The sequence below is a fragment of the Amycolatopsis sp. PSD-21 genome, from assembly GCF_055561455.1.
Genome location: NZ_CM145712.1, coordinates 7,470,376 through 7,580,858, shown reverse-complemented (window position 1 = coordinate 7,580,858; position 110,483 = coordinate 7,470,376). Strand labels below are relative to the sequence as shown.

Sequence of the window (110,483 nt, the reverse complement as noted above, 5' to 3'; positions counted from 1 at the left end):
CATGACGATGTTCAACGGCGACCTGTACGCCGCGCGGTGGCTGTGGGACCAGTCGAAGCTCCGTGACGAATGGGGCGAGACCAACCCCGGCGACAACAACGGCACGTCCGTCCGCGCGGCGGCCGAGGTCCTGCTCGAACTGGGCCACGTCCCGTGGTCGGAGACCTACGCGGACGACGACCACGTCGCGCGGGCCGCCTACACGCCCGACGCCAAGAACGGCCTCCAGGCCTATCGCTGGGCGAAGACGGTCGACGAGGTGCACGAGGTCCTCGGCAACCCGCGGGCCGACGAGCTCGGCGCCGTGCCGTTCCTCAACTCGTGGGGTTCGGGCTACCCGCACCGCACGTACATGCCGGACGACGTCCTCGCCCGGTTGATCGAGGAGGACGGCGAAGTGGGCCTGCCCACGGACCGGTAAACCCCCACCGGTCACGGGAGAGGGTCGTTCCGGCGACGGGGCGGCCCTTTTCCGCGATCATGGCGGAGTGCGAGGAGAACCGCTGTCGAGAACATGGCCGCTCGCGCCGTCAGGCGCCACCGACTGGTTGCGTGAGATGTGCGGTGACGGCCTGACGGGGTTCATGCCGCCGCCGATGCCGGACGCGGTCTGGGTGCTCAACGCGATGTACGAGCACGAGCAGGGGCCGTCCGGAACGTCGTACCACGAGCATCGCCGGGCTCTGGTGGCCGAAGGGAGCGTCGAGCCGCACATCATCGGCGGCCTCGATCTCGAAGCCGTGGGGGTGACCACCGGCGGGGGAATCGGCCGCGCCCGGCATCCCGGTCCCGGATGGCGGCGCCTGCGCTGGGCGGAGCTCGCCCGGCGCACCGGCGATCCGGTCGTCCCGCCGGGGATGATGCCGTGCTTCCGATGCTTCCCTTCGGTCAGGAAGGACGGCAGCTGGCCGCTCGGGATCATCCCGCCGCCCGAAGGGAGCCTGGACCGCGAGACCTGGACGCGGCTGATCGGCGTGCTCACCGAATTCGGTCCGGCGGGCCCGGATACTCCCTGCTTCGCCTACTACAACCCGCTGATCATGGGTGCCGAAGACTTCGAAAACCCGCACGTGCGGGCCGGGCGCCTCGGCGACGCCGAGCTCCTGTACGACCATTCCGAGGCGGATTTCAGCCCGTCCAATCTCTGGGCCGGAGATCGATCCTGGTGCCTGTGCACCGATTACGACCTGTGGGGCACCAAGGTCGCCGGTCCGCCCGCCCTGATCGAAGCCTTGCTGGACGACGCCGAAATCGAAGCGGTCTCGACCGCCCGGTGACCGGACAAGAATTGTCAGGAACTGTCCCGAAACAGACACATCGGGGCGGTCCGCGCCCACCCGCACTGCCGTTCCTGAATCCATGCAGTATGGTCCGCGATTGACGTGATCCAGGCGTTTCTCGTGGACATTTTCACTGTGGAGGTGAGTCGGTTGCACGTGCTGGCCGATGCGAACCTGCGGCTCGACGCAAGTCCGATCGACTACGTCCTGCTCGCCTTCTATTTCGCGCTGGTGCTCGGCATCGGGTACATGGCGCGAAGGTCGGTCTCGAGCAGCCTCGACTTCTTCCTCTCCGGCCGCTCGCTGCCCGCCTGGGTCACCGGTCTCGCCTTCATCTCGGCGAACCTCGGCGCGGTCGAGATCATGGGCATGTCGGCCAACGGCGTGCTCTACGGCCTGCCGACCGTCCATTACTTCTGGATCGGCGCGATCCCGGCGATGCTGTTCCTCGGCATCGTGATGATGCCGTTCTACTACGGCTCGAAGGTCCGCAGTGTCCCGGAGTTCATGCTCCGCCGGTTCGGCAAACCCGCGCACCTGGTCAACGGCATCAGCTTCGCGAGCGCGCAGATCCTCATCGCGGGCGCGAACCTGTTCCTGCTCGCCAGCGTGGTGAACCTCCTGCTCGGCTGGCCGCTGTGGGTGTCGATCATCGTCGCGGCCGCGGTCGTGCTCTCCTACACCGCGCTCGGCGGTCTCTCCGCCGCGATCTACAACGAGGTCCTGCAGTTCTTCGTGATCGTCGCGGCGCTGCTGCCGCTGACCATCGTCGGCCTGGTGAAGGTCGGCGGCTGGCAGGGCCTGGTCGACAAGGTCACCGCGAGCCCCGGCGGCGAAGCGCAGCTGCACTCGTGGCCGGGTGACAACCTCACCGGCTTCGGCAACAGCTTCCTGTCGGTGCTCGGTCTCGTCTTCGGTCTCGGTTTCGTGCTGTCCTTCGGTTACTGGACCACGAACTTCGTCGAGGTCCAGCGCGCGATGGCGTCGAAGAGCATGTCGGCCGCGCGGCGGACGCCGATCATCGGCGCCTTCCCGAAGATGCTGGTCCCGTTCATCGTGATCATCCCCGGCATGATCGCCGCGGTCACCGTCTCCGAGTACGTCCAGGACAAGCAGATCCTGCTCGATGGCGGCGAAGCGCCCAGCGGCGTGACCGCGAACAACGCGATCCTGCTGCTGATGCGCGACCTGCTGCCCAACGGCATGCTCGGCGTCGCGCTCGCCGGTCTGCTCGCCTCGTTCATGGCGGGCATGGCCGCGAACCTGAGCTCGTTCAACACCGTGTTCACCTACGACATCTGGCAGTCGTACGTGAAGAAGAACGAGTCGGACGGCTACTACCTGCGGCTCGGCCGCCTGGTCACCGCGATCGGCACCGTGCTCGCGATCGGCACCGCGTTCATCGCGTCGAACTCCGGCAACATCCTGACCTACCTGCAGGACCTGTTCTCCTTCTTCAACGCGCCGCTGTTCGCCACCTTCATCCTCGGCATGTTCTGGAAGCGGATGACGCCGACGGCGGGCTGGGTCGGCCTGGTGTCCGGTACCGCCTCCGCGATCACCGTGTGGCTGCTGTCGCAGGCCGGGGTCCTCGGGCTCACCGGCCAGGGCATCAGCTTCGTGGCCGCCGGTACCGCGTTCGTCGTCGACATCGCGGTCAGCGTCGGGGTCTCGCTCGCCACCGCGCCGAAGCCGGAGGCCCAGCTGGTCGGCCTCGTGTACTCCCTCACCCCGAAGGAGTCGCTGAAGCACGACGAGACCGGCGACGACGCGGGCTGGTACCGCAAGCCGGGACTGCTCGCGGGCATCGTGCTGATCCTGACCATCGTGCTCAACATCATCTTCTAGGAGGCCGGAGATGGCTGCGTCGCAAGCTCCCAAGAAGGCCGGCGTCTTCGACATCCGGCTGATCATCGCGCTGCTCATCGGCGGCTACGGGCTGGTGCTCACGATCATGGGCCTGTGGTTCACCACCGACGAGGAGCTGACCAAGGCCGCCGACGTCAACATCAACCTGTGGGCGGGTGTCGGCATGCTGGTGTTCGCGGCGCTGTTCGTGCTGTGGGCGAAGCTGCGTCCCATCGTGGTGCCGCCGAGCACCGAGGGCGAGGCGGGCGAATAGCCGGGTTGTCCGGACACCGGCGAGGAGGTCCGGCTACCGTGCACTTCGTGCTGTTCAACGCTCGACGTCGCCGGATCGCGTCCGTGCTGGCCCTGGTGGCCGCGCTCGGCGCGGTGTCGGCCTGCGGTCAGAACCTCGCCAAGTCCAACTTCGCCCGGACCACCGTCGCCGCCGAAGGTGGCTCCGGCGGGGCGCCCGACGGGGACATCAACGATCCCGCGGTCACCCCGGCGGTGCTGCGCACGATCGACCCGTGCGGGCTGGTGAGCAAGGAGGTCATGAGCGGCCTCGGCACTCCGGAGGAGCCGACGGCGAACCTCAGCTCGTTCGGCACCTGCCGGGCGAAGGCCGTGGACGCCGGAGGCAAGGAACTCACGGTCAGGGTCGAAATCGGCGCGTCGACCTACTCGTCGAGCAACGGCGTCACCGTTTCGGCGGTCGAGGGATTGCCGCAGATCGAGCGGAAGGACAAGGACGGGAAGAGCTGCGACGTCGGCATCATGACGTTGCGCAAGCCCGAGCGCGGGATCAGCTTCTCGGTCACCTACGACGGCGGCGACGCGTGCGCGACAGGCCGTGCGGTGGCCGCGAAGGCCGTGAAGAGCCTGCACGCGTCACCGGCGAAGTACCCGGCCGTCGCGGGCACGCTCACCGCGGTCGACCCGTGCACCGCCGCCGACACCGCCGTCCTCAACGAGGTGGTGCCGCATGGCGCGAGCTCGCTGACCACCTTCCACTCCTGCGATTGGACGCCGGGCTCCAACCCGAGGATCTCGATCAACTTCCGCCGCGGCCTTCCGCCGGCGGAACGCGACGGGAACAAGAAGGTCGACATCGACGGCGTCTCCGTGTACCAGAAGATCGGCAGCGGCAGCGACGCCGAGTGCAAGCTCGAGTGGCAGCACAGGCCGTGGGCCGACGACGAGGTCGAGATCGCCAGCGTGACCTACAAGAACTACGACGAGAAGAAGGACGAAGCGGCGTCGTGCGGCAAGGCGTCGAAGATCGCCAAATCGGTGATCTCCAAGCTCCCGAAGCCCTGACGCTGGCGGCATCCGGCCGCGCGAGGTAGGAAGGGGACACCCCACCCGCCGACGTGCCGGAGGCCACCCTTGAAGAAGATCATCAACGACCCGAAGACGGTGGTCGCGGAATCCCTGCGCGGGCTCGCCGCGGCGCACGCGGACGTCCTGCGCGTGGAGGACGACCCGGCGCTCGTGGTGCGCGTGGACGCGCCCGTGGCGGGCAAGGTCGCGGTGATCTCCGGCGGCGGCTCCGGGCACGAACCGCTGCACGGCGGCTTCGTCGGGCAGGGCATGCTCGCGGCCGCCGTCCCTGGCGCGGTGTTCACCTCGCCGACGCCGGACGCCGTGGAGGCCGCGGTCAAGGCCACCACCGGCGACGCGGGCGCGTTGCTGATCGTGAAGAACTACACCGGCGACGTCCTCAACTTCGAGACCGCCGCGGAACTCGCCGCCGCCGAAGGGCTGGACGTGCGCAGCGTGGTGATCGACGACGACGTCGCGGTCAAGGACTCCACCTACACCGCCGGCCGTCGCGGGGTCGGCGGCACGGTGCTCCTGGAGAAGATCACCGGTGCCGCGGCCGAACGAGGCGACACGCTCGACGCGGTGGAGGCCTTGGCGCGCAAGGTGATCGGCCAGGTCCGGTCGATCGGCGTCGCGCTCACCGCGCCGACCGTGCCGCACGCGGGCGAGCCGAGTTTCGACCTCGCCGACGACGAGATCGAGTTCGGCATCGGCATCCACGGCGAACCCGGTATCGAGCGGACCGCGGTGGTGACGGCCGACGAGCTCGTCGCGCGCATGGTGGACGCGGTGGTCACGGACCTGCCCTTCGCCGAGGGCGACAAGGTCCTGCTGTTCACGAACTCGATGGGCGGGACCCCGCTGGTCGAGCTGTACCTGGCACACGGGATCGCCGAGCGGCTGCTGGCCGAGCGTGGCATCGTGGTCGAACGGCGGCTGGTGGGGCCGTACATCACCAGCCTCGAGATGCAGGGGATGAGCCTGACGTTGCTGAAACTGGACGACGAGCTGACCGAGTTGTGGGACGCGCCGGTGAACACCCCGGCCCTGAGGTGGGGAGTCTGATGGCCTGCACCGCCGAGACGTTCGCCGCCGCCTTGCGGGCGGCGGCCGCCGTGATCGCCGAGCACCGAGCCGAGCTGGTCGACCTCGACCGCGCGATCGGCGACGCCGACCACGGCGAGAACATGGACCGGGGGTTCGGCGCCATCGTGTCCGCTTTGGACACCGCTACGCCCGAAACCCCCGCCGCGGTCGCGAAGCTCGCCGCCACGACGCTGATCTCGAAGGTCGGCGGCGCGGCGGGCCCGTTGTACGGCACGGCGTTCCTGCGCGCGTCGGTCAAGCTGGGCGACGCGGCCGAAGTGGACGGTCCGCTGCTCGTCGAGGCCCTGCGCGCGGCACTCGAAGGAGTGCAGGCCCGCGGAAAGGCCGTCGGGGGAGACGCGACCATGGTCGACGCCCTGATCCCCGCCGTCTCCGCCGCCGAGGAGGCCTCCGGCTCCGGCATCGCGGAGATCCTGACCGCGGTGGCGGACGCCGCGGACAAGGGCGCCGAGTCCACTGTGGAGCTCGTCCCACGCAAGGGCCGGGCCTCGTACCTCGGCGAGCGGGCCAAGGGACATATGGATCCCGGTGCCCGTTCGACGGCATTGCTGCTTCGCGCCTTCGCGGAGGCCGCCAAGTGAGCGTCGGAATCGTGCTCGTCTCCCACAGTGCCAAACTCGCCGAAGGGCTCGCGGAACTCGCCGCGCAGATGGCGCCGGACGTCACCATCGCGGCGGCGGGCGGCCTGCCCGACGGCGGGATCGGCACGGACTACGACGAGGTCGTCGCCGCGACCCAGCGCGCCGATTCGGGTGCGGGCGTCGTGCTGCTCTACGACCTCGGCAGCGCGCAGATGACCGCGGAACTGGCCGTCGAATCGCTCGCCGACCCGTCGGCCGCGGTCGTCGTGGACGCGCCGCTGGTCGAAGGCGCGATCGCCGCCGCCGTCGCGGCTCAGGGCGGGGCGGACCGGAAGGCCGTCGCCGAAGCGGCCGCGTCGGCGGGCGCGCCGCCGGACCTGACGTTCGACGACGGCGTGCAGGACGGCGAGAGCAGTGTCGAACTCACGCTGCGGAACGACGTCGGGCTGCACGCTCGGCCCGCCGCGGTACTGGTCCGGAGCATCGCGGGGCTGGACGCGCAGGTCACCGTGCGGCTCGGTGACGAGACCGCGGACGCGAACAGCGTGCTCGCGCTGATGGCGCTCGGTGCCCGTCAGGGCGACCGGATCGAGGTCCGCGCGAAGGGTGCGCAGGCCGAGGAAGCACTCACCAAGGTCAAGGACCTCGTCGACCAGAACTTCGGCGAGTGAGCTGAGGCTTTTAGCGCGTGAAGGCCCCCTTCCCTCGGCTCAGCCGAGGGAAGGGGGCCTTCACGCGCTTGATGGAAAAGCGTCCGCCGGTCCTCGTCCGCGAGTGACACTTACTCGATTCGGAGGGTGACAGCCGCTGCTTTCCGCGCCCCGGCATGGCACGATCGGAGAAACTACCAGCGAGTAACCTCCGGAGGCCGGTTGTGGCGCGGGAAATCTCGAGTGTGGGAGTCATCGGTCTCGGCACCATGGGTGCCGGGATCGCCGAGGTGCTCGCGCGGAGCGGCGTGTCCGTGGTCGCGGTGGAGATCGACGACGACGGCGTCCAGCGCGGCCGCGGTCATCTGGAGCATTCGACCGAACGGGCGGTGACCGGCGGCAAACTCGACGCCGGCGGCCGGAGCGCGCTGCTGCACCGGATCCGGTACACCACGTCGCTGGCCGAACTGTCCGATGTGGACCTGGTGATCGAGGCGATCCCGGAGAACCTCGAAGCGAAATCCGACGTGTTCGCGCAGCTGGACAAGATCACCGGCCCGGACACGATCTTCGTCTCGAACACCTCCTCGCTGTCGATCACCGAGATCGGCGTGCACACCGCGCGGCCGGGCAAGGTCGTCGGGATGCACTTCTTCAACCCGGCGCCGATCCTCAAGCTGGTCGAGATCGTCCGCACCGTCGTCACCGAACCCGAGGTGGTCACCGACGTCGTCGCGTTCGCCGAACGCCTCGGCAAGACCCCGGTGGTGATCGGCGACCGCGCCGGGTTCATCGCCAACGCCCTGCTCTTCGGGTACCTCAACCACGCCGTGCGGATGTACGAGCAGCGCTACGCCACGCGCGAGGATCTCGACGCGGCGATGCGGTTCGGCTGCGGATATCCCATGGGGCCCTTGGCTTTGCTCGACCTCATCGGGCTGGACACCGCGTACGAGATCCTCGACACGATGTACCACCAGTCGCGCAACCGGCTGCACGCGCCGGCGCCGCTGCTGAAGCAGATGATCACCGCCGGGCTGCTCGGCCGGAAGACGGGCCGGGGTTTCTACACCTACGACGAGCCCGATTCGCCGACGGTGACCGACGCGGTGACGAAGTCCACTGTGGACACTGCCCCGCCTCGCGAGGTGCGCAAGGTCGGCGTCGTGGGGACCGGGACCATGGCGACGGGCATCGTCGAGGTGTTCGCGAAACGCGGTTACGAGGTCATCCTCCGGGCGCGGAGCGCCGAGAAGGCCGCGGCGTCCGTCGCGCGGGTGAAGAAGTCGCTGGACAAGGCCGTCGTCAAGGGCAAGCTGTCCGAGGAGGACGCCGCCGCGGCGCTCGGCCGGATCTCGCCGGCGGTGGAGTTCGAGGAACTGGCCGACGTCGACCTCGTCGTCGAGGCGGTGGCCGAAGACCTGGCCGTCAAGCAGGCGGTCTTCGCCGCGCTCGACGACGTCGTGAAGCCGGGCGCGGTGCTGGCGACGACGACGTCGTCCCTGCCGGTCATCGAATGCGCTGCCGCCACCTCGCGGCCATCGGACGTGGTCGGCGTGCACTTCTTCAATCCGGCGCCGGTGATGAAACTCGTCGAGGTCGTCTCGACCATCGCCACCGCGCCCGACGTGATCGCGACCGTCGACGCCGTCTGCGCGGCGGTGGGCAAGCACCCGGTGCACTGCGGCGACCGGGCGGGCTTCATCGTCAACGCGCTGCTGTTCCCGTACCTGAACGACGCGGTGAAGATGCTCGAAGCGCACTACGCGGAGGCCGACGACATCGACACCGCGATGAAGGTGGGCTGCGGGCTGCCGATGGGCCCGTTCGAACTGCTCGACGTCGTCGGGCTGGACGTCTCGCTGGCGATCCAGCGGACCCTGTTCAACGAGTTCCGCGAAGAGGGCTTCGCGCCCGCGCCGCTGCTGGAACACCTCGTGACCGCCGGACGGCTCGGCCGGAAGACCGGAAAGGGCTTCAGGGACTACTCGGCCCGGTAACTTGGGGGTCATGCCGGTTTCCTCGGGGGTCAGGAAGCGGATCAAAGAGCTTCTCGATCCGGACGACGAGATCCACTACGTGTTCCCTGCCGACATCCTCGGCAGTACCAATCCCAGCGTGTTCTTCGCGGTGACCCGTAAGACGATCACGATCCTCACGACCGGGTACCTGAGCCGGAAGACCCCGAAACGGGTCGTCTCGACGACACTGCGGAACCACCGGATCGGACCGGTCGACACCTCGACCGTCCCGTGGTTCAAGTTCGAGGGCATCGACTACGAGATCGACGACGAGTACATCGCGGTCGTGCACGCCGCCGATGCCGAGATCATGCGGGCAAAACCTGAAGATCCGTTGCCGGACCTCTAAGCTCCCGGGAGTGCGTCAGCTCACCTACGACGGGGTGCCCATCCCCGGCCTGAACGACCTGGTCCGGACGGCCATCCGGCTGCATCCCGCGCCAGGGGTGCCCGGTCCGGACGAAAGCCACTTCGGCGGTCCGCTGCTCTGGCCGTCGGACGAGCCGTGGCCGGAGTGCCCGGTGACCTGGCCGCCCGATCCGGACGCGTCCGACGACGGGTGGCGGGCCGGGCATCGGCTCGACGGCCCGGTGCCGGCGATGGCGGGCGCGGCGCAGTTCTTCCGCGACGACTTCCCGGAGCTGCCCTTCCCCGAGGGCACCGACGTCCTGCAGATCCTCTTCTGCCCGATGGAGCACGACAGCCCGCATCACCAGGGGCCCGCGGTCCGGCTGGTCTGGCGTGATTCGGGCGAGGTGCGGGACATCACGGACACGCCTCCTATCCCTGAGAACGCCGTAGTCGGCTACCTGCCGGATCCCTGCGTTTTCGAACCGTGCTCGATCGACGAGCTGCCCCGGCTCTGCGACTTCCCGGCGGAGACCCGCGCCGCGCTCGGCATCCCCGAGGGCGCGGGTGACGACCCGGACGGCTGGCCGGAGCTGGACCAGTACTCGAAGATCGGCGGCTGGACCGCCTGGGACGCGACCGATCGGCGCGACCTGGGCTGCCAGGAGTGCGGTGCCGAGCTGCGTCAGACGATCGCGTTGGCCTCGGAGGAGCACGAAGTCGGCTGCGGATGCGAGGTCGCCGAGGGGGAGGCGGCGGGCTGGTCCTTCGGCCACCAGGGCGTGCTGAACGTCTTCACGTGCCCCACCGACGTCACCCATCCCTTCAAGGTCCGGATCGATTAGCCGGGCGGTAGCAAAGGTCCCCCGCTCCAGTGCTGGAAGACCAGGTTCGTATGCACCCGGGCGACCTCGTCGCGGGCGGTCAGCTCGTCGAGGACCAGCCGCTGCAGCTCCGTCGCCGACGCGGTGGCGACGTGCGCGAGGAAGTCGTCCGGGCCGGTCAGGTGGTAGACGGCGCGGACCTCGGGCAGGGCCAGCAGGTGCTCGACGAACGAGTCGACCAGCGCCCGCCGGTGCGGGCGGACCTGGACGAACAGGAGCGCTTCGAGCGGGCGGCCGAGTTTGGCGGCGTCCACCTCGGCGCGCTGGCCGGTGATCACCCCGAGCTCGCGCAGCCGGTTGACGCGGTCGAGACAGGTCGAGGGCGCGACGCCGACCTCGGCCGCGAGATCCTTGTTCGAGATCCGGGCGTCGTTCTGCAACAGCCGTAGAATACGAAGATCAACCGTGCTCAGTTCGACGGAATCCGACATCGGCGAATGATATCCGAGGATATTGCGTTCGATTCGGAGAAAATCGCACCATCTGGGGCATGACCGCAACGCTGCGCACCCGAGCCGTCCACGCCGGCCGTGACGATCTCACGGACCTCGGCGTCCACGCCGCTCCGCTCGACCTGTCCACGACCTACCCGTCGCGGGACAGCCTCGAAGAGGCGGGCCGCATCGACGAATTCGCCGCATCGGGCTCGCTGTCCGGGCTCCCGGTCTACGGGCGGCTGAGCAACCCGACCGTCGAACGCTTCGAGAAGGCACTGGCCGAACTCGAAGGATTCGAAGACGCCGTCGCGTTCGCCACCGGCATGGCCGCGGTGTCCGCCTCGCTGCTCGCCGCCGTCGCGCAGGGCAAACGGCATGTCGTCGCCGTCCGGCCGGTCTACGGCTGCACCGACCACATGCTCACGTCCGGTCTGCTCGGCACCGAGGTGACCTGGGCCGATCCGGACGGCGTCGCGTCGGCGCTCCGGCCCGACACCGGGCTGGTGCTGCTCGAAACGCCCGCGAACCCGACCCTGCGCGAGGTCGACATCGCCGAGATCGTGCGCGCCGCGGGTGACGTCCCGGTGCTGGTCGACAACACCTTCGCGACTCCTGTGCTCCAGCGTCCGGGGCGGCACGGCGCCCGGTTCGTCCTGCACAGCGCGACCAAGTTCCTCGGCGGCCACGGCGACGTCATGGGCGGTGTCGTCGCTTGCAACGCCGAAGACGCGGGGATGTTGCGGCAGATCCGCTTCGCCACCGGAGGCGTGCTGCACCCGCTCGCCGGATACATGCTGCTTCGCGGCCTTTCGACGCTTCCGCTGCGCGTCAACGCCGCGTCCGCGACGGCCGCCGAACTCGTCGAGCGGCTTCGTGGTCACGCGAACGTGAGCGCGGTGCATTACCCGGCCGTCGGCGGCCCGCTGATCGCGTTCGAGGTCGAGGGTGATCCGCACGCGCTCATCGGCGCGGTCCGGCTGATCACGCCGGCCGTCAGCCTCGGCAGTGTGGACTCGCTCATCCAGCACCCCGCCTCGATCAGCCACCGGATCGTCGCCGAGGACGACCGGCGCGGCGCGGGCGTCACCGACCGGCTCATCCGCATGTCGGTGGGGCTGGAGGACGTCGAGGACCTGTGGCACGACCTGGATCAGGCTCTCAAGGCTTGCTGACTTCTGCGATGGTCGTCACCGGGATGTCGACAAATCGTCCGGCCTGGCTAACCTGGTCGGGTGAAAGATCTGGTCTCGTCCTGGGTGGAATCTTCGGCTCGTAGCACGCTTTCCCGGCTGCACCAGCAGATCGGTGTGGCCGGGCTGGCCGCCGCCGCGGCCGTGCCCGGGCTGTCGGCCGTCTTCGATCAGCACTCCGCCGCGGTGCGGGACATCCTCGCGGCGGGGGTCGAAGGTTCGGCGGCGGTCGCCGGGGTCGTCCTTCTCGCCGGCTACACGCGCGGGCTGCTCGACGAGGCGAAGACCAAGGGGTGGACGTTCCGCATCCCGGCCGATCTGTCCGCCTGGACCACCAGCGACTGGATGACCGCGCGGCTGGTCGGCGTGTGTTCGCTGGCCGCCTCGATGGACGACCGGCGGACCCAGCCGACCGGGAACGGGTAGGGCGGCCGGACGCCCCACCCGCTCCCGTGGAAGGTCAGCGGTACTCCGGCGGAGGGGGCATGTTTCCACCGGGCGGCCGCTGGCCGGGATCCTGATGCTGGGGCACCTGACCCTGGCTGGGCGGGAACTGCTGGTGCTGCGCCGGCGCGTTCGGGTTCGCGGCGTGGTGCCCGGCGGACACCGGCTGGTGGACGGTCGTCCGTTCGGCGGGCACCCCGCCCGAGCGTCCGGCGTCCTCACGTCCGCGCTGGTAGGCCTCGGCCTGCGCCTTCGCGGCGGGGATCTCCGCCTCGGCCCGGCCGAGCCAGGTCTCCCAGCGCTGCTGCATCGGCTTGATGAGGCCACCGCCGACACCCACGACGGCGATACCGCCGATGGTGGCGAGCACGGTGATCAGCACCGGCAGCGTGACCGCGGTGGCGACACCGATCTGGTTCAGCGCGGCGATCGCGCCGAGGCCCCAGATGAACACCGAGGCGATGGTGGCGAGCACCTTGCCGTAGGAGACACCACCGAGGGCGTTGGCGACCAGGTCCTTGACCGCCTTGGCGATCGCGCCGGCGATCACCACGATGACGATCGCGACGATGGCGCGCGGCAGCCACGCGACTATGTCGTTGAGCAGAGCGCTCACCGGGTTCGGGCCGAACACGCCGAACGCGAACTGCAGGGCGATCAGCAGGATCGCGTAGTAGACGATCTTGCTGATGATGTTCGACGCGTCGAACTGGCTGCGCGCGAGCATCTGTTTGAAGCCCCCGCGTTCGAGGAGCCGGTTGAACCCGACCTTCTCGAGCACCATGCTCACGGCCTTCGAGAGCGCCTTGGCGATCAGCCAGCCGATGAACAGGATGACCAGGAACGCGAGCAGTTTCGGGACGAAGGTGGCGACCGAACTCCAGGCGCTCGACACGCCCTGACCGAAGTCGACGGCCGCCAGTGCTGATGTGGCCACTGGACTTTCTCCCTTCCCACCACTGGAGCTTCCAGACTGGTGGGAAGGGGATACCCGCCATTCGGGCGATCACACGTTGCGCCACCCGAACGGGTGGGTCAACCGCAGCAGCCGCCTCCGCAGCAGCCGCCTCCACCTGCGGGAACGGGGGCGGGGCCGGAAGCCGACCCGGTCAGCGCGACGGTCGTCAGCAGTTTGACGGTGTCCTGGTGGCCCTCCGGGCACGGGGCGGGCGCACCGGACTCGCTCATCGGCCGCAGCAGTTCGAAGGTTCCGGCGCATTCGCGGCAGCGGTAGGCGTAAGTCGGCATACCGGCATTATCCCATCTCCTTCCGGCCTCCGGGATGGCAAGCTGGCCGGGTGGAACTGCCTGTCGCGGCGCATGTGCCGCACCTCGGCCAAGTCGTCCCGTCCGTGCTCTCCGCCCTCGGCGCCGACGGGTTCGCGAACTCGTTGAGCCTGGCGGAGGCGTCCAGTGCCTGCGTCCTGCTCATCGACGGCCTCGGCTGGGAACTGCTGGCCGAGCACGCCGCCGACGCTCCCGTGCTCACCCAGCTGGCGAAGTCGCCGCTGCGGGTCGGTTTCCCGGCGACGACGGCGGCCGGACTCGGCGCGATCGGCACCGGGCTGGCGTCGGGGGAGCACGGCCTGGTCGGCTACAGCTTCGAGGTGCCGGGCACCGGCGTCCTGAACGCGCTGCGCTGGAGCAGCCATGTGGACGGCGGCGATCTTCGCGGCGCGCTGCCGCCGCGGGAGGTGCAGCCGCTGCCGACGACGTTCGAACGCGCGGCGGCCGCCGGGATCACGACGAGCGTGGTGTCCTCGGCGAAGTTCGCCGACACCGCGCTCACCCGCGCGACGCAGTCCGGTGCGCGTTACGTGGGGGTCCATGCGCTCGGCGATCTGGCCGCCTGTGTCCTGCACTGTCTCGACACTCGGCCCGCGTTCTGCTGGGGCTATCACAGCGAACTCGACATGCTGGGCCACATCTACGGGCCCGGTTCGGCGCCGTGGCGGATGCAGCTGCGTCAGGTCGACAGGCTGGTCGAGTCCATTGTGGACGGGCTGACGCCCGGCGCGCTCCTCGCGGTCGTGGCCGACCACGGCATGGTGACGGTCGAGGGCGCGCTCGACATCGACGAAACCCCCGCGCTGCTCGGCGGTGTCCGGGCGATCGGGGGCGAGGTGCGGGCGCGGCACGTCTACAGCGAACCGGGCGCGGAGGCCGACGTCCTGGCCGCGTGGCGCGAAGTCGTCGGTGAGCGGGCGTGGATCCTCCCGCGCGACGAGGCCATCGAGGCCGGCTGGTTCGGCCCGGTTTCCGACCGAGTGCGCCCACGCATCGGCGACGTCGTCGTGGCGTCGAAGGGACGGTTCGGGCTCGTGCGGGAGCTGGCGGAGGCCGTCGAGTCCTCCCTGGTCGGCCAGCACGGCTCGCTGACCCCGGCCGAACAACTGGTCCCGTTGGTCCTCGCGCGCGGCTAGTGCGTCAGGCGGGCTTCCTGGCCGAGAATTTCACGCTGCGTTTCGGGACGTGGTCGACCTTGATGTCGCCGAATCCGGTGTCGGTGAGCCGGGGCCAGAGGGAAACCGGGTCGAGCGCGTTCATCGTGTCTCCGATGTGGAGCAGCCGGAACGGCAGGCTCTCCAGGCTGTCGATCGCGCGGAGGACGCCGCCGGGGCGGAGCACGCGGAACGCCTCGGCGAAGATCGCGTCCTGCAACGCCGTCGTCGGTACATGGTGCAGCATCGTGAAACAGACGACCGCCGAGAACTCGCCGTCCTCGAAGGGCAACGCCGCTCCGTCGCCCTGGACGATCCGCACCCGGCCGTCGAACTCCCGTTTCAGGAGGTCCGCCGACGCTTCGTCGATCTCGACGGCGGTGAGCCGGGGCACGAGGCTTTCGAGGGCGCGCGTGGTCGCGCCGAAGCCAGGGCCGATCTCCAGCACGGAGTCGCCGAGGTCGAAGCCGGCGACGTTGCCCGGCATCTCGTGGGCGACGGCCTTCGCCCACAGCGCGGAACTGCAGAGTTTGCGGTGCACCAGGTTCATCGGCATGAATCCGAAGCTAACGGTGACCGGTAGGCGATAGGCTGCCAACTGATGTCGAATATCGGACTCCTGCCGCCGATGTCGACGGCGATGGTGCTCGGCGAGATGGATCTGCCCGCGGGCACCTGGCTCCCGTGGCACGAGCACGACGGCCACCAGCTCGCCTGGGCGGCCCGGGGGATCTTGAGCGTGAACGTCGGCGAGCGGTACTGGGTGCTGCCGCCGACGCGGGCGCTCTGGATCCCGGCCGGTGTCGTCCACCGGACCGGCGCCACCGCGCAGACCGTGTTGCGGGGGATCTACGCCGCCCGTGACCGGTGTCCCGTGAACTGGCCCGAACCGACGCTCGTCGCCGTCCGCCCCCTGCTGCGCGAACTGCTGGAGCACCTCGGCGCCGCCGACCTCGGCGACGACGCGCGCCGCCGGGCCGAGGCTGTCGCCTTCGACCTGCTCGAACCGGTGGACGTCGTGCCGATCACCGTGCCGATGCCGTCGGACGGACGCGCGCTCGCCGTCGCGCGAGCGGTGATCGCCGATCCGGCGGACCGCCGCGTTCTCGCGGACTTCGCCCGCGAGGCGGGCGCGAGCGAACGCACCCTCGCGCGCCTGTTCCTGACGGAATGCCGCACGACGTTCGGCGCGTGGCGGGTGCAGGCCCGGCTGCGCGCGTCCTTGCCGCTGCTGGCCGAGGGCATGCCGCTGACCGCGGTCTCCCGCCGGATCGGTTACTCATCACCGAGCGCGTTCGTCGCCGCCTTCCGCCGGGCGGTCGGTGTGACGCCCGGCGCCTACTTCGGCGGCTAGCCGCGAGTTACGCCTTCCATCACGCGAGTTACGCCTCCAATCACGTGAGTTGCGCCTGCGATCACGCGAGTTCCGTCTTCCGTCGCGCGAGTTCGGTGTTCCGTCACGCGTGATCCGGCGGCCGACACGTGATCGGATGGCCGACACGCGTGATTGGGTGGCTGACACATATCCGCGGCCCGGTTCCACCACGTGCCGCCCCTCCGGTCACGTGATGGCCACCCGATCACACGTGATGGCCGCCGGATCACGCGTGATCTCAGGCGGAACTCGCGTGATCGCAGGCGTAACTCGCGTGACGGGAGGCGTAACTCGCGTGATCGGAGGCGTAACTCGCGAGTTCGAAAGGCGGGACGAACACCGAGCGAGCGGGATCACACGGCATCCGGCCGTATACCGTTTCGGGCGTGCCACGACGTAACCGGCCCGAACGCGGTGGACGCCCCGACCTCGGCGCGTCGACCGGCTGGGCGCGTTCCGAATCCGCCGCCGACGGCGACTGGCTGGTGCGCACCGTGCCCGGCGCGCAGGCCACCAAGGACTACCGCTGCCCCGGTTGCGATCACGAGATCCGGCAGGGGACCCCGCATGTGGTCGCCTGGCCCGCCGACGACACCGGCGGGGTCGCCGACCGCCGCCATTGGCACAAGGCGTGCTGGGGCGCGCGGTCCAGGCGCCGTCCCGGACGCTGGTGACTCAGCGCCGCATGTGCAGTGAGGGCGCTCCCTCGAACTCCTCCTCCGTGTGGATCTTGAAACCGAGCCGCTCGGCGACCCGGATCGACGGTTCGTTGGCCACCATGATGTTGGCGATCACCGGGACGTCGGGGATCTCCCGTTCGGCCCATTCGACGACGGCGGCCGCCATCTCCGTCGCGTAGCCCTTGCCCCAGGCGAACGGCCAGAAGCGGTACGCGAGGTTCAGCACGCGCTCGCCGTTCCATTCGTGATACCGGACGCCGCCGAACCCGACGATCACCTCGGGATCGTCCAAAGCGGACACCGCGAGATAGCCGAATCCGTGCTCGGCCCAATGCTTCATCCAGGCGTCGTACAGCTCCCGCGCGCCCTCGACGGTATGCGGCACGCCGTTGAACTTGTTCGTCTCCGGATCGGCCTGCAGCGCGACGATGTTCTCGCGGTCCGCCTCGCGCAGCCTCCGCAGCAGCAGCCTCTCCGTCTTGATCTCTGTCAGCACGGATCTGACGATAGCCCCAGGGTGCGACAGAATCATCGGCATGAAGGATCTCCCGCTGGTACTGCTGCACGCCTTCCCCGTCGACGCCCGCATGTGGGACGCGGTCCGCGCGCCGCTCTCGGAACGCCTGCGGCTGATCACGCCCGACCAGCGCGGCCTCGGCCGCAGCCCGCTGCCGGAAACCGACTGGGAGCCGGATCTGGACGACGCCGCCCGCGACGTCGTGGCGCTGCTCGACCGGCTCGGCCTCGACAAGGTCGTCCTCGGTGGCTGCTCGATGGGCGGCTACCTGACGATGGCGGTGCTGCGCCTGGCACCGGAGCGGGTGGGCGGCCTCGTGTTCATCGACACGAAGGCGACGGCCGACACCCCCGAGGCCGCGCAGGCCCGGCACGACGTCGCGGCCAGGGTGGAAGCGGAAGGCACCGCCTGGATGCCCGAAGCCGTCACGCCCGGATTGCTCGCCGAAAAGGCCAGTCCGGAAGTGGCCGAACGGCTTCGTGAACTGATCACGACGCAGCCGCCGTCCGGCGTGGCGTGGGCGGCACGTGCGATGGCGGCGCGGCCCGATTCACTCGAAACGCTGCGTTCGGCGGACGTGCCGGCACTGGTCGTGGTCGGCGAAGAGGACGGCCTGACTCCGCTGGCGGAGGCGAACACCCTGGTGGAAACGCTGCCGGACGCGACCTTGGTCGTGTTGCCGGAGGCCGGGCACCTGACACCGCTGGAGGATCCGGCCGGAGTCGTCGAAGCGATCTTGGGCTGGTATCCCGCGTAAAAACGTTTCCCCTGCCCCTTCCAAGGTATAGCGGACCCCGGGGCTTGCGGCAAGCCCCCATTCCCGGTCCACAATTCGTGCCTTCACTTTTTTGCCGAAGGGGGATTCCCATGCGTGTACTCCTGTCCACTATCGGGACGAGGGGTGAGGTGCAGCCACTGGTGGCCTTGGCGGTGCGATTGCGGGAACTCGGCCAGGATGTCCGGCTTTGCGCGCCGCCCGATTTCCGCGGCTGGGCCGAAGGCCTCGGGATTCCTTTCGCGCCGCTGGGTCCGGAACTCCGGCCGACCGCGAAGCCGGATTCCGCCATGACCAAGGCGATGGCCACACCTGAGGGGCGGCGGGCGATGGCCGAGGCCATGGTCGTCGGGCAATTCGAGACGATGCCGGAGGTGGCCGAAGGCTGCGACGCCGTCGTCGCGGGAATGGCCTTGAACATCGCCGCGCATTCGGTGGCCGAGCGAAAAGGGATCCCTTATTTCTTCACCGCCTATTGCCCGATAACGCTGCCTTCACTGCACCATCGTCCGCCCGTTTTCCCGGGCTGGGCACCGAAGAATCCCGATGCCGCCATCCCGGCCCTGTGGGCGGACGACGCGGAACGGTGGAACGCGCAATGGGGCGGCGTGCTGAACGCGCGGCGGGAAAAGCTCGGTCTCTCACCGGTCGACGACGTCCGCGGGCATATCTTCACCGAATCCCCGTGGCTGGCCGCAGATCCGGTGCTGGCGCCGTGGCGGGGGCCATCGGCGCTCGACGTGCACCAGACCGGCGCCTGGCTCCTGCCGGACCACAGTCCGCTGTCCCCGGAGCTGGAGGCCTTCCTCGACGACGGGGAACCCCCGGTCTACTTCGGATTCGGGAGCATCCGCGCCCCGGAGGAGATCGCGAAGGCGATGATCGAGTCGGCGCGGGCGCACGGGCGGCGGGCGATCGTGTTCCGCGGCTGGACGGAGCTGGCGCTGATCGACGACGAACCCGATTGCCTCGCCATCGGGGACGTCAACCAGCAGGCGCTCTTCCCGCGGGTCGCCGCGGTGGTGCACCACGGCGGCGCCGGCACGACGACGGCGGCGACGCGGGCCGGGGTGCCGCAGGTGCTCGTCCCGCAGATGTTCGATCAGCCGTACTTCGCGCAGCGGGTCGGGGAACTCGGGGTGGGGACGTCGATCACCGGTGAGCCCTCCGCCGAAGCGCTGACGCTCGCTCTGGACGAGGTGCTGCGTCCCGGTGTCGCCGAGCGGGCGCGTCAGGTCGGGGGTGAGGTGCGGACGGACGGCGTCGACGTGGCGGCCGAGCTCCTGATCTCCAGCGTTTAGTCCTCTCGATGCGGTAGTTGCGCGTGCAAGGACCGCATTCAGAGGACTAAATGCGGGAGAAGTAGCGCGTGAGGGCGGCTTCGGCCTCAGGGAGCCGCTCCGGGAAACGCCGCGCGATCACGAATCGCCAGGGGATCTCGAACAACCGCCGCAACGCGATGAACGGCTCCAGCGACGCGGGCGTCACATCGGCCGGGTACGCGGCCAAAGTCTCGTGCCCGGCCTCCGCGAACAGCACGCCGAGGTCCCACCCGAGCGGCCCGCGCCAGGTGTCCTCGAAGTCCAGCCAGCACGGTCCGGCCGCCGTCGCGACGACGTTCCCCCGATGGGCGTCACCGTGCAGCGGCCGCGGCTCGGTGTCCGGCAGAGCGGCCGCCACCCGCTCGAGTTCCTCGTACAACCGGGGTGCCGCGTCGCCAAGGAGAGCCCCGTTCCGGTCGAGCAGCGTCCGGAGTTCGCGGACCGGAACGAGTTCGGGCAGTTCACCGGGGTAGTCCGCGAGCGCGTCGTGCACCCGGGCGAGCGAAAGAGCCACCTCGCGCGGCGACAGCGTGTGCCCCGGCTCGTGCGGCGTGTAGTGCCAGAGAGTGACCGGGAGACCGTCGGCGAAATGCGGTCCTGCCGGGGGATCCGTGGTCGGTGAGACGACGAGCACACCACGTTCCGTGAGGTACCGCGACAGCTCGACGTCGCGCCTGAGCCAGTCTTCGGGCGAGGGCCGCGCGAAGCGCGTCGTGCCGGGCACCCGCGCCACCACCGGACCCAGTCTCACCAGCACGTTCGACTTGAAATGCAGGACATCGGGGGAGCCGGTCGGCAGCCCGTACCGGGCACCGACGGCGACCGCCGCGGCCACTCCCGCACGGGTGTGTTCGTCGGTCACGGCGCGATCTTGCCAGCCGGTGCGCGCGACTGTCGGTAGTGAGGGCTACGATCCCCACTAGCCGCCGGAGTGGGTCCCGAATCCGCCCGGCGACCGCAAATTGACCACCACAAGGTTTGAGTGTTGGAGGCAGGAGTGACGGCCGTAGCCCCCAAGCCGATCGCCACGCGCCCGTATCCCGCGCGCGAGTCGGTTAAGGGTTCGTACCTGCTGCGGTTGTTCCGCACGACGGACCACAAGCAAATCGGCATCATGTACCTGGTCACGTCGTTCGCCTTCTTCATGGTGGGCGGCGCGATGGCGATGCTGATCCGCTCCGAGCTGGCGCGTCCCGGGCAGCAGTTCCTTTCGCAGGAGCAGTACAACCAGCTGTTCACCATGCACGGCACGATCATGCTGCTGCTGTACGCGACGCCGATCCTCTTCGGTTTCGCGAACTTCATCCTGCCGCTGCAGATCGGTTCGCCCGACGTCGCCTTCCCGCGGCTGAACGCGTTCTCGTACTGGCTGTACCTCTTCGGCGGCCTGATCGTGATGTCCGGCTTCCTGACCCCGGGTGGCGCCGCCGACTTCGGCTGGTTCGCCTACACCCCGCTGTCGGACGCCATCCACTCGCCGGGCGTCGGCGCCGACCTGTGGATCTCCGGTCTGGTCGTCTCCGGTCTCGGCACCATCCTCGGTGGCGTCAACATGATCACCACGGTGGTCTGCCTGCGCGCCCCCGGTATGACGATGTACCGGATGCCGATCTTCACCTGGAACATCCTGGTCACCAGCATCCTGATCCTGCTGGCGTTCCCGATCCTGACCGCGGCCCTGATGGGCCTGCTGGCGGACCGGCATCTCGGGGCGCACGTGTTCGACCCCGCGAACGGCGGCGTGATCCTCTGGCAGCACCTGTTCTGGTTCTTCGGCCATCCAGAGGTCTACATCGTCGCCCTGCCGTTCTTCGGGATCGTGTCGGAGATCTTCCCGGTCTTCAGCCGCAAGCCGATCTTCGGTTACAAGGGCCTGGTCTGGGCGACGCTGGCGATCGCCGCGCTGTCGGTGGCCGTGTGGGCGCACCACATGTACGCGACCGGCGCCGTGCTGCTGCCGTTCTTCTCCTTCATGACCTTCCTGATCGCGGTCCCGACCGGCGTGAAGTTCTTCAACTGGATCGGCACGATGTGGAAGGGCCAGCTGTCCTTCGAGACGCCGATGATCTTCTCGATGGGCTTCATCGTCACGTTCCTCTTCGGCGGTCTGACCGGCATCATGCTGGCCGCGCCGGCGATCGACTTCCACGTGTCCGACAGCTACTTCGTCGTCGCGCACTTCCACTACGTGCTCTACGGCACGATCGTGTTCGCCACGTTCGCCGGGATCTACTTCTGGTTCCCGAAGATCACCGGCCGCATGATGGACGAGAAGCTCGGCAAGTGGCACTTCTGGACCACGTTCATCGGCTTCCACGCCACGTTCCTGGTGCAGCACTGGCTCGGCGCCGAAGGCATGCCGCGCCGGTACGCGGACTACCTGCAGTCCGACGGGTTCACCACGCTGAACACGATCTCCACGATCGGCGCGTACATCCTCGGTGCCTCGACGCTGCCGTTCATCTGGAACGTCTTCAAGAGCTACCGGTACGGCGAGATCGTCACGGTGGACGACCCGTGGGGCTACGGCAACTCGCTCGAATGGGCGACGTCCTGCCCGCCGCCGCGGCACAACTTCACCGAGCTGCCGCGGATCCGGTCCGAGCGTCCGGCGTTCGAGCTGCACTACCCGCATATGGTCGAGCGCATCCACAAGGAGGGTGAGATCGGCTTCTTCGGGAAGCAGAAGGTCAACACCCACCGCGCGCCGTCCCAGGTGCTCACCGAGGCGGCCATGCCGGGTGACCACTCCAAGGACAACTCCAGCGAGAAGTGACCCGATAAGCGGAATCGGCGCGTGCCTTGCCTCACACAGGGGCAAGGCACGCGCCTTTTTCGTGGCCGGCTGAGGGAGACTGACCCCCGTGACGCAGACACCAGTTCTCATCACCACCACCGGTCCCGACAAGCCGGGTGTGTCCTCGGTGCTGTTCGCCGTGCTGTCGCGCCACGACGTCGACGTCCTCGACGTCGAGCAGGTCGTCATCCGCGGCCAGCTGGTGCTCGGCGTGCTCGCCGGCGTGTACCGCGACCCCGAGGGCCTGCAGGAATACGTAGAGCAGGCGATGGCGTCGGTCGGGATGGAGGTCGAGGTGAAGATCGGCTCGGCCATCGGCGCCGACCCGTTCGCCATCGGCCAGAAGGACTCGACGCATGTCCTGCTGATGCTCGGCCGCCCGGTGACGGCGCGGGCGTTCTCCGACGTCGCGCGCCGCCTCGCCGCGCTTGACGTCAACATCGACTCGATCCGCAGTGTCGCCGACTACCCGGTGACCGGGCTGGAGCTGTACGCCTCGCTCGCCCAGGACACCCCGGAGGCCGACGCCGCGCTGCGCACCGCGCTGGCGGACGCCGCCGTCGAGGCCGGGATCGACATCTCGGTCGAGCGGGCCGGGCTGGCCCGCCGTGCCAAGCGCCTGGTCGTCTTCGACGTCGACTCCACGCTCATCCAGGGCGAGGTCATCGAGATGCTCGGCGCGCACGCCGGCGTCGAACCGCAGGTCCGCGAGATCACCGAGGCCGCGATGCGCGGCGAGCTGAACTTCGGCGAGTCGCTGGAGCGCCGGGTCGCGCTGCTGGAGGGGCTCCCGGAGACGGTGCTGGACGAGGTCGCCGCGTCCATCGAGCTCACCCCGGGCGCGCGCACGACCATCCGCACGCTGAAGCGCATGGGCTTCCGTTGCGGCGTCGTTTCGGGTGGTTTCACCAAGATCATCCAGTCCCTCGTGGACGATCTCGGTCTCGACTTCGCCGCCGCGAACGAACTCGAAGTGGTCGACGGCAAGCTCACCGGCCGGGTGGTCGGGGACATCGTCGACCGCGCGGGCAAGGCGGTGGCGCTGCGCCGGTTCGCCGAGGAGTACGAGATCTCGCTGGAGCAGTGCGTCGCCGTCGGTGACGGCGCGAACGACATCGACATGCTGTCGGTCGCAGGGATGGGTGTCGCCTTCAACGCGAAGCCCGCGCTGCGCGAGGTCGCCGACACCGCGCTCTCCCACCCGTACCTCGACGCCGTGCTGTTCCTGCTCGGGGTCACCAGGGGCGAGATCGAGGCGGCCGACGCGGCCGACGGTCTCGAACTTTCCCGGCCATGAGCGTCCTGGAACCGCTGGCCGCGCGCTACGCGTACTGGCTGGGACTGCCCGCCGAAGACACGGAAGACACCTCGGACGAGGATCCCGCCGAGGTCCGGGCGATGCCGGTGATCCTGCGGATGGAACGGGCCGAACCGCCGTCCCGCACCGCGTTGCTGGAGGCCGCGGCGGCCGCCGCGGTCGCGGTCTGCCTCGACGAACGCGCCTTGCCCGAAGGCGAATGGCACGAGCCGCTCAAGGCGTGGGTCGACGGCCGGATCCGCAAGGTCGCCCGGCGGGCGCGCGGCGCGCACTGGCGCGCGGTCCAGGAACTGCCGGGGATCACGATCGAGGTCGACGGCGCCGAGGCGCGGGCCTTGCTTCCCTGCCGCGTCGTCGAGACGCCGAAGGAGGTCTCGCGCTTGCAGATCTCCGGGAGCGAACTCCCGGCCGACGAGCCGGGTCCCACGCCGGACGGTGTCCCGCGGCTGCTGCTGAACCCCGAGGTCTCGATGACCGTCGGCAAGGGGGCGGCCCAGGTCGGGCACGCGACGATGATCCTCGCCGCACTGCTGGACGAGGCCGAACGGGCGGCCTGGGCCGGGACCGGGTTCCGGTGCTCGGTGCGGACGCCGCCGGTCGCGATCTGGAAGGCGCTTTGCCCGGTCGAGGATCCCGAAGGCTCGTGGCGCCGTGACGGTGTCGTCGCGGTCCGGGACGCCGGTTTCACCGAAGTCGATCCCGGAACAGTCACGGTCATAGCCCAAAGGGCTTAGCCTCCTATACTCCCCGCATGGGTGACCGGCTGATCGCCGGGCGCTATCGCTTGGAGGAGCGGATCGGCGCCGGGGGCATGGGTGTGGTCTGGCGTGCCACCGATCTGGACCTGGGCCGGGTCGTCGCCCTCAAACGCTCGCAGGCCGGGGACAGCGGCCAGATCCGGCGCGAGGCGCGGATCGGCGCGGGCCTGCATCACCCGAACGTGGTCACCGTCTTCGACGCCGTGAACGACGGCGACGACCGCTGGCTCGTCATGGAGTACCTGCCTTCGCGCAGCCTCGCCGACGTCATCGACTCCGACGGGCCGCTGCCGCCCGGCAAGGTGGCCAAGATCGGGGTCCAGCTCGCCGCGGCGCTCGCGGCGATGCACGAGAAGGGCATGGTCCACCGTGACCTCAAACCGGGCAACGTCCTGGTGGCCGACGACGGTACGGCCAAACTCACCGACCTCGGCATCGCGCAGTGGGCGGAGGTGACCCGGACCGGCGGCGGCCTCGACGTCGGGACTCCCGGCTACGTCGCCCCGGAGATGGCCGAGGGGCGCCAGGCGGGTGCCGCGGCGGACGTGTTCTCGCTCGGCGCGACACTGTTCGCCGCCGTCGAGGGCACGTCGGTGTGGGGAGACGCGAGCGTCGGGCCGTTCGTCCAGCTCCGGCGGGCGACGTCGTACACGCTGGAGCCGATCCGCCGGGCCGGACCGCTGGCGCCCGCGCTGATGGAGCTGCTGCGGCGCAAACCCGCCGGGCGGCCGGACGCCGTCCGCGCCGCCGAGCTGCTTTCCGAGGTCGCGGACGTCGTCGTTCCCGCGCGGGTACGACGTATCCGGGTGACCAGGCGCGCCATCGCGATGGCGGTCGTCGCGGCGGTACTGGTGCTGACCGCGGGCTTGGTCTACGCCACGAGGGAACCGGCGTCGATCGCGGCGGGTCCACCGTCCGAGCTGATCGGTGACCGGCGGTCGGCGGATCCTTGCGCGCTGGTTGAGCCGTCCGTGCTGAACCACCTCGGATCCCCCGAACTGGACAGTGCCGGTGGCAACTTCAACTCCTGTGGTGTCCGGCTGCGCCTGAGCCCCGACGAGGACGACATCGTCGACGTCCGCCTCGAACTGACGACGCCGACGTCGCCGCTGCTGGAGAAGCCGGTGCCGGGGAAGCTGATCGTGCGCGAGATCCCGAGCGACTCCGAGGACAAATGCGCGCGCGGCATCCCGCTGCCGGACGGCAACCAGGTGTGGGTGCACGCCCGGCACATCCGGAACTGGCACGCGCATCTGTGCGATTACGTCGATCCGGTGGCCACGCACGCGGTGAGCGTGCTCAACCGGCAGCCGGTCGAGCGGCGTCCCGCGCCCTTCCCCGCCGGTTCGCTCGGCACTCTGGACGCCTGTGCGCTGGGTGCGGACCTGCCGGAGGCGATCGTCGGCGGCCCGTCCGCTCCGGATCCGGTCTTCGGCAACTGGGAGTGCTACTGGAACCATCGCGAGACCGAGGTGACGATCCGGTTCGAACGGGAGCGGGCACCGTTCGGGGACGGCGGCAGACGGGTCGCTCTCGGATCGCGGGAAGCCTTCGTGGAGGTCGCGCCGGAGTGGAAGGCTTGCCAGGCCGAGATCCCGCACCGGACCTTCACCGGCGACGGTCGTGCCATGATCGAGACGGTGGAGATCTACGTGGCGGACAAGGTCAAGCAGCCGCCCGAGATGTGCCCGGCCGCGGAACGGCTCGCCGGCGAGATCGCCCCCAGGCTGCCGCCACTCTGAAAGGGAGAACCGTGTCTTTGGAAGTCCAGCGCGACGGTGAACACCGCTTCATCGGCCGCAACGAACGCGGTGCCGAGGTCGTGATCGGCCGCAAGGGCGCCGAGGGCGCCTTCTCCCCCGCGGAACTGCTGCAGATCGCGGCGGCGGGCTGTTCGGCCGTCACCGCCGAGAACCTCATCACGCGCCGGATCGGGGAGGACTCGAAGTTCCGGGTCGGCGTGACCGCGGACCGGCGCGAAGGCGCTTCGGAGCTCGACGCCGTCCACGTGGCTTTCGACGTCGACGTGTCCTCGCTGCCCGCCGCGGATCGAGAGGCGCTCGCCGCGGCGGTCGATCGCGCGATCGAACGGTTGTGCACGGTGAGCCGGACGTTGAAGAAGGGCATCCCGGTCACGGAGAGCTTCCCGGCCGAGTAGGCCCCTTCAGCGCACCTGGGCTCAGTGTTTGGCGGGGTGGCCTTCGGCGCTCCAGACCACGTACGCCTCGTCGGCGTCGGTGGTCATGGCCTCGATGAACTTCTCGTTGTCGAAGCCGGGCAGCGTCTGCAACCGCTCGATCAGCGCGTCGGCGGCCGGGTCGCCGCTGGGGATCGCGGTGCCCTTCCCGTCGGCGCCGGCGAGCATGAAGAAGACGTCTTCCTTCCACGGGCCTTCAGGGATCACTCTGACCACCACCGCGGACAGCTCGGACCACGTGACGGCTTCTTCGCTGCCGTCCGCGAGCTGGCGCCGCACTCCGGTGTCATCGACGCTGACGGTCCGGGATTGTGCGTTGGGCGACTCGTGGGACAACCGGTTCTCCCTGTCTTCGGCGTTCCGTTAACGGTACTCGGCCGTGTTCCAGGCCACTCAGGCCGGGGCGGCGGCGTCGAGTCGGCGTAGCGCGTCGCGGGCGACCTTCGGGTCCATGGTCGGCCAGAACGGCGGCAGCGAGGCGCGCAGGAATCCGCCGTAGCGGGCGGTGGCCAGCCGCGAGTCCAGGATCGCCACGACGCCGCGATCGCTGACCGAGCGGTGCAGCCGTCCGGTGCCCTGCGCGAGCAGCAGCGCCGCGTGCGTGGCCGCGACGGTCAGGAAACCGTTGCCGCCCCTGGCTTCCACGGCTCGTTGCCGGGCCGAGGAGACCGGGTCGTCCGGGCGGGGGAACGGGATCCTGTCGACCACCACGAGCTGGAGCGACGGACCGGGCACGTCGACGCCCTGCCACAGCGAAAGCGTGCCGAACAGGCAGGTGCGCGCGTCCTCGGAGAACTTCTGCACCAGCAGGCCGGTGGCGTCGTCACCCTGGCAGAGGATCGGCAGGTCGAGCCGCTCCCGCATCTCCTCGGTGGCCTGCTTCGCCGCGCGCATCGAGGAGAACAGGCCGAGCGTGCGCCCGCCCGCGGCCTCGATCAGCTCGGCGAGCTCGTCCATGGTCGAGGGCTGCAACCCGTCCCGGCCCGGCGGCGGCAGATGTTTGGCCAGGTACAGGATGCCGTTGCGTTTGTGGTCGAACGGCGAGCCGACGTCGAGGCCGGTCCACTTCGGGCCGTCCGCGTCGTCACTGTCGGCGGGGGCGGCCTTGTCCGTCGCCGCGCCGGGTGCCTTCTCGACGCGCATCCCGCCGGGCGGGAGACCCCACTGGCGGGCCATCGTGTCGAACGTGCCGCCCAGGGTCAGCGTCGCCGAGGTGAGGACGGTCGTGTGCTGGTTGAAGACCCGCTCGCGCAGCAGACCGGCGACACCCAGCGGAGCGACCTTCAGCGCGGGCGGGCGCGGGTTCGTGGAGAAGCGGTCCCCGGTCAGCCAGACGACGTCGCGCTGATGCGCCTTGTCGTCGTCGAAGGCCTCCAGGAGCCGGACCGCGGTGTCGTGGACCTCTTCGAGCAGCGACCGCGCCAGTTTGCGGGCGGTGGCCTCGTCGACGTCCTCCTTGCGGTCCTTGCCGAGTGCGGTGAGGCAGCGATGCGCGGCGTCACGGACCGCGGGGATCGCGCCGGTGAGGGCCTGCGGCAGCGAATCCATCCGGCCCGACGGCAGGTCGTCGAGGATCAGGGCCAGCCCGTCGCTCGCTTCCAGCAGCTGGTCGGCCACCTCGTCGTCGACCAGCTTCCCGCAGCGCCGCGCGGCGGCGGAGACCATGCCGCTGGTCAGCTCGCCGGTCGCCACGGAGGTCACGCGGTCCACCAGGTCGTGCGCCTCGTCGATGATCACCAGGTCGTGCTCGGGGAGCACCTGGTAGCCCTGCAGCGCGTCGATCGCCAGCAGCGCGTGGTTGGTGACCACGACGTCGGCCTTGCCCGCCTCGGCGCGGGACCGCTCGGCGAAACAGTCCGTGCCGATGGGGCAGCGTGACGCGCCAAGGCATTCCTTGGCCGTGACCGACACCTGGCGCCACGCCTGGTCCGAAACGCCGGGGACGAGCTCGTCGCGGTCGCCGGTTTCGGTGTCGGACGACCATTCCCGCAGCCGGGTGACCTCCTTGCCCAGCCTGGAGACGGCGAACGGGTCGAACAGCTGCTGATCCTCCGGCTCGTCCGGGGCGCCGGAATCGAGCCGGTGGAGGCAGAGGTAGTTACGACGGCCCTTGAGGATCGCGAAGGTGGGCTCGCGGCCGAGGGGCTTCTTCAGCGCCTTCGCCAGCCGGGGGAGGTCTCTGTCCACGAGCTGGCGCTGCAGCGCGATGGTGGCCGTGGAGACCACGACCGTGGCCTCCTTCTCGACCGCGTGGCGGATCGCGGGTACGAGATAGGCCAACGACTTCCCGGTGCCCGTGCCTGCCTGGACGGCCAGGTGCTCGCCGGTGCGGATGGCCCGGCCGACGGCGTCCGCCATCTTGACCTGGCCCTCGCGCTCGGCACCGCCCACGGACTCGACCGCGTGGGTCAGGAGTTCGAGGACACCGGGGAAATCAGCACGGGAGGGCACGGGACAAGACGATAGCCGGGGGCACCGTCAAGATCGTCCGCCCCGTGCGATGAAAGGGCCCTTGCTCGCGAAATTTGCGAGCAAGGGACCTTTCATCGCGGCTTGTGGGGTGGTGAAAGGGCCGGTCACGACTCCTTGCGGAAGCGGGAAACCAGCGCCCAGGTGCCCGGAAGCAGCGCCGCCGCGACGGCGATCTTCAGCGCGTCGCCGATGAGGAACGGCACGACACCCTTCTCCAGGGCGGTCGACAGGCCGAAGCCGGTCGACGCCATCAGCCACGGCACGCCGACCGAATAGATGGCGAGGTTGCCCAGCACCATCGTCCCCGCCGTGCGCAACGGCGTGCGGTCACCGCCGCGGCCGGCGAGCGCGCCGACCAGCGCGCCCGCGAGCACGAAGCCGACGATGTAGCCGGCGCTGGCGCCGAACAGGCCGGAAGAACCGTTCTGGAACCAGCCGAACCCGGCGGCGCCGACGGCGAGGTACAGCGCCATCGACAGCGCGCCGCGCTTCCAGCCGAGCGCGGCGCCGACCAGCAGGGCGGCGAACGTCTGGCCGGTCATCGGCACCGGGGAGCCGGGCACCGGGATCAGGATCTGCGCGGCCGCACCGGTCAGGGCGGCCCCACCGGCGACCAGGACCGCGTCACGGGCCAGTGCGCCGGGAACGAGGTCGGCGAGGACCGGACGGCGACCGGCCACAGACAGCGAAGACACTCAGACCTCCTATGAGTACACGAATGTGAACCGAGGTTAACGCCAGACGACGGGCCGCGGACCGAATGTCGGCCACCTCACGGTCATCGAGCGTCCACTCGTCCGGGTGGCATGACCCTGCACGGGACAGGCGGTTGGTGGAGGCTGCCGGACATGAGGAAACCCGTTTCGATGCTGTTGTCGGTGACGATGCTGACCGGGGCGCTGGTGGCGGGAGGTCCGGCGGTCGCGTCGGCCGGTCCCGCGCCCGCGACGGCGGCCGCGTCGGTCGGTTCGGTCGACGTGGAGATCGGCGACGAACACGTGGTCACGGGCGAGCTGGCGCCGTGCGACGTCGATGGTCCCTTGAGCGCGAAGACCCAGGGCGGGTCCGTCGGTGACTTCGCCCGGTTCAGCGGAGGTGAGTCGCGCTGCGGCCGGAACGGCGCGGTGGCCGTCGGGGAGGCGGCCGGGCGGCGGTTCGAGACGACGTTGCTCAAACGCTTCGGCGGCCCGGTGATCAAGGTCCGCTCGTTCATGGCGAAGTGCAGCACCACCGAGGACGGCAGCCTCGGCTACATCGAGTTCGGCGACGTCACCGGGTTCACGCTGCCGGAGAACATCCCGCAGAACTACCGGCTGACCATCCCGGGCGGCAAGGCAGGGACGCCGCTGGCGTCGCTCACGGTCAACGAGACCGTCACGCCGACGCCGCCCGACGGGAGCCTCGTGACGCACATGCTGCACATCAAGCTGTTCCCGCAGGGCGGCGGTCCGGCGAAGGGCGACATCTACCTCGGGACCGCGAGCTGCGACCCGTACGGCAAGAAGAAGCCCTGACCAGACGCATTGAGAGGACTAAACGCGTCAGGTGCGCGAGACGTACTTCGCGGCCGCGGCGACGAACTCACTCGCCCGGGACGCCAGGTCGGTCAGCGACCCTTTCGAGGTGAGCGCGTCACCGACGAGCGGCGTGGCGGCCGCGACGGCGATCGAGCCCGACTCGAGGTAATTCGCGACGTCGGCCAGGTGCACGCCGCCCGTCGGGACGAGCGGGATGTCCGGCATCGGCGCCCGGATCGCCCGCAGGTAGGCGATCCCGCCGACGGCCGCGATCGGGAAGACCTTCACCGCCGCCGCGCCGAGACGCCACGCCTGGTCGATCTCGGTCGGCGTCAGCGCGCCGCAGATCACCGGCAGCCCGCGTTCGTGCGCGCGCTCCATGACCAGCGGATTCACCGTCGGCGTGACCAGGAAGGTCGCGCCCGCGTCCGCCGAGATGTCCACATCGGACACCTCGCGCACGCTCCCGGCGCCGATATGCGCGTCGTCGCCGAGCTTCTTGCGGATGGTCGCGATGGCGTCCGTGGCGCCCGGCGTGGTCAACGCCGCTTCGAGCACCCGCACGCCCGCCGCGTGCAGCACCGTGGCGGCGTCGGCGAACCGGCTCGCGTCCGCGGCCCGCAGGATCGCGACGAGCCGGTTTTCGATCAGGGTGTCCTGGAGGTCGTGCTGGATCATGCGGCCGGGACCGGCGCCTTCCCGGTGTAGGTCACGCCCGCCTCGTCGAAGTCCTTGAGCGCGGCGTCGACGGTCGGCTGCGAGCCGCCGACCGTGAGGTCCAGCAGCACCCGGACCTTGAAACCGGCCTTCGCCGCGTCGAGCGCCGTGGCGCGGACGCAGAAGTCGGTCGCGATGCCGACGACGTCGACCTCGGTGACGTCGTGCTCCTTCAGCCACGCGTCGAGCGTCTTGCCGTCACGCGCGTTGCCCTCGAAGCCGGAGTACGCGGCGGTGTACTCGCCCTTGGAGAACACCTCGCGGATCGGGACCACGTCGAGCGCGGGGTGGAACGACGCGCCGGAAGTGCCCGCGACGCAGTGACGCGGCCAGCTGTCCTTGAAGTCCGGCGTCTCGCTGAAGTGATCGCCCGGGTCGATGTGGTAGTCGCGGGTGGCGACGACGTGCGCGTAGCCGCCTTCCGCGGCCTGCTTGGAGATCGCTTCGGCGGCGGCGGCGCCACCGGGCAGGCCGAGCGACCCGCCTTCGCAGAAGTCGTTCTGCACATCGACCACGATCAAGGCGGTCCCCATGTGTTGCTCCTGAGTTCTCTTTAGACGAATACGGTCGGGATGGCTGGCTCCCCGTGCGAGAGCTTGAGGCCTTCCCACGGAAGGCTCACCAGTGCCCGCCGAAGCCGCTGGCGCGCGTCGTCCAGCGTGGGCAAATCATCCACCGTCCGGCCGTCCCGGACCAGCGGAATCTGCAATTCGTGGTCGTTCGGTCCCCGTTCCGGGACCGGCGAGGCGGCCGTCCAGATCACCTCTTCGACGGCGGTACCGGTCTCCCGGTGCCGCCGGAGCGCGGATTTCCGGCCGCCGCGGGATTCCTTGTGCGCGCTGCGCTTGGCGACCGGCCTGCCGTCGACCTCGACGAGCTTGTAGACCATGCCCGCGGTCGGCGCGCCGGAACCGGTGACGACCGAGGTCCCGACGCCGTACGCGTCGACCGGTTCCGCCCGCAGCGCCGCGATCGCGTGCTCGTCGAGGTCGCCCGACACCACGATGCGGGTGTCCTTGGCGCCGAGGGCGTCCAGCTGCTCGCGGGCCTTGCGCGCCAGGGGGCCCACGTCGCCGGAGTCGATGCGGATCGCCCCGAGCTCGGTCCCGGCGACCCGGACGGCCGTTTCGATGCCCTTGGTGATGTCGTAGGTGTCCACCAGGAGGGTGGTGTCGGCGCCCATCTGGTCCACCTGCGCGCGGAACGCGGCCTCCTCGCTGTCGTGCAGCAGCATGAACGCGTGCGCGACGGTGCCCCGCGTCGGGATGCCGTAGCGGCGGCCGGCTTCGAGGTTGGAGGTCGTGGCGAACCCGGCGAGGTACGCGGCCCGCGCGGCGGCGACGGCGGCGTACTCGTGCGTGCGGCGGCCGCCCATCTCGATGATCGGCCTGCCGTGCGCGGCGCCCGACATCCGCGCGGCGGCGGACGCGATCGCGCTGTCGTGGTTGAGGATCGAGAGGATCAGCGTCTCCAGCACGACGGCCTCGCCGAAGGAGCCGGTGACGGTCAGGATCGGGGAGCCGGGGAAGTAGAGCTCGCCCTCGGGGTAACCGTCGATGTTCCCCGAGAAGGAGTAGTCCGCGAGCCACGAAAGGGTGGCGTCGTCGACGACGGCCGTCGCTTCCAGCTGGCTCAGCTCGGCGTCGGTGAACCGGAAGTCGGCGATCGCGTCGAGAACCCGCCCGGTGCCCGCGACGACGCCGTATCGGCGGCCGTCGGGCAGACGACGTGCGAAGACCTCGAAGACGCACGGCCGGTCCGCCGTCCCGTCGGACAGCGCGCTGGCCAGCATGGTCAGCTCGTAGTGGTCGGTGAGCAGCGCGGTGCTGGCGCCAGTGGCCGCCTCGGGGAAACCCATGGCACCAGCCTATTCACCCACATGGCCGGACCTGCCAGCCCATACCGGAACCGGCCCGTGACACCATGGAGTGCATGTCCACGCCTGTCGCATCCGAGCAGACGCAGGTTGATCCACAGGGAGTAGAGGTCGTCTCTGAGGACAAACCCTGGCGGACGGTCGTCTGGAACGATCCGGTGAACCTCATGTCCTATGTGACGTACGTGTTCCAGAAGCTGTTCGGTTACAGCCGGGACCACGCGACGAAGCTGATGCTCGACGTGCACCAGAAGGGCAAGGCGATCGTGTCGTCCGGTTCCAAGGAGAAGGTGGAGACTGACGTCGCGAAGCTCCACGCGGCCGGCCTCTGGGCCACCATGGAGCAGCCTTCATGAACGGATGGCGCCGCAAGGGCGACACCATCGTCGCGGGTTTCGAGCAGCAGGAGGCCGCGGTGCTGCGCGGCCTGGTCAGCCAGCTGGAGGACATGCTCACCGCGCGCGCCGAGGAGGCGCCCCAGGACGAGCTGGCGGAGCTGACCGGGATCCGGATGGGCCCGACCGAATCGCCGGACGACCCGGTGCTTTCCCGGCTGCTGCCGGACTTCCACAAGCTGGACCCGGACAACCCGACCCGCGAGGACATCGACTCGGCCGCCGCGATGCGGTCGATCCACGAGCCCGAGCTGCTGGACAAGAAGGTCGGCGTCGCCAAGATCGTGCTGGACACCCTGCCGCGTGACGGCGGGAACGTGCGGCTGACCTTCGAGCAGGCCGACGCGTGGCTGGGCGCGCTCAACGACGTCCGGCTGGCGCTGGGCACCGCGCTCGACGTCACCGAGGACATGCCCGACGAACTGCCCGAGGACGATCCCCGCGCGCCGCATCTCGGCGTCTACCACTGGCTGACCTGGGTGCAGGAGACCCTCATCCAGTCGCTGACGTCATGATCACCGACGTCCCGGGGGTGCTGGTCGGGCACCACGAGCGGGTCGGGGACGGCTGGGCGACCGGGACGACGGTCGTGCTGGTCCCCGGTGGCGCGGTCGGGGCCGTCGACCAGCGCGGTGGCGCGCCCGGAACGCGCGAGACCAACCTGCTGGAGCCGGAGAACCTGGTCCAGCACGTCAACGCGATCTGCCTGTCCGGCGGGAGCGCGTACGGCCTGGCCGCCGCGGACGGCGTCATGCGCTGGCTCGCCGAGCGGAACCTGGGCATCCCCGTGGGCACTCGGCCGCACGAGGTGGTGCCGATCGTGCCCGCCGCGGTGTTGTTCGACCTGCCGCGTAGCGAGTGGGGGAACCGTCCGGACGCCTCCTTCGGTTACGCGGCCTGCGAAGCGGCTGCCGGAGGCCGGGTCGCGCTCGGGACCGTCGGCGCGGGCGCCGGGGCGAAGGCGGGATCACTCAAAGGCGGGATCGGGACGGCCTCGGAGAAGGTCGGGGAGTTCACCGTCGGCGTCGTCGCCGCCGTGAACGCCGCCGGCGAGGCCGTGGATCTCTCGACGGGCCGCGCGTACGCGGCGGATCACGAGGTCGACGGCGAGTTCGGCGTCCGCTGGCCCGACCGGCCGGGCGACGTCGAGGCGAAGGCCGCCGGCCTCAACACGACCATCGGCGTGGTCGTGGTCGACGCGGCGCTGTCCAAGGCGGAGGCGCGGCGGCTCGCGGTGGCCGCGCAAGACGGTCTCGCCAGGGCCGTGCGGCCGGCGCACACGATGTTCGACGGCGACACGGTGTTCGCGCTGGCGACCGGCGACCGGGAACTGCCCGGCGGCGCGGGCCCCGTCGCGGCGGCGCGGCGCGCGATGGTGCTGGACACGCTGTGCTCGGCGGCCGCGAGGGTCTTCGGGCGCGCGATGGTGCACGGTGTGCTTTCGGCCACTTCGGCGGGGGACATGCGCGCGTACCGGGACGTCTGGCCCGAAGCCTTCTCCTGACCCCGCGTTTAGTCCGCTGGATGCGGGTGGGAGTGGCGGCGATCTCAGAGTGTGGACCCACCCTTTCCAGCACCTAAGATGGGCGACGTGCTCCGGATCCGCCGTGAACTCGTCGACGAGATCGTCGCCCATGCCCGTCGTGACCATCCCGATGAGGCGTGCGGGGTGATCGCCGGTCCCGAGGGGTCGGACAGCCCCGAGCGGTACATCCCCATGCTGAACGCGGCGCGCTCGCCGACGTTCTACGAGTTCGACTCGGGCGATCTGCTCAAGCTCTACCGCGAGATGGACGCCAACGGCGAGGTGCCGGTGGTCATCTACCACTCGCACACCGCGACCGACGCCTACCCGTCCCGCACCGATGTCTCGTACGCCTCGGAACCCGACGCGCACTACGTGCTCGTTTCCACCAAGGACCCCGATTCGCACCAGTTCCGGTCGTACCGGATCGTGGACGGGGAGATCACCGAGGAGCCCGTCGAGATCATCGGCTGAACCCTGGCCCGGGAATATCCCGGACCGGCCCGAACGTCTGCGTAGCAGAGAACCCACCGGAGGTAGAAAACCATGGCCGTGACCGTGTCCATCCCGACCATCCTGCGTACGCACACCGGCGGCGAGAAGTCCGTCGAGGCGACCGGCAAGACCGTGCTCGAGGTGATCGACGACATCGAGTCCCGCCACGGCGGCCTCAAGGCCCGCCTGGTCAAGGAAGAGAAGCTGCACCGCTTCGTCAACGTCTACGTCAACGACGAGGACGTCCGTTTCTCCGGCGGTCTCGAGGCCGAGGTCAAGGACGGCGACACCCTGACCATCCTGCCCGCCGTGGCCGGTGGCTGATCGATGGCTCGCTTCGAGTCGCTGCTCGCCGCGCTCGGCGGCACCCCGCTGGTCGGCCTTCCCCGGCTTTCGCCCACCCACGACGTGCGGTTGTGGGCGAAGCTGGAGGACCGCAACCCGACCGGTTCGATCAAGGATCGCCCCGCGCTGGCGATGATCGAGGCCGCCGAGCGCGAAGGCACGCTCCGGCGCGGCTCCACGATCCTGGAGCCGACGTCGGGCAACACCGGGATCGCGCTCGCCATGGCCGCGAAGCTCAAGGGCTACGGCCTCGTGTGCGTGATGCCGGAGAACACCTCGACCGAGCGCAAGCAGCTACTGCAGGCGTACGGCGCGCGGATCGTCTTCTCCCCGGCCGCCGGCGGCTCCAACGAGGCCGTGCGCCGGGCGAAGGAACTGGCCGAGGCCAACCCGGACTGGGTGATGCTCTACCAGTACGGCAACCCGGCGAACGCCGACGCGCACTACCGCGGCACCGGGCCCGAACTGCTCAAGGACCTGCCGACCCTGACGCATTTCGTCGGCGGCCTCGGCACCACCGGCACCCTGGTCGGTGTCGGGCGCTACCTGCACGAGGCGAAGCCGGACGTGCAGATCATCGCGGCCGAACCACGCTACGGCGAGCTGGTGTACGGCCTGCGGAACCTCGACGAGGGCTTCGTCCCGGAGCTCTACGACGCGAGCGTGCTCAACGGCCGGTACTCCGTCGGCGCGTACGACGCGCTTCGCCGGACACGCGAGCTGCTGGAGCACGAAGGCATCTTCGCGGGGATCTCGACGGGGGCCGTGCTGCACGCGGCGCTCGCCGTCGCCGAGAAGGCCGCCGCTTCGGGGAAGCCCGCCGATGTGGCCTTCGTGGTCGCTGACGCGGGGTGGAAGTACCTCTCGACGGGCGCGTACTCCGGCTCGCTCGACGAAGCGGCCGAAAGGCTCGACGGGCAGCTCTGGGCCTGATCCCTCGTGAGTGGTAAGGACGGTTCTAACCGTCCTTACCACTCACGAGCCCCGGCGTCCGCGCGACGCTGGCACGATGGCGGCATGAAGACCATCGGCCTGCTGGGCGGGATGAGCTGGGAATCGTCGGCCGAGTACTACCGCCTGGTCAACGAACGCGTCCGCGAGCTGTGCGGCGGGTATCACTCCGCGCGCGCCGTGCTGTACTCCGTGGACTTCGCCGAGATCGAAGCGATGCAGGCCGAAGGGCGCTGGGACGACGCCGGGCGGGAACTGAACCGCGCCGCCCTCGCTCTCGAAGCCGCCGGAGCGGACTTCGTCGTCCTCTGCACCAACACGATGCACAAGGTCGCCGACCAGCTCACCGATGGCCTGGGCGTGCCGCTCCTGCACCTCGCCGACACCACGGCGGCCGCGATCAAGGCCCGCGAAATCACCAGGGTCGGGCTCCTGGGCACCGGGTTCACCATGGCCCAGCCGTTCTACCGCGAACGCCTCGCCGCGCACGGCCTCGACGTGCTCGTGCCCGGGGAAGAGGACCGCGAGACGGTGCACCGGGTCATCTACGACGAGCTCGTCCACGGCGTCGTCACCGAGGACTCCCGTGAGCGGTATCGCGAGGTCATCGCGAGGCTCGTCGAGGCGGGCGCCGAGGGCGTCATCTACGGGTGTACGGAGATCGAACTGCTCGTCGGCCCCGAAGACAGCCGAGTGCCCACCTTTCCCACCACCAGGCTGCACGCCGAAGCGGCCGTGGACTACGCGCTGGGCAAGGCCTCACTCCCTCCCACGGTGTGACGTTCGTGCTGGGCGACGGCCTGCCGCCACAGCCTGTCCTGTTCTTCACCGGTGAAACCATTGCGAGCCACGCCGAAGACGTCCTCGAGCGCCGTCCACCACTCGGCCGGTGATTCCAGCACGGTCTTGCCGCCCGGCAGGCCGCTCAAGGTCAGCGCGCGCAGCGAATCCACTCCCTCCGCGTCGCGCCGCTGCACCACCAGCGTGCGGACGAAGCCGGAATCCTCGGACGTGGACAGCTCGACGTGCTTTTCGGCGAAATCGGCCATCACGGCCGCCTCCGGCGCGAAATCCATCCCGACGAAACTGCCCTGCGGATCGTGGTCGAGCCGCCAGCCGCCGGGGGTGACCTCCGAAGGCCGGATGCGGAACACCAGCGGGCCCTGTTTGTACTCGCCCTCACGCAACGGGAGCGGCTCGTGGATGCCGTCCCCGAGCCCGACGTCGACCAGCCAGCCGGCGCCGGGCTCGTCCGGCAGCCCGGTCACCGTCAGGGCCAGGTGGTTGAGGTGGATCCCGGCCTGCGCGTCCGGCATCTGTGCCCCGCTCGGATGCCGGGTGACCTGGTAGCCGAGTGCCCTCAGCAGCGCCGAGAACGCGCCGTTGAGGTGATAGCAGTAGCCGCCGCGGCCGGCGGCGATCCGGCCGAACGACACCGCCGGGTCCAGCGAGGTCACCCGGCCCAGCTGTACTTCGAAATCCTCGTACGGCACCCGCTCCACATGGGCCTTGTGCAGCCGGAAGAGCGCGTCGAGGCTCGGCGGCTCGTGCTCGAGGCCGAGACGCGCGAGATAGGCGAGCACGTCGATGTTTTCGGAGTGCTCGGAAGAAGGGAACCCCATGCGATCGACCGTAGCGGCACCCACCGACAATTCAGGGTTCTCACGGAGGCGATCTCGCCGTTCGCCGCCGTAGCCTGTGGAGGTGACCACTTTGCCTTCCCAGCCGGTCCCGGCGAGCGAGCCCGGTAGCGATCCGGCCAAACGCGTCCTGCCGCCGAACCCGAGGGCCGCCGCGATCGTCGCGCTGGCCTTCACCGCGCTGCTCTACCTGGTCGAGCTGGTCGACGTCGTCCTGCCCGCCGACCTCGATCAGAGCGGTGGCATCGTCGCCCGCGAGCTCTCCGACCTCGACGGCGTGCTCTGGGCGCCGCTGCTGCACGCGGGCTGGGGGCATCTGTTCTCCAACACCGTCCCGGTGCTGGTGTTCGCCTTCCTCGCGATGTCCGCGGGGATCGGCCGGTGGGTGCTGGTCACCGCGATCATCTGGGTGCTCTCCGGCGTCGGTGTCTGGCTGATCGCGCCGGGCGGCACGGTGACCGTCGGCGCGTCCGGCGTCGCCTTCGGCTGGCTCGCGTTCCTGCTGGTCCGGGGCATCTTCAACCGCGCTGTCGGGCAGATCCTGGTGGCCGTGGTGCTGCTGGGCATCTGGAGCGGGATGCTCTGGGGGCTGCTTCCGGGCGACCCGGGCGTCTCCTGGCAGGGTCACCTGTTCGGCGCGCTGTCCGGGGTGTTCGCCGCCTGGTTGATGGCGCGCGTGGACAGGTCCCAAGCCAGGAAAGCGACCGGTCCCGGTAGCCTCGCCGTGTGACCAAGCCGAGCGCCGACGCCCCCATCGGCGTCTTCGATTCCGGAGTGGGCGGGCTCACCGTCGCCAGGGCGATCCTGGAACAGCTGCCCGGTGAGCAGTTGCGCTACGTCGGCGACACCGCCCGCAATCCGTACGGTCCGCTTCCCATCGCCACCGCGCGCCAGTACGCGCTGGAAGCGCTGGACGACATCGTCGAAGGCGGGGTGAAGGCGCTGGTCATCGCCTGCAACACCGCCTCGGCCGCCTGCCTTCGCGACGCGAGGGAGCGCTACGACGTCCCCGTGATCGAGGTCGTCCTCCCGGCCGCGCGCCGGGCCGTGTCCGCGACGCGCTCCGGGCGTATCGGTGTCATCGGCACCGAGGGCACCGTGCGGTCGCGCGCCTACGACGACGCCTTCAACGCCGCGCAGGACGTGCGGATCACCAGCGTCGCGTGCCCGCGGTTCGTCGACTTCGTCGAACGCGGGATCACCACCGGGCGCCAGGTGCTCGGGCTCGCGCAGGGCTATCTCGAACCACTGCTGGACGCCCAGGTCGACACGCTGGTCATGGGCTGCACGCACTACCCCTTGCTGTCCGGGGTGCTGCAGATCGTCATGGGCCAGGACGTCACGCTGGTGTCCAGCGCCGAGGAGACCGCGCGTGACCTCGTGCGCGTCCTCACCGAGGCCGACCTCCTCGCCGAGCGCGACACCCCGCCGCGGCACGAGTTCGTCGCCACCGGATCCGCCGAGCCGTTCACGAGGCTCGCTCAGCGGTTCATGGGCTTCGCTCCGGGTGTGCTGGCTCCCACCAGCGCCTAAAATCGCCGATTCCGTGCTTAAGGTGTCACAGTGCGTCTCACGATCCTCGGCTGCTCCGGCAGCATCCCCGGGCCCAACGCCGCCGCGTCCGGCTACCTGATCGAGGCGGACGGGTTCGTCCTGGGGCTCGAGCTCGGCAACGGGACGCTCGCCAGACTGCAGTCGCTGCGCGACCCGTTCGACCTGGACGCGCTGATCCTTTCGCATCTGCACCCCGACCACTGCGCCGACGTCAGCGCGCTCACCGTGCTGCGGCGCTACCACCCCGCGCTGCCGTACCCGGCGAGGCCGCGGCGGCTGCCGGTGTACGGGCCGTCGGACGTGCGCGAGCGGCTCACCTACGCGTACGCGGCGAACGAGGACGAGCGGGCGACCACCGATCTCACGGACGTCTTCGCCTTCGAAACGCTGCGGTGCGAGCCTATGAAGATCGGGCCGTTCGAGGTCACCGCGGTCCCGGTCGACCATCCGACCCCGGCGTTCGGCCTGCGGTTCGCGTACGGCGGCAAGACCCTCGCCTACACCGGGGACACCGGCGTCTGCGACAACCTGACCGATCTCGCGGGCGGTGCCGACGTCCTGCTGTCCGAAGCGTCGTGGACCGACTCGCCCGACCGGCCCGCCGGCGTCCACCTGTCCGGCAAGGAGGCGGGGGAGCTGGGACGCAAGGCCGGGGTCGGGCGGCTGCTGCTCACCCATGTCGCGCCCTGGACCGACCGCGACGCGGTCCTCGCCGAGGCGGCCGTCGCGTTCCCCGCGGCCGAGCTGGTCGAGCAGGGCGCCGTCTACGACCTCTGACGCGGGGTTCTAGAGTGGCGGCCGTGGCGAGAAAAGACGGCAGGAACGACGACCAGCTTCGCGACATCAAGATCACCCGCGGTTTCCAGCGGTGGCCCGCGGGCTCGGTGTTGATCGAATTCGGCGACACCCGGGTGCTGTGCGCGGCGAGCGTCACCGAAGGCGTTCCCCGCTGGCGGGCCGGTTCCGGCCTCGGCTGGGTCACCGCCGAGTACGCGATGCTGCCGTCGGCGACCAACACCCGCAGCGACCGCGAATCCATCAAGGGCCGCGTCGGCGGCCGCACCCACGAGATCTCCCGGCTGATCGGCCGGTCCCTGCGCGCCTGCATCGACCTGGCGGCGCTGGGGGAGAACACGATCGTCATCGACTGCGACGTCATCCAGGCCGACGGCGGCACCCGCACGGCCGCGGTGACCGGCGGTTACGTCGCGCTCGCCGACGCCGTCACCTGGCTCGGCGCCGCGGGCCGCCTCGCCGACCCGCAGCCGCTTTCGTCTTCGGTGGCCGCGGTGAGCGTCGGCGTCGTCGACGGCCGGGTGCGCCTCGACCTGCCCTACGAGGAGGACTCGCGCGCGGAGGTCGACATGAACGTCGTCGCCACCGACGCGGGCACCCTGATCGAGGTGCAGGGCACCGGCGAGGGCGCCACCTTCGCCCGCTCCACTTTGGACACCATGCTGGACATGGCGCTCGCGGGCTGCGAGGAACTGACCCGTTTGCAGACCGAGGCGCTCGCGTTGCCGTATCCCGGCGAACTGCCCGAGCCGCGTCCGGACAAGAAGAAGGGCGCGAAGTGACCAAGCTGCTCCTCGCCACCCGCAACGCGAAGAAGCTCGGCGAGCTCCGGCGCATCCTGGTCGCCGAAGGGATCGAGGGTGTCGAGGTCATTGGCCTTGCCGACGTCCCCGAGTTCCCCGAAGCGCCCGAGACCGCTCCGGACTTCGAAGGCAACGCGCTCGCGAAGGCCCAGGACGCGGCCGCCGCGACCGGTCTCCCGGCCATCGCCGACGACTCCGGCATCGCCGTCGACGCGCTCAACGGCATGCCGGGCGTGCTTTCGGCGCGCTGGTCGGGAAAGCACGGCGACGACGAGGCGAACCTGGATCTCGTGCTGGCGCAGCTGTCCGACACCCCCGACGAGCGCATGGGCGCGGCTTTCGTCTGCGCGGCCGCGCTGGTGGTCCCCGGTGGCGAGGAAACCGTGGTGCGCGGGGAATGGCGCGGCTCGCTGATCCGGGAACGCCGTGGTACCAACGGATTCGGGTACGACCCGATCTTCGTGCCCGAAGGGGAGACGCGGACCTCGGCGGAGCTGGAACCGTCCGAAAAGGACGAAGCTTCGCACCGGGGGAAGGCGTTGCGGGCGCTGGTGGGGGAGCTGCGGAAGCTGGCCGGCTGAGCTGGTCGTGAGTGGCGTTTCGGGTTCTAACCCGAAACGCCACTCACGAGGCTCACGCCAGGGAGAGGTCCCGCAGCAGCTTCGCGACGTGGCCGGTGGCGCGCACGTTGTACTGCGCCACGGCGATCTTGCCCTCGGGGTCGACGACGAACGTCGAGCGGATGACGCCTTCGTAGACCTTGCCGTAGTTCTTCTTCTCGCCGAAGGCGCTGTACGCCTTGAGGACGGTCTTCTCGGTGTCGGACAGCAGCGGGAAGGTCAGCCCCTCCGCCTCGACGAACTTCGCGAGCTTCGCGGGCTTGTCGGGCGAGATGCCGAGCACCTGGTAGCCGGCGTCGTTGAGCTGCGCGAGGCTGTCCCGGAAGTCGCAGGCCTGCTTCGTGCAGCCCGGCGTGCCGGCGTTCGGGTAGAAGTACACGACGACCGACTTGCCGCGGAAGTCGCTGAGCTTGACGTCGTTGCCCTCACTGTCGGGGAGGGTGAAGTCGGGCGCTTTGTCGCCGGGGGAAAGTCGCTGCTCGGTCATGACGCACACGGTAGCGAATCGGCGGCGTCAGACCTTTCCGCAGTACTTCGCGGCGACCGGCTCCGCAGGGCTCGGCCGCACCTGAAGGCGCAGGTTCACCGGCCTGTCCGGAACGGCGAAGGCGAGGTTCAGCTGGACCGACCGGCCGGGCGCCACGTCCTTGCCCGCGTCCGCGATGCCGTTGTAGCCCTGCACCGGGTCGACGACCTGTTTGACCGCTGAAGCCTCTCCGTCGACCTCGCCCGTCACGGACAGGCCGGAGAGCCGGTAGGTGCCGTCGCCCGCGTTCGTCACCTCGATGGCGAAGGCCACCGCGCGCGGGCTCTGCGGGTACGCCGACGTGCTGGGCCGGAACGATTTCGGCGCCGACACGGAGATCGTGACCCCGGTCTTGAACCGGTGCGGGGCACCGAAGGCGAGGTCGCCTTCCGCGTGCGTCGCGGCCAGGCCCTGCGCCGGAGCGTCCGCGCCGAGCACGGCGGCCCCTTTTTCCGGTGCCGGAACCCCGCACGCGGTCGCCAGCAGCAACGAGCAGGCGGCGATCAAGAGCTTCGGGGTGCGCGGGGGCGCCATGTGGGGTTACTCCAGTCGGCGGTGCGGGTGGGCCGTTCGAGGTAGGTATTAGTGCCGAAGAGTCCAGACTGACGGTCTTCCGCAGCCGAGAGGAGCGGCGAGGCCGGGTTGAGGCGCACCTGGTGTACAGCCGTGGCCGATCCGTGATCGGAAGGACACGACTAGTGACAGTCGTCACCTCGGTGGCACAGCGCCAGGGGTCAGACGGCGAAGGCGAAGAACAGGATGAAGATCGCCAGACCGGACACCCAGGCCACGATCAGCCAGCCGAAATCGCGCATCGGATCGACCGCCCGGCTTTCCTCGCCGGGAACGTAGACGCCGCGCTCTTCGAACCAGTCGGCCCACCGGGTCAGCCAACGAAGGGGGCTTCGAGACGCCATGTCGTCACAGTACGGGTATGCGTGAGCCGCGTCAGCCATGGAGGGGCGCCCCGAAAGGGCGAATCGGACGTGTCGGCTATCGGACGCTAAGGCCTTTTGCCCCACTCGTTCACCCGTCAGGCTGTAACCTGCAGCCGCTACCCGGTATCTACCTGAGCAACTCACTCGCCAAGATGCTGCGTCCCGACCGGTTCGGCGTCCGGGACCTCGTCATCTGGATCGCGCGCTACGGCGCCGAACCGGACGCCGCGGCGGGCCACTACGACGTGCACCAGTACTCGGACGCCGGGCGCATCCCCGGTATCCACGCGAGTGGTGTCGACCTGAACGAGTGCTACACGAACGCCCACTTGACCAGCGGCGCCGCTCCGACACGGAAGGCGGCGACGGAACTCACGGAACGCAGGACCATTCCGGCCAGCCCGTCCGTGCGCTCGAACGTGGACTTCGAGATCGACATCGTCGGTTGAGGCTGGAACCGTGGAGAGGTGAGCGGGGCGTGTTGCGAAAGCCACTTTCGCAACGTTGAAGGTTGGGAAAGTGGCTTTCGCAACACGGACGCCGACGGGTCACGAGCGGACCCCCGCCCCACCGGGCACGTTTGCCTTCCCCTCGATAGAGCGATCAGCACCCTTCGCGGAAATGCGCAAATCGCCCGAAACGGTGCCCATGGTTCGAAAAGTGTCTCTTGTGGACAGTCGTGCGCGGTGTCGCCAAGGAGATGCGAAGGCACATCGCCCCCGAACCCTGATCAAGCGAAGGTGACGACCTGCCGCACCGCGGCGCCCCGCCGAAGCCGGTCGAATCCCGTGTTGATCTCCTCCAACCCGATCCGGTGCGTCAGCAGCGCCTCGACGGGCAGCAGCCCGGCCCGGTACAGGGCGATGAACCGGGGGATGTCGCGCCGGGGGACGCACGAGCCGAGGTAGCTCCCGCGCAGCGTCTTCTCCTCGGCCACCAGGCTTTGCGCTGGCAGCGCGAGCTCGGCGGAGGGGTGGGGGAGGCCGACGGTGACCGTGGTGCCGCCCGGTCGGGTGGCCCGGTACGCCTGATGCAGGGCGGCGACCACGCCGGTCGTGTCGACGGCGTGGTCGACACCGCCGTCGGTGAGTTCCTTGATCACCTCGACGTCGCCCTCGAGTGCGTGGGTGGCGCCGAGGGACAGTGCCAGTTCGCGCTTTTCGGCCACGAGGTCCACGGCCACCAGTGTCGCCGCGCCGGCGGCCTTAGCGGCGAGGAGCGCGGCGAGGCCGACTCCACCGAGACCGAACACGGCGACGCTGTCTCCCGGCCGTACGTCGGTCGCGTTGAAGACGGCGCCGGCGCCGGTGAGCACCGCGCAGCCGAAGAGGGCCGCGACGTCGAACGGCAGTGTGTCGTCGACAGCGACCACCGAACGCGCCGAGACGACGATGTGCTCGGCGAACGCGGAGACGCCGAGGTGATGCCCCGGCCGGTCGTCGGGGGAAGACCAGCGGGTACCGCCGCCGAGCAGGGTGCCGTTGCGGTTCGACTCGGCCGCCGGACCGCACAGGGCGGGCCGTCCGGTGAGACAGGGGCGGCAATCGCCGCAGGAGGGCACGAACGACAACACGACATGCTGCCCCGCCGTGAAGCCGGTGCCCTTCCCGGCCTCGACCACCTCGCCCGCGGCCTCGTGTCCGAGGACCATCGGCAGCGGCCGGGGCCGCGAGCCGTCGATCACCGACAGATCCGAGTGGCACAGACCGGCGGCCCGCACCCGGACGAGCAGCTCACCGGGCCCGGGCGGCTCCAGCGTCATCGTCTCGATCTTCAGCGGGCGGCCGACTTCACGGAGGACCGCGCCCCGGACCCGCATCACCGTTCGCTCCCGGCGGGGACACAGGTGGTGACCTGGCGTTCGGACAGCAGCGGCACGACCTCGCCGAGCACGATCCGCCGGAAGTGCTCCGACTCGCAGTGTGCGGTGAAGTCCTGTTCGGACTCGTACTCCTCGACGATCACCACCACTCCGTCCTCGGTTCCGGAGTGGACGGTGTAACTGAGACATCCGGGCTCACGCCGTGAGGCGGCGGCCATCGGCTCCAGTAGTTCGAGGACGCGGCCCCGGTGCGCGGTCACGTACCGGGCCACCACGACGAAACTCATTTTTCTCCTGCGCTCAGCTGGGACCGGGTCAACGACCACAGCCCCGAATCGGACGACGCGGCGCCCAGTGCGCCCATCGCGAGGGAATGCGCCACCCCGGACCGGTCGGTGACGAAGCCGGCCGCTACGAAGGGGGACATGACTTCGCGGGCTTGCGCCGACATCCAGGGGATGATCGGCGCGGGCATGAGCTCCACCAGGTCGGGGCGGCTGCGTTTCACCGCTTCCAGGCTGCGGTTCAGATTCGACCGGTCGGTGACGAACACCTTGTGCATCGTGAGCATCGACAACGTGCGCGCCCGTTCGATCGGGGCGACCCGGGTGCTGACCACCCCGGTCGCCCCGATCTCCTGAAGGAAGTCCACGCCGCCGCGATCGGTGGCGAGACCGGGACAGGAATCGATGTTGACGAAGAGGACCTTCTCGAGTCCTGTCAGCACGGGCACGATCTTGGCCAGCTGCCCGACCGGGACCGCCGCGAGGATGCCGACGCGGGACGCCGAGTTCGCGAAGTCGCCCACCTTGGCGGTGCCGACCACCGACGCGCATACCGGGACGTCCGCGAACGCCGCCGTGATCCTCTCGTTCATACGGTCCACAGTGGTCGATCAGCTCGTGGAGTCAAGGGGGTTCGGCCCGAAGTCACTGGGCAGCCCGAGTTTGCCCGGGTTGAGCAGGCCCTGCGGATCGAGGGTCCGCTTCACGGCGACGAAGGTGTCGAAGCCCGTGCCGAGCGTGTCCGCGAGATACGGCCCGCGAAGCAGACCGGAACCGTGGTGGTGGCTCAGCGCGGCCCCGTGGCGCACGAGCACGGCATTGGCCGCGTCCCACGCCGAGCGGTACCAGTGCCGCCGCTTCTCCGGCTCCACGTCGCCGCGCAGCGAGAAGTACAGGCAGGCGCCGTCGGTGTAGGCGTGGGACTGGTGCGCGGACGCGGCCAAGGTGCCGGGAACGGCCTTGATCGCGGCCACGACCTCGTCGTAGATCGCGGGCAGCGCCGACCACGGGCCGGCCATCTCGAGGGTGTCGGCGACGAAACCCGGGCCGGGGGTGAACCCGTCGGCCGACTTGCCGACCAGCATCCGCTCGTCCAGCCAGCGCTCGAAGAGGGCCTCACCGTCCAGTTCGGACCCGGTCGCCGCGCAGACCTCAGAACTCACCTGGAGCATCGCGTCGACCAGCACCGGGTCGCCTTCGTCGGCGATCAGCAGCAGATTGGTGTCCGGCAGGCCGAAATGCGTTCCGCTCTCCAGCTTGTCGTAGAGCCGCATCGCGGCCGGGGTCGCGCCACGCTGCATGATCAGACGGCACGCCTCCAGGCCCTCGGCGAAGGTTTCGAAACCGTAGGCGACGGCCTTGGCGTAGCCGGGCAGCGGATGGGTGCGCAGCCGCACGGAGGTGATCACGCCGAGCGTGCCCTCCGAACCGACGAACAACTGGCGCAGGTCGGGGCCGGTGGCGGCGCGCGGGTAGTCACCGAACCGGGCGAGCGTGCCGTCGGCCAGCACGACGTCGAGGCCGACCACCATGTCCTCGATCTTCCCGTAACGGGTGGAGAGCTGGCCCGCGCCGCGGCAGGCCACCCAACCGCCCACAGTGGACAGTGCGAAGGCGGAAGGCCAGTGGCCCGTGGTGGCACCGTGCGTCTTCTGCAGCTCGGTTTCGAACAGGTCGCCGAACATCCCGGCCTGCACGTCGACGATCTGGGAGTCCGCGTCGAAGGACAGGATCCGGTTCAGCCCGCAGACGTCCAGCACCACCCCGCCGAAGACCGGGAGCGCCGCGCCGGTGACGTTGCTGCGCCCGGCGGACACGGTCAGCGGCACCCCGTGCTCACCGCACAGCCGGACCACGGCCTGGACCTGCTCGACCGTGCTCACTTCGGCGATCACCGCGTCCGGGGTCGCGGGGTTTCCCGCGGTCTCGCCGATCATCGAGCCTGCCCACCAGTCACGGGTGCGCAGCACGACCTCGTCGTGGTCGGTGTGCACCGCGTCCGCGACACCCCGCAGCGACTCGGTCAGCGCGGCGGGTACGGCGACGGTGGTCGTCTGCAACGAGGCCGCGCCTTGGCCGGGCGGGGTACGGTCGCCCCAGCGCGGCGGCGTCGGCGCGCCGACCACGTACTTGCCCCGGTTGAACGGGTGGTCGATGGCCTGGCTGCTGATCATGCGTTGTCTCCCAACAGAATCGACTTCTCCCGGGCGACGTCCGCCCGATAGTCCTCCACTTGCGCGGCCACGGTTTCCTGCGACAGCCCGAGTTCGGCGCCGAGTAGTTCGCCCACGAGCGGAGCGGCCTCGGCGGAGGCGTCCCTGGCGAACAACCGCAGCCGGGTGCGCCGGGACAGCACGTCGTCCACCGAACGCGCCATTTCCGACCTTGCCGCGAACACGACCTCGGCCTTGAGATGCGGCTGGCCGGGGACGAGCGACTCGCCGAGCGCCGGGTCCTCGTCGACGAGCTCGCTCACGAAACGGGCTTCGGTGCCGTAGCGGCCGCCGAGATGCGCGGCGATCCCGCCGGTCGCCGCGGTGGCCTCGGCGTCGTATCCGGCGCCGCCGAGCAGAGGCAGGTTCTTGGTGCGGCAGCGGGCTTTCCGGCCCAGCAGGCCGAGCGCCTTGTCGACTACGAGCTCACCCATATGCCTGCTCGTGGTGAGCTTGCCGCCGGTCACGGTGACCATGCCCGAGGCGACGGTGATGTGATGATCGCGCCGCATGTCGAGCGTGGTGCCCTCGGAACCGCCGACGAGCGGCCGCAGACCCGCGTAACTGCCCAGCACGTCTTCGGGGCCGAGCTTGGTGTCGAAGGCGATCGTGGCGCCTTCGAGCAGGAACTCCATCTCGTCGCGGGTGCAGTGCACGTCGTCGGTCGGGCCGTCGTAGTCCGTGTCGGTGGTGCCGACGACGACCACATCACCCCAGCGGGTGCACGTCGCCCGCCTCGCCCGGCCCGGGATCGGGACGGTCACCGTGCAGTCGTTGCGGATCTTCGACCACGGCAGCACGATGTGGACCCCCTTCGCCGGGCGCACCTGAGGCCGGTGTCCCGCGGACGCCATGCCGTCGACGCTGTCCGCCCACACCCCGGTCGCGTTGACGACCACGCGGGCCCGGACGTCGATCCGCTCGCCGTCGGCTTCGACCGTCGCACCGGTCACCCGTCCGCCGGCGGTGCGGAGACCGGTCACCCCGGCGCCGTTGACGACGACCGCGCCGAGCCTGGCCGCGCTGCGCACGATCGCGAGGGTCAGCCGGGCGTCGTCGGCGCGGCTGTCGTAGTACATCAGCCCGCCGCGCAGATGGTCCGCGCGCAGGGTGGGGGCGTGCGCCAGCACCTCGTCGACCGTGAGCCGCTGATGCAGCTTGCCGATCCGCCAGCCGCCCGCGAGGTCGTATGTCCACAAGAGACTCTCGAAGGCACGGGCGATCCTGGCGTCGAAAACGCCGTCCTTCGCCAGGATGGGGAACAGGAAGGGCAGGCGCTGCACCAGATGCGGGGCGTTGCGGCGGAACCGCTGGCGCTCCAGCAGGGAATGCCGGACCAGATCGAGGTTGCCCTGCTCGATGTAGCGCAGCCCGCCGTGCACCATCTTGGACGATTTGGACGACGTCCCCGAGGCGAAGTCGTCCCGTTCGACCAGCGCGACCGACAGGCCGCGGGAGACGGCGTCCAGCGCGGTGTAGGCGCCGGTGATCCCGCCGCCGATCACGAGCAGGTCGAACTCTCCGGTGTCGAGTCCGGTCAGCGCGGTGCGACGGTCCAGCCGCAGTGGCGCCGAGGGGGTCGCTCCCGCGACGACGGCGTTGGGCCGCCGGGACGGCAGTGTGAACATCGAGAAGCCTTTCCGATCAGAACAAGGGGTAGTCACGACAGCGAAACGGCGAGCACGTCTTGCCAGCGCGCCCGCAGCTTCAGCCGGTCGGTTTCGGCGAGGCCGGGTTCGAAGATCCGCTCCGGGGGCCGGTGGGCCACGGCGTCGGCCAGCGACGGCCACAGCCCGAGCCGCGTGCCGGCGAGATAGGCGGCGCCGCGCAGGCTGGCGGTCGCCGAATCCGCCACCCGCTCGATGGCGAGCCCGGTGAAATCGGCCTGGCTCTGGAGCAGCGCGTCGCTCGCCGCCAGACCGCCGCCCACCCGCAGATGCGTCATCGGACGGTCCATAGTCGTCCGCAACGCGTCGACGGTGTCACTCACCGCGTGGGCGATCCCGTCGATCACCGCGCGTGCCAGGACTTCCCGGGTGGTCGCCAGGCTCAGCCCGGCCAGCACACCGCGCGCTTCGGGCCGCAGCACCGGCGTGCGCAGCCCGGCGAGCGTCGGCACGAACCAGGTCGCCTCGCCACTCGGCTGGGTCGCGGCCAGCGCGCTGATCTCGGCCGCCGAGGTGAACAGGCCGAGATCCTCGGTGAGCCAGCGCAGGGCGGAGCCGGTGGTCGAGGTGTAGGCCTCCAGGCTGAACCGGCTGTGGCCGCGGCTACGCCAGGCGACCAGGCACAGCACGCCGTCGAGTCCGCCCACCGCCTCGGGCGGTTCGTCACCGGCCAGCGCGCCGACGAACGTGCCGGTGCCGTGGACGCAGGTGCCCTGGCCCGGCGACAGCGCGCCGAGCGCGATCAGCGAGGCGTGCTGATCGCCCATGACCGCCGCGATCGGCACACGGATGCCGAGCAGTTCCGGGTCCGTGTAGCCGTAATCGCCGTCGTCGTCCTGGGGCGGCGGTGCCAGCTCGGCGGGAAAACCGAGTGCTGCCAACCATTCCTGGTCCCACGCGTGCTCACGCAACCGATATCCGCCGAACGCGACGGCGTTGGTCGCCGAGATCGTGAACCGCTCGCGACCGCTGAGATGCCACACCAGCCACGTGTCGACGGAACCGAACAGCACCCGCTCCGCAGGGACGTCGAGCCGCTCGAGTTGCCGCGCCGCCCACAGGAACGGTGCGCGAGTCCCCACCGGACGCCCGGTCGCCGGCCACAGGTACCGGTCCCACTCCGGAGCGAGCTGCGCCAGCTCCGCGGCGTAACGACTGTCCTGCCACACCACGGCGGGGGCCAGCGGACGACCGGTCTCCCGGTCCCACAGGACGGCCGTCGCCCGCTGGGTGCAGATCGACATGCCCTCGATCTCGACGCCGTTCCCGGCCGCCCACGCCACCGCTTGACGGGCGACGTCGAGGGTCCGGTCCAGCAGCTGCATGGCGTCCTGTTCGACCTGCGCCGGTTCGGGGTGGCTCACGTCGATGGAGGTGTAGAAGGAAGGCCCGCACCGGCCGTCCTCGCCGACGACGGCCGCCCTCGTGCCGGTGGAACCCTCGTCGACGGCCAGGATCCCGCGCCGCATCAGGCGCTCCCGAGCTTGAGGTCGATCGTCTCGTCGTCGGGGTCAATCCCGCTGCGGGTGGGGTCCCAGCGGACGATCAGGCACGAGACCAGGCCGAGGAACGGCACCACCGCGAGCAGGGCGATCGTCGGCCCGAGGCCCATCGCCTCCTTGATCTGCGGGAACACGTACAACCCGATGACACTGCCGAAGCTGCCGAGCATCCCGGTCACCCCGGTGCCGAGCGTGCGGATGTCGCTGCGGTAGGACAGCGCCGCGATCGACTTGCCGTTCGCGCCCGGGCCCGCCGAGTGGAAGAAGATGAACAGGAACGGGAGCAGGAAGCCGACGGCGATGGGCAGCTTCCCGAAGCCCAGCCCCATCACCAGCAGGATGGCGAACGCGAAGGCGTAACCGATGGCGGAACTCGTCCGGAGCCCGATCTTCCTGCCGACGTACGCCGACAGCGCGCCGCCGATGATCCCGGCGATGTTGAAGATCATCGAACCGAGGGTCGCGGTCTGGAACGCCTGCCCGAAGATCGCCAGGCTGATCACCGGCAGGTACCACCCGACGGCGAAGTACTGCATCGACTGCGTCAGCGAGATCGCCGTGGACAGGAAGGTCCGCGGCAGATACGGCTTGCGGAACAGCACGCCCGCGTGCCGGAACCCGATCTTCTGTTCCGTGGCGGGATCCGGCCCGCTGCTCGCTCCGGGGGTCACCTGGAAACCGTAGATCCGGCGGAGGCTGACCGCGGCCTCGGCGAGCCTGCCCTTGGCCGCGAGCCACGACGGGCTCTCGACGAGGAACGTCACCTGCAGGACCAGCAGCACGATCGCGAAGACACCGGCCGAGCCGACCGACCACCGCCAGATCCCCACCCCGGCGTCGAGGTGGAAGAACACCAGAGTCAGCCCCAGGTTCACAGTGGTGGCGACGTACCAGACGGACTGCCAGAGGTTGAGCCGTCCGCGCAGTTTCGCGGGGGTGTACTCGGCGAGCATGGCCATCGCGACCGCGAAGTCGATGCCGTAGGCGACACCGACCAGGCCGCGGCCGAACCACACCTCGCCGAAGCCGCCCGCCGTCGCCGTCAGCACGGCGCCGATCGCCGCGATCGCCTTGGCGGCGATGAGCGGTTTGACGCGCCCGACGCGGGCGGCCAGCCAGCCGCCGATCGGGTTGAACAGGATGGCGACCGCGGGCGCGGTCGCGGTCAGCACGCCGACCTGGGTGGAGCTGAGGCCGAGTTCCTTGATCATCGGCGACAGGCCGGCGCCGAGCGCGGCGTTGGAGTAGGCGTCCAGGAACAGGCCGCCCAGCACGAGGTACCACAGCAGATTGGCCTTGCGCGGCAACCTCGAAAGGCTGTTGATCAGCGCGGCTACCTGGGAAACGTTCGAGATCGAGCCTGTCGGGCTGAGCGTCGATGAACTCATGGACCGCCAACTTTCTGCGCTGGCTGTCAGCGATCCGACACAAAAAAACAGACACGACGAAGACCGCTGACAGTGGCTCTTCGTCTGTGCCTGTCTGAAGGGAGAAGAGTAGATCCCGATCCGTGGCCCGTCAAGACGGTGCTTTGTCCGGCCACAAAGGACAGTCGCCGACCGCGCTCATCGCCTCCCGGTCCGACACCGGGAGCCACTGCCGCTCCGCATCGAACGGCCGGTACGCGGAGCGGACGTGCTCGATCAGCAGTCGCAGCGTCGGATGCCGGTTCTCCAGCCGCCACAGCAGGGAGAACGGATACACCGGCGTCGGGTCGACGAGCGGGATCTGGACGACGTCCGGATGCCACGGCACGTGCATCTTCGCGCCGACGAAACCCAGCCGGTCCGTCGACTCGCTCAGCACGTCGATGTGGTGTTCGAGCCCGAAGTTCGGGCCGTCGGTATCGACCAGGATGCCGAACTCCGGGCACAGTTCCTGCCAGAATTCCGCCCATTCGCTGGCCCGCGCGTTGTAGGGCATCCACGCCGTCAGGCCGTCGAGTTCCGCCATCGCGACCCGGCGCCGCCGTGCGAGCGGATGCCGCCGTCCGACCAGCAGGTTCGCCGGCTCCAGATAGGCGGGCGTGCGGCCGATCCCCGGGGACGGCACGGTGCTGACGCGGGCGAAGGCGGCATCGACGGAATCCGGCAGCAGGGACCGGCGCACCGCGCCCAGCCCGGGCGTGACGATCTCCAGTTCGTCGTCGTGTTCGGCGTGGAAGGCCCGGACGACCTCCATGGTCGCCAGCCGCGTGCCGAGGACGTCGACGCGCAGCGCCCGCCGCCTGCCGTGGAGGCGTTCGACGGCCTGGTCCGCGAGGCTGATCAGCGCACGGGCGTGAGTGAGGAACTCCTCGCCGTCTTCGGTCGGCTCGGCCCCGCCGCGGGTCCGTGACAGCAGCCGCACGCCGAGATCCGACTCCAGCTTCGCGACGCGTTTGGAGATCGCCTGCTGGCTGATCTCCAGCCGGATCGCCGCCTCGCTGAAGTACCGGTCGTCGGCCACCGCGACGAACGCGCGCACCGCGCCCAGATCCAGCTCCACTGTGTCTCCCTACAACTTCTGGTTGTCGACGGTCGCGTGTCGCTTGTTGGACAACAGCGGCACGGCAACGGTCCAATCGCCGCGTCGGACCGGAATCGTACAACCGTGGGGAGTGGCCGGTGGACTCCTTCGTGCACCTGCACGTTCATACCGAGTACTCGATGCTCGACGGCGCGGCCAAGATCGCGCCCCTGTTCGCGGAGGCCCAGCGGCTCGGCATGCCCGCGGTGGGCATGACCGACCACGGGAACATGTACGGCGCGGACGAGTTCTACCGGCAGTCCGTCCAAGCGGGGCTCAAACCGGTGATCGGCATCGAGGCCTACCTCGCACCGGAGTCCCGTTTCCACAAGAAGCCGGTGACCTGGGGACGGCGCGGTGACGGCGGCGACGTCTCCGGTGGTGGCGCCTACACGCATATGACCATGCTGGCGGAGAACGCCACCGGGTTGCGGAACCTGTTCAAGCTGTCTTCGCTGGCCAGCCTGGAGGGTTACTACCGCAAACCCCGAATGGACCGTGAACTTCTCGCCCGGCACCACGAAGGCGTCATCGCCACCACCGGATGCCCGTCGGGCGAGGTGCAGACCAGGCTCCGGCTCGGGCAGCCCGGCGAGGCGATCCAGGCGGCGTCGGACTACCGCGACATCTTCGGCGCGGACGACTTCTTCCTCGAACTGATGGACCACGGGCTCCCGATCGAACGGTCCGTGCGGGACGGGTTGCTGGACATCGGCCGCAGACTCGGGCTGAAACCCTTGGCCACCAACGATTCGCATTACGTCACGCGGGACAAGGCCGCCGCGCATTCGGCGCTGCTGTGCGTCCAGTCCGGCAAGACCCTCGACGATCCCGGCCGGTTCAAGTTCGACGGGGACGGCTACTACCTCAAGTCCGCGGAGGAGATGCGGGAGTACTGGGACACGGAGGTCCCTGGCGCGGCGGACTCCACGCTGCTCATCGCCGAACGGATCGAGCCGTACGACGACGTCTACCGGCACGTCGATCGCATGCCGGTCTTCGAGGTCCCCGACGGACACGACGAGGAGTCCTGGCTGCGCGAGGAGGTCGCGGCCGGGCTCCGCCGCCGACTGCCGGACGGTGTTCCCGAGGCGTACCTCGCCCGCGCCGACTTCGAGATCGGCGTGATCGCCGAAAAGGGTTTCCCGGCGTACTTCCTGATCACCGCCGACCTGATGAACCACGCCCGCCGCGTCGGCATCCGAGTCGGGCCGGGCCGCGGCTCGGCGGCGGGCTCGCTCGTGGCGTACGCGCTCGGCATCACCAATCTTGACCCGATCGACCTCGGGCTGCTCTTCGAACGGTTCCTCAATCCGGAGCGGGTCTCCATGCCGGACATCGACATGGACTTCGACGACCGGCGCCGCGGCGAGATGATCCGTTACGCCACCGAAAAGTACGGCACCGAGCACGTCGCCCAGGTGATCACCTTCGGCACCATCAAGACGAAGGCGGCCATCAAGGACGCCGCACGCGTCCACTATGGACAGAGCGGGTACGCGATCGCGGAACGGATCTCGAAAGCGCTCCCGCCGCCGGTCGCGGCGAAGGACATCCCGCTCGCCGGGATCGTCGAGCCGGACCACGAGCGGTACGCCGAAGCGGCGGAAGTCCGCGCGCTGCTGGAAGGCGACGGCGAGGCGGCCAAGATCTTCGAGACCGCGCGCGGGCTCGAAGGCCTGATCCGTAACGCGGGGGTGCACGCCTGCGCCGTCATCATGTCGAGTGAACCGCTGCTCGACGCGATCCCGTTGTGGCGCCGGGACGACGGCGCGGTCATCACCGGGTGGGACTACCCGTCGTGCGAGGCCATCGGCCTGCTGAAGATGGACTTCCTAGGCCTGCGGAACCTCACCGTCATCGGTGACGCGCTCGACAACATCAAGGCCAACCGCGGCGAGGAGATCGATCTCGACACCCTCGGCGTCGAGGACCCGGCGACCTACGAACTGCTCGCCCGCGGCGACAGCCTCGGTGTCTTCCAGCTCGACGGCGGCGCGATGCGGGATCTGCTGCGCAGGCTGAGGCCGACCGGATTCGGCGACATCATCGCGGTGAACGCGTTGTACCGGCCGGGCCCTATCGCGATGAACACGCACAACAACTACGCGGACCGCAAGAACGGCAGGCAGCCGATCGAGTCGATCCATCCCGAGCTCGCCGTGCCGCTGCGCGAGATCCTGGCCGAGACGCACGGCCTGATCGTGTACCAGGAACAGATCATGCGGATCGCGCGGGACGTCGCGGGCTACTCCATGGGGCGCGCCGACGTGCTGCGCAAGGCGATGGGCAAGAAGAAGAAAGAGGTACTGGAGAAGGAGTTCGAGGGTTTCCGCGACGGCATGGTCGCCAACGGCTTCTCGCGCGAGGCCGTGCAGGCCCTGTGGGACGCGATCCTGCCGTTCGCCGGCTACGCGTTCAACAAGTCCCACGCCGCCGGCTACGGCCTGGTCGGCTACTGGACCGCGTATCTGAAGGCGAATTACCCGGCCGAGTACATGGCGGGCCTGCTGACTTCGGTGGGGGACAACAAGGACAAGTCGGCGGTCTACCTCTCGGAATGCCGTCGGCTGGGGATCAAGGTGCTGCCGCCGGACGTCAACGAATCCGGGCTCCGGTTCTCCGCGGTGGGGGACGCGATCCGGTTCGGGCTGGGCGCGGTGCGCAACGTCGGCGCGAACGTCGTCGACGCGATCATCAAGACCCGGCAGGAGAAGGGGAAGTACGCGTCGTTCACCGACTTCCTCGGCAAGTCGGAACTGGTGGCCTGCAACAAACGTGTCATCGAATCCCTGGCGAAGGCGGGGGCGTTCGATTCGCTCGGGCATACGCGGCTTTCGATCCAGCGAGTGCACGAGGACGCGGTGGACGCCGTGGTGCCGCTGAAGCGCAAGCAGGCGATGGGCCAGTTCGACCTCTTCGGGCCGGGTGAGGAGAGCGACGACGGCACCTCGCCGCTCGCGCACCTCAAGCTCGGTGTCGAGGAGTGGCCCCGCAAGGAACTGCTCGCGCACGAACGGGAAATGCTCGGGCTGTATGTGTCCGCGCATCCGCTCGACGGCGCCGAACACGTCCTGCGGGCGCACGCGCCCCGGCCGATCGCGGCGATCCTCGACAACCCGCCGCGCGAGGGTGAACTGGTCGTCGCCGGGATCGTCACGTCACTGGAGCGGCGGGTGAACAAGAAGGGCGAGCCGTGGGCGATCTGCACCATCGAGGATCTGGACGCCGCGGTCGAAGTGCTGTTCTTTCCCAAGGCGTACGCGCTGTTCGCGGCGGATCTCGCCGAGGACGGCGCCGTCCGCGTCAGCGGCCGGGTGAACTGGCGGGAGGACAAGATGTCGGTGTTCGGCGGCGGTCTCGTGCCACTCGATCTCTCCGCGGCGGGCGACGGGGAGCCGCCGCTGACGCTGCACGCGACCGCCGAGCGGCTGACCGAGGACGCGGTCCTCGAACTGAAGCGGGCTTTGCTGGCGCACAAGGGAAAAACCCCGGTCCGCGTCGAACTCGGCGGGACGTTGTACGCGCTCGACGACTATCCGGTCGCCGTCAGTTCGATGCTTCTCGGCGAGCTGAAGTCCATCCCCGGCGTCACACCGAGCTGCGCCGCAGCAACCTGAGCTGCCCGATCTCGGCCACGTTCTTCATCAGTTCGGAGTTCACCCAGGCGACGGTGTGGGCGAGGGTCAGCCCGGCGTCCTCGCCCCATGGATAGGCGGAAGGCGCGTCCAGGTCGGTGTCGGTCGACCGATCCAGCACCGCCAGCCATTCCTCGCGAAGACCGCGCAGCCACTCGATGGTGGAATCTTCGCCGGGCCAGGTGATCTCCTCGCGCTCGCGCGGAGCACGTCCGTTCGCGTGATCCAGCGCGACACTCCACCACCAGCCGATATGCCAGGTGAGCCAGGCGATCGTGGGGACCGGGATCGGGTCGGGTTCGGTGTCGGCCCAGTCGGGGGTGCCGTCCGGCCGGATCGTCCAGCACAGGGCCGAGGGCTCCCAGCGGAAGTCCGCCGGTTCGAGATCGGCGAGGTGGTAATCGAACAACGACCAGGTCAGATCGAACTGCCAGCGCGACAGCTCGGTACGCGATGCGGACACCCGCGGGATCCTGCCGCCGGGACACGGCGCCCGCAACCGGATTACGGTGCGGGCATGAGTCCTCATGTCGCGCAGCTGAACGGCCGGACGGCGACCGCCGAAGAGCTGGCGCCGCTCGCCTTCGCCGGTTTCGCGCATTTCACGGCCATGCAGGTGCGGGACGGCCAGGTGCGCGGTCTCGACCTGCACCTGGACCGGCTCCGCACCGCCTCGCTGGAGCTGTTCGGCGACGCCCTGCCCGACGACCGGATCCGTTCGTATATGCGCGAGGCACTGAAATCCGGTCCGGCGGACGTCTCCCTGACCGTGACGGTCCACCTGCCGGGTGACCTCGAAGTCCTGGTGCGCACCCGGCCGCCGGCGTCCGGTCCGGCGGGGCCGCTGGCGCTGACGGCCGTGGAACACGAGCGCGCCCTTCCCGCCTTCAAGCACACCGGCGAGATGGCGAAGACGTACTACCGGCGGCGGGCTATCAGCGAAGGTTTCGACGACGCGGCGTTCGTCGACCGCCGGGGCAGGCTGAGCGAGGCGACGATCTGGAACCTCGCCTTCTGGGACGGCGATACGGTGGTGTGGCCGGACGCCGACCTGCTGGCGGGGACCACGATGGGCGTCGTCCAGCGGCGGCTGGGGGCGCTCGGTGTGCCGCAACGGGTCCAGGAGGTCACGCTCGCCGAATCGCCGGGGCTCGCGGGCGCGGTGGTCATGAACTCGTGGACGCCGGGGATCGCGGTCCGCCGGATCGGCGCGACGCGGGTGCCGGAAGCGCCGTCGTTCGTCGCGGCGCTGCACCGGGCTTACGAAACCGAACCACTCACGCGACCTTGAAGGGAAAGACGCCGATGAAGATCCTCGTGATCGGTGCCACCGGGACGATCGGAGCCGCCGTCTCGTCGGCACTCACCGCGCGCGGGCACGCCGTGCTCCCCGCGTCCCGCTCCGGTGAGGTCAAAGTGGACGTCGAGCAGCCAGCCACGTTCGACGCGCTCTTCGCCGCCGAGCCGGGGATCGAGCACGTCGTATGCTGTGCGGGGAGCGGCTCGCTGGTGCCGGTCGACGGCGGTACCGACGAAGAGTTCACCCAAGGGCTGCAAGGGAAACTGCTCGGTCAGGTGTTCCTGCTGCGGCGCGCGATCCCGCATCTGCCGGACGGCGGCTCGGTCACCTTGACCGCCGGCCGGATCCCGGAGACGTTGCGCGGCAGCGCTTTCGGCGTCCTGACCAATGCCGGTCTCGAAGCGTTCGTCGCCGCGGCCGCGCGCGAACTGCCGCGCGGCATCCGGGTCAACGCCGTCAGCCCCGGCTGGGTGAGCGAAACCCTCGCCGCGCTCGGCGAGCCGGAAGGCGGCACTCCGGCGGCCGACGTCGCGCGGAGCTACGTCGAAGCCGTGGAGAACCCGGGTCTCACCGGGCGGACGCTGACCCCATGAGTGACACTGACAGACAGGAATTCCTCCGGCTGGCCGGGCTCGCGACGCCGATGGCGCTGCGGGTCGCGGTGACCTTGGGGCTGCCGGACAGGTTGTCCGGGCCCGGCTCGGCCGTCGACGATCTGGCGGCGGAGCTGGGCCAATCCCCGCTCGCCCTCGGCTTGCTGCTCGGGCATCTCGCGACCCTCGGCGTCGTCGAGGCGACTCCGGACGGCTACCGCACCACCGAGTACGGGGCGAAACTCCGCGTCGACGCCGGAAACGGGCTCGCCGGGCTCCTGGACATGAACGCCGCCGGCGGGCGGGGCGAACTGGCGTTCATCGAACTCGCGCACAGCATCGCCACCGGCGAGGCGGGCTACATCCGCCGCTACGGCAAGGACTTCTGGACCGATCTCGCCGAGAACCCCCGGCTGCGGGAGACGTTCGACCGCCAGATGACCCAGCGGTTCCTGACGCAGGTGCCACGATTCGTCGCCGGATTCGACTGGTCCCGGTTCGGCACGCTCGTCGACGTCGGCGGGGGTCATGGCAGCCTGCTCGCCGCGATCCTGAAGGCCAATCCCTCGATGCGCGGCCATCTCGTCGATCTCGCGCCGACCGCGGCCGCCGCGGAACAGGAACTGCGCGCGCAGGGCCTCGAAGACCGCGTCGAGGTCACGGCGGGCAGCTTCTTCGATCCGCTCCCGGCAGGCGCGGACGCCTATCTGCTCTCCGACATCCTGCACGACTGGGACGACGAGCACGCCCATCGCATCCTGGCGCGCTGCGCCGACGCGGCCGGCCCGGGCGGCCGGATCCTCGTCATCGAGGCGGTCGGCGGGCTCGGGGCCCAGACCGAATGGGACCTGGTCATGCTCGTGCTCTACGGCGGCCGCGAGCGGCGCCTCGACGAACTTCGCGACCTCGCCGCCTCACACAGGCTGGTCCTCGACTCCGTCACCACGCTGACCGAGGAGCGAAGCCTCCTGGAGTTCCATCCTGAAGATATTCCTTGACAGGAATATTCTGATGAGTGAATACTTCTCGGCATGGAGCAGATCGCAGCGGCACTGGGAGACGGAGCGAGGCGGCGCATCGTCGAGCTTCTCGCCGAGCGGCCGAGATCCGTCGGTGAACTCGCCGAGCTGACCGGCCTGCGGCAGCCGCAGACCACCAAGCACCTGCAGACCCTCGCCCGCGCGGGGCTCGTGACGGTTTTCCCGCTGGGGCAGCGTCGGGTCTACGCCGTCGAAGCGGCCCCGCTGAAGGACTTCGAAGCGCGGCTGCGGGCGCTGATCGCGACCATCGAGGCGAACGAGGGCGAGCGAGATGTCCTCGCGCGCTATCAGGCCGCGATCTCCGCGGACATCGCGTCCGCGAACCAGGATCGGTGGGCCGACGGCCGGGCGTTCACGTTCGACCGCCTGCTCTCCGCCTCGCCGGACGTCGTCTGGCGGCATTGGACCGAGCCCGCGCTGCTCGCGTCCTGGTGGGCGCCGCCTTCGATGACCGTCACCGACTGCGTCATCGAGCCGCGGGCCGGGGGGCGGGCCGTACTCGACTACCGCGACGCGGAGGGGCGATACCGCTCCGCGGGCGAGGTCCGCGCCGCGACCGAACCCGAACACCTCGAATTCGACCTCTCGGTGCTGGACGCCAAGGGGAACACCTTCTTCACCGGTCACTACGACCTGAAGTTCACCGAGGCGCCGGGCGGGACCCGGCTCCGGCTCGACCTGCGCATCACCGAAACGACCGTCGAGGCGGTCCCCTTCATCGCCGGTATCGAAACCGGCTGGGGCCAGGTGCTCGACAACCTCGCAGCTCAGCTCACCCAGGAAAAGGACTGAACGACATGACGAACCCGACCGGCCGCCGCGTCACCGCGAACATCAGCCTCACCCTCGACGGCCACTACAGCGGCCCCGGCGGCCCGGGCGACCTGGGCGCGATCGTCTCGTACGCCACCACCGACGTCGCCCGCGCTCACCTCGCCCGTATCCACGAGACGGCGACCACCGCGGTGCTCGGCAGGCTGAACGCCGAAGGCTTCCTGGGCTTCTGGCCCACCATCGCCGCCGACGAGAACGCCGACCCGCGCGACCGCGCCTACGCGAAGTGGCTGGTGGACGCCGAAAAGGTGGTCTTCTCGAAGACGTTGACCGAAGCGCCCTGGGACCGCGCCCGCGTGGTGAACGCCCCCGTCGCCGACGTCATCACCGACCTGAAGGCGAACGGGGAAGGCGACATCCTGGTCAACAGCAGCGCCAGCGTCATCAAGGCCCTGCTCGCCGACGACCTGCTCGACCGGCTGTACCTGATGATCTGCCCCGAGATCACCGGCGGCGGGCGGCGGCTGTTCGCCGACGGCCTGCCCGCGTCGAAATGGGCGCTGGCTTATCAGGAGGTCGGGGAACTGGGGGAGATGGCGCTGGTCTACGACCGGGCGCGCTGAGCCGTGTGGGTTTCGTGAGTGGTTAGGACGGTTGGAACCGTCCTTGCCACTCACGAGGATGCAGGGTGGGTGGGCCCGGAGAGACTCGAACTCTCACTGGCACGGACCTAAACCGTGTGCCTCTGCCAATTGGGCTACGGGCCCCCAGTACTGCCCCGAAATCGTAGCGTGCGACACGATCCGCGTTTCTCGGCGTGGCCGGTGCCACGGTACGGGGTGGCGTCCTCTAACGTGGGCTTCCAGCAAGTCCGTCGCGGCGAGGAGGACACGTGGCTCGCGATCCCGAGACCATCGAGCGTGAGATCGAGCAGGCCAGGAACGCGCTGGTCGCCACGCTCGACCAGCTGGGCACGAAGGCGAACCCCGCGAAGCTGGTGGATTCCGCGAAGACCGGTCTGCGCGCGAAGCTGGACGAGCCCAAGGTGAAGTACCCGCTCATCGGCGGGGCCGTGCTGATCGGCGTGCTGCTGATCCGCAAACTCCTGAAGTAGGTCTCAGGAGGTCTGGGCCGCCTTGGCGGGTGTCTTGGCGGACTCGGGCTTCTCCTTGGACTTCGCCTCGTCGACGGCCTTCGGGAGCTCCTTGCCCTGAGGCACCGGCGGCTTGGCGGCCTTCTCCTTGGCTTTGCCGTTCGCCGGCGGAGGAACCTCGAGCGGCTCGATCTCCGGAAGCGTGAGCCTCGCCGTCATGTAGGCGGCGGTGAACTCGAGCGCACTGCCGTTGAGCAGGTGCACCACCGTCGAATGTTCCGGCGGGGACAGCTTCTCGACCAGCTGGTCGGCCCGGTCCCGTGCCGCGATGATGCCCGGCGCGCGACCGGTCAGTTCCTTACCGGAGCCGCTGACCGTTATCTTCCAGTCGCCGTCCTCCTGGACGTACGACGCGGTGATCGGTTCGGTCATCCGCCTCACCCCTCTCCTCGCGAGCAAGCGTCACTCAATGGACTTCGTCACGCCGCCGTCATGACGCCACTTTCGGGTGGTGGCGCCCCCTCCTGACGGAGGCCGCGACTGTCCATCAGACTTTCTACAGTGTCATCGATACAGTAGGACAACTCTGTGTCACAAGACACTGGCGGCAATGTGCTCTGAGTGACGACCGAATGGCCTAATGCACGAGCATCTTCACAGTCGTTTCAGCGGGCCCGCGCGGACAGGCCTGACCAGAGCACATCCATGGCGTATCCGGTGGCCGTTTCGGGGCTGACGTCCTCGTGCCGTTCGCACCAGATCGCGAGCCGCTCGCACGCCCCGACGACGAACTCCGCGGACGCCTCGGCGCGGAGGTCGTCCCCCGCGTCGAAGTAGTCACCCATCAGTGCGGCGATCAGGTCGGTCTGCTGGCGCCGGGTCTGCTCGATCTCGTCGGCGGCGCCGGTCCCGACCAGGGCCATCTCGTGGCGGAGCAGCGACCAGGCCTGCCGTCGTTCCCGGATGAAGACGAAGAAGGCGAGCAGTCCGCGCCGCAGCGCGTCCTCGGCGGACGTCGCGCCGACGGTCGCCCGTTCGGTGACCTCGCGCAGCGCCGCCCGCGACTGCTGGATGCAGGCCAGCAGCAGTCCCTCTTTCGAGTTGAAGTACTCGTAGAGCATCGGCTTGGAGACCCCGACGCGTTCCGCGATGTCGTCCATCGACGCCGCGCTGTAGCCGCGTTCGGCGAAGACCTCTTCAGCGATCTCGATCATCTGCCGCATCCGCTCTGCCCGTGGCATGCGTTTGCGCTTCGCCGTCGTCACCACAACACTCTACCGAAGGTAACCTACTTCGAGTAAGGTGGACTTCCGGTAACAGGTAAAACGAACGAGAGGTCGGGTCATGGGCAACCGCACCGAGACCGGTGTCGTCATCGTCGGAACCGGCTTCTCCGGGCTGGGCATGGCCATCCAGCTGCGCAAAGAGGGCCGCGAGGACTTCGTCATCCTGGAGAAGGCCGACGACGTGGGCGGCACCTGGCGGGACAACACCTATCCCGGCTGCGCCTGCGACATCCCCTCGCACATGTACTCGTTCTCGTTCGAGCAGAACCCCGGCTGGTCCCGCGCGTACTCGCCGCAGCCGGAGATCTGGCAGTACATGCGCGACGTCGCCGCGAAGTACGACCTGCACCGCTTCATCCGCTTCGGCCAGGAGATGACCGGTGCCCGCTGGGACGCGGACGAGAACCGCTGGCACGTCGCCTCGAAGTCGGGCGACGAGTTCGTCGCGCCCGCGCTGGTCGCCGGGGTCGGCGCGCTGCACCTGCCGCAGATCCCGAAGCTGCCCGGCATCGAGCGCTTCAAGGGCCGCGCCTTCCACTCCGCGCGGTGGGAACACGACTACGACCTCACCGGCAAGCGCGTCGCCGTGGTCGGCACCGGCGCGAGCGCGATCCAGTTCGTGCCTCGGATCGCGAAGGACGTCGCCGAACTGACGCTCTTCCAGCGGACGCCGCCGTGGATCATGCCGAAGCCGGACCGCGAGATGCCCGAAGCGCTCCGGAAGACGTTCGGCTCGGTGCCGCTGCTGCAGCGTGCCTTCCGCAACGTCCTCTACTGGGGTCTCGAAGCCCGCGCGATCGGCTTCAACGGACAGCCGTGGGTGATGAAGATCGGCCAGCGCATCGCGAAGCGCAACATCCACAAGAGCGTCAAGGACCCGGAGCTGCGCCGGAAATTGACGCCGGACTACACCATGGGCTGTAAGCGGGTCCTGGTCTCCAACGACTACTACCCGGCGCTCGCGCGGGACAACGTCGACGTCGTCACCGACGGCGTGAAAGAGGTCCGCGAGCACAGCGTCGTCGACGGCGCCGGCGTCGAGCACGAGGTCGACGCGATCATCTACGGCACCGGATTCCACGTCACCGACGCCTTCGACGATCTGGAGATCATCGGCCGCGACGGGCGCAACCTCGGCAAGGAGTGGGCGACCGAGGGTATGCGGACGTATCGGGGCATCACCGTGTCCGGGTTCCCGAACCTGTTCTTCCTGCTCGGCCCGAACACCGGGCTGGGGCACAACTCCGTGGTGTTCATGATCGAAGCGCAGATCTCCTACGTCGCGCAGGCGCTGCGGCTCGCCCGCGGCAGGGCGCTCGACCCGCGGCCGGAGGCGCAGGAGCGCTTCAACACCGAAATCCAGCGCAAACTCGCGAAGGGCATCTGGACCCAGGGCGGGTGCAAGAGCTGGTATCTCGACGCGAAGGGCGTCAACCGCACGATCTGGCCGGGCTTCACCTGGCGCTACTGGCTCGACACCCGCAAGGTGCGCCGCGAGGACTACGAACTCCTCGGCTGAGCCGGGAACGCGCGTGAAGGCCCCCTTCCCTCGGCTCAGCCGAGGGAAGGGGGCCTTCACGCGAAGAGGGGGAGGTCCGTGAAAGCCAAGATGGGGGGCATGGCCTTCACGGACCGGGGAACGCCGCGCTCATGAGGGGTTGAGCCGGCGAAGCCTTCCGATGAGATCGACGGTGGGGATGCCGCAGAGTTCGGCCATCCGTTCCAGCGCCGCGAGATCCAGATGGACTTCGGCGGAGCCGTTGTCACCCGACCGTTTGAGCCGGTCGTCGGCCCACCGCCGCAGGGGGAGCAGTTCCTCCTGCTCGTCCTTGATCACCTGGCGCAGGTCGATCCGGACGCGGCCCGGTTCGTCCACGAACACCCGGCGATGCACCTTGGCCAGCAGATCCTGTGGTAGCTCGTCCATCGCGACGCACAGTTCGACCAGTCGCACCACGGAACAGTGCCGGGTGCCCAGCTCGTAGGTCGCCAGCGTCTGGAGCGAGATCTCGCTCTGCAGATGCTGGTTCAGTTCCTTGCGTGTCCAGCCACGTTTACGGCGGAGCTTGCGGAGCTCGTCTCCGAGTATCCGCTGATAGCTCTCAGCGTCGATCAGCACTCCCCATCCCCTGCCTTGCCAACCTTCTCCACCGCCCGCCCCGTGTGACAAAACCGGGGACGAGCGCGCTCACGTGTATGAAAGTCGGCAGGGTCGCCGCTCTTACGCGGTTTCGGGGGTGCTTTTCCTATCGATTTTGGCTCGCTGGGCCGAATGGGTGAAGGAAAGGGTGTGCGGAGGGGGTGTTTGGGTGGTCGTCAGGCCTCATCCGGGCCGCGCGGCGCCTGGGAGGCCGTGTCGCGAAAGCCACTTTCGGGACATCTGGCGTCCCGAAAGTGGCTTTCGCGACACGTGCCGGAGGGTGGCGCCGCGCCTGAGTGGCGGCGCAGGCCGTTGCGAAAGCCACTTTCGCAACGTTGAAGGTTGCGAAAGTGGCTTTCGCAACACCCTGAGCCCGCCTGCCCGGAGGAGCGGCGCGGCGTCAGTTGACGCAGGGCACGCCTTCGGCCGTGATCGGCTTCTCGTCGGACTGCTCGGGCGGGGGCGCGGCGGCCGACGAACCGGCGGCGTTCTGCGAGGAGCCGGAGCCTTCGGCACCGCTCGGCGCCTTGAAGTCCGAGCCGAGGAAGACCGTCACGTGCCCGGCCTGGACGCTCTTGTCCTCCTGGACGGTCGGGTTGCCGCCGAGCGCGTCGGCGACCGCCTGACCCTTCGCCTTCTCGCCCTTGGCGACCCAGACCACCGTCTTCTTGCGCGCGGTCGCGGTGGCCGTGTCGCCCGCGGTGAAGCCCTTGTCGACGAGCTGCTTCAGCACCGACGAGGCCAGCCCGTCCCGGGGGGTCGAGTTGCGGACGTCGACCGTGGTCGCCTTGTTGGGCGACTCGGCGGGCGGCGCCTGCTGCTGTTCGCCCGGCTGCGGGCCCGCGAGCCCCTGCACGAAGTTCTTGACCTGCTTCGGGTCGACCTGGATGGCGACGCCGTCGTTCGGGGTCTTGTACTCGATGTTGACGATCGGGATCGTCCGGAACTCGAGCTGGCCGCCGGTCAGGCTCTTCATCTGCTGCGCGAAGCCGAAGACGTCCCAGTTCTGGTTGAGCACGACCGACTTCTTGATGGCCGTGATCAGGTCGTTGAGCTTGCCAGGGTTCGCGAGCGTGCCCGCCGACAGCACCTTCCGCGCCATCCCGGCCATGAAGACCTGCTGCCGGACGACGCGGTCGAGGTCGCCGCGCGGCAGCCCGTGCCGCTGCCGGACGAAGCCGAGCGCCTCGACACCGGAGATGGTGTGCGGGCCCTTGGTGAACTTCGCGCCGGAGAACTGGTCGTTGACGTCGTTGTTGAGGCAGACGTCGACACCGCCGATGGCCTGCGTGATCTCGCTGAAGCCCAGCAGGTTGATGGCGGCGTAGTTGTCGATGGTCGAGCCGGTCAGCTGCTCGACCGTCTTGATCAGGGTCTTCGCCCCGGCCTCGTTGGCCTTCTGGTCGAGTTCCTTCGGGTCGGAGACGCCGTTCTCCTGCTGCTTCTTGCGCTCGTCGAGCATCGCGCGGGCGTACGCCGAGTTGATCTTGTGCTTCCCGTAGCCGCCGGGGATGTCGACGTAGGAGTCACGCGGCAGCGAGATCGCGACGGCCTTGGAGCCGTCGTTCGGGATGTGCACGAAGATCAGCGAGTCGGTGTTCAGCTCGCCGTCCGCCTGCCCGGCGCGCAGCTGGGCGAGGAGCTCCTTGGACAGCGGGTTGCCCTGCGCGTCCGTGCGGCTGTCGAGGCCGACGAGCAGGATGTCGCGGGCGCCGTCGGCGGGCTTGTCGCCTTCGTCGGCGCCGATGCCGACGTTCGCGAAGGTGAGGCCGTCCATCGCGGCCCACGCGTACCCGGTCAGGCCCATCACCAGCAGCGAGACCAGGCCGAGAGCGATCTTGGGACCGCGGAACGACCGCCGGGGGGAACGCCTCGGGGCCGGGCGCCGGGGCGGCGGGCCCGCGTCCGGGCGGGCGTTCCGTGGCGGGGCCGGGCGGGAAGGAACGCGTCCGGGCGCGTCCTGCCTAGGCCGGGCGGGACGTCGATCCCCATGCCCATTCCGAGGCGGGTACTCCACGCGGTCTGCTCCTTCTGGTCGTTACCGGTTCGACGGTCTCTTCAAGGGACGCATGGTGCCCGTTGTGGGTTGTCGCAGGATTACACATCCCCCCGGAGATGTGGCACGCACCACCGGTTTCCTCTTGATGGTACGGAAAACGCCTGGTCAGTGCCGTGCGGATCAGGGCAGGACACGCCGGGCGGCGCGGGCCGGGACCAGGGTGGCAGCCGCCGCGAGCATCGCGACGACGATCGTCGCGACCGGCAGCGCGACGGAGGCGGCGCTCACCTGCTTCCCGTCGAGGGCGGTCATCAAGGGCGGCGCGCACGCGACCGCGCACACCAGCCAGGTGCCGGTCATCCGGCTGGTGCCGTTCCGCACGGTGTGCAGCAGGTACACCCCGAGCAGCAGGTTGACCAGGCTCTGGACCGGCCCGAACCGGATCCCCAGGAGGTCGGCGTCGGCGGACGCGCCGCCGAAGCGGGTCAGGGCGAACCCGAACACGCCGAGCATCGCGTACGCCATGCCGACCGTCGCCGCCGCGCGGCAGAAGACCATGGCCCGCAGGCCCGGTTCGTCGGCCGTCCGCTGCTGGGGGCCCGAATGCCGTTCGAACCACCAGAACACGAGTACCGCGGGTACGGCCAGCAGGGCCATCGCGAGCAGGACCCTCGGGCGGGCCAGCCAGCTGAGCCCGTCCACGAACGGCCCCGGGAGATAGACGACCGCCACGAGCAGCAGCATCGCGGACAGGAAGCCGAGGTAGAGGCTCATCGGGGCGCGCAGGACGAGGCGGGCGGTGGTGGCGACCGCGGGACGGTCGCCGAGCCGGGCCAGCGGCCGCGCGAGCAGGCCGAGCAGCGCGAGCTGCACCAGTCCGATCAGGAGCACGCCCCACGGCGGGCCCGACAGCGCCGCCGGGGCGCCGGGCCCGCCGAGCAGCATCGGTCCTTCGCCGCGGGCGGCGACCGCGAGACCCAGCCCGGCGGCGCCGGTGAACGCCGTCGCCACGAGGGCGCCGCGTGACAACCGGACGCCGCCGGCGTGGGCGAACGCCAGTTGCTGGACGAACAGGGCGAGGAACAACGTCTCGGCGTAACGCGGGACGGCCGAGCCGGACCACTGCGCGGCGGCCTCGCTCGCCAGCGTCAAGGCCAGCAGTCCGGCGACGGAGGCGGTCCGCGTCCGGCGATACAGCGTCAGCAGCGCCGGCGCGAGCACGACGGTCAGCAGGAAGACGCCGAGCAGCCAGAGCGGATGCAACGCGATCCGCATGACGGTGGCGTTCGTGCCGGTCGGGATCCCCAGCACCTCCAGCGCGAGGGGGACGACCAGCGCGACGACGGCGAAGATCAGCGCCGGGCGCAGCAGCGGGCTCGCACGATCGGCGAGGTACTGCGGATAGCGGCCGCCGGCCGCGCGGATCGACCGCCAGCCCGCCTCGTTGATCCGGCCGACCGCGAAGAAGATGAGCGGGCACAGCTGGGCGAGCCAGGTGAACGGCCACAACGACCGCTCCGGCGCCCCCGCCCAGTGCGCGAGCGCGACGGCGGATTCGCCGAGCAGCATGAGGACGACGCCGGCGACCCCGAGCAACGCCCACCGGCCGACCGGGGCGACCGGCCGCGACTCGGCCGGGAGCGTGACGGCGGTCCGGCGGTTGCGGGCCCAGCCGCGCAGCCGGAACACCAGCAGCGCGCCGATCACCAGGACGCCGGCGATCATCGGGCCGAGCGGATCGCCGACCGGCGGACCCCAGCGCTGGTGCCAGGAGTTGAGCACGAGACCGGCGGTGTAGAGGGAGGCGACGACGTCGCAGGTGCCGCGCGAGTCCATCGGGTTGAGGACGCAGGCGTTGTGCATGTCGGCCGCGAGCCGGTCGTCGAGCGAGGCCCTGGCCTCCTGGCCGAGCGGGTGCCCCTTGCGTTCGGCGTAGCGGAGGATGTCGTAGCCGAGGTCGTGCGCCTTGCAGGGGACCGCGTAGTCCCATTTGGTGTTGTCGTCGCCCCAGGGCGCCGAGCATCCACCGTCGGAGTGGACGGCGCGCACCGTGCCGTCCCGTGCCGTCATCACGCCGGGCGTGATCCCGCTGACCGCGGTGAAGTCGGCGGGCAGTTCGGCGATCGCGTTCTCGACCGGGCCCGGCCGCACCAGCGCGTCGACCGCGTTCTGCGCGGCGAGGATGTCACCCGTCGGTGGCCCCTGGTCCGGCGGCGAGGCCGGCCGTGACGCGATCAGCCCGAAGCCGAACACCAGCACGGTGACCAGCAGCAACCAGCCCGAAGTCGACCACGGCCGCCGGATCCGGGCAGGACGAGCGGCGGCTTCGGCTGTCGCTGGCATGGCGTCCAGGGTGCCATCCGCCGATCAAGGCCGACATCCGGATAACCCCCGGGTTTCCTTGGAGGTCCCCTGATGGCGTGACGCGCGTTCAGGCCGTGTCCTGCAAGTCATGTTCGCGGTCTCCGCGCCCAGGCGCTCCCTGACGGCACGGGCGGGCTCGGCCGAGTACGACCCGGTACGAGGCCGACCCGCCCGCACCGTCAGGAACCACCTGCATCACGAAGCCCATCGAACAGACTTACAGGACACGGCCTAGTCCTCCGGATGCGAGTCGCCGGCGGACGGGGGAGCCGGCCGGTCCACGTCCTGGGCGAAGCGCACCTGGTTCCGGCCGTTCTCCTTGGCCACGTAGACGGCGGCGTCGGAGGCGTGCAGGAGTTCCTCCAGGGATTCACCGTGACGAGGGAACAGTGCCGCCCCGATCGAGGTGGTGCGGCCGGAGATGGTCACCCGGCTGCCCCTTTTGTCGGTAGTCACTATATGCAGTTCCGCGATGGCGCTGCGCACTCGCTCGGCGGCGAGTTTGGCCGCCGTTTCGTCGATATCCGGCAGGAGCACGAGGAATTCCTCGCCGCCGAACCGGCCGATGACGTCGGCGGGCCGGGTGACCTCGTCCAATTTCCGGGCAACGTCCCGGAGCACGTCGTCGCCCGCCGGATGTCCATATGTGTCGTTAATCCACTTGAAGTGGTCGAGATCAATCATCAGAAGAGCAAGGCTGTCGTCCGATCGGGCGGTCCTTCCGAGTGCCCGATCGGCCGACTCCGACCATCCGCGCATGTTCAGAACACCGGTTTTCGGGTCCGTCCGCGCGTCGTTTTGCAGTTGGTCGATCTCGGCGAGGCGATTGAACACCACCGTCACCACGGCCATCACGATCACCATCGGTGGCATGATCAACAGCAGCACCGCGGTGACCGCGCCGAGGCCGATCGTGATGGCCTCCAGCAGGTTGTCCGCCGCATTGCCGAGCACGGTGGAGATCGACGGCCGCTTCGGCGAGCCGAGCGCGAGGATGCCGCCGATGTAGACGATCTGCACCGCCTCGAAGACCATTCCCGTGACGATCAGGACGCCGAACTCGCCGAGGGTGTCCCAGCCGGAGATCCGTCCCCATTCATGCGGCCCGAAAGCGGCGAAGGTGAGCGACGCCAGTGTCACCGAAACGCCGTGGGTGACCGATGAGAACACGAAGTTGTGCGCGGGGCGGCGGGCGATGAACCAATGCTGGATGCGCACGATCGCGATGATGGAAAGCGTGAGCGAAAGCGGCAGGATCACGGCGGCCGGAAATGTCCAGACCGCGGTGAGGTCGATGAGGACGGTACGGCTTCGATCGCGCCGCCTTTCCTCTTGCCGCTGGGTGAGCTGAATATGCGCCGTGGCGCCGACCGCGAGAATCGCGAAACGAACCCAGTCTATTCTCCCCGGATTCGTGGAATTCATCGTGGCGAGGACCATGATCGCGATTCCGGCCGCCTCCATCGCGAAAAGGAACGCGATGAATCGCTTCGGCCGCTGCCACAGCGCCCACGCCCTGGGATCGTAGGGATGACGTTCCCGCGGGGCCCGGTCACCTTCCGGACTCGCCTGCCCGCGTTCGGTCACCGGTGCACCGCTCTGGGCGGCGGGCGTCGCCGTCGCGTCGTCAAGGTCGCCGGTGCCGTCACCGTGCTGGCGGCGGTCACCGGTCTCGGCTGGCAATTGCTACCTCTTTTCCGCGCGGACGGCACGGCTGAGTAATCTCACCGGTACCGACTGATACACCGTTCGTATTCCACGGCCGGTATCATCCCATCGCATCGGTTGTCCGACACCGGCAAGGGTGCCCGCGAACACGGACCGGAGGTGCCAATCGTGTCCCGTGATTTCTGATCTTGGCGACCGAATGTTTTTCGAGACGTGACGCGGAAGGGGTGACGGATAGTGTCCAGTCGTGACTTCTGAGCCCGGGCAAGGTAATAGTTCGCAGCAACGAGGTGGCCGGGAGGTGGATGACCGTGTCGAGCCGTGACTTCTGATCCGAAGCCGTTTCTTTTCACTGAGGTGCCGAAGCAGTGTCGTGTCGAGATTTCCGAGTACGAACCCGCCGGGCGGCCGTGCCGCCCCAGGGGTCGTCCAGTGTGGATTCGTCATGACAGCAGCGGTTCCGGGCCGGATCCGTTGACGTGTCCCCAGCTGAGTGCGACCAGTACGGCCAGCAGCAGGCCGACCACGCCCGCCAGGGCGATGGCCGAGGTCGCCGCACCGAGCCGATCGGCGGCGAGCCCGCCGAGTCCCGCCCCTACTCCTTGAGCCACCCGCAACCCCGTGCGGTACACCCCACCCGCACCGCCCCTGAGCTCGTTCGGGACCCAGGTGATGAACGTGGCGCTCACCGTGATCAGGTACGCCCCCGCGGCACCCGCCGCCGCCAGCAGGAGCAACGCCGGGATGAGCCCGGGTTGGAGCGCGAAGGCGATCAGGGCGACCATCGGTAGTGCCGCCAGCACGCCGAGCAGCTTCCGCCGTTGTTCCGCCGAGACGAACCGGGACAGCAGGAACGCCCCGATGACGAAGCCCAGCGGATCGGCGGCCAGCAGCCAGCCGACGGCCTGTTTCCCCACGCCCATCTCCGCGGCGAGCGGCGCGGCGAGCCCCTCGGGGACGACGGCAAGGCCGACCAGCCACGAGAACCAGACCAGCACCCGCAGGTGACGGTTGCCGAAAACCTGCTTCACCGCGCCGAACCAGCTGCCGGTGCCGTCGGACGCCGCCGCCCGCCGGGAAACCGAGAAGCGGACCACGGCCGCGCTCAGCAGGAACGTCGCGGCGTCCAGCGCCAGAGCCCAGCTCACCCCGACCTGCGACACCAGCAGGCCGCCACCCGCCAGGCCGAGCAGCATGGCGGTGTTGGTGGAGATACCCCTGATGTCCTGGCTCTTGAGATAGAGGTCGTCGTCGGTGAACACCTCGCGGGTGAGCGCGTTCTGCGCCGCGTTGCCGGGAGCGTTCACGAGCCGTGCCAGGACCACCAGCCCGCACAGCAGGGCGAGCGGGGTGCCGGGGATCGCCATGATCGCGATCAGCACGCCTTGGATCAGGGACGAGACGACGAGGACGGTGCGCCTCGGGTAGCGGTCGGCCAGCTGCGAGAGGCCGAGACCGCCGGCCAGCGCGGGCAGGAAGGTCAGGGAGTAGACCACCGCGGACAGCAGCGCGGAACCCGTCCGGTCGTAGACGAGGATCGCCAGCGCGACGATGGTGAGCTGGTCCCCGATGAGGGACTGCACCTCGGCGAGCCAGAGTGCGCGGAACTCGCGGTTCGCCAGGGCGGCGGTCATCCGCGGCGCCGCGTTCGTCTTCACTGCGTGACCACCTCCCCCCGATCGGGTGAACTTCCGTCCCTCGCATTCTTGCCTGCCGTGGTACGCGGTCGACGAGGGAGTCACAGTTGTCGTCCCGCCGGACAACGTTCAGTATGCCTCCGGCTACAGGGAGACGAAGAGAAGACGGCCGAATCCTCCGCCTGTTGAGCTGATCGGGCTACGCCGTCCGGCCGGTGGGTGACGACGGCCTGACTCGCCCGCGGGTATCTGCGCGCCGATCGCCCCGTCCTCGCTCGGCGCAGCCGGGCCGCCGTTCGCCGCCGACGGCGGTCCGGTTGGGCCGAATGGGCCAACACTGAGTAGAGACCGGTCTGGAGGTGGAGGCCGGCTGGGTCAAAGGGGTGAAGGCGATGAACGGTTTGCTCGACGACAAGGCCGTCGTCGTGACCGGGGCGGGACGGGGCCTCGGCGAGGCGTTCGCGGTGCACGTCGCGAGGGCGGGCGGGGCCGTCGTGGTCAACGACATCGACGCCGGGCTGGCCGAACGGACGACGGAGAACATCCGCCGGTTCGGGGGCAGGGCGGTCGCCAGCGGGCACAGCGTCGCTGATCCGAAGCAGGCACAGGAGATCGTCGACCTGTGCCTCGCCGAGTTCGGCGCGATCGACGGGCTGGTCAACAACGCGGGCCTGAACTACGAGGCGCTGCCGTGGGAGGACGACGTCGAGCAGGCCCGCGAGCTGGTCGAGGTGAACGTCCTCGGCGTCATGTACACCGGGCTCGCCGCGATCAAGGCGATGGTGGCGCGGGGCGAACCGGGGTCGATCGTCAACATCTCGTCGGGGGCGTCGCTCGGGCAGCGCAAGCTCGGCGTGTACGCCGCCAGCAAAGGCGCCGTCGCCTCGCTGACCTACTCGTGGGCGCTCGACCTGGAGGAGAGCGGGATCCGGGTGAACGCGGTCTGCCCGCTCGCGCACACCCGGATGGTGTGGAAGTCCGAACGGTCGCTGCGGGCCTGCCCGCCGGACCGGACGCCGTCGAGGATCGCGCCGGTCGTGCTGTTCCTGCTCGGCCCCGGATCGGACGGCATCACCGGGCAGATGATCCGCTGCAACGGGCCGCAGCTGCACGTCATGGGGCAGCCGTACCTCAAGCAGCCGATCCTCGAGCGGCCGGTGTGGGACACCGAGACCGTGCAGCGCGCCTTCGACGAGGTCTTCAGCGCGCACCTGGAGAACTACGGCCTCGAAAAGCGTGTGCCGCCGCGGCTGCGCAAGTGGACGGAGTCGACCCGGACCGCGTGACTCGCGTGATCAGATGGACGCACGCGTGATCAGGCGGACGACACGCGTGATCAGCCCACTACGAACGGAAGTTTCGCGGCCAGGTCGCCGAGTTCGGCCCTCTCGGCGTCCGTCGGCTGACGGCGTCCGGTGCCGACCAGCAGGGCGTCGGTGTCGGAGAACGACGCCGGGAACGTCTCGCCGGTGCGCTGCTCCAGGATCTGCCGGGTCCTGGCGAGGCTGTCGGCGGCGGGGCCGTCGAGGTGCGGGAGATACGCGACCAGGTCGAGGTGGTGCAGCGTCCACTCCAGGACGTACGCGGCGAGGAAGTCGCCCGCGGTCAGGACGATGTCGCGGGTGGCGACCCGCGTCGCCGGGTCGGCGAGGCCGGCGGCCCGGCCCGCGGCGGAACCGACGTCGTCGAGGTGGAACTTGAGCAGCCGCGGCTCCTGGTAGGCGGCGGCGAGCCGCACGATCAGCGCGTCGAGGTCGTCCTCGCCGGTGGGCGGTTTCTCGGCGATCTCCCAGTAGGTGACCGCGTCGCGCGTGGGTTCCGTCTCGGCGGGAGTGGCGAGGGTGATCAGGACGTCCTGGGCGTCGATCACCAGGTGACACACCAGGTCCCGCACCAGCCAGCCGGCGCAGCCGGACGGCTTGGCGAAGTCTTCGTCGGGGGTTTCGGCGACGGCAGCGAGCAACGCCGCCCAAGATCGGGAGAAGAGATCCACGGCGGCAAGTTAGCAGCGGCCCCTCGCCGGTCGCGACTCCTTTCGTCCCGTGCTTGAAGGCGTAACTCACGTGATTGGAGGCGTAACTCACGTGATTGGAGGCGTAACTCGCGTGTTACGCCTCCAGACACGCGAGTTACGCCCCCAATCACGCGTGTTACGGGTCAGGAACCGGCGGCGGGGGCGGGTTCGGGTGTGGCCGCGTACAGGTCCGCGATGGTCGGCGCGTACCGGTCGTTGATGATCCGCCGCTTCAGCTTCAGCGTCGGGGTGACCTCGCCGCTTTCCGGCGTCCACGCCTTGGGGATCACGTGGTACCGCTTGATCTGCTCGATCCTGGCCAGCCGCGCGTTCGCCGCCTCGACGGCCTTTTCGATCTCGGCGCGGACCTCCGCGTTGTCGGCGAGCGATTCGCCTTCCGCGAGCTGGATGCCGTTCGCGGCCGCCCAGCCCGGCGCGATCTCGTCGTCGACGACGATCAGCGCCGTGACGTACGGCCGTTTCTCGCCGATCGCGACGGCCTGCCCGATCAGCGGGTGTTCCTTGAGGAGGCCTTCGATCTTCGTCGGGGCGATGTTCTTGCCGCTCGAAGTGATGATCAGTTCCTTCTTGCGGTCGGTGATCGTGACGAAGCCGCGTTCGTCGATCGTCCCGATGTCGCCGGTGGCCAGCCAGCCGTCGGCGTCGACGTCCGGTTTGATCGTGCCGTCGGCCTGCAGGTAGCCGAGGAACACGATCGCGCCGCGGACGAGGAGCTCGCCGTCCTCGGCGACCTTCACCTCGATGCCTTCCAGCGGGCGGCCGACCGAACCGGCCTTGAACGCCGACGGCGTGTTCGAGGTGACCGCGCCGGTGGTCTCGGACAGTCCCCAGACCTCCTGGATCTCGACGCCGAGCCCGGAGATGAAGTACAGGATCTCCACCGGCAGCGCGGCGGCACCGCTGGAGGCGACCTCGATCTGGTCGAGGCCCAGCATCGCCCGCACCGGCGCGAGCGCGGCCGCGTCGGTCTGCGCGATCTTCTCCGCGAGCTCCGGCGGCACCTCTTTGCCGTCGCTGCGCAGTTTGTAGCCCTGTTGCAGCAGTTCGTTCGCGGCGATCAGGCCGTTCCGCTTCTCCTCCGGCAGCGAGCCGAGCAGGTTCTTGAGGCCGGCCACCATCTTTTCCCACACGCGCGGGACGCCGAAGAAGCTCTTCGGGTGCACCTGGCCGAGCGCGCCGACGACACCGGTCGGGTCGGCGACGGTGTGCACGTGCCCGGCCCACACGATCGGCATGTAGATCGACAGTTCGCGTTCGGCGATATGCGCGAGCGGCAGGTACGCGATGTTCGTGGCGTGCATCGGGGAGTCGTGCAGCTTCTGGACGGCGACGGCCTGGTAGATCGCGTTGCGGTGCGACAGCACGACACCCTTGGGGTCGCCGGTGGTGCCGGACGTGTAGATCATCGACAGCGGGTCGTCCGGGGTGATCGCGGACCACGCCGTCTCGAACGCCCGCGGGTCGGCCGCGTGCGCCTCGGCGCCCGCCGCGCGCAGGTCGGCGAACGACAGGAACCGCTTGTCGTCCTTGGGGACCACCGAGGCGTCCAGCATGACGACGTGCCGCAGGGCGGGCAGATCGTCGAGGACCTGCGACCAGCGGGAGAGTTCTTCGGCACCGGCGAGGACGACGACGCCGGCGGCGCTGTGCCGGGCGACGAACCCGATCTGCTCCGGGCTGAGCGTCGCGTACGCGGTGCAGGGGATCGCGCCGAGATGGGCCGCGGCGAGATCGGCGATCAGGTGGTCCGGACTGCTCGGTGCCATAATCAGCATCCGGTCACGGACGCCGAGGCCCAGCCCGGCGAGTCCCCGGGAAACCTCCGCGATGGCGGTGCGGAATTCGGCCCAGTTCAGGGTCGGTTTGCCTTCGATGTCGAGTGATGTGACCGCCGGCAGGTCACCGAACTCCTGGGCGTTGCGGTGAAGCAGGGCGGGGATGGTCTGGCCTTCGATCTGCTCGGCGACGGTCGGCTGGGTGGTCAACGCTGGCCTCCTCGATGCTGCCTGATCAGGCACACTGTAAGGGCTGTCGGCAGTGCTGGATAGAGAATCGCGGCCACGGTCGTGAGTCGCGAAATGTCCACCTTTTCCGTTTCCACCGCGTCAGTCCCGCACCAGGAGGAGCCCCGACGATGACCCGTTCGGCACGCGAGCTGATCGACGCGGTCCAGGCGGAACTCGCGCCCCGCGACGACGAGAACAGGCTCGTCCCGCTGGTCGAGGCGGGCGAGGCGCCGCGCGAGGTCTTCGCCGCGATCGCCGCGGAGGAGTACCGGATCGTCCGCAGCGACTGGCGCAGTTTCCTCCACCTCGCGGCGCGTTCCCAGGAGCAGCGGGCGCGGGAGTTCTTCGCGGCCTTGGCTTCGGGGGAGGGGCTGGCGCTCGGCAAACTGGCGGCGCTCGCCGAGGAGCAGCCCGGCTTCGAGCCGCGCGCGGGATGCCAGGCGTACCCGGCGTTCGTCGCCTGGCTCGCGCTCAACGGCGAGCCGGCGGACGTCATCGTGGCGATCGTCGCCAACTTCGCCGCCTTCGGCCGGTACTGCGCCGCGATCGCCACCGCGATGCGCGAGCGATACGGCTTCGACGACGAGGCCTGCGCCTTCTTCGACTTCTTCGGCACGCCGTCGCCGGAGCTCGAGGAGCTCGCCGTCCAAGCCGTGCAGGCCGCGCTCGACGCCGGTGATCTGTCCGAAAAGGACGCTCGGACCCACGCGCGGCTGTTCCAGGCGTACGAGCTGGACTTCTGGAACACTCTCGCCGACGATGGTCGCCGTGACTGACCTCGTAGCGGAGGCCGCGGCGCTGGACGCGGCCGATCCCTTGGCGCACAAGCGAAACGAATTCGACCTCGACGCGGGCGTCGCCTATTTCGACGGCAACTCGCTGGGCGCGCCGCCGAAGCACGTGGCCGAACGCGTCGCCGCGGTCGTCCGCGAGCAGTGGGGCGGGCGGCTGATCCGGTCCTGGTCGGAGGGCTGGTGGGAGGCTCCGGTGCGGGTCGGCGAGCGGATCGCGCCGCTGGTGGGAGCCGCGCCGGGGCAGGTCGTCGTGGCGGATTCGACCAGCGTGAACCTGTTCAAGGCGCTGGTCGCCGCGACCCGTCTCCAGCCAGGCCGCGACGAGATCCTCGTCGACGCGGACACCTTCCCGACCGACGGCTACATCGCCGACGAGGCCGCCCGGCTGACCGGGCGCACGGTGCGCCGGGTCGTCGCCGAGGACATGCCCGCCCAGGTGAGCGAGCGGACGGCCGTCGCGCTGATCAACCACGTCGACTACATCACCGGGCGCGCCCACGACATGGCCGGGCTGACCGCGGCACTGCGTCGCGCCGGGGCGTTGGTGCTCTGGGACCTCTGCCACAGCGTCGGCGCCCTGCCCGTCGAACTCGACGCGGCGGGCGTGGACCTCGCCGTCGGCTGCACCTACAAATTCCTCAACGGTGGCCCCGGCGCGCCCGCTTTCCTTTACGTGGCAACGAAGTGGCTGGACAGGTTCGACCAGCCGCTGGCGGGCTGGGCCGGCGACCGCGACCCGTTCGCGATGCGCGGCGCGTACGAGGCGGACGCGGGTATCGCACGGGGCCGCGCGGGCACGCCCGACATCCTGTCGCTCCTGGCGCTGGACGCGGCCCTCGATGTCTGGGACGACGTGGACCGCGGAGCGCTCAGGAAGAAGGGCCTCGCGCTCGGCGACTTCTTCTTCCGGTGCGCGGACGAGCTCCTCGACGGCGCGAGGATCCGGACCCCGCGCGGTGAGGACCGAGGCCACCAGATCTCCGTCGTCGACGACGACGCGGCCAAGACGATGGCGGCCCTGATCGACCGCGGCGTGATCGGCGACTACCGCCCGCCCAATGTCCTGCGATTCGGGCTCGCGCCGCTCTACACCACCTACGGCGAGGTGCTTCGCGCCGTGACGACGCTGCGGGAAGTTCGATGATTTTCGAAGGCCGTCTGACGCGGAGAAAAGGGTGAAACTCATTCGGAAATCCGTGGCAAAGAGGTGATCACCTCGCCCCGGCGGGGGAGGACGCGCGATCTTTCGCGAATCCGCTGTTAATCTCGACCTTCGCTCGCCGCGTGTGTGACGTAGATCCTTCCCCTGTGGCGTAAGGAAAATCCGCGTCGCCCGTCTTACCGGTGAGGCGCGGACCAGGGCGCCGGGAGTGGGAGGGGATCATGTCGTTCACCTATGTCGCCATCGCCGTTTCCGGTGCCGCCTCCGGATTTCTGCTCAACGAATTCGGTGCCCGGTATCCGGTGGAGACCGCTCTCGTCGTGATCCTGATCTGCGGGGTGGCGACCTTGTGCTGGGCGGGCACCCGCCTCCTTCGCGACGCGTCCGGGAGGGTCGACGCGCTCCTCGACGACGAACTCGGCGGGGCCGACGAAGATCATTTCGCCGAATCGACGGCAATTGGCGGCGGGAATTCTCGTTTTCGTGGGGCGAGGGGCGTTACGACGGCGTTGCTCCGCGGTGATGTCGTTCGCAAACCGAACGGTATGTGGAGCTCTGGTCCGAAAGCGTGAGCGACGTCACGGCGAGTAGTTTTCGTCGGCTTTTCGGCTGGCTTGCGGAGCCCGCGAGATGCGACTTGATCGAATCCGAAGAGTGACGATCAAGCCGCTGCCTGCGGTAAACCGCCAGGTGATCTACTGGTGAGTCACTTGGCCGGGGGCCCTGTCCCACGTGGTGGACTTTCCTGGTCCGGCCGCCTCTTGTCAGCAGGTCACGGCCATACGTGACTACCCTTCGCGTCTGGACTTGACTCACCCGTTTGGGTCTCCTAGCGTCTTCGCGGGCGGAGCGGACCACGCTGTGTTGATCCGGCTATCGGATCCCGCGGGTATGAGATCCCCGGCGACCCGACACCAAAAACTGCCGGAAGGAAAACGGACCACGGTGAAGCAGATTTCCCTTCGACGAGGCCGCGGCTCTTCGATTCGTTCGCGCGTTCTGACGATCGCGCTCATTCCGAGCATCGCGCTGATGCTGGTCGGGCTGGCGATCGGCGGGTACCTCATCTTCGACGCGGTCGACGGACGTGACTACGCGCAGCGGATCCGTGACTCGGAAGCCCCCTCCCTTCCCTTCTTCGTCCAGGTGCAGGAAGAGCGGCGCCTGACCCTGCGCGAGCTCGCCGGCGACCGGGCGCAGCACGCCACGCTCGTCGAGCAGCGCGCCAAGACCGACGCCGCCGCACAGGGTGTCGCCGCGCATCTGCAGAAGTTCGTCGGCGACTCGCCGGACAGCGTGCAGCGCAACATCGCCACGCTGAACGGGCTTCTCCAGAAGGCGCCGCAGATCCGGCAGTCGGCCGACTCCGGCCAGCTTCCGCTGCTGGACGCCTTCACTTACTACAACCAGATCCTCGACCAGTTCGTCGAGGGCCTCACCGGGCTGGCCCAGGACGCGCCGAACGCCGAGAACGCCTACCAGCGGATCACCGCGGTCCCGCTGTTCACCGCCATCGACCAGATGCAGCGCGCGAACGCCCTCGCCGCCGCGGCCGTCGCGGGCGGCGGCTTCACCGACGAGACCTACCGCGCCTACGTGACCGAGGTCGGTTCCTACCGTTCGCAGCTGGAGTCGTCGGTCTCGCGGATGATCCCGGACGTCAAGGCGAAGTTCGACCAGCTCGTCGCGAGCGATCCGTGGAAGGCCGTCACCACGGTCGAGAACACCTTCCTGCAGAACAGCAAGGCCACGCTCCCCATCCCCGAGCAGACGTGGCTCCAGGCCGCGCGCGGCGTCAGCGACGCGATGATGCGCGGCTTCGTCGAGCAGAGTGGTACGGCCACGACGCAGGCGGTCGACGAGGCCGACCGGACGCTGATCACGTCGGCCATCGCCGCGGCCATCGCACTGCTGGTGGCGATCGCCGTGTTCGTCATCGCCCTGCGGCTGTCCAACCGGCTCATCGGACGGCTGGCGCGGCTGCGCGAGGACACCCTCGACGTCGCCGAGATCCGGCTGCCCGAACTGGTGGACCGCGTGCGGGCGGGCGAACCCGTCGACCTCGACGACAAGGGTCACTTCCTCGACCACGGCGACGACGAGATCGGCCAGGTCGCCGAGGCCTTCAACAAGGCGCAGCAGACCGCCATCGCGGCCGCCGTCGAAGAGGCCAGGACCCGTGAAGGCACCAAGACGGTGTTCCTCAACATCGCGCACCGCAGCCAGGTCATCGTGCACCGCCAGCTCAAGGTGCTCGACCAGGCCGAGCGCAAGCAGGAGGACCCGGAGCAGCTGGAGACGCTCTTCCAGCTGGACCACCTCTCCACCCGTGCCCGCCGCAACGCGGAGAACCTGATCATCCTCGGTGGCGGGCAGCCCGGCCGTCAGTGGCGCAAGCCGGTGACGCTGGCCGAGCTGACCCGCGGCGCCTCGGCCGAGACCGAGGACTTCGCCAGGGTGAAGACGGCGAAGATGCCCGCGATGGCGGTGCAGGGCCCGGTCGTCGGCGACCTCGTGCACCTGCTCGCCGAGCTGATCGACAACGCGACCTCCTTCTCGCCGCCGCAGTCGCGCGTCGAGCTGCGGGGCAACGTGGTCGGCAAGGGCGTCGTGATCGAGGTCGAGGACCAGGGGCTCGGTATCGAGCCCGAGCAGGCCGCCGAGCTGAACGCGATGTTGGCCGATCCGCCGGACTTCGGCATCATGGCCCTGTCAGCCGAGCCACGGCTGGGCCTGTTCGTGGTCGCGCGCCTCGCCGCACGGCACGGGATCTCCGTGCACCTGCGCGAATCCGCGTACGGCGGCACCAGGGCCATCGTGCTCGTCCGCACCGACCTGCTCGCGCCGGTCCCGTCTGATCAGCCGGAGGACGAGGTGGACCCCGAGAGCACCGAGGTGCCGGAAGCCGCGCCGCTGCTCCCGGGCCGTCGTGCCCGCCACCGCACCGAGCTCCTCGCGGAACGGCCTGAGCTGCCCGTGCCGATGCCCGTCGCGCCGCAGCCCCCGCAGCCCCAGCCGCAGGCGCAGCAGGGTCCGGAGCAGCCCGGTGGCGCGTTGCCGCCGCTGCCCCCGCGCCCGCCGCGGGTACCCCGGCCGGAGACGCCGCGTCCCGAGCCGATCCGCCCCGAGCCCGTGCGTGCCGAGGGACGTCCGCAGCCGGTGCAGCCGCCGGCGTGGCCGCCCGCCGACACCCGGCCGCAGGACGGCCGCCCGCCGCAGACCCGGCGGCCCGGCCCCGAGGCGCCCGGCAGGCCACCGCTGCCGCAGCGCCGCCGCCAGGCGAACCTGGTCCCCCAGCTGATGGAGGACCGGCCCGCCGCCCAGCGCGAGGAGGTCCGCGAGGACACCCCCGAGCTGGCGAGGAACCGGCTCGCCGCGTTCCAGCAGGGCACGCGCCGAGCGCGGGACACCGAACCGACCGACGATTACACCGACCTCGACATGTACGGAGATCGTGACTAGATGGCCAACGCGGGAGTCAGTGAACTCGACTGGTTGCTGGACGACCTGGTCAAGCGTGTCGCCGGTGCCGACAGGGCGGTAGTCCTGTCCTCCGACGGCCTGCTCATCGGACGGTCCGGGAACCTGTCGGAGCAGGACGGCGAGCACCTGTCCGCGGTCGCGTCGGCGTTCCAGAGCCTCGCGCGGGGCACGGGACGGCACTTCGGCGGCGGCAACGTCCGCCAGACCATGGTCGAGATGGACCACGCCTTCCTGTTCGTCACCGCGGCGGGCCGCGGTGCGTGCCTCGCGCTGCTGGCGAAGGAGGACGCGGACATGGGCCTCGTGGCCTACGAGATGAACCTGATGGTCAAGCGGGTCGGCGCGGTGCTCACTTCGGCGCCCCGCGCCGCGACTCCCACGTCGCCATGAGCGGGCGGCACGAGTCGTGGTTCGAGGAGGAGGCCGGGCCGCTGGTCCGGTCGTACGCCGTCACGGGCGGGCGCACCCGCTCGGACACGATCGGCCTCGACCTGATCACCCTGGTGGTCGCCATGCGCTCCTCGCAGGAGGTGGCGGGCTTCGAGCCGGAGTACGGGCGCATCCTCAACCTGTGCCAGAGACCGACCTCCGTCGCGGAGGTCGCCGCGCGCATAGACCTGCCGCTGCCGGTGGTGAAGGTGCTGCTGAGCGACCTCATCGAACAGAACCTCGTGCTGTTCCGCACCGCGACCCCGGTGACCGACACCCCCAACAAACACGTACTCCAGGCGGTTCTTGATGGCATCCGGAAACTCTGAGCCCCGGCGATCCTTGACCGCGAACGCGGTCAAGGTCCTCATCGCCGGCGGGTTCGGGGTCGGTAAGACCACGATGGTCGGTTCGGTCAGCGAGGTTCCCCCGCTGCGCACCGAGGAGGTCATCACCGCGGCGTCCGAGGGCGTCGACGACCTCACCGGTGTGGAGAAGAAGACGACCACCACGGTGGCGCTGGACTTCGGCCGGATCACCATCAACCCCGAGCTGATCCTGTACCTGTTCGGCACGCCGGGACAGGACCGGTTCTGGTTCATGTGGGACGAACTGGCCGAAGGCGCGCTGGGCGCCGTCGTCCTGGCCGACACCCGGCGGCTCGACAGCTGCTTCGCGGCCGTGGACTTCTTCGAGCGCCGCGGGCTGCCGTTCGTCGTCGCCGTCAACTGCTTCGACAACGCCTACCGGTACGGCACCGAGGAGGTCCGGCAGGCGCTCGACGTCGGCATGGACGTTCCGCTGCTGCTGTGCGACGCGCGGGAACGCGAGTCGACGAAGCAGGTGCTGACCGTACTGATGGAGCACGTGCTGGCGCTGTCGGATCTGGCCGCCGGCTTGCCGCAGGGCCGCTGACGTTTCGCGCGTGAAGGCCCCCTTCCCTCGGCTCAGCCGAGGGAAGGGGGCCTTCACGCGCTTCAGGACTTGCGGCGCCGCAGCAGGGTGTCGAGCGCGTAGGTGCCCGGGCCCACCACCGCGAACAGCAGGAAGATCCAGGAGTACAGGGCGGCCGTCTCGCCCTTGTTCTGCAACGGAAGCAGCGCGTCGGGCTGGTGCACGACGAAGTACGCGTACGCCATCGTGCCCGAGAGCAGCACCGCGACCGGGCGGGTGAACAGGCCCACCAGGATCAGCAGCGAGCCGACCGTTTCGATCACCCCGGCGTACCAGCCCGGCCAGGTGCCGAACGGCACGGCGGGCTTGTCGAAGAGGCCCATCTTCTGCAAACCGTGGCAGAGGAAGAGGAACGCGACCACGACGCGGACGGCGGAGAGGGCGAGTCCCTGCCACTTGGGGGCGGTCGGGCCGACCTCGGTGGTCGTGGCGGCGGCTGTCTGGGTCATGACGCATCCTTCCGGCTCAAGGTGGTCTAAACCATTGATGTGATAGAGGATGCCGGATACCCCCATCGGCGGGGAACTTTCTTTCGGGGGGTAATTCCATGGTATGTCCGAATTTAACGACGACGAAACGCGATTAAGGCCCCTTTCCTGGAATGGATCCAGGAAAGGGGCCTTAATCGCGTTTCGGTCAGCGGCGGCGGCGCAGGGTGTCGATGGCGAAAGTGCCAGGGCCGATCGCGGCGATCAGCAGGAAGATCCAGCAGTAGAGGGTCGACAGCTCGCCCATGTTCTGCAGCGGCAGCAGGCCTTCCGGGGCGTGCACGGTGAAGTAGGCGTACGCCATCACGCCGGACAGGAGTACCGCGACCGGGCGGGTGAACAGGCCGACCAGCACGAACGCGGCGCCGACGAGCTCGATCACGCTGCCGTACCAGCCGGGCCAGGAGCCGAGCTCGACCGAGCCGCCCGCGCCGTCGACGCCACCGAAGAATCCGAATCCCTGCAAACCGTGGCAGAGGAAGAGGAACGAGACGACGATCCGGACGGCGGACTGGATCGCGCCCTGCGCCTTGGCGGCACGCGGGGTGGCGGCGGTCGTGGTGGCGGTGGTCTTGGCGGGGGCGGTGGTCTGCGTCATGGTTCCGGTCCTTCCGGGAGTGTCTGTCGGGCGGCTTCTGACAACGCGTCGGACGGGCACGACGCGATTCGACAGCCGGGCGGAAACTTTTTTCGCGGGCCGGTCACATCACCCGGTCGGAGTAAGGCCAGACTGGACGGCATGGCGGGTAAGACGAGTGCCGGGATCCTGCTCTTCCGCAGGTCGGGCGAGGTGACCGAGGTGCTGCTCGGGCATATGGGCGGGCCGTTCTGGGCGAAGAAGGACGCGGGCGGCTGGTCGGTGCCCAAGGGTGAGTACGAGCCGGACGAGGCGCCGGAGGCCGCGGCGCGGCGCGAGTTCCAGGAGGAACTGGGGTTACCGGCGCCGGAGGGGGAGTACCTCCCGCTCGGCGTCGTGAAGCAGTCCGGCGGCAAGGTCGTGACGGTCTGGGCGGTGGAGGGCGACCTCGACCCGGCTCAGGTGGTACCGGGTACCTTCGAGATGGAGTGGCCGCCGCGCTCGGGCCGGACACAGGAGTTCCCGGAGGTCGACCGGGTCGCCTGGTTCGGGCTGGCCGAAGCGGAGGAGAAGCTACTCAAAGGGCAGCGCCCGTTCCTCGTCCGGCTGGGTGAACTGCTCAACGGCTGAGTAACTCGCCGAGTGGTTTGTCGGCCAGCGAGCCGAGTACGAGGTCGGCGTGGTCGAAGTTCAGCACCGCGGTGATCGCGTTCGGCACGGCGACGCATTCGAGCCCGGCGGCCTTCGCCGCGGTGACGCCGTGCGGTGAGTCCTCGAACGCGATCGCCTCGGACGCGGGCAGGTCAAGCGCGGCGAGCGCGGCCAGGTAGAGGTCCGGGCTCGGCTTCGCCTCGTGGAGGTCTCCGGTGAGGACGGCCTCGAACGCGTCCGCGAGGCCCAGCCGCCGCAGATGCGTGGTGACCCAGTCGCCGGTCGAACTGGACGCGATGGCCAGCCGCAGGCCGCGCTCCTTGGCGTCTTCGAGGTACTCCTCGACGCCGGGCCGCGGCCCCACCGATTCCAGCAGCTCGGTGACCCTGGCGCGGACGCCGGTGCGGACGGCGACCCGGTCCAGGTTCTCGTCGTTCTCCTCCAGGAGCTCGAACATCGCGGCGGCCGTGTTCTGCGTGCCGATCACGGTGTGCCAGACGTCGAGGGGGAGTTCGCCGCCGCGAGCGCGGAAGGTCTCCTGCCAGGCCACGAGGACGGCCGCCTCGGTGTCGACCAGCGTCCCGTCGAAATCGAAGATCAATGCGCCGGTCATGGGACGAGTCTACGTCTTGACTCACTGAGTGGTACGGATTACCGTACGCATTCGTTAGGAAACTTACCAAACGAACACGTGTACTCGAAGTGAACGCCGCGCACCCGTCCCTCTCAGCCCGCCGCCACGGATTCCCGGGGAGATCGATGTGAAGGCCCGAACCCGACTACTGCCACTAGGCGCGGCCGCCATCCTGTTGCCGACGCTGCTCAGCGGAAACGCCCAAGCCGCTGATGTCCTTCTGTCCCAAGGTAAAGCCGTCCTGGTCTCCTCGGTGGAGTCCTCCTCCTACGGCGGCCCGCTCGCCGTGGACGGCAAGAGCACCACCCGCTGGGCGAGCACGGAAGGCGTCGACCCGCAGTTCATCCGCATCGACCTCGGCGGCCCCTCGGCCATCAACCGGGTCAAGCTGAACTGGGAAGCGGCCTACGCCACCGCGTACCGGCTGGAAGTCTCCAACGACGGCTCGGCGTGGACCCCGATCAAGTCCGTCACCAACGGCAACGGCGGGACCGACGACCTCACCGGGCTGGCCGCGCGCGGCCGGTACCTGCGCCTCGTCGGCACCAAACGTGCCACCAGCTACGGCTACTCCCTTTGGGAGATGCAGGTTTACGGGACGTCGGACTCCTCCGGCGACACGCAGGCGCCCACCGCGCCGTCGAACCTCAAGGCGGGTTCGGTCACTTCGTCCACTGTGGACCTGACGTGGACCGGCTCGACGGACAACGTCGGCGTCAGCGGCTACGAGGTGCTGCGCAACGGCCAGGTCGTCGGCACTTCGGAAAGCGCTTCCTACACCGACAGCGGGCTGAGCGCGTCGACCGCGTACACCTACACCGTCCGTGCGAAGGACGCCGCCGGCAACACCTCGGCGGCCAGCAACCAGATCCAGGCGACCACGCAGGCGGGCGGTTCTTCGTTCGTCCTCGCCGCCTCAGGTGACATCGCCGAACAGTGCACCGCTTCGTCGTCTTCGTGCATCCACCCGAAGACGGCCGCGCTGGTCGGCCAGATGACCCCGGCCGCGGTCATCACCATGGGCGACAACCAGTACGACGACGCCCATATCGAGGACTTCACGAAGTACTTCGACAAGACCTGGGGCAAGTACAAGAACATCATGCACCCGGTCCCCGGCAACCACGAGACCTACGACCACACCCCGCTGGGCGCCTACAAGCAGTACTTCGGCAAGATCGCGACGCCGAACGGGAAGACCTACTACAGCTGGGAAATGGGCAACTGGCACTTCGTCGCCATCGACAGCACGGAGTTCTCGCCCGGCCTCGCCGCGAACGCGATCAGCGACGAGCAGCTGAACTGGATCAAGCAGGACCTGAAGAACAACACCAAGCCCTGCGTCGCCGCGTACTACCACCACCCGCGCTACACCTCGGGTGACCACGGCGACAACAGCAAGATGGCCACGCTCTGGGAGACCCTGGTCCAGAACAAGGTCGACCTGGTGCTCAACGGGCACGACCACCACTACGAGCGGTTCCACCCGCAGAACGCCGACGGCGACAAGGACCCGGCGGGTCCGGTGCAGATCATCGGCGGCGGTGGCGGGGCGAGCCTGTACCCGGTCAAGACCGAGCACCCGGCCACGGCGAAGGCGATCTCGACCTACGGCGTGCTCAAGCTGAACATGTCGGACAACGCCTTCTCGACCCAGCTGATCGGGCTCGACGGCAAGACGATCGACTCCTCTCCCACCTACACCTGCCACTGATCCCCGTGAGGAGGTGCCGTGGCCCGGCACCTCCTCACGGCGTTGGAGGTTTCCCATGTACATCGCCACCAGTAGGGGAGCGGACGCCGCGGCGGACGTCCCGAAGAGCGGCGTGAAACGGGCCGTCACCGGGAACGTCGTCGCGCTCGGCCTGGTCAGCCTGGTCACCGACATCTCGTCGGAGATGGTGACCGCGGTACTCCCGCTCTACCTCGTCCTCGGTCTCGGCCTGAGCCCGCTGCAGTTCGGCGTGCTCGACGGCCTCTACTCCGGTGTCACCGCCGTCGTCCGGCTGGTCGGCGGGCATCTCGCGGACCGGTGGCAGCGGCTCAAGGCGGTCGCCTGCTTCGGTTACGGGCTCTCGGCGCTGGGCAAGATCGGCCTGATGATGGCGGGGTCGTCCACCGTCGCGATCGGCGCCGTGCTCGCGGCCGACCGCACCGGCAAAGGCGTCCGGACCGCGCCGCGGGACGCGCTGATCACCTTGAGCAGCGAGCCGGAACACCTCGGCCGCGCGTTCGGTGTGCACCGTGCGATGGACACCTTCGGCGCGTTCCTCGGCCCGCTGGTCGCGATGGCCGTGCTGTGGCTCAGCCTCGGCAGCTACGACTCGGTGTTCTTCACCAGCTTCTGCATCGCCGCGATCGGCGTGATCATCCTGGTGGTGCTGGTCAAGGACCACCAGCCCAAGCCGCGGGCCGAACGGCCGAAGGTCTCCTTGCGGGAGACCGCGGGCCTGATCCGGCAGGCGTCGTTCCGCCGGATCTGCGTGTGGGCCGCACTGCTGGGCCTGGTCACCCTCAGCGACTCGTTCCTCTATCTCGTGCTGCAGCGCCGCTGGGAACTCGGCGCGGTCTTCTTTCCCTTGCTGCCGCTGGGAACCGCCGGCGTGTACCTGCTGCTGGCCGTCCCCTTCGGCAGGCTTTCGGACCGGATCGGCCGCTGGAAGGTGTTCCTCGGCGGGCACGTCGCACTGGTCGTGGCGCTGCTGGCGCTGCTCGGGCCGGTGGACGGCGGCATCCTCGCGGTGCTGGCGCTCGTGCTGCACGGTGTCTTCTACGCGGCCACCGACGGTGTCCTGATGGCCGCCGCCGGGCCGTTGCTGCCCGAGCACCAGCGGGCGAGCGGACTGGCGCTCGTGCAGACCGGGCAGGCGACCACGCGGATGCTCGCGTCCGTCCTTTTCGGACTCGCCTGGACCACGTGGGACCTGCACGCCGCGGTGCTGGTCGCCGCGGGCGCGCTGGCCGTGGTGGTCGTCGCCGCGGCCGTCCTCCGTCCTTTGCGGACCTACGCATGAAGACGCGGATCATCGGAGTGGTGGTGGCGGTCGTCGTCCTGATCGCGGCGGCCGTCGGCTACGGTGTCGTCTCGCGGGACCGCGGGCCGGACGTCAACTCCGTCGCCGTCGTGTCCGGCCAGCCGGTTTCGGTGCAGGCCAAGGGACAACTGCTGTTCCGCAACACCGCCGAAGGCCCCGACTTCGGCCATCTCGCGACCGTCCCGGTCGACCGTCCCGGCGAGCCCCGGAAGGTGTCCGGCCTCAGCTGCGACCGGTTCGCCGCCTCGGCGGGGACCGCGCTGTGCCTGGCCGTCCAGCCCGGGGTGCTGCCGCCGATGACCGACGTCATCGTGCTGGACAAGGACCTCAACGAGATCCGCCGGATCGAACTGCCCGGCACGCCCAGCCGCGGCCGGGTCTCCCCGGACGGGAAACGCGCCTACTGGACGTTGTTCGTCAACGGGGATTCCTACGCGGAGACCGGGTTTTCGACCCGAGCCGGGATCTTCGACCTGACGACCGGGAAGCTGATGAAGAGCATCGAGGAGATGGGGCTCCTGCTCGACGGCAAGCCGTACTACTCGTCCGACGTGAACTACTGGGGGATCACCTTCACCCCCGACGGCAAACGGTTCTACGCGACCGTGGGGACGAAGGGGAAGACGTACCTGGTCGAGGCGGACTACGAAAAGCTTGTCGCGAGGATGATCCGGGAGAACGTCGAATGCCCGTCGCTCTCGCCGGACGGGAAGCGGATCGCCTTCAAGAAGAAGGTTTCCGCCGATCTCGCGGCGCCGTGGCGGCTCGCCGTCCTCGATCTGGCCTCCGGGAAGGAGACCATGCTGGCCGAGACGCGCAGCGTGGACGACCAGGCGACCTGGCTCGACGACCGGACCGTGGCGTACGGCGTGGATTCGGCGATCTGGTCGGTTCCGGCGGACGGGAGCGGGGCGGCCAGGCTGGTGGTCGAGCAGGGCAGTTCGCCGGCGGGTGTGTAGTCGGTCCGGTGGGTCGTGAGTGGCGATTCGGGTTAGAACCCGAATCGCCACTCACGACCCACCCAGGCCCATCGCGTCCGCCTGCTCGCGGAATACGTCGTACGCCGCCTTGCCGAACAGCACGAACCGCACCAGTTCCACGGAGCAAGACCCGGCCGAGAGGGTGTCCATCACGGTTTCGAGGGCGATCTCCGCCGCGGATTCGACCGGCCACCGGTAGATCCCGGTCGAGATCGCGGGGAACGCCACGGTGTGCGCGCCGAGATCGGCGGCGACGTGCAGCGAGTTGCGGTGGCAGGAGGCCAGCAGCGCGGACCGGTCTTCGGAATCGGACCACACCGGCCCGACGGTGTGCACCACCCAGCGCGCCGGGAGGCGGCCCGCCGTGGTGGCGACCGCCTCTCCGGTCTTCAGTCCCTTGCCGTAGTGCCCCGCGCGCAGGGCCCGGCATTCGGCGAGGATCTCCGGCCCGCCGCGCCGGTGGATCGCGCCGTCCACCCCACCGCCACCGAGCAGTGACGAGTTCGCGGCGTTGACCACGACGTCGACCCGCTGTTCGGTGATGTCGCCTTCGACCAGTTCGATCATCGTGATCGCTCCGTCAGTCGGTGAAGTACTCGATCAGGACCGGGGCAACGGCCTTCGGCTTGAGCATATGTGTCTGGCCTTCGATCGTGCGGTGCTCGGCACCGGGGACCGCCTTCGCCAGCGCGGCGACACCGTTGCGGAGCCACGCGGGGCTCTTGCCGCCGTCCATGACCAGCGTCGGCACGGAGACGTCCGCCCAGCGGCCCTCGGGCAGCGGGGTGCCGTCGTGCAGGCCGTCGAACAGGGCGGCGTCGTAGCGCAGGGTCGGCGCGACCTTCTTCAGCTTCGGCCACGCGGGCATGAGCTGCATCATGAAGACGACCGGGGCCGGGACGCGGACGCCTTCCCGCATGAAGGTCTTGATCGCGGTGCCGGGCTTGCCGGTGGCGATGGCCTTCTCCAGCCGTTCGGCGTAGTCGGCCGGGACCGGCGGGCGGGTGTCGTCGACGACCAGCGGGAACTCGTAGACGGCCAGTTTCGTGATCGGGAGCCCCGCTTTCGCGGCTTCGAGGGCGAGCGCGGCGCCGGACGAGATCCCGTAGACGTGGGCGGTGCCGCCCGCTTCCCTGATCAGCGCGGCGATGTCCTCGACCTCGCGGGCGACGGAGAACGGCGCGGTGTCGCCGCTCTCGCCGCGGCCGCGGCGGTCGTAGGTGTAGACGGTGAAGTGCGCGGCCAGTTCGGCGGCCAGCGGCTTGGCCGGGCCGAACTCGCGGTGGCACATCGCGCCGTCGACCAGGATGACGGCGGGGCCGGAGCCGGTGCGGGTGTAGGCGATGGTGGTGCCGTCTTGCGAGGTCACGGTGCTCATGGCGGGAATTCTCCTCGAATGGTCTAGCGAGCGGAACGGAGGATGACGGCGGTGACCCAGCCCCAGGCCAGCATCACGGTGGCCCAGAAGGCGAGCATCACGACGGCGTTCGCGTTGCCGGAGCTGATCCCGGCGAACGAGGCGAAGAACGCGATGCCGGTTGCGCGGGAGTAGACGGCCCAGCCGCGGTGGCCCTCACGGGAAAAGCGGCTCGCGAACACGAAGGTCGCGGCGATCAGCGACAGGAAACCGATCGAGCCGGCGGCCATGTGCAGGACGCCCGCGGTGCTGATCGTGGCCTGGCCGGCGCCGACCGGGAAGTCGTTGCCGGGATCGGCCTTGAAGACCGCGGCGAACAGCAGGCTGACGCCGAAGACTCCCAGCAGCCGTGGCCCCCATGTGCTGCCTCTTCCCGGTTCGAGCGTCCGGCTCAGCCCGATCGCTCCGGCGATCATCAGGACGCCGGTGACCAGGAAGTTCGTCACCTGGATCCAGCCCGCGTCGCCGTTGCTCAGCATGCTCGCCGGGTGCTTCGTCACGTCGAAGCCGTCGCGGACGGCGGCCTGGGTGAGCGTGGTCAGAAAGTACAGCGGGCCCGAGACGGCGCCGCAGGCGAGCAGGGCGCGAGCCGGTAGTGCGACGTGGGTACGGGTGGCGGTGATGGTCATCGTTTCGGCCTTTCGGGGCGGCGAGTGCGTTGGCACAACTCTCGCTCCGAAAGTCTCGGTTGTCAAGACAAAAAAAATTGTCGGTAGCGCCGCTGGGTCACCGTGAGGTGTCGCGACGGGGTGGCTACTTGCCGTTTCGCAAGGTCAGGAGGGTGATCTCGCTCGGCGCGAAGACGCGCAGCGGCGGCCCCCAGAAGCCGGTGCCGCGGCTCGTGTACAGCTGCGTGCGCTCGCCGTGGCGCGAAAGACCGGCCAGGACGGGCTGGTCGAGCCGGACCAGGAGATGGAACGGCCAGATCTGGCCGCCGTGGGTGTGCCCGGAGATCTGGAGATCGATGCTGGCCTCGGCGGCCTGCTTGACCTGCTTCGGCTGGTGGGCGAGCAGGACGACCGGGGTGCTCGCGGGGACGCCGTCGAGCGCGGCGGGAAGGTCGGGGCCGTGGCCGGGCAGGCCGGACGCGGCGCCGGTCGGGTCGTCGATGCCGGCGAAGACGAGCGTGTCCCCGCCGCGGCTGACGGGCAGGTGCCGGTTGTGCAGCGTCTCCCAGCCGAGGTCGCGCATGTGGTCGAGCCAGGCCTGCGCCTCGCCGAAGTACTCGTGGTTGCCGGTGATGTAGAACTTGCCGAGCTTCGCCCGCACCTTTCCGAGCGGCGCCACCTGGTGCGCGCGTTTGGCGACCGAACCGTCGGCGAGGTCACCGGCGTGGGCCACGACGTCGGCGTCGAGCTCGTTCACCGCTTCGACGACCTTCTCCGACCACGCCGTCCGGTTCAGCGGGCCGAAGTGGGTGTCGGTGATGATCGCGAAGCGGAGACCGTCGAGCCCCGCGCCGAGGCGGGGGAGCACGACGTCGAGTTCCTTGAGCCTCGGCACGCGTCGCGCCTCGAACATCCCGTACGCCGCCAGCGCCGCGAAGGCGACCAAGACGACGCCGGACACGATTCCCGCCGCACTGTCCACTCCGGACACCGCGAGAACGAGCCGCAGCACGTTTCCGAGTACCGACAAGGAGAACAGCAGCCAGATCAGCCCGAGGGAGAGGTCGCCGACCTTCGCCGCGAGATCACGCTGCCATGGGCCGTGGCCGAGGACCATGCACGCGGGCACGGCGAGGGCGGCGGCGGCGAACACGATCGTGCCGAGGACTTCGAGCGCGGCCGGGAGTTCGGGGGAGCCGACGATCGTCCACCACGGCACACCGAAGAGGAGGGCGAGAACGGCGATCAGCGCGGCGACGCGGACAAGGATGCGGGGCATGATGACGGCCAGAGTAACAGCCCATTGGTCTCTACCGCCGTCTTCGCTGAGGACGTCTCAGGTACGTAGGCGGGCGTACGCGCGGTGTCGCTTCACGGCCGACGCTTTTCGTCCAGCCGCGGAAGACACTCTTCGGCATGAAGTCACGGACGATCGAACGCGTCGCCTGCGCGACCGGGGCGCTCCTGTTCCTCAGCGGTCTCGTGCACGCGGTCGTGCTGATCGCGTCCGGCGGTTCGTGGACCGGGCCGGTGTCGATGCGGAAGGCGGTCACGTTCGGCCTGTCTTTCGGACTGACGCTGATCACCGTCGCCTGGGCGACGTCGTACGTCGCGGTGCGGCCGCGCGTGCGGAACGTGCTGCTCGGCGTCTTGACCGGGGCGAGTGTCGTCGAGACGGTGCTCGTGAGCTTGCAGGCCTGGCGCGGGGTGCCGTCGCATTTCAACTTCGAGACCGGCTTCGACAACGCCGTCTCGACGACGCTCGCCGCAGGTGGCGGCGTCATCATCCTGACGGCGGTCTCGTTCACGGCCGCGGCTCTGCGCGGCGACGGGGAGACGTCGGCGAGCATGCGGCTCGCGGTGCGGTTCGGGCTCGTCGCGCTGCTGGTGGCGCTGGGCGCGGGCGCGGCGATGATCGCGAGCGGCGTCGCCGAGGCGCGGGGCGGGAACCCGCAGGCCGCGTACACCACCGCCGGCGCGCTGAAGCCGCTGCACGCGGTGGCGATGCACGCGATCCTCATCGTGCCGGGGCTGGCCTGGCTGCTGCGGTTCGCGGAGTGGACGGAACGGCGGCGCGTGCGGCTGGTGTGGGTGGCGATCGGTGCCTATTCGGTGCTGACCGCGGTGGTGGGGCTGGAATCGGTCGCGGGGGTTTCGCCGCTGGCAGCCTCGCCGGTGGAGATGGTGACGTCGGGAGTCGCTTTGGGGGTACTGGGTCTTATCGGTGCGGTGGCCGTTCGTGAAGCGGTTCGGCGCCGGTCCCGGGTGTCGTGAGCATCTCCTCCGGCGTTGCGAAAGCCACTTTCGCAACCTTCAACGTTGCGAAAGTGGCTTTCGCAACACGCCACTCAGATCACCTACGACAGCACGCGCTACTGGCCCACGTAAGTGCGAAGGTGCCGTGCCGTGAGCGTGTCACCGGAGGCGACCAGATCCGCCGGAGTCCCCGTGAACACCACCTGGCCGCCTTCCGAGCCGGCGCCCGGCCCGAGATCCACGATCCAGTCCGCGTGCGCCATCACCGCCTGGTGATGTTCGATCACCACCACCGTGTTCCCGTCGTCGACGAGCCGGTCCAGCAGGCCGAGCAGCTGGTCGACGTCGGCGAGGTGCAGGCCGGTGGTCGGTTCGTCGAGGACGTAGGTCGCGGACTTCTCCGCCATCCGGATGGCCAGTTTGATCCGCTGCCGTTCCCCGCCGGACAGCGTCGTGAGCGGCTGCCCGAGCCCGAGGTAGCCGAGGCCGACGTCGGCGAGCCGGTCCAGGATCGTCCGTGCCTGCCCGGACGGGAAGAACTCGCGCGCCTCGGCGACCGGCATCGCGAGTACCTCGCTGATGTCCTTGCCCCGCAGCTTGTACGTCAGCACTTCGGCGGTGAACCGCTTGCCTTCGCATTCCTCGCAGACGGTCGCCACACCGGCCATCATCGCCAGGTCGGTGTAGATCAGCCCGATGCCCTTGCACTTCGGGCAAGCGCCTTCGGAGTTCGCGCTGAACAGGGCCGCCTTGACGCCGTTGGCCTTGGCGAAGGCGGTGCGGATCGGGTCGAGCAGGCCGGTGTAGGTCGCCGGGTTGCTGCGCCGAGAACCGCGGATGGCCGATTGGTCGAGCACCACCACGTCGTCCCTTGTGGACAGTGAACCGTGGATGAGCGAGCTCTTGCCGGAGCCGGCGACGCCGGTGACCACGGTCAGCACGCCCAGCGGGATGTCGACGTCCACCCCGCGCAGGTTGTGCCGGGTCGCGTTCCGGATCGGGATCTGCCCGGTGGCCACGCGGACGTCGGTGCGCAACCGCGCCCGGTGGTCGAGGTGCCGCCCGGTCAGCGTGCCGGACGCGCGCAGTCCGGCGACGTCGCCGGTGTAGCAGATCCGCCCGCCGTTCGGCCCGGCGCCGGGGCCGAGGTCGACGACGTGGTCGGCGATCTCGATCGTCTCCGGTTTGTGCTCGACGACGAGCACGGTGTTCCCCTTGTCCTTCAAGAGAAGCAGGAGACCGTTCATCCGCTGGATGTCGTGCGGGTGCAGCCCGACGGTCGGCTCGTCGAAGACGTAGGTGACGTCGGTGAGGCTGGAACCCAGGTGCCGCACCATCTTCACGCGCTGCGCCTCGCCGCCGGACAGCGTGCCGGACTCACGGTCGAGGCTCAGGTAGCCGAGGCCGATCTCCACGAGCGAGTCGAGGGTTTCGCGCAGGGTCTGCATCAGCGGCCCGACCGACGGATCGTCGATCTTGCGGAGGAAGTCGGCCAGGTCGCTGATCTGCATCGACGAGCAGTCGGCGATGTTCAGTCCCTCGATCTTCGAGGACAGCGCCGCCTGGTTGAGCCGCGCGCCTTCACACGACGGGCACTGCCGGAAGGTGATCGCCCGGTCCACGAAGGCCCGGATGTGCGGCTGCGTCGCTTCCTTGTCCTTCGACAGGAACAGCCGCTGCACCTTCACGAGAAGGCCTTCGTAGGTGGTGTTCATCCCGCCGAGCTTCATCTTGGTGGCGGGTTTGTGCATGAAGTCTTCCCACTGCTGCGGGGTGTAGTCCTTCAGCTTGACCGCGGGATCGACGAAACCGGATTCCGCCAGCCCCTTCCAGTACCAGCTGCCGGGCGTGAAGTTCGGGACGGTGATCGCCCCTTCGTCGAGTGAAAGCTCTTTGTCGACTAGCTGGTCGACGTCGATGCTGGAGACCTTGCCCAGCCCCTCGCATTCGGGGCACATCCCCTCGGGCAGGTTGAAGCTGAACGCGCCCGACGTCCCCACGTGCGGTGTTCCCAGCCTGCTGAAGACGATCCGCAGCATCGTGTGCGCGTCGGTCGCGGTGCCGACCGTGGACCGGGAATTGGCGCCCATCCGCTCCTGGTCGACGACGATCGCGGCGCTCAGGTTCCGCAGCGCGTCCACGTCCGGCCGTCCGACCGGGGCCATGAAGGACTGGATGAACGCGGTGTAGGTCTCGTTGATCAGCCGCTGCGACTCCGCGGCGATGGTGCCGAACACCAAGGACGACTTCCCCGAGCCCGAAACACCGGTGAAGACGGTGAGGCGGCGTTTGGGGATGTCGACCGAGACGTCGGCGAGGTTGTTCTCTCTGGCTCCGCGCACCTGGATCATGTCGTGGCTGTCGGCGGCCGAAGGCATGGCTCTCCCCTGGTTGGAACTCTTTAGCCTGTAAAGTGAGGGTAGCAGAGGTTAGTTTATGCTGTAAGGAGTTGGCAAGTGGTCGTCTACGCGGCGCAGGGGGACCCCCGGCGGTCGATGGCACTGCTGTGGCGGACCGAGTCGCCGGACGCCGAGCGGCCCGGCCCCAAACCGGGGCTTTCGGTGGAGCTGATCGTCGAAACCGCCATCGCCATCGCGGACGCCGAAGGCATGACGGGGCTTTCGATGCGGGCCGTCGGCGACCGGCTCGGCCGGACGGCCATGGCGCTCTACACCTACGTCCCGAGCAAGAGCGAACTGGTCGACCTCATGTACGACACGGCGCTCGCCGAGCTTCCGGCCGCCTACGACGGCGACGGCTGGCGGGCCGACGCCGCGCGCTGGGCCGAGGATCTCTGGGACTTCTATCTCCGGCACCCCTGGGTCCTGCAGGTCTCGCAGGCGCGGCCGGTGCTCGGACCGAACGAGTACGTCGTCCTCGAGGCGCTGGTGAAGATCCTGCGCCGGACCGGATTGCGCCCGACGGCGCTGCGGCGGCTGGTCAGCGCCCTGTACTCGTGTGTGCGCGAGCCGGCCAGGACGGCCTCGGAGGCGCGGCTGGCGGAGAAGGCGACGGGGCAGTCCGACGACGAGTGGTGGTACGCGCGCTCCGCGCATCTGAAGGAGGTCTCGCCGGACTTCGCCGAGCGTTTCCCGACGCTGACCTGGATGGAGAGCGAGCACGCGTTCCGGATGGAGGACGAGACAGTGTCCTATCTGGAGCAGGAGGCGAGGGAGGCCTTCGAGTTCTCGCTGAGGGTCATCCTGGACGGAATCGAAGTCGCGACGAAAGCGGAGTAGCCTTCTCCGCATGCCCTCCGATTTCGCCTTGAAGACCATGAACGCCGTCCACCGCGTCATCCAGAAGGTCAGCGGCGGCCGCGCCGGCTGGCAGGTCGCCGGGATGACCGTCCTGGAACTGACCACCATCGGCCGCAAATCCGGCCAGCCGCGCACCGTCCTGCTGACTTCGCCGCTGCGCGAGGGCGACGCGTACGTCATCGTCGCCTCCCGCGGCGGCGACGACCAGCACCCGGCGTGGTTTCTCAACCTCCGCGACAACCCCGACGTCCAGGTCACCCTGAAGGGCGAGAGCGCGAAGCCGATGGTCGCGACCGTGGCCGACGCCGAGCAGCGCGCCCGCCTGTGGCCCAAGATCACCGCGGACTACAAGAACTACGCGCAGTACCAGACCAAGACCGACCGGGAGATCCCCGTGGTGCTGCTGAGCCCGAAGGCGTAGGTGGGTGTTCGGTCCAGGTGGTCGTGAGTGGCGATTCGGGTTCTAACCCGAATCGCCACTCACGACCGCCGCCTCCCCCGCACGGGCCGGGTCCATCGGCCCTACCGGCGAGTCGATAAGCCGGGGACCGTGGATCTCTACGAACCACACGACGAGAACGCGGGGATGCCGATGTCCGACTCCTTGGGTCTCGAGACGCTCGGCCGCGAGCAGTGCCTGGCGCTGCTCGCGGGCGCCGGGCTCGGCCGGGTGGTGTTCACTTCGCGCGCCATGCCGGCGATCCAGCCCGCGCGGTTCGCGCTCCACCACGGCGCCATCGTGGTGCGGACCCCGGCGCAGAGCGCGTTGTTCGCCGGGATACTCGACAGCGTGGTGGCGTTCGCCGTCGACGAGTTCGCCAAGGACCTGGGGACGGGCTGGTTCGTCACCGTCGTCGGCCGCGCCTCCGAGGTGCGTGATCCGATCGTGATCGCCGAGCTCGAGACGCTGCCGCTGGGCTGCTGGACTGGTCAGGCCGACTCCCGCTACCTCCGGATCCCGATCGAGTCGGTGACCGGACGGAGGATCCTCGGCGCTCGCGGTAACGAAGCACTGTCCGTGATCGACGCACCAGATGAGCGATCCGGGCGCGTCTGTCATTCCTGACCCCACTGCCCGGGGAGTTACTCCGGGACGGTGACGCCAGTGCGGCGGGTGAGTGCGGCGAGCGACGCCAAAGCGCCCAGGATTCTGGACGCCGTGGCCGGGATCGCCCACGATCTCAGCCTCTCCGACGTCCTGCGGCGCCTGGTCGAATCGGCCTGCGAGCTGACCGGTGCGCCATTCGGCGCGCTGAGCGTGCTCGATTCGGACGAGTTCATCCGCTTCGGCGACGCCTGGGAGCGGCCGCCGTCCGAGGACGAGGCCCGGGTGGTGCCGATCCGCATGCGCGGCCGCATCTTCGGGCTGCTGTACCTCGCCCGTAAACCGGACGGCGAGGACTTCACCGAAACCGAGGACGACCTGCTCGTCGCGCTCACCGCGGCGGCCGGTGTGGTGATCGAGAACGCCGCCCTGTTCGACCAGGTGCAGCGGCGCGAGCGCTGGCTCGAAGCCTCCTACCACGTCACCGGCGCGCTCCTGGCCGACCAGGATCTGACCGCGACCCTCCGCCTCATCGCCGAACGCGCCCGCGTCGTCGCCGGCGGTTCGGCGGGCGCGGTCGCCCGTCCGCGCGGTGACGGCATGCTGGTCTTCGAGATCGTCGAGCCGCCGGGGCCGGACGCCGACCGGATCGCCGGGGTCACCGTGCCGACCGAGGGCACCGCGACCGGGCTGGCGTACACGAGCGGCAAACCCGTCGTGGTCCGGGAGTACGGCGACAAGGTGATCGAGCACCAGGGTGGCCGCGGCGTCACGATGCCCGCGATGATCAAGGATCTCGATTCCACGGTCGCCGTCCCGTTGATCGTCGGCGAGGAGAAGCTCGGCGTCCTGCTGGTGGCGAAGTTCCGCGACAAGACCCCGTTCTCCGCCTACGACGTCCAGCTCGCCGAGACCTTCGCCGCGCACGCCGCGCTCGCGGTCGAGTTCGCCCGCGCGCAGCAGGACAGGCAGCGGCTCGCCGTCTTCGAAGACCGCGACCGGATCGCCCGCGACCTGCACGACCTGGTGATCCAGCGGCTGTTCGCGATCGGGCTCGGCCTGGAGGGGCTCGGCAGGCTCGCGGGCGAACCCGCCGTCGCCGACCGCGTGACCGGCTTCGCGCACGAGATCGACCGCACGATCCGCGAGATCCGCAACAGCATCTTCTCGCTGCAGGAGCCGGCGGAGGCGCAGGGCAGCCTCAGATCGGAGCTGCTGCGCGTCGCGCTGGACGCGGGCTGCGCGTCCGAACCCCGGGTCGGCTTCGACGGGCCGCTCGACTCGGCGGTGCCGGACACGGTCCGCTCCGACCTCATCGCGACCCTGCGCGAAGCACTGTCCAATGTGGTCAGACACGCCGAAGCGACGGCGGTCGCGGTCGACGTCTCCGTCGACCGCGACGGCCGGTGGCTGAAACTCTCGGTGGTGGACGACGGCGTCGGCATGCCCGCCGAACCCGGCCACCGCAGCGGTGTGGCGAACCTGGCCGAACGCGCGGCCCGCTGGAACGGCTCGTTCGCCGTCGAAGCGGCGCCGGAAGGCGGGACGAAGCTCGACTGGTCGGTGGAGCTGCCGGCCCGACAGGGGAGTGTGCGATGACGATTTCGGTGTTCCTGCTGGACGATCACGAACTCGTCCGTACCGGATTGAAGACGGTCTTCGAGGCCGAAGACGATCTCACCGTGGTCGGCGAAGCGTCCACGGCCGCCGAGGCGTACGTGCGGATCCCTGCGGTCAAACCGCAGGTCGCGGTGCTCGACGTCCGGCTCCCGGACGGCGAGGGGGTCAGTGTCTGCCGGGAGATCCGGGCATCGATCGACCCGCCGCCCGCCTGCCTGATGCTGACGTCCTATTCGGACGACGACGCGTTGTTCGGCGCGATCATGGCCGGCGCGGCCGGGTACATGCTCAAGCAGGTTTCCGGTGCCGCGCTCGTCAAGGCGGTCCGCACGGTCGCCGCGGGCGGATCGCTCCTCGACAGCACGCTGACGGCCTCGGTGATGAACCGGCTGCGCGGGGAGAGCGACCTCCCGGACCCGCGGTACGAACAGCTGAGCCCGCAGGAGCGGCGGGTGCTCGATCACATCGCCGACGGGCTGACCAACCGCCAGATCGCGGAAAAGCTGTACCTGGCGGAGAAGACGGTCAAGAACTACGTGTCGTCCCTGCTGCACAAGCTCGGTTTCGAACGCCGCACGGCCGCCGCCGTCTACGCCACGCAACGCCGTAAGCCCACTTCCTAGAAGAACGTGAACCCGCCGGCGAAATCGGGGTTCTCGCGCAGTACCCGGCGCAGTTCGTTGAGGGCCCGGTGCTGGGTGACGCGGACCGCGCCCGCGCTCGCCATACCCAGCGCGCCGGCCGTCTCTTCGGCGCTGTACCCGTGGATCACGCGCAACACCAGCACGTCGCGTTGTTTCGCCGAAAGGACCTCGAACAGCCGCGACAACCGGCGGCGGCGATCGGCCTTCTCGACCTCCTCGAACGTCGGATTCCACGGTCCGTCCTGTTCGGGCTCGGGATCGGGCACCGGCGCGGACGGGTCGCGGGCCAAGTTGCGGCGGACGTCGGCGACCTTGTGCGAAGCGATCCCGAAGACGTACGGCAGGAAGCTGTTGTCCTGGTAACTGTAGCGCGGCAGGGCGACGAGGACGGCCATCAGGACTTCCTGGGCGCAGTCTTCGGCGTTGGAGACGCCGCGTATCGTCCCGCCCAGCCTGCCCGCGCAGTAGCGGAACACGATCGGCCGCAGGAGCGCCAGCAGCCTGCCGACGGCCCGCCGGTCGCCGCTGATCGCCGCACGGATCAGCTCGCCGTCCGGTTCTCCCGGGCGGGGCTGATATGTCGGGCGCACGGCTTCTGACACGGCGGTCACGCCGATTCTGCCGTTCTCGGTCCCATCGTCCCCACCTCCCGGAAGCCCCCAGCCCTGTTTGGCCCTTCCGACGTTACGGAGCGCGCCCCCGCGTCACACCGGTCCAGCAGCCCGGAGTAGTCGGGTCTTTGGACCCTGGTGCCGCCGGGGGTATGGACTTTCTCCGGATTGGTCTAGACAATTAGCCCAGTGCGGCGGCAGGCCGCCCTTTCACGGAGGAATCGCGATGAGGCGTTCCAGATCCTTGGCATTTCTGGCCGTTTTGGTGCTCGTCTTCACCGGCCTGGTCACCGGCGGCGGCACCGCGAGCGCGGCCAACCTGCTCCTCAATCCCGGGTTCGAGGCGGGTTCGACGTCCGGCTGGACCTGCGCGGCGGGCGCGACCGTGACCACGCCGGTCCGTTCGGGCGGTTACGCCGTTTCGGTCACGCCCGGCTCGACGATCGGGAAATGCGCACAGACGGTATCCGTCCAGCCGAACACGACCTACGCGGTCTCCGCCTGGGTGAACGGGAACCCCGTGTACCTCGGCGTCACGGGCGGGCCCTCGACCTGGACTGCGGCGACCTCGTACACGCAGTTGTCGCTTTCGTTCACGACGTCGGCCACGCAGACGACGGCGGAGGTGTACGTCCACGGCTGGTACGGGTCGGGCACCTACTACGCGGACGACATCAGCCTCGACGGACCCGGCGGTGGCACCCCCGGCGCGCCGCCCGCACCGGGGAATCCGGCCGTGGGCACGGTGACGAGCTCGTCGATCGCGCTCTCGTGGGGCGCCTCGGCGGGGACGGTGACCGGCTACCGCGTGTACGAGGCGGGCAAGGTGGTCGCGACGGTGACCGGGACCTCGGCGACGATCTCGGGGCTGACCGCCTGTTCGTCGCACAGCTATTCGGTGGCCGCGTACAACAGCGCGGGCGAATCGCCCAAGACCTCGGAGGCGGGCGCCACGACCTCGGGCTGCGTCGACTCCGGCCTGCCGAAGCACGCGCTGATCGGCTACCTGCACGCGAGTTTCGCCAACGGTTCCGGCTACACGCGGATGGCCGACGTCCCGGCGGCGTGGGACATCGTCAACCTGGCCTTCGGTGAACCGACCTCGGTGACCTCCGGCGACATCCGCTTCACGCGGTGCCCGGTCGCGGAATGCCCGACGGTGGAAAGCGACGCGGACTTCATCGCCGCGATCCGCGCGAAGCAGGCGCAGGGCAAGAAGGTGCTGATCTCCATCGGCGGCCAGAACGGCCAGGTGCAGCTGACCACGACCGCGGCGCGGGACGCGTTCGTCAGCTCGGTGTCCGCGATCATCGACCGGTACGGGTTGAACGGGCTCGATATCGACTTCGAGGGGCACTCGCTGTACCTCAACCCGGGCGACAACGACTTCCGCAATCCGACGACGCCGGTGATCGTCAATCTCATTTCGGCGCTGAAGACGTTGAAAGCCCGCTATGGTGCGGGATTCGTGCTGACGATGGCGCCGGAGACGTTCTTCGTGCAGACCGGATACCAGTACTACGGCGGCCTCGGCGGCGCCGACAACCGGACGGGCTCGTACCTCCCGGTGATCCACGCGATGCGGGACGCGCTGACCGTACTGCACGTCCAGGACTACAACTCCGGGCCGGTGATGGGGCTGGACAACCAGTACCACTTCATGGGCGGCGCGGACTTCCACATCGCGATGACCGACATGATCAAGGCGGGTTTCACGGTGTCCTCGACCGGATTCCGGTTCCCGGGGCTGCGTGAGGACCAGATCGCGTTCGGCCTGCCCGCCGCGGTGAGCGCGGGCAACGGGCACACCGCTCCGGCGGCCGTGCATTCGGCGCTGAACTGCCTGGTGAAGAACTCCGGCTGCGGGTCGTATTCCCTGCGTGGCGGTGCTTCGCCGGCGTTGCGCGGGCTGATGACGTGGTCGATCAACTGGGACCGGTACTACGGGTGGGAGTTCCAGAACGCCCACGAGCCGTTCCTGAACGCTCTGCCCTGACCGCATTCAGAGGACTGAATGCGGCGGTTGTAAGTACGTGAAGGCCCCCTTCATTGCGCTAGACGCAGTGAAGGGGGCCTTCACGTATTTCAGGGCTTGCGGGCCTCGGGACCGGCTCGGTCCGTGCGCCCCGGCAGCCGTGTCGCCCACATCGACAACGCGCTGCGGGACAGCGCACCGGCCGAGCCGACGGTGCTGGACACCGACCGGCGAATCGAGAACCTACTCCGCGTTCCTCGGCAACCCCCGAGTCCCCACGGGGGAGAAGACCCGGCTTCGGCGCGAGCACGACCGTGTCCAACGAGTGCTCGACAGCATCGACGAGGCCACCAGCACCGCTGGGAGGACACCCGCATGTCCTCCGGTTCCGACTGGCGAGCCCGACATATGCAGAAGTCAGGACTTACTGCGTGCGAAAAGAATCGCTTGCTGAGCTTTCGCATCCGGGTCGAGCAGCATCTGAGCCTCGACCACGAATCCGGCATCGCGCAGCCAGGATGCCACCTGGTCAGGCTGACGGCGGTGGACATGGACCTTCATCGGGTGACCGCCATAGCCCTCCGTCTTCAACCGCGACTCGTCGCCGACGTGAAACAGGAGCTGCAGCGGTCCGCCGAGACGCAATGCTCGGTGGAAGTGCCCGAACACAGTCGGCACATCGTCGTCAGGGATGTGGATCAACGACTGCCAGGCGAGCAGGCCGGCCACCGAAGCGACGGGGAGGTCCAGGTCCGTCATCGAGCCCACCTCGAACCGCAGGCCGGGGTGGTCGCGCCGGGCCACGTCGATCATCCCAGGGGAGAGGTCGACACCGAAGGCGTCGACACCGAGCTCATGCAGGTGGGCGGTGACTTCACCGGGGCCGCAGCCCACGTCCGCGACCGGCCCGCCGCCAGCGATCCGCACGCTGTCGGCGAACAACGCCAGAGCCGCGCGCAGGTACTGGTGTCCGGCGAGGGCGCCGCGCACTTGGGCGGCATAGCTGACCGCGACCGTGTCATAAGAGGTTCGGGTGTCGGCCAACCAGTCATCCGTGGTCACGACCGGCACGATATTCCATGATCACGACCTCGTGGACGGCCGACGCAGAGAGACCGATCATCGGCCGCCAACTGGCCCAGAACTCTGCCACGTTTCCGCAGACCGCAATGCAGGAGAGCACACCATGCCGCTGACCACCGAACAGCGCCGCCGCAACGCGACACGCTCACAACGGGACACGGCCACTGCCGCGACAACCGACGAGGACCGCATCCAGAGGACGAAACGCGGGCGAAAGGAGCGGGCCCGCACCGTGCAGCATCGGTGCGGGCCCGCGGTTCGAAGGGGACGTCAGAAAGCCGCGGTGATCCGCGTGAAGTCCCAGTCGTTCTGTGCGATACCACTGCAGTTCTCGGCGACCCCGCCGTTCGGGCAGCCGCGGTCGCGGTTGGCCGACCAGAACGCCAGCCTTGCGATCTTGTTGGTCTTGGACCAGTCGGTGATCCGCGTCCAGGTGTCGAGACTCGTCAGTTCGCGCTGGTCCGAGAGACCGTTCATGCCGCTGATGCCGAGGTGGCCGTACGCCGTGGCGTCGTTCCACCCGAAGGTCGACTTCAGCTTGTCGCGCAAGCCGTTCGCCGCCCGGATCGTGTTGCCGTACATGTCCGCGCCACCACCGAAATCGAACGGCATGATCGTGTAGACGTCGATCCCGGCGTTCAGTGCCTTCGACTGGTCGATGAGCCGGTTGCCCCAGGAGTTCGGGCCGCTGGTCGTCGTGCCGAAGGTGAGGATGGTCTGGATACCGGGGTTGTTCGCCTTCACGATCTTCAGCGCGTTCAGCACGCGGTCCTGCACGACCGCGTTTTCGAACTCGTCGGTGTTCTCGATGTCGATGTCGATCGCCTTGAGACCGTAGGCGTCGATCACCTTCTGGTAGGCCCCGGCGAGCGCTTCCGGCGTCGAGCAGTTCGGGCCGAGCTTGTTGCCGCTCCACCCGCCGAAGGACGGCACGATCTGCCCGCCCGCGGCCTTGATCTGCGCGATCGCGTTCGCGTCGACGCCGCCCTGCAGCGGACGGCTGCCGTCCCAGGCGGGGTTGCAGCCACCGGAGGAAAGGATGAACGCCATCGTGAACCATTTGATCCCGGTCGCGTTCATGACCGTCTGCGGGTTCGGCGGGCTGCCCCAGCCCATGTAGAGATACGGTGCGCCACGGCCGCCGGGCAGCGGCGGGTTGCTCGTGGTCGTCGTCGGAGAGGTGGTGGTGGGCGTGGTCGGCGTCGTGGTCGGACCGCCGCCGCCCGGATCGCACGAACCACCGTTGATCTTGCAGTTCGCCGGGGCGACGTAGCCCCCGGAGTATTTGACGTTGAAGCCGAAGCTGGTGGAACCGCCGTTGGACAGGTTGCCGTTCCAGGTGTTCTTCACCGTCACGTGCTGGCCGGAGACTGAGTAGCTGCCGTCCCACAGCGAAGCGATCGAGTGCCCCGCGGGGAGGTCGAATTCGACCGTCCACGTGGGAAGGCTCGATCCCGAGTTGTTGCTGATCGTGTACTTGCCTTCCCAGCCGGAGCCCCAATCGGAACCCTTGCTGAAGGCGGCGCCGACGCCGCCGGCCGCGGAGGCCGGCGCGATCACGAGGACCGCGCCGGCCGTTGCGGCAGCGGCGGACAGGCCGATGGCCTGGATCCAAGTCCGCTTGCCCACTGTCAGACTCCTCAGTTCAGGCCGTTGCGCATGGCCGTGACGAGCTCGCCGTTGGACGTGTCACCACTGAGCTCCCAGAAGAACGCGCCGCCGAGACCCTGGTTCTTGGTCCAGCCCATCTTTCCGTTGATGGTCGCGGGAGTGTCGTAGCTCCACCAGTTGTTGCCGCACTTCGCGTACGCGGTGCCCGCGATCGTGCCGGTCGACGGGCAGCTGTTCTTGAGGATCTTGTAGTCCTCGATACCCGCCTCGTAGGTGCCCGGTGCCGCGCCGGTCGCGGTGCCGCCCGGGGCGTCCTGGGTGACGCCGGTCCAGCCTCGGCCGTAGAAACCGATACCCAGCAACAGTTTGCTCGCCGGGACACCCTTGGCCTTGAGCTTCTGGATGGCCTCGTCGGAGTTGAAGCCCTGCTGCGGGATGCCGGGGTACGACGTCAGCGGCGAGTGCGGGGCCGTCGGTCCCTGCGCCGCCCAGGCGCCGAAGAAGTCGTACGTCATGACGTTGTACCAGTCGAAGTACGCCGACGCGGGGCCGTAGTCGGCGGCGTCGATCTTGCCGCCGCTGCTGGCGTCCGCGGTGATCGCGGCGGTGACCAGGAACGAGGAGCCGAACTTGGTGCGCAGCGCCTGTGCCACGTTCTTGATCGCGGCGGGACCGCTGGTGTCACAGGTGAGACCGCAGGCGTTCGGGTACTCCCAGTCGATGTCGATACCGTCGAAGACGTCGGCCCAGCGCGGGTCCTTGATCAGCTTGTAGCAGGATTCCGCGAACGCGGCCGGGTTCTTCGAAGCCTGACCGAAGCCGCCGGACCAGGTCCAGCCGCCGAACGACCACAGCACCTTCAGGCCGGGGTACATCTTCTTCAGCTTGCGCAGCTGGTTGAAGTTACCGCGCAGCGAACCGGCGTCCCACGAGTCCGCGACACCGTCCACACTGGACGCCGCGTCGTAGAACTTGTCGTAGTCGGCGTAGGTGTCGTCGTTCGCGGTGCAGGAACCGTTGGTGACGTTGCCGAACGCGTAGTTGATATGCGTCAGCTTCGCCGCGGAACCGGAAGTGTGGATGTTCTTCACGTGGTAGTTGCGGCCGTAGACGCCCCACTGCACGAAGTAGCCGAGGTTCTTCTTCGCGCCCGGGTTCGGGTTCGAAGTCGTGGTGGTCGGCGGGTTGCTCGTGCTGGTCGACGTCGGGGGATTGGACGTCGTGGTGGTCGGGGTGGTCGGCGTCGTGGTCGGGTTACCGCCGCCCGGATCGCAGGAGCCGCCGTTGATCTTGCAGTTGGCGGGCGCGGTGTAGGCGCCGGAGTACTTGACGTTGAAGCCGAAGCTGGTGGAACCGCCGTTGGAAAGGTTGCCGTTCCAGGTGTTCTTGACGGTCACGTGCTGGCCGGAGACGGTGTAGCTGCCGTCCCACAGCGAAGCGATCGAGTGTCCCGCCGCGAGATCGAACTCGACCGTCCAGGTGGACAGGCTCGATCCCGAGTTGTTCGTGATCGTGTACTTGCCTTCCCAGCCGGAGCCCCAGTCCGACCCCTTGGTCAGGGTGGCTCCGACCCCGCCCGCCGCGTTCGCCGGCACGGTCACCAGACCGACCGCCAGCGCCGCCACGGCCGTGAACAGGCCGACCAGATGCCATCTTTTTCTCGACATTTCACTCCTTACAACCCGGTGCAGGGAAATGATCTTGGAGATGATTTCGTCAAAGGGAAATCGGCGACATCGCGTTGCCGCGGCCGGAGCCGGGCAGGCGGGGATGCGTCTTCATCGACCACCTCCATGCGGAACGCTTTGTTGCGGGAGACGGTACGTGGTCTGGACCAATATGGGAAGCATCACTACGTAGAGTGGTGATTTTCCTGCGAACGGCCTAATACGTTCGACAGCGTTAACCGTTCACTGGTTCGGTGCCGGTCAACGGCGGAATTCGTCCATCTCGCCGAGCCGGGCGATATTCGCCGATTCGTCGGGGTCGGGGAGGACACCGGAAAGGAAGACGTCGGTGATTTCCACGGCCACGTCGGGGGCCAGCCGTTTCAGGCTCAGCGCCAGCACATTGGCGTCGTTCCATTTGCGCGCGCCCGCCGCGATCCAGGTGTCCCAGGCCAGTGCGGCGCGGACCCCGGGGACCTTGTTGGCCGCGATGGCCGTGCCCGTCCCGGTCCAGCACATCACCACGCCGAAATCGGCCTCGCCGTCCGCGACCGCCCTGCCCACCGCCGCGCCGAGCTCCGGCCAGACGTCCGACGTCGCGGGGCGGAAGACCTCATGGCCCGCCTCGGTGAGATACGCCTGGACGGCGTCCGTGGTGGCGTTCCGGTCGTCGGCGGCGAAGGCGATCCTCATGTCCGGATCGTAACGCCGCGTCGACAGGTGACGAACCGGAAGTCATGGGAGGATCGCGCCGTGGACTCGTCTGCGGAGGAGCACCAGGTCGAGCGTGACCAGGAGATCGCACGGACCCGGATTCTCGACACCGCCGCCCGCCTGATCGGCGAGGCCGGTTTCGCCCGGCTCAAGATCGGCATGATCTGCGCCAGGACCGGTTATCCCAGCGGCGTCGTCTACCAGTTGTTCGGCTCGAAGGAGACGCTGGTGCAGCGGCTCGTCGAGTTCGCCGCGGAGAAGTTCGCCGACGTCTTCAGCGCCGCCGTCGCCACCCGGACCGGCGGGCTGACGCCGAGCCCGATGGACATGCTGCGCGCCCTGCTGGACATCTTCTTCGAGCTGCTCACCGACATGCCGCCGCTGAACCGGGCGTTCGTGGTGCTCTGGACGGACGCGACCGTCGGCGATCCCGCGGTGCGGTCGGCGATGACCGAGGCCGATCGCCGGTACCGGTTCGCCATCGCGCAGACCGTCGCCGCCGGGATCGCGGACGGCTCCATCACCGGCGTCCGCGACCCCGACGCGTACGCGGCGGCGCTGGTGGGGCAGCTGCGCGGGATCGCCGTGGCCTCGATCATCGATCCCGGCGGGATCGATCTGCGTGCCGTCCGCGCGGAGATGGAGTACGCCGTGGACCGCCTCGCCTAACCCGGACCCCGCCCCGCCGCCACCCTCAACGGACAGGCTTCGCCTGGCTGTCAGACCTTGGTAAGCGCGGCCGCGCCGAAGGAGACGCTGAACCGTTCGCACCAGATGGTCACGCTCGAATAGCGGGCCAGATCGGTGCCGGCGGGCAGCGTGTAGTTCTGGCTTCCCTTGTTGCCCTTGAGTTTCCCGGCGCTCACGTACGCGCCGTCGTCGAACACGAACCAGCCGCCCTTGCCGGGGATGACCGGCGCGTCGGTGAGCCAGACCCGCAGATCCGGTCCGTTGCTCGTGTCGAGATTCTCCAGGCGCAGCACCAGCGATCCATCGGCCGCGCGCAGGATCCGGACGTCGCCACTGGTCGTGTGCTCGTGGCTGATCAAGGTGCCGGTGGCCACGACCGAGGGCTCTTTCGGGACGGGCGTGGCACTTTCGGAGAGCTGAGCCGTGGGCTGGGCGACCACGGGCGCGGCCTCCTGGACCGTTTCGTTCACCCAGAGCTTCCACGGCTGGAACCAGTAGAGGCCCGCGGCCACCGCCACCACCAGTCCGACCGCCACCACGGCGAGCACCCGCTTGCGTTTCATGGGGACATTCAACCGTGCGAACCGTCCGGATCGCCCGGTTCGGGCGGTTACCGAACTCTTACGAGGCCGATCGGGCGGGGTCACGGCTGGGTGTCGGTGCCTTGACCCCGGTCACGCCGCTTGACACGATTGCCGATCTGAAAAGGGCATATCGGACGGAGGCCCCTCGATGGGTTCGGCGATGTTTTCCATCCTCCTGCCGGTAGCGCTGGCACTGGTCATGTTCGGGCTTGGCCTGACCCTGACCGTCGGCGACTTCACGCGGGTGCTGAAGTACCCGAAGGCCGCCGTCATCGCGCTGGTGTGCCAGATGATCGTGCTGCCCGTGGTCTGCGTCGGCCTCATCGTCCTCTTCGGTCTCGAAGGCGTGCTCGCGGTCGGCATGATGCTGCTCGTCGCCTCGCCGGGCGGGACGTCGGCGAACCTGTTCAGCCACCTCGCCGGTGGCGACGTCGCCCTCAACGTCACGCTCACGGCGATCAACTCGGTACTCGCCGTGTT

General features: G+C 69.3%; 114 protein-coding genes and 1 tRNA gene (2 of these 115 only partly in view). 66 read left to right on the top strand and 49 right to left on the bottom strand.

Translation table 11 applies throughout. The features are described from left to right. From ACZ1DY_RS35570 to ACZ1DY_RS35520, 11 genes are all read left to right on the top strand, one after another. Nucleotides 1-421: the 3' portion of a hypothetical protein gene (locus tag ACZ1DY_RS35570; RefSeq protein WP_126732673.1), read on the top strand. 356 nt of this gene lie to the left of the window's left edge; 421 of the gene's 777 nt are visible here — the last part of the coding sequence; the start codon falls outside the window, past its left edge; the stop codon is at nucleotides 419-421. A 67-nt stretch (nucleotides 422-488) separates the two neighbouring features. After that, a complete protein-coding gene (locus tag ACZ1DY_RS35565; protein ID WP_465482305.1) occupies nucleotides 489-1,277 on the top strand; it encodes a hypothetical protein in 789 nt (262 codons plus the stop codon). Nucleotides 1,278-1,430: 153 nt separating this feature from the next. Then, nucleotides 1,431-3,128 (top strand): sodium:solute symporter family protein, encoded by a 1,698-nt coding sequence (locus ACZ1DY_RS35560; RefSeq protein WP_192744094.1) that lies wholly within the window; start codon nucleotides 1,431-1,433, stop codon nucleotides 3,126-3,128. Between the two features lie 10 nt (nucleotides 3,129-3,138). Further along, the gene (locus tag ACZ1DY_RS35555) at nucleotides 3,139-3,402 is read left to right on the top strand and encodes a hypothetical protein (protein WP_126732675.1); all 264 of its coding nucleotides are present in this window, start codon (nucleotides 3,139-3,141) and stop codon (nucleotides 3,400-3,402) included. Between the two features lie 47 nt (nucleotides 3,403-3,449). Further along, nucleotides 3,450-4,445, top strand: a complete 996-nt coding sequence (locus ACZ1DY_RS35550; protein WP_257484606.1) for a DUF3558 domain-containing protein — start codon at nucleotides 3,450-3,452, stop codon at nucleotides 4,443-4,445. Between the two features lie 69 nt (nucleotides 4,446-4,514). Beyond that, nucleotides 4,515-5,516 carry a dihydroxyacetone kinase subunit DhaK gene (dhaK, locus tag ACZ1DY_RS35545; protein ID WP_465482304.1) on the top strand — a complete coding sequence of 334 codons (1,002 nt, stop codon included), beginning with the start codon at nucleotides 4,515-4,517 and terminating at the stop codon, nucleotides 5,514-5,516. Beyond that, a complete protein-coding gene (gene dhaL, locus ACZ1DY_RS35540) occupies nucleotides 5,516-6,139 on the top strand; it encodes a dihydroxyacetone kinase subunit DhaL (protein WP_465482303.1) in 624 nt (207 codons plus the stop codon). The genes dhaK and dhaL overlap by 1 nt, the downstream gene beginning before the upstream one ends. After that, nucleotides 6,136-6,810, top strand: coding sequence for a dihydroxyacetone kinase phosphoryl donor subunit DhaM (dhaM, locus tag ACZ1DY_RS35535; protein ID WP_257484608.1), 675 nt, complete (start codon nucleotides 6,136-6,138; stop codon nucleotides 6,808-6,810). Before dhaL ends, dhaM begins: the two co-directional genes overlap by 4 nt. A gap of 203 nt (nucleotides 6,811-7,013) precedes the next feature. Further along, nucleotides 7,014-8,789: a 3-hydroxyacyl-CoA dehydrogenase family protein gene (locus ACZ1DY_RS35530; protein ID WP_465482302.1), complete on the top strand. Its 1,776-nt coding sequence runs from the start codon at nucleotides 7,014-7,016 to the stop codon at nucleotides 8,787-8,789. A gap of 10 nt (nucleotides 8,790-8,799) precedes the next feature. After that, a complete protein-coding gene (locus ACZ1DY_RS35525) occupies nucleotides 8,800-9,159 on the top strand; it encodes a hypothetical protein (protein ID WP_126732681.1) in 360 nt (119 codons plus the stop codon). Between the two features lie 10 nt (nucleotides 9,160-9,169). After that, nucleotides 9,170-10,003 carry a YwqG family protein gene (locus ACZ1DY_RS35520; RefSeq protein ID WP_465482301.1) on the top strand — a complete coding sequence of 278 codons (834 nt, stop codon included), beginning with the start codon at nucleotides 9,170-9,172 and terminating at the stop codon, nucleotides 10,001-10,003. On the opposite strand, the gene ACZ1DY_RS35515 is transcribed toward ACZ1DY_RS35520, so the two are convergent. Next, nucleotides 10,000-10,473, bottom strand: a complete 474-nt coding sequence (locus ACZ1DY_RS35515) for an Lrp/AsnC family transcriptional regulator (protein ID WP_126732683.1) — start codon at nucleotides 10,471-10,473, stop codon at nucleotides 10,000-10,002. The genes ACZ1DY_RS35520 and ACZ1DY_RS35515 overlap by 4 nt on opposite strands. A 59-nt stretch (nucleotides 10,474-10,532) precedes the next feature. Between ACZ1DY_RS35515 and ACZ1DY_RS35510 the strand changes: the two genes are divergently transcribed. Together ACZ1DY_RS35510 and ACZ1DY_RS35505 are read left to right on the top strand one after the other, a co-directional pair. Continuing rightward, nucleotides 10,533-11,651, top strand: a complete 1,119-nt coding sequence (locus tag ACZ1DY_RS35510) for a trans-sulfuration enzyme family protein (RefSeq protein WP_465482300.1) — start codon at nucleotides 10,533-10,535, stop codon at nucleotides 11,649-11,651. Between the two features lie 60 nt (nucleotides 11,652-11,711). Further along, nucleotides 11,712-12,095: a DUF6401 family natural product biosynthesis protein gene (locus ACZ1DY_RS35505; RefSeq protein ID WP_126732685.1), complete on the top strand. Its 384-nt coding sequence runs from the start codon at nucleotides 11,712-11,714 to the stop codon at nucleotides 12,093-12,095. A gap of 34 nt (nucleotides 12,096-12,129) precedes the next feature. On the opposite strand, the gene ACZ1DY_RS35500 is transcribed toward ACZ1DY_RS35505, so the two are convergent. After that, nucleotides 12,130-13,050: a membrane protein gene (locus ACZ1DY_RS35500; RefSeq protein ID WP_465482299.1), complete on the bottom strand. Its 921-nt coding sequence runs from the start codon at nucleotides 13,048-13,050 to the stop codon at nucleotides 12,130-12,132. Nucleotides 13,051-13,148: 98 nt separating this feature from the next. Beyond that, nucleotides 13,149-13,361, bottom strand: coding sequence for an FmdB family zinc ribbon protein (locus ACZ1DY_RS35495; protein ID WP_016336811.1), 213 nt, complete (start codon nucleotides 13,359-13,361; stop codon nucleotides 13,149-13,151). A gap of 50 nt (nucleotides 13,362-13,411) precedes the next feature. Here ACZ1DY_RS35495 and ACZ1DY_RS35490 point away from each other — a divergent pair, with 50 nt between their 5' ends. Then, nucleotides 13,412-14,536 carry an alkaline phosphatase family protein gene (locus tag ACZ1DY_RS35490; RefSeq protein WP_257484614.1) on the top strand — a complete coding sequence of 375 codons (1,125 nt, stop codon included), beginning with the start codon at nucleotides 13,412-13,414 and terminating at the stop codon, nucleotides 14,534-14,536. 4 nt (nucleotides 14,537-14,540) lie between these two features. Here ACZ1DY_RS35490 and ACZ1DY_RS35485 read toward each other — a convergent pair whose 3' ends face one another. Continuing rightward, the gene (locus ACZ1DY_RS35485) at nucleotides 14,541-15,104 is read right to left on the bottom strand and encodes a class I SAM-dependent methyltransferase (RefSeq protein WP_465485748.1); all 564 of its coding nucleotides are present in this window, start codon (nucleotides 15,102-15,104) and stop codon (nucleotides 14,541-14,543) included. Between the two features lie 51 nt (nucleotides 15,105-15,155). Between ACZ1DY_RS35485 and ACZ1DY_RS35480 the strand changes: the two genes are divergently transcribed. Both ACZ1DY_RS35480 and ACZ1DY_RS35475 read left to right on the top strand, forming a co-directional pair. Then, the gene (locus ACZ1DY_RS35480) at nucleotides 15,156-15,908 is read left to right on the top strand and encodes an AraC family transcriptional regulator (RefSeq protein WP_257484615.1); all 753 of its coding nucleotides are present in this window, start codon (nucleotides 15,156-15,158) and stop codon (nucleotides 15,906-15,908) included. 407 nt (nucleotides 15,909-16,315) lie between these two features. Continuing rightward, nucleotides 16,316-16,603, top strand: a complete 288-nt coding sequence (locus tag ACZ1DY_RS35475) for a hypothetical protein (protein WP_126732689.1) — start codon at nucleotides 16,316-16,318, stop codon at nucleotides 16,601-16,603. 1 nt (nucleotide 16,604) lies between these two features. Here ACZ1DY_RS35475 and ACZ1DY_RS35470 read toward each other — a convergent pair whose 3' ends face one another. Beyond that, complete coding sequence (locus ACZ1DY_RS35470) at nucleotides 16,605-17,147, bottom strand: GNAT family N-acetyltransferase (RefSeq protein ID WP_465482298.1); 543 nt, start codon at nucleotides 17,145-17,147, stop codon at nucleotides 16,605-16,607. Between ACZ1DY_RS35470 and ACZ1DY_RS35465 the strand changes: the two genes are divergently transcribed. Further along, nucleotides 17,146-17,883 carry an alpha/beta fold hydrolase gene (locus ACZ1DY_RS35465; protein ID WP_465482297.1) on the top strand — a complete coding sequence of 246 codons (738 nt, stop codon included), beginning with the start codon at nucleotides 17,146-17,148 and terminating at the stop codon, nucleotides 17,881-17,883. The genes ACZ1DY_RS35470 and ACZ1DY_RS35465 overlap by 2 nt on opposite strands. Nucleotides 17,884-17,993: 110 nt before the next feature. Beyond that, nucleotides 17,994-19,202 (top strand): glycosyltransferase, encoded by a 1,209-nt coding sequence (locus ACZ1DY_RS35460; RefSeq protein ID WP_257484617.1) that lies wholly within the window; start codon nucleotides 17,994-17,996, stop codon nucleotides 19,200-19,202. A 46-nt stretch (nucleotides 19,203-19,248) separates the two neighbouring features. Here ACZ1DY_RS35460 and ACZ1DY_RS35455 read toward each other — a convergent pair whose 3' ends face one another. After that, nucleotides 19,249-20,085, bottom strand: a complete 837-nt coding sequence (locus tag ACZ1DY_RS35455; RefSeq protein ID WP_465482296.1) for a phosphotransferase — start codon at nucleotides 20,083-20,085, stop codon at nucleotides 19,249-19,251. Between the two features lie 135 nt (nucleotides 20,086-20,220). Here ACZ1DY_RS35455 and ctaD point away from each other — a divergent pair, with 135 nt between their 5' ends. The 5 genes from ctaD (at nucleotide 20,221) to ACZ1DY_RS35430 (ending at nucleotide 26,254) form a co-directional block, all read left to right on the top strand. Continuing rightward, nucleotides 20,221-21,999: an aa3-type cytochrome oxidase subunit I gene (gene ctaD / locus ACZ1DY_RS35450; RefSeq protein ID WP_034308844.1), complete on the top strand. Its 1,779-nt coding sequence runs from the start codon at nucleotides 20,221-20,223 to the stop codon at nucleotides 21,997-21,999. 88 nt (nucleotides 22,000-22,087) lie between these two features. Next, nucleotides 22,088-23,317, top strand: a complete 1,230-nt coding sequence (serB, locus tag ACZ1DY_RS35445; protein WP_192743188.1) for a phosphoserine phosphatase SerB — start codon at nucleotides 22,088-22,090, stop codon at nucleotides 23,315-23,317. Further along, a complete protein-coding gene (locus tag ACZ1DY_RS35440; protein WP_465482295.1) occupies nucleotides 23,314-24,072 on the top strand; it encodes a peptidyl-tRNA hydrolase in 759 nt (252 codons plus the stop codon). The genes serB and ACZ1DY_RS35440 overlap by 4 nt, the downstream gene beginning before the upstream one ends. A gap of 17 nt (nucleotides 24,073-24,089) precedes the next feature. Then, nucleotides 24,090-25,838 carry a serine/threonine-protein kinase gene (locus ACZ1DY_RS35435; protein ID WP_465482294.1) on the top strand — a complete coding sequence of 583 codons (1,749 nt, stop codon included), beginning with the start codon at nucleotides 24,090-24,092 and terminating at the stop codon, nucleotides 25,836-25,838. An 11-nt stretch (nucleotides 25,839-25,849) separates the two neighbouring features. Then, a complete protein-coding gene (locus tag ACZ1DY_RS35430) occupies nucleotides 25,850-26,254 on the top strand; it encodes an OsmC family protein (protein ID WP_257484621.1) in 405 nt (134 codons plus the stop codon). A 21-nt stretch (nucleotides 26,255-26,275) separates the two neighbouring features. Here the strand turns inward: ACZ1DY_RS35430 and ACZ1DY_RS35425 are convergent, their stop codons facing one another. The 3 genes from ACZ1DY_RS35425 to ACZ1DY_RS35415 all read right to left on the bottom strand — a co-directional run bounded on the left by ACZ1DY_RS35425 (nucleotide 26,276) and on the right by ACZ1DY_RS35415 (nucleotide 29,460). Continuing rightward, a complete protein-coding gene (locus ACZ1DY_RS35425; protein ID WP_126732697.1) occupies nucleotides 26,276-26,629 on the bottom strand; it encodes a hypothetical protein in 354 nt (117 codons plus the stop codon). 57 nt (nucleotides 26,630-26,686) lie between these two features. Next, nucleotides 26,687-28,744: an ATP-dependent DNA helicase gene (locus ACZ1DY_RS35420; protein WP_257484622.1), complete on the bottom strand. Its 2,058-nt coding sequence runs from the start codon at nucleotides 28,742-28,744 to the stop codon at nucleotides 26,687-26,689. 125 nt (nucleotides 28,745-28,869) lie between these two features. After that, nucleotides 28,870-29,460, bottom strand: a complete 591-nt coding sequence (locus ACZ1DY_RS35415) for a biotin transporter BioY (protein ID WP_126732699.1) — start codon at nucleotides 29,458-29,460, stop codon at nucleotides 28,870-28,872. 153 nt (nucleotides 29,461-29,613) lie between these two features. Between ACZ1DY_RS35415 and ACZ1DY_RS35410 the strand changes: the two genes are divergently transcribed. After that, nucleotides 29,614-30,279 (top strand): choice-of-anchor P family protein, encoded by a 666-nt coding sequence (locus ACZ1DY_RS35410; protein WP_257484623.1) that lies wholly within the window; start codon nucleotides 29,614-29,616, stop codon nucleotides 30,277-30,279. Nucleotides 30,280-30,306: 27 nt separating this feature from the next. Here ACZ1DY_RS35410 and ACZ1DY_RS35405 read toward each other — a convergent pair whose 3' ends face one another. From ACZ1DY_RS35405 to ACZ1DY_RS35395, 3 genes are read right to left on the bottom strand one after another with little or no spacing between them, the layout of a single operon-like run. Then, the gene (locus ACZ1DY_RS35405; protein WP_465482293.1) at nucleotides 30,307-30,960 is read right to left on the bottom strand and encodes a bifunctional 4-hydroxy-2-oxoglutarate aldolase/2-dehydro-3-deoxy-phosphogluconate aldolase; all 654 of its coding nucleotides are present in this window, start codon (nucleotides 30,958-30,960) and stop codon (nucleotides 30,307-30,309) included. Further along, nucleotides 30,957-31,532, bottom strand: a complete 576-nt coding sequence (locus ACZ1DY_RS35400) for a nicotinamidase (protein ID WP_125673754.1) — start codon at nucleotides 31,530-31,532, stop codon at nucleotides 30,957-30,959. Before ACZ1DY_RS35400 ends, ACZ1DY_RS35405 begins: the two co-directional genes overlap by 4 nt. 20 nt (nucleotides 31,533-31,552) lie before the next feature. Further along, a complete protein-coding gene (locus ACZ1DY_RS35395) occupies nucleotides 31,553-32,857 on the bottom strand; it encodes a nicotinate phosphoribosyltransferase (RefSeq protein WP_126732702.1) in 1,305 nt (434 codons plus the stop codon). Between the two features lie 74 nt (nucleotides 32,858-32,931). On the opposite strand from ACZ1DY_RS35395, the gene clpS reads away from it, so the two are divergent. The 7 genes from clpS to ACZ1DY_RS35360 all read left to right on the top strand — a co-directional run bounded on the left by clpS (nucleotide 32,932) and on the right by ACZ1DY_RS35360 (nucleotide 37,366). After that, a complete protein-coding gene (gene clpS / locus ACZ1DY_RS35390) occupies nucleotides 32,932-33,231 on the top strand; it encodes an ATP-dependent Clp protease adapter ClpS (protein ID WP_005165655.1) in 300 nt (99 codons plus the stop codon). After that, nucleotides 33,228-33,785, top strand: a complete 558-nt coding sequence (locus tag ACZ1DY_RS35385; RefSeq protein WP_034308812.1) for a DUF2017 domain-containing protein — start codon at nucleotides 33,228-33,230, stop codon at nucleotides 33,783-33,785. The genes clpS and ACZ1DY_RS35385 overlap by 4 nt, the downstream gene beginning before the upstream one ends. Continuing rightward, nucleotides 33,782-34,774, top strand: a complete 993-nt coding sequence (locus ACZ1DY_RS35380) for a P1 family peptidase (RefSeq protein ID WP_465482292.1) — start codon at nucleotides 33,782-33,784, stop codon at nucleotides 34,772-34,774. The genes ACZ1DY_RS35385 and ACZ1DY_RS35380 overlap by 4 nt, the downstream gene beginning before the upstream one ends. Before the next feature lie 78 nt (nucleotides 34,775-34,852). Further along, entirely contained in the window at nucleotides 34,853-35,269 is a 417-nt protein-coding gene (locus tag ACZ1DY_RS35375; protein ID WP_257484625.1) for a M67 family metallopeptidase, read from the top strand. A 72-nt stretch (nucleotides 35,270-35,341) separates the two neighbouring features. Next, complete coding sequence (locus ACZ1DY_RS35370; RefSeq protein WP_005165659.1) at nucleotides 35,342-35,614, top strand: MoaD/ThiS family protein; 273 nt, start codon at nucleotides 35,342-35,344, stop codon at nucleotides 35,612-35,614. Nucleotides 35,615-35,617: 3 nt separating this feature from the next. Next, nucleotides 35,618-36,568 carry a PLP-dependent cysteine synthase family protein gene (locus tag ACZ1DY_RS35365; RefSeq protein ID WP_465482291.1) on the top strand — a complete coding sequence of 317 codons (951 nt, stop codon included), beginning with the start codon at nucleotides 35,618-35,620 and terminating at the stop codon, nucleotides 36,566-36,568. Between the two features lie 84 nt (nucleotides 36,569-36,652). Next, nucleotides 36,653-37,366 carry an aspartate/glutamate racemase family protein gene (locus ACZ1DY_RS35360; RefSeq protein ID WP_257484626.1) on the top strand — a complete coding sequence of 238 codons (714 nt, stop codon included), beginning with the start codon at nucleotides 36,653-36,655 and terminating at the stop codon, nucleotides 37,364-37,366. Here the strand turns inward: ACZ1DY_RS35360 and ACZ1DY_RS35355 are convergent. Further along, nucleotides 37,327-38,208, bottom strand: coding sequence for an arylamine N-acetyltransferase family protein (locus tag ACZ1DY_RS35355; protein ID WP_465482290.1), 882 nt, complete (start codon nucleotides 38,206-38,208; stop codon nucleotides 37,327-37,329). The genes ACZ1DY_RS35360 and ACZ1DY_RS35355 overlap by 40 nt on opposite strands. A gap of 91 nt (nucleotides 38,209-38,299) precedes the next feature. On the opposite strand from ACZ1DY_RS35355, the gene ACZ1DY_RS35350 reads away from it, so the two are divergent. Genes ACZ1DY_RS35350 through rdgB form a run of 5 tightly spaced genes read left to right on the top strand, consistent with a single transcriptional unit; the run spans nucleotide 38,300 to nucleotide 41,959 of the window. Next, nucleotides 38,300-38,956: a rhomboid family intramembrane serine protease gene (locus ACZ1DY_RS35350; protein ID WP_257489903.1), complete on the top strand. Its 657-nt coding sequence runs from the start codon at nucleotides 38,300-38,302 to the stop codon at nucleotides 38,954-38,956. Beyond that, entirely contained in the window at nucleotides 38,953-39,759 is an 807-nt protein-coding gene (gene murI, locus ACZ1DY_RS35345) for a glutamate racemase (protein WP_257484628.1), read from the top strand. The genes ACZ1DY_RS35350 and murI overlap by 4 nt, the downstream gene beginning before the upstream one ends. Nucleotides 39,760-39,789: 30 nt before the next feature. Next, a complete protein-coding gene (locus tag ACZ1DY_RS35340) occupies nucleotides 39,790-40,557 on the top strand; it encodes an MBL fold metallo-hydrolase (RefSeq protein ID WP_465482289.1) in 768 nt (255 codons plus the stop codon). Nucleotides 40,558-40,580: 23 nt separating this feature from the next. Next, nucleotides 40,581-41,357 (top strand): ribonuclease PH, encoded by a 777-nt coding sequence (rph, locus tag ACZ1DY_RS35335; RefSeq protein WP_126732709.1) that lies wholly within the window; start codon nucleotides 40,581-40,583, stop codon nucleotides 41,355-41,357. After that, nucleotides 41,354-41,959, top strand: a complete 606-nt coding sequence (gene rdgB / locus ACZ1DY_RS35330; protein WP_257484630.1) for an RdgB/HAM1 family non-canonical purine NTP pyrophosphatase — start codon at nucleotides 41,354-41,356, stop codon at nucleotides 41,957-41,959. The genes rph and rdgB overlap by 4 nt, the downstream gene beginning before the upstream one ends. Before the next feature lie 52 nt (nucleotides 41,960-42,011). On the opposite strand, the gene bcp is transcribed toward rdgB, so the two are convergent. The 3 genes from bcp to ACZ1DY_RS35315 form a co-directional block, all read right to left on the bottom strand. Beyond that, the gene (bcp, locus tag ACZ1DY_RS35325) at nucleotides 42,012-42,485 is read right to left on the bottom strand and encodes a thioredoxin-dependent thiol peroxidase (RefSeq protein WP_126732711.1); all 474 of its coding nucleotides are present in this window, start codon (nucleotides 42,483-42,485) and stop codon (nucleotides 42,012-42,014) included. 27 nt (nucleotides 42,486-42,512) lie between these two features. Next, a complete protein-coding gene (locus ACZ1DY_RS35320) occupies nucleotides 42,513-43,058 on the bottom strand; it encodes a hypothetical protein (RefSeq protein ID WP_257484631.1) in 546 nt (181 codons plus the stop codon). Between the two features lie 200 nt (nucleotides 43,059-43,258). After that, the gene (locus ACZ1DY_RS35315; protein ID WP_126732713.1) at nucleotides 43,259-43,441 is read right to left on the bottom strand and encodes a hypothetical protein; all 183 of its coding nucleotides are present in this window, start codon (nucleotides 43,439-43,441) and stop codon (nucleotides 43,259-43,261) included. Nucleotides 43,442-43,614: 173 nt separating this feature from the next. On the opposite strand from ACZ1DY_RS35315, the gene ACZ1DY_RS35310 reads away from it, so the two are divergent. After that, the gene (locus ACZ1DY_RS35310; protein WP_465482288.1) at nucleotides 43,615-43,911 is read left to right on the top strand and encodes a hypothetical protein; all 297 of its coding nucleotides are present in this window, start codon (nucleotides 43,615-43,617) and stop codon (nucleotides 43,909-43,911) included. A gap of 281 nt (nucleotides 43,912-44,192) precedes the next feature. Here ACZ1DY_RS35310 and ACZ1DY_RS35305 read toward each other — a convergent pair whose 3' ends face one another. From ACZ1DY_RS35305 to ACZ1DY_RS35270, 8 genes are all read right to left on the bottom strand, one after another. Beyond that, nucleotides 44,193-45,281: a zinc-binding dehydrogenase gene (locus ACZ1DY_RS35305; protein WP_465485747.1), complete on the bottom strand. Its 1,089-nt coding sequence runs from the start codon at nucleotides 45,279-45,281 to the stop codon at nucleotides 44,193-44,195. Next, nucleotides 45,281-45,571, bottom strand: coding sequence for a putative quinol monooxygenase (locus ACZ1DY_RS35300; protein WP_465482287.1), 291 nt, complete (start codon nucleotides 45,569-45,571; stop codon nucleotides 45,281-45,283). The genes ACZ1DY_RS35305 and ACZ1DY_RS35300 overlap by 1 nt, the downstream gene beginning before the upstream one ends. Continuing rightward, the gene (locus ACZ1DY_RS35295) at nucleotides 45,568-46,161 is read right to left on the bottom strand and encodes a glycerol-3-phosphate responsive antiterminator (protein ID WP_125785062.1); all 594 of its coding nucleotides are present in this window, start codon (nucleotides 46,159-46,161) and stop codon (nucleotides 45,568-45,570) included. Before ACZ1DY_RS35295 ends, ACZ1DY_RS35300 begins: the two co-directional genes overlap by 4 nt. A gap of 18 nt (nucleotides 46,162-46,179) precedes the next feature. Continuing rightward, the gene (locus ACZ1DY_RS35290) at nucleotides 46,180-47,742 is read right to left on the bottom strand and encodes an FAD-binding oxidoreductase (RefSeq protein ID WP_465482286.1); all 1,563 of its coding nucleotides are present in this window, start codon (nucleotides 47,740-47,742) and stop codon (nucleotides 46,180-46,182) included. Then, the gene (locus tag ACZ1DY_RS35285) at nucleotides 47,739-49,409 is read right to left on the bottom strand and encodes a glycerol-3-phosphate dehydrogenase/oxidase (RefSeq protein ID WP_465482285.1); all 1,671 of its coding nucleotides are present in this window, start codon (nucleotides 49,407-49,409) and stop codon (nucleotides 47,739-47,741) included. Before ACZ1DY_RS35285 ends, ACZ1DY_RS35290 begins: the two co-directional genes overlap by 4 nt. Before the next feature lie 32 nt (nucleotides 49,410-49,441). Next, nucleotides 49,442-50,917 carry an FGGY family carbohydrate kinase gene (locus ACZ1DY_RS35280; RefSeq protein ID WP_457960324.1) on the bottom strand — a complete coding sequence of 492 codons (1,476 nt, stop codon included), beginning with the start codon at nucleotides 50,915-50,917 and terminating at the stop codon, nucleotides 49,442-49,444. Then, nucleotides 50,917-52,338, bottom strand: coding sequence for an MFS transporter (locus ACZ1DY_RS35275; protein WP_465482284.1), 1,422 nt, complete (start codon nucleotides 52,336-52,338; stop codon nucleotides 50,917-50,919). Before ACZ1DY_RS35275 ends, ACZ1DY_RS35280 begins: the two co-directional genes overlap by 1 nt. Before the next feature lie 130 nt (nucleotides 52,339-52,468). After that, nucleotides 52,469-53,437, bottom strand: coding sequence for a LysR family transcriptional regulator (locus ACZ1DY_RS35270; protein ID WP_465482283.1), 969 nt, complete (start codon nucleotides 53,435-53,437; stop codon nucleotides 52,469-52,471). A gap of 119 nt (nucleotides 53,438-53,556) precedes the next feature. Between ACZ1DY_RS35270 and dnaE the strand changes: the two genes are divergently transcribed. Then, a complete protein-coding gene (gene dnaE, locus ACZ1DY_RS35265; protein WP_465482282.1) occupies nucleotides 53,557-57,078 on the top strand; it encodes a DNA polymerase III subunit alpha in 3,522 nt (1,173 codons plus the stop codon). Here dnaE and ACZ1DY_RS35260 read toward each other — a convergent pair. After that, entirely contained in the window at nucleotides 57,050-57,559 is a 510-nt protein-coding gene (locus ACZ1DY_RS35260) for a DinB family protein (RefSeq protein ID WP_465482281.1), read from the bottom strand. The genes dnaE and ACZ1DY_RS35260 overlap by 29 nt on opposite strands. Before the next feature lie 54 nt (nucleotides 57,560-57,613). Between ACZ1DY_RS35260 and ACZ1DY_RS35255 the strand changes: the two genes are divergently transcribed. The 5 genes from ACZ1DY_RS35255 to ACZ1DY_RS35235 are packed head-to-tail and all read left to right on the top strand — an operon-like array spanning nucleotide 57,614 to nucleotide 61,426. Next, nucleotides 57,614-58,387, top strand: a complete 774-nt coding sequence (locus ACZ1DY_RS35255; protein WP_465482280.1) for an aminotransferase class IV family protein — start codon at nucleotides 57,614-57,616, stop codon at nucleotides 58,385-58,387. 14 nt (nucleotides 58,388-58,401) lie between these two features. Further along, nucleotides 58,402-58,989: a short chain dehydrogenase gene (locus ACZ1DY_RS35250; protein WP_465482279.1), complete on the top strand. Its 588-nt coding sequence runs from the start codon at nucleotides 58,402-58,404 to the stop codon at nucleotides 58,987-58,989. Next, complete coding sequence (locus ACZ1DY_RS35245) at nucleotides 58,986-59,987, top strand: methyltransferase (protein ID WP_465482278.1); 1,002 nt, start codon at nucleotides 58,986-58,988, stop codon at nucleotides 59,985-59,987. Before ACZ1DY_RS35250 ends, ACZ1DY_RS35245 begins: the two co-directional genes overlap by 4 nt. Before the next feature lie 33 nt (nucleotides 59,988-60,020). Then, entirely contained in the window at nucleotides 60,021-60,821 is an 801-nt protein-coding gene (locus ACZ1DY_RS35240; protein ID WP_465482277.1) for a metalloregulator ArsR/SmtB family transcription factor, read from the top strand. 5 nt (nucleotides 60,822-60,826) lie between these two features. Next, complete coding sequence (locus tag ACZ1DY_RS35235; protein WP_126732728.1) at nucleotides 60,827-61,426, top strand: dihydrofolate reductase family protein; 600 nt, start codon at nucleotides 60,827-60,829, stop codon at nucleotides 61,424-61,426. Nucleotides 61,427-61,496: 70 nt separating this feature from the next. Here the strand turns inward: ACZ1DY_RS35235 and ACZ1DY_RS35230 are convergent. Further along, nucleotides 61,497-61,570: transfer RNA gene (locus tag ACZ1DY_RS35230), tRNA-Leu, on the bottom strand. A 125-nt stretch (nucleotides 61,571-61,695) separates the two neighbouring features. Between ACZ1DY_RS35230 and ACZ1DY_RS35225 the strand changes: the two genes are divergently transcribed. Then, nucleotides 61,696-61,917 (top strand): DUF3618 domain-containing protein, encoded by a 222-nt coding sequence (locus tag ACZ1DY_RS35225; protein ID WP_005165704.1) that lies wholly within the window; start codon nucleotides 61,696-61,698, stop codon nucleotides 61,915-61,917. A 3-nt stretch (nucleotides 61,918-61,920) separates the two neighbouring features. On the opposite strand, the gene ACZ1DY_RS35220 is transcribed toward ACZ1DY_RS35225, so the two are convergent. Together ACZ1DY_RS35220 and ACZ1DY_RS35215 are read right to left on the bottom strand one after the other, a co-directional pair. Further along, nucleotides 61,921-62,328 carry a hypothetical protein gene (locus tag ACZ1DY_RS35220; protein WP_465482276.1) on the bottom strand — a complete coding sequence of 136 codons (408 nt, stop codon included), beginning with the start codon at nucleotides 62,326-62,328 and terminating at the stop codon, nucleotides 61,921-61,923. A 233-nt stretch (nucleotides 62,329-62,561) separates the two neighbouring features. Beyond that, entirely contained in the window at nucleotides 62,562-63,119 is a 558-nt protein-coding gene (locus ACZ1DY_RS35215; RefSeq protein WP_465485746.1) for a TetR/AcrR family transcriptional regulator, read from the bottom strand. Nucleotides 63,120-63,240: 121 nt separating this feature from the next. Between ACZ1DY_RS35215 and ACZ1DY_RS35210 the strand changes: the two genes are divergently transcribed. Continuing rightward, nucleotides 63,241-64,701 carry a flavin-containing monooxygenase gene (locus ACZ1DY_RS35210; protein ID WP_465482275.1) on the top strand — a complete coding sequence of 487 codons (1,461 nt, stop codon included), beginning with the start codon at nucleotides 63,241-63,243 and terminating at the stop codon, nucleotides 64,699-64,701. Between the two features lie 129 nt (nucleotides 64,702-64,830). Here ACZ1DY_RS35210 and ACZ1DY_RS35205 read toward each other — a convergent pair whose 3' ends face one another. The 5 genes from ACZ1DY_RS35205 to ACZ1DY_RS35185 form a co-directional block, all read right to left on the bottom strand. Next, nucleotides 64,831-65,301, bottom strand: coding sequence for a helix-turn-helix domain-containing protein (locus ACZ1DY_RS35205; protein WP_126732732.1), 471 nt, complete (start codon nucleotides 65,299-65,301; stop codon nucleotides 64,831-64,833). Nucleotides 65,302-65,722: 421 nt separating this feature from the next. Further along, nucleotides 65,723-67,339, bottom strand: coding sequence for an LCP family protein (locus ACZ1DY_RS35200; protein ID WP_465482274.1), 1,617 nt, complete (start codon nucleotides 67,337-67,339; stop codon nucleotides 65,723-65,725). A 162-nt stretch (nucleotides 67,340-67,501) separates the two neighbouring features. Beyond that, nucleotides 67,502-69,664 carry a phospholipase A2 gene (locus ACZ1DY_RS35195; protein ID WP_465482273.1) on the bottom strand — a complete coding sequence of 721 codons (2,163 nt, stop codon included), beginning with the start codon at nucleotides 69,662-69,664 and terminating at the stop codon, nucleotides 67,502-67,504. Nucleotides 69,665-69,916: 252 nt separating this feature from the next. Continuing rightward, nucleotides 69,917-71,368 carry a GGDEF domain-containing protein gene (locus ACZ1DY_RS35190; protein WP_465482272.1) on the bottom strand — a complete coding sequence of 484 codons (1,452 nt, stop codon included), beginning with the start codon at nucleotides 71,366-71,368 and terminating at the stop codon, nucleotides 69,917-69,919. A 428-nt stretch (nucleotides 71,369-71,796) separates the two neighbouring features. Further along, nucleotides 71,797-73,011: an MFS transporter gene (locus ACZ1DY_RS35185; RefSeq protein WP_257484658.1), complete on the bottom strand. Its 1,215-nt coding sequence runs from the start codon at nucleotides 73,009-73,011 to the stop codon at nucleotides 71,797-71,799. 371 nt (nucleotides 73,012-73,382) lie between these two features. On the opposite strand from ACZ1DY_RS35185, the gene ACZ1DY_RS35180 reads away from it, so the two are divergent. Next, nucleotides 73,383-74,276, top strand: coding sequence for an SDR family NAD(P)-dependent oxidoreductase (locus ACZ1DY_RS35180; RefSeq protein ID WP_126732738.1), 894 nt, complete (start codon nucleotides 73,383-73,385; stop codon nucleotides 74,274-74,276). Between the two features lie 50 nt (nucleotides 74,277-74,326). Here ACZ1DY_RS35180 and ACZ1DY_RS35175 read toward each other — a convergent pair whose 3' ends face one another. Both ACZ1DY_RS35175 and ACZ1DY_RS35170 read right to left on the bottom strand, forming a co-directional pair. Then, nucleotides 74,327-74,983 carry a maleylpyruvate isomerase N-terminal domain-containing protein gene (locus ACZ1DY_RS35175; protein ID WP_465482271.1) on the bottom strand — a complete coding sequence of 219 codons (657 nt, stop codon included), beginning with the start codon at nucleotides 74,981-74,983 and terminating at the stop codon, nucleotides 74,327-74,329. A 164-nt stretch (nucleotides 74,984-75,147) separates the two neighbouring features. Continuing rightward, the gene (locus ACZ1DY_RS35170) at nucleotides 75,148-77,010 is read right to left on the bottom strand and encodes an AMP-dependent synthetase/ligase (protein ID WP_465482270.1); all 1,863 of its coding nucleotides are present in this window, start codon (nucleotides 77,008-77,010) and stop codon (nucleotides 75,148-75,150) included. A gap of 149 nt (nucleotides 77,011-77,159) precedes the next feature. Between ACZ1DY_RS35170 and ACZ1DY_RS35165 the strand changes: the two genes are divergently transcribed. From ACZ1DY_RS35165 to ACZ1DY_RS35135, 7 genes are all read left to right on the top strand, one after another. Further along, nucleotides 77,160-77,807, top strand: a complete 648-nt coding sequence (locus ACZ1DY_RS35165) for a transcriptional regulator (RefSeq protein ID WP_465482269.1) — start codon at nucleotides 77,160-77,162, stop codon at nucleotides 77,805-77,807. Next, a complete protein-coding gene (gene kynU, locus ACZ1DY_RS35160) occupies nucleotides 77,791-78,969 on the top strand; it encodes a kynureninase (RefSeq protein ID WP_465482268.1) in 1,179 nt (392 codons plus the stop codon). The genes ACZ1DY_RS35165 and kynU overlap by 17 nt, the downstream gene beginning before the upstream one ends. 239 nt (nucleotides 78,970-79,208) lie before the next feature. Beyond that, the gene (locus tag ACZ1DY_RS35155; RefSeq protein WP_465482267.1) at nucleotides 79,209-79,559 is read left to right on the top strand and encodes a hypothetical protein; all 351 of its coding nucleotides are present in this window, start codon (nucleotides 79,209-79,211) and stop codon (nucleotides 79,557-79,559) included. A 373-nt stretch (nucleotides 79,560-79,932) separates the two neighbouring features. Continuing rightward, complete coding sequence (locus ACZ1DY_RS35150; RefSeq protein ID WP_465482266.1) at nucleotides 79,933-82,449, top strand: sensor histidine kinase; 2,517 nt, start codon at nucleotides 79,933-79,935, stop codon at nucleotides 82,447-82,449. Next, nucleotides 82,450-82,860, top strand: coding sequence for a roadblock/LC7 domain-containing protein (locus ACZ1DY_RS35145; RefSeq protein ID WP_016336740.1), 411 nt, complete (start codon nucleotides 82,450-82,452; stop codon nucleotides 82,858-82,860). Further along, on the top strand, nucleotides 82,857-83,228 hold the full coding sequence (locus ACZ1DY_RS35140) for a DUF742 domain-containing protein (RefSeq protein ID WP_034315285.1): 372 nt from the start codon (nucleotides 82,857-82,859) through the stop codon (nucleotides 83,226-83,228). Before ACZ1DY_RS35145 ends, ACZ1DY_RS35140 begins: the two co-directional genes overlap by 4 nt. Continuing rightward, nucleotides 83,209-83,814, top strand: coding sequence for a GTP-binding protein (locus tag ACZ1DY_RS35135; protein ID WP_026466899.1), 606 nt, complete (start codon nucleotides 83,209-83,211; stop codon nucleotides 83,812-83,814). The genes ACZ1DY_RS35140 and ACZ1DY_RS35135 overlap by 20 nt, the downstream gene beginning before the upstream one ends. Before the next feature lie 62 nt (nucleotides 83,815-83,876). Here ACZ1DY_RS35135 and ACZ1DY_RS35130 read toward each other — a convergent pair whose 3' ends face one another. Both ACZ1DY_RS35130 and ACZ1DY_RS35125 read right to left on the bottom strand, forming a co-directional pair. Beyond that, nucleotides 83,877-84,302, bottom strand: coding sequence for a DoxX family protein (locus ACZ1DY_RS35130; RefSeq protein ID WP_126732745.1), 426 nt, complete (start codon nucleotides 84,300-84,302; stop codon nucleotides 83,877-83,879). 187 nt (nucleotides 84,303-84,489) lie between these two features. Then, entirely contained in the window at nucleotides 84,490-84,939 is a 450-nt protein-coding gene (locus tag ACZ1DY_RS35125) for a DoxX family protein (RefSeq protein WP_257484666.1), read from the bottom strand. Nucleotides 84,940-85,080: 141 nt separating this feature from the next. Between ACZ1DY_RS35125 and ACZ1DY_RS35120 the strand changes: the two genes are divergently transcribed. Then, entirely contained in the window at nucleotides 85,081-85,548 is a 468-nt protein-coding gene (locus ACZ1DY_RS35120) for an NUDIX hydrolase (RefSeq protein WP_126732747.1), read from the top strand. On the opposite strand, the gene ACZ1DY_RS35115 is transcribed toward ACZ1DY_RS35120, so the two are convergent. Beyond that, nucleotides 85,538-86,182, bottom strand: coding sequence for an HAD-IA family hydrolase (locus ACZ1DY_RS35115; RefSeq protein WP_465482265.1), 645 nt, complete (start codon nucleotides 86,180-86,182; stop codon nucleotides 85,538-85,540). The two genes, ACZ1DY_RS35120 and ACZ1DY_RS35115, sit on opposite strands and share 11 nt — an antisense overlap. Before the next feature lie 148 nt (nucleotides 86,183-86,330). Here ACZ1DY_RS35115 and ACZ1DY_RS35110 point away from each other — a divergent pair, with 148 nt between their 5' ends. Genes ACZ1DY_RS35110 through ACZ1DY_RS35100 form a run of 3 tightly spaced genes read left to right on the top strand, consistent with a single transcriptional unit; the run spans nucleotide 86,331 to nucleotide 90,197 of the window. Then, the gene (locus ACZ1DY_RS35110) at nucleotides 86,331-87,917 is read left to right on the top strand and encodes a discoidin domain-containing protein (protein WP_465482264.1); all 1,587 of its coding nucleotides are present in this window, start codon (nucleotides 86,331-86,333) and stop codon (nucleotides 87,915-87,917) included. A gap of 55 nt (nucleotides 87,918-87,972) precedes the next feature. Then, complete coding sequence (locus ACZ1DY_RS35105) at nucleotides 87,973-89,217, top strand: MFS transporter (protein ID WP_126732749.1); 1,245 nt, start codon at nucleotides 87,973-87,975, stop codon at nucleotides 89,215-89,217. Next, nucleotides 89,214-90,197: a TolB family protein gene (locus ACZ1DY_RS35100; RefSeq protein ID WP_465482263.1), complete on the top strand. Its 984-nt coding sequence runs from the start codon at nucleotides 89,214-89,216 to the stop codon at nucleotides 90,195-90,197. The genes ACZ1DY_RS35105 and ACZ1DY_RS35100 overlap by 4 nt, the downstream gene beginning before the upstream one ends. Nucleotides 90,198-90,248: 51 nt before the next feature. Here ACZ1DY_RS35100 and ACZ1DY_RS35095 read toward each other — a convergent pair whose 3' ends face one another. The 4 genes from ACZ1DY_RS35095 to ACZ1DY_RS35080 all read right to left on the bottom strand — a co-directional run bounded on the left by ACZ1DY_RS35095 (nucleotide 90,249) and on the right by ACZ1DY_RS35080 (nucleotide 93,522). Continuing rightward, nucleotides 90,249-90,785, bottom strand: coding sequence for an O-acetyl-ADP-ribose deacetylase (locus ACZ1DY_RS35095; protein WP_465482262.1), 537 nt, complete (start codon nucleotides 90,783-90,785; stop codon nucleotides 90,249-90,251). A gap of 13 nt (nucleotides 90,786-90,798) precedes the next feature. Continuing rightward, nucleotides 90,799-91,596 (bottom strand): alpha/beta fold hydrolase, encoded by a 798-nt coding sequence (locus ACZ1DY_RS35090; RefSeq protein WP_465482261.1) that lies wholly within the window; start codon nucleotides 91,594-91,596, stop codon nucleotides 90,799-90,801. Nucleotides 91,597-91,619: 23 nt separating this feature from the next. Next, nucleotides 91,620-92,264 (bottom strand): DUF998 domain-containing protein, encoded by a 645-nt coding sequence (locus tag ACZ1DY_RS35085; protein ID WP_465482260.1) that lies wholly within the window; start codon nucleotides 92,262-92,264, stop codon nucleotides 91,620-91,622. Between the two features lie 124 nt (nucleotides 92,265-92,388). After that, on the bottom strand, nucleotides 92,389-93,522 hold the full coding sequence (locus tag ACZ1DY_RS35080; protein WP_465482259.1) for a metallophosphoesterase: 1,134 nt from the start codon (nucleotides 93,520-93,522) through the stop codon (nucleotides 92,389-92,391). 137 nt (nucleotides 93,523-93,659) lie between these two features. Between ACZ1DY_RS35080 and ACZ1DY_RS35075 the strand changes: the two genes are divergently transcribed. Next, nucleotides 93,660-94,517, top strand: a complete 858-nt coding sequence (locus ACZ1DY_RS35075; protein ID WP_465482258.1) for a hypothetical protein — start codon at nucleotides 93,660-93,662, stop codon at nucleotides 94,515-94,517. Between the two features lie 98 nt (nucleotides 94,518-94,615). Here ACZ1DY_RS35075 and ACZ1DY_RS35070 read toward each other — a convergent pair whose 3' ends face one another. Then, entirely contained in the window at nucleotides 94,616-96,877 is a 2,262-nt protein-coding gene (locus ACZ1DY_RS35070; RefSeq protein ID WP_465482257.1) for an ATP-binding cassette domain-containing protein, read from the bottom strand. 78 nt (nucleotides 96,878-96,955) lie between these two features. On the opposite strand from ACZ1DY_RS35070, the gene ACZ1DY_RS35065 reads away from it, so the two are divergent. The 5 genes from ACZ1DY_RS35065 (at nucleotide 96,956) to ACZ1DY_RS35045 (ending at nucleotide 101,047) form a co-directional block, all read left to right on the top strand. Then, nucleotides 96,956-97,738 (top strand): TetR/AcrR family transcriptional regulator C-terminal domain-containing protein, encoded by a 783-nt coding sequence (locus ACZ1DY_RS35065; protein WP_465482256.1) that lies wholly within the window; start codon nucleotides 96,956-96,958, stop codon nucleotides 97,736-97,738. Between the two features lie 10 nt (nucleotides 97,739-97,748). Next, on the top strand, nucleotides 97,749-98,180 hold the full coding sequence (locus ACZ1DY_RS35060; RefSeq protein WP_257484677.1) for a nitroreductase family deazaflavin-dependent oxidoreductase: 432 nt from the start codon (nucleotides 97,749-97,751) through the stop codon (nucleotides 98,178-98,180). A gap of 129 nt (nucleotides 98,181-98,309) precedes the next feature. Continuing rightward, nucleotides 98,310-98,825, top strand: a complete 516-nt coding sequence (locus ACZ1DY_RS35055) for a pyridoxamine 5'-phosphate oxidase family protein (protein WP_465482255.1) — start codon at nucleotides 98,310-98,312, stop codon at nucleotides 98,823-98,825. 30 nt (nucleotides 98,826-98,855) lie between these two features. Beyond that, the gene (locus ACZ1DY_RS35050) at nucleotides 98,856-100,403 is read left to right on the top strand and encodes a sensor histidine kinase (protein WP_465482254.1); all 1,548 of its coding nucleotides are present in this window, start codon (nucleotides 98,856-98,858) and stop codon (nucleotides 100,401-100,403) included. Further along, nucleotides 100,400-101,047 (top strand): response regulator, encoded by a 648-nt coding sequence (locus ACZ1DY_RS35045; protein WP_257484679.1) that lies wholly within the window; start codon nucleotides 100,400-100,402, stop codon nucleotides 101,045-101,047. Before ACZ1DY_RS35050 ends, ACZ1DY_RS35045 begins: the two co-directional genes overlap by 4 nt. Here the strand turns inward: ACZ1DY_RS35045 and ACZ1DY_RS35040 are convergent. After that, nucleotides 101,044-101,679 (bottom strand): sigma-70 family RNA polymerase sigma factor, encoded by a 636-nt coding sequence (locus ACZ1DY_RS35040; RefSeq protein WP_257484680.1) that lies wholly within the window; start codon nucleotides 101,677-101,679, stop codon nucleotides 101,044-101,046. The two genes, ACZ1DY_RS35045 and ACZ1DY_RS35040, sit on opposite strands and share 4 nt — an antisense overlap. A gap of 226 nt (nucleotides 101,680-101,905) precedes the next feature. Here ACZ1DY_RS35040 and ACZ1DY_RS35035 point away from each other — a divergent pair, with 226 nt between their 5' ends. Then, nucleotides 101,906-103,675: a chitinase gene (locus ACZ1DY_RS35035; RefSeq protein ID WP_465482253.1), complete on the top strand. Its 1,770-nt coding sequence runs from the start codon at nucleotides 101,906-101,908 to the stop codon at nucleotides 103,673-103,675. Nucleotides 103,676-104,071: 396 nt separating this feature from the next. Here ACZ1DY_RS35035 and ACZ1DY_RS35030 read toward each other — a convergent pair whose 3' ends face one another. The 4 genes from ACZ1DY_RS35030 to ACZ1DY_RS35015 all read right to left on the bottom strand — a co-directional run bounded on the left by ACZ1DY_RS35030 (nucleotide 104,072) and on the right by ACZ1DY_RS35015 (nucleotide 108,708). Then, nucleotides 104,072-104,716 (bottom strand): class I SAM-dependent DNA methyltransferase, encoded by a 645-nt coding sequence (locus ACZ1DY_RS35030; RefSeq protein WP_465482252.1) that lies wholly within the window; start codon nucleotides 104,714-104,716, stop codon nucleotides 104,072-104,074. A gap of 291 nt (nucleotides 104,717-105,007) precedes the next feature. Further along, nucleotides 105,008-106,366: a cellulose binding domain-containing protein gene (locus ACZ1DY_RS35025; RefSeq protein WP_465482251.1), complete on the bottom strand. Its 1,359-nt coding sequence runs from the start codon at nucleotides 106,364-106,366 to the stop codon at nucleotides 105,008-105,010. Between the two features lie 11 nt (nucleotides 106,367-106,377). After that, a complete protein-coding gene (locus ACZ1DY_RS35020; RefSeq protein ID WP_126732763.1) occupies nucleotides 106,378-108,015 on the bottom strand; it encodes a glycosyl hydrolase family 18 protein in 1,638 nt (545 codons plus the stop codon). Between the two features lie 261 nt (nucleotides 108,016-108,276). Further along, nucleotides 108,277-108,708 carry an RpiB/LacA/LacB family sugar-phosphate isomerase gene (locus ACZ1DY_RS35015; RefSeq protein WP_465482250.1) on the bottom strand — a complete coding sequence of 144 codons (432 nt, stop codon included), beginning with the start codon at nucleotides 108,706-108,708 and terminating at the stop codon, nucleotides 108,277-108,279. Between the two features lie 60 nt (nucleotides 108,709-108,768). On the opposite strand from ACZ1DY_RS35015, the gene ACZ1DY_RS35010 reads away from it, so the two are divergent. Continuing rightward, nucleotides 108,769-109,398 (top strand): TetR/AcrR family transcriptional regulator, encoded by a 630-nt coding sequence (locus tag ACZ1DY_RS35010; RefSeq protein WP_257484685.1) that lies wholly within the window; start codon nucleotides 108,769-108,771, stop codon nucleotides 109,396-109,398. A gap of 50 nt (nucleotides 109,399-109,448) precedes the next feature. Here the strand turns inward: ACZ1DY_RS35010 and ACZ1DY_RS35005 are convergent, their stop codons facing one another. Beyond that, a complete protein-coding gene (locus tag ACZ1DY_RS35005; protein ID WP_257484686.1) occupies nucleotides 109,449-109,982 on the bottom strand; it encodes a DM13 domain-containing protein in 534 nt (177 codons plus the stop codon). A 181-nt stretch (nucleotides 109,983-110,163) separates the two neighbouring features. Here ACZ1DY_RS35005 and ACZ1DY_RS35000 point away from each other — a divergent pair, with 181 nt between their 5' ends. Further along, a protein-coding gene (locus ACZ1DY_RS35000) for a bile acid:sodium symporter family protein (protein ID WP_257484687.1) crosses the window boundary here: on the top strand, nucleotides 110,164-110,483 show its 5' end (the start). The gene runs 535 nt beyond the window's last position; only the first 320 of its 855 coding nucleotides appear in the window; the start codon lies at nucleotides 110,164-110,166; its stop codon lies beyond the right edge, outside the window.

Bases quoted from the DNA above. Each gene is read 5' to 3' on its own strand.
- ACZ1DY_RS35555 (WP_126732675.1), top strand. From the start codon at position 3,139: ATGGCTGCGTCGCAAGCTCCCAAGAAGGCCGGCGTCTTCGACATCCGG.
- dhaL (WP_465482303.1), top strand. From the start codon at position 5,516: ATGGCCTGCACCGCCGAGACGTTCGCCGCCGCCTTGCGGGCGGCGGCC.
- ACZ1DY_RS35525 (WP_126732681.1), top strand. From the start codon at position 8,800: ATGCCGGTTTCCTCGGGGGTCAGGAAGCGGATCAAAGAGCTTCTCGAT.
- ACZ1DY_RS35515 (WP_126732683.1), bottom strand. From the start codon at position 10,473: ATGTCGGATTCCGTCGAACTGAGCACGGTTGATCTTCGTATTCTACGG.
- ACZ1DY_RS35510 (WP_465482300.1), top strand. From the start codon at position 10,533: ATGACCGCAACGCTGCGCACCCGAGCCGTCCACGCCGGCCGTGACGAT.
- ACZ1DY_RS35495 (WP_016336811.1), bottom strand. From the start codon at position 13,361: ATGCCGACTTACGCCTACCGCTGCCGCGAATGCGCCGGAACCTTCGAA.
- ACZ1DY_RS35485 (WP_465485748.1), bottom strand. From the start codon at position 15,104: ATGAACCTGGTGCACCGCAAACTCTGCAGTTCCGCGCTGTGGGCGAAG.
- ACZ1DY_RS35480 (WP_257484615.1), top strand. From the start codon at position 15,156: ATGTCGAATATCGGACTCCTGCCGCCGATGTCGACGGCGATGGTGCTC.
- ACZ1DY_RS35465 (WP_465482297.1), top strand. From the start codon at position 17,146: ATGAAGGATCTCCCGCTGGTACTGCTGCACGCCTTCCCCGTCGACGCC.
- ACZ1DY_RS35470 (WP_465482298.1), bottom strand. From the start codon at position 17,147: ATGCCGATGATTCTGTCGCACCCTGGGGCTATCGTCAGATCCGTGCTG.
- ACZ1DY_RS35460 (WP_257484617.1), top strand. From the start codon at position 17,994: ATGCGTGTACTCCTGTCCACTATCGGGACGAGGGGTGAGGTGCAGCCA.
- ACZ1DY_RS35440 (WP_465482295.1), top strand. From the start codon at position 23,314: ATGAGCGTCCTGGAACCGCTGGCCGCGCGCTACGCGTACTGGCTGGGA.
- ACZ1DY_RS35435 (WP_465482294.1), top strand. From the start codon at position 24,090: ATGGGTGACCGGCTGATCGCCGGGCGCTATCGCTTGGAGGAGCGGATC.
- ACZ1DY_RS35410 (WP_257484623.1), top strand. From the start codon at position 29,614: ATGAGGAAACCCGTTTCGATGCTGTTGTCGGTGACGATGCTGACCGGG.
- ACZ1DY_RS35405 (WP_465482293.1), bottom strand. From the start codon at position 30,960: ATGATCCAGCACGACCTCCAGGACACCCTGATCGAAAACCGGCTCGTC.
- ACZ1DY_RS35400 (WP_125673754.1), bottom strand. From the start codon at position 31,532: ATGGGGACCGCCTTGATCGTGGTCGATGTGCAGAACGACTTCTGCGAA.
- ACZ1DY_RS35395 (WP_126732702.1), bottom strand. From the start codon at position 32,857: ATGGGTTTCCCCGAGGCGGCCACTGGCGCCAGCACCGCGCTGCTCACC.
- clpS (WP_005165655.1), top strand. From the start codon at position 32,932: ATGTCCACGCCTGTCGCATCCGAGCAGACGCAGGTTGATCCACAGGGA.
- ACZ1DY_RS35385 (WP_034308812.1), top strand. From the start codon at position 33,228: ATGAACGGATGGCGCCGCAAGGGCGACACCATCGTCGCGGGTTTCGAG.
- ACZ1DY_RS35380 (WP_465482292.1), top strand. From the start codon at position 33,782: ATGATCACCGACGTCCCGGGGGTGCTGGTCGGGCACCACGAGCGGGTC.
- ACZ1DY_RS35375 (WP_257484625.1), top strand. From the start codon at position 34,853: ATGGGCGACGTGCTCCGGATCCGCCGTGAACTCGTCGACGAGATCGTC.
- ACZ1DY_RS35370 (WP_005165659.1), top strand. From the start codon at position 35,342: ATGGCCGTGACCGTGTCCATCCCGACCATCCTGCGTACGCACACCGGC.
- ACZ1DY_RS35365 (WP_465482291.1), top strand. From the start codon at position 35,618: ATGGCTCGCTTCGAGTCGCTGCTCGCCGCGCTCGGCGGCACCCCGCTG.
- ACZ1DY_RS35360 (WP_257484626.1), top strand. From the start codon at position 36,653: ATGAAGACCATCGGCCTGCTGGGCGGGATGAGCTGGGAATCGTCGGCC.
- ACZ1DY_RS35355 (WP_465482290.1), bottom strand. From the start codon at position 38,208: ATGGGGTTCCCTTCTTCCGAGCACTCCGAAAACATCGACGTGCTCGCC.
- bcp (WP_126732711.1), bottom strand. From the start codon at position 42,485: ATGACCGAGCAGCGACTTTCCCCCGGCGACAAAGCGCCCGACTTCACC.
- ACZ1DY_RS35320 (WP_257484631.1), bottom strand. From the start codon at position 43,058: ATGGCGCCCCCGCGCACCCCGAAGCTCTTGATCGCCGCCTGCTCGTTG.
- ACZ1DY_RS35315 (WP_126732713.1), bottom strand. From the start codon at position 43,441: ATGGCGTCTCGAAGCCCCCTTCGTTGGCTGACCCGGTGGGCCGACTGG.
- ACZ1DY_RS35310 (WP_465482288.1), top strand. From the start codon at position 43,615: ATGCTGCGTCCCGACCGGTTCGGCGTCCGGGACCTCGTCATCTGGATC.
- ACZ1DY_RS35305 (WP_465485747.1), bottom strand. From the start codon at position 45,281: ATGCGGGTCCGGGGCGCGGTCCTCCGTGAAGTCGGCCGCCCGCTGAAG.
- ACZ1DY_RS35300 (WP_465482287.1), bottom strand. From the start codon at position 45,571: ATGAGTTTCGTCGTGGTGGCCCGGTACGTGACCGCGCACCGGGGCCGC.
- ACZ1DY_RS35295 (WP_125785062.1), bottom strand. From the start codon at position 46,161: ATGAACGAGAGGATCACGGCGGCGTTCGCGGACGTCCCGGTATGCGCG.
- ACZ1DY_RS35290 (WP_465482286.1), bottom strand. From the start codon at position 47,742: ATGATCAGCAGCCAGGCCATCGACCACCCGTTCAACCGGGGCAAGTAC.
- ACZ1DY_RS35285 (WP_465482285.1), bottom strand. From the start codon at position 49,409: ATGTTCACACTGCCGTCCCGGCGGCCCAACGCCGTCGTCGCGGGAGCG.
- ACZ1DY_RS35280 (WP_457960324.1), bottom strand. From the start codon at position 50,917: ATGCGGCGCGGGATCCTGGCCGTCGACGAGGGTTCCACCGGCACGAGG.
- ACZ1DY_RS35275 (WP_465482284.1), bottom strand. From the start codon at position 52,338: ATGAGTTCATCGACGCTCAGCCCGACAGGCTCGATCTCGAACGTTTCC.
- ACZ1DY_RS35255 (WP_465482280.1), top strand. From the start codon at position 57,614: ATGAGTCCTCATGTCGCGCAGCTGAACGGCCGGACGGCGACCGCCGAA.
- ACZ1DY_RS35250 (WP_465482279.1), top strand. From the start codon at position 58,402: ATGAAGATCCTCGTGATCGGTGCCACCGGGACGATCGGAGCCGCCGTC.
- ACZ1DY_RS35245 (WP_465482278.1), top strand. From the start codon at position 58,986: ATGAGTGACACTGACAGACAGGAATTCCTCCGGCTGGCCGGGCTCGCG.
- ACZ1DY_RS35240 (WP_465482277.1), top strand. From the start codon at position 60,021: ATGGAGCAGATCGCAGCGGCACTGGGAGACGGAGCGAGGCGGCGCATC.
- ACZ1DY_RS35235 (WP_126732728.1), top strand. From the start codon at position 60,827: ATGACGAACCCGACCGGCCGCCGCGTCACCGCGAACATCAGCCTCACC.
- ACZ1DY_RS35220 (WP_465482276.1), bottom strand. From the start codon at position 62,328: ATGACCGAACCGATCACCGCGTCGTACGTCCAGGAGGACGGCGACTGG.
- ACZ1DY_RS35215 (WP_465485746.1), bottom strand. From the start codon at position 63,119: ATGCGGCAGATGATCGAGATCGCTGAAGAGGTCTTCGCCGAACGCGGC.
- ACZ1DY_RS35210 (WP_465482275.1), top strand. From the start codon at position 63,241: ATGGGCAACCGCACCGAGACCGGTGTCGTCATCGTCGGAACCGGCTTC.
- ACZ1DY_RS35195 (WP_465482273.1), bottom strand. From the start codon at position 69,664: ATGCCAGCGACAGCCGAAGCCGCCGCTCGTCCTGCCCGGATCCGGCGG.
- ACZ1DY_RS35180 (WP_126732738.1), top strand. From the start codon at position 73,383: ATGAACGGTTTGCTCGACGACAAGGCCGTCGTCGTGACCGGGGCGGGA.
- ACZ1DY_RS35165 (WP_465482269.1), top strand. From the start codon at position 77,160: ATGACCCGTTCGGCACGCGAGCTGATCGACGCGGTCCAGGCGGAACTC.
- kynU (WP_465482268.1), top strand. From the start codon at position 77,791: ATGGTCGCCGTGACTGACCTCGTAGCGGAGGCCGCGGCGCTGGACGCG.
- ACZ1DY_RS35155 (WP_465482267.1), top strand. From the start codon at position 79,209: ATGTCGTTCACCTATGTCGCCATCGCCGTTTCCGGTGCCGCCTCCGGA.
- ACZ1DY_RS35145 (WP_016336740.1), top strand. From the start codon at position 82,450: ATGGCCAACGCGGGAGTCAGTGAACTCGACTGGTTGCTGGACGACCTG.
- ACZ1DY_RS35140 (WP_034315285.1), top strand. From the start codon at position 82,857: ATGAGCGGGCGGCACGAGTCGTGGTTCGAGGAGGAGGCCGGGCCGCTG.
- ACZ1DY_RS35135 (WP_026466899.1), top strand. From the start codon at position 83,209: ATGGCATCCGGAAACTCTGAGCCCCGGCGATCCTTGACCGCGAACGCG.
- ACZ1DY_RS35130 (WP_126732745.1), bottom strand. From the start codon at position 84,302: ATGACCCAGACAGCCGCCGCCACGACCACCGAGGTCGGCCCGACCGCC.
- ACZ1DY_RS35125 (WP_257484666.1), bottom strand. From the start codon at position 84,939: ATGACGCAGACCACCGCCCCCGCCAAGACCACCGCCACCACGACCGCC.
- ACZ1DY_RS35120 (WP_126732747.1), top strand. From the start codon at position 85,081: ATGGCGGGTAAGACGAGTGCCGGGATCCTGCTCTTCCGCAGGTCGGGC.
- ACZ1DY_RS35115 (WP_465482265.1), bottom strand. From the start codon at position 86,182: ATGACCGGCGCATTGATCTTCGATTTCGACGGGACGCTGGTCGACACC.
- ACZ1DY_RS35105 (WP_126732749.1), top strand. From the start codon at position 87,973: ATGTACATCGCCACCAGTAGGGGAGCGGACGCCGCGGCGGACGTCCCG.
- ACZ1DY_RS35100 (WP_465482263.1), top strand. From the start codon at position 89,214: ATGAAGACGCGGATCATCGGAGTGGTGGTGGCGGTCGTCGTCCTGATC.
- ACZ1DY_RS35095 (WP_465482262.1), bottom strand. From the start codon at position 90,785: ATGATCGAACTGGTCGAAGGCGACATCACCGAACAGCGGGTCGACGTC.
- ACZ1DY_RS35090 (WP_465482261.1), bottom strand. From the start codon at position 91,596: ATGAGCACCGTGACCTCGCAAGACGGCACCACCATCGCCTACACCCGC.
- ACZ1DY_RS35085 (WP_465482260.1), bottom strand. From the start codon at position 92,264: ATGACCATCACCGCCACCCGTACCCACGTCGCACTACCGGCTCGCGCC.
- ACZ1DY_RS35080 (WP_465482259.1), bottom strand. From the start codon at position 93,522: ATGCCCCGCATCCTTGTCCGCGTCGCCGCGCTGATCGCCGTTCTCGCC.
- ACZ1DY_RS35075 (WP_465482258.1), top strand. From the start codon at position 93,660: ATGAAGTCACGGACGATCGAACGCGTCGCCTGCGCGACCGGGGCGCTC.
- ACZ1DY_RS35070 (WP_465482257.1), bottom strand. From the start codon at position 96,877: ATGCCTTCGGCCGCCGACAGCCACGACATGATCCAGGTGCGCGGAGCC.
- ACZ1DY_RS35060 (WP_257484677.1), top strand. From the start codon at position 97,749: ATGCCCTCCGATTTCGCCTTGAAGACCATGAACGCCGTCCACCGCGTC.
- ACZ1DY_RS35045 (WP_257484679.1), top strand. From the start codon at position 100,400: ATGACGATTTCGGTGTTCCTGCTGGACGATCACGAACTCGTCCGTACC.
- ACZ1DY_RS35035 (WP_465482253.1), top strand. From the start codon at position 101,906: ATGAGGCGTTCCAGATCCTTGGCATTTCTGGCCGTTTTGGTGCTCGTC.
- ACZ1DY_RS35020 (WP_126732763.1), bottom strand. From the start codon at position 108,015: ATGTCGAGAAAAAGATGGCATCTGGTCGGCCTGTTCACGGCCGTGGCG.
- ACZ1DY_RS35015 (WP_465482250.1), bottom strand. From the start codon at position 108,708: ATGAGGATCGCCTTCGCCGCCGACGACCGGAACGCCACCACGGACGCC.
- ACZ1DY_RS35005 (WP_257484686.1), bottom strand. From the start codon at position 109,982: ATGAAACGCAAGCGGGTGCTCGCCGTGGTGGCGGTCGGACTGGTGGTG.